This window comes from Nonomuraea sp. NPDC049400 (assembly GCF_044466425.1).
Classification (GTDB): domain Bacteria; phylum Actinomycetota; class Actinomycetes; order Streptosporangiales; family Streptosporangiaceae; genus Nonomuraea.
Window position 1 is genome coordinate 57,341 of the sequence record NZ_JBITMP010000012.1, and the last position, 111,342, is coordinate 168,682.

General features: G+C 70.2%; 113 protein-coding genes, 1 tRNA gene and 1 pseudogene (2 of these 115 only partly in view). 55 read left to right on the forward strand and 60 right to left on the reverse strand.

Annotated features, from left to right (window positions below):
- Positions 1-404: the start of a redox-regulated ATPase YchF gene (ychF, locus tag ACIBVN_RS20405; RefSeq protein WP_397138503.1), read on the reverse strand. Its footprint begins 673 nt before the window's first position; 404 of the gene's 1,077 nt are visible here — the first part of the coding sequence; its start codon is at positions 402-404; its stop codon lies off the left edge, out of view.
- Positions 405-483: 79 nt separating this feature from the next.
- On the opposite strand from ychF, the gene rmuC reads away from it, so the two are divergent.
- Positions 484-1,740 carry a DNA recombination protein RmuC gene (gene rmuC / locus ACIBVN_RS20410; protein WP_397138505.1) on the forward strand — a complete coding sequence of 419 codons (1,257 nt, stop codon included), beginning with the start codon at positions 484-486 and terminating at the stop codon, positions 1,738-1,740.
- 14 nt (positions 1,741-1,754) lie between these two features.
- A complete protein-coding gene (locus ACIBVN_RS20415; RefSeq protein WP_397138507.1) occupies positions 1,755-2,261 on the forward strand; it encodes a DUF6542 domain-containing protein in 507 nt (168 codons plus the stop codon).
- On the opposite strand, the gene ACIBVN_RS20420 is transcribed toward ACIBVN_RS20415, so the two are convergent.
- On the reverse strand, positions 2,258-3,223 hold the full coding sequence (locus ACIBVN_RS20420; RefSeq protein ID WP_397138509.1) for a 4-hydroxy-3-methylbut-2-enyl diphosphate reductase: 966 nt from the start codon (positions 3,221-3,223) through the stop codon (positions 2,258-2,260). The genes ACIBVN_RS20415 and ACIBVN_RS20420 overlap by 4 nt on opposite strands.
- 100 nt (positions 3,224-3,323) lie before the next feature.
- On the opposite strand from ACIBVN_RS20420, the gene ACIBVN_RS20425 reads away from it, so the two are divergent.
- Together ACIBVN_RS20425 and xseA are read left to right on the forward strand one after the other, a co-directional pair.
- Positions 3,324-4,358: a hypothetical protein gene (locus ACIBVN_RS20425; protein WP_397138511.1), complete on the forward strand. Its 1,035-nt coding sequence runs from the start codon at positions 3,324-3,326 to the stop codon at positions 4,356-4,358.
- A gap of 26 nt (positions 4,359-4,384) precedes the next feature.
- Positions 4,385-5,599 (forward strand): exodeoxyribonuclease VII large subunit, encoded by a 1,215-nt coding sequence (xseA, locus tag ACIBVN_RS20430; RefSeq protein WP_397138513.1) that lies wholly within the window; start codon positions 4,385-4,387, stop codon positions 5,597-5,599.
- A gap of 207 nt (positions 5,600-5,806) precedes the next feature.
- On the opposite strand, the gene ACIBVN_RS20435 is transcribed toward xseA, so the two are convergent.
- Positions 5,807-6,424 carry a TetR/AcrR family transcriptional regulator gene (locus tag ACIBVN_RS20435; RefSeq protein ID WP_397138515.1) on the reverse strand — a complete coding sequence of 206 codons (618 nt, stop codon included), beginning with the start codon at positions 6,422-6,424 and terminating at the stop codon, positions 5,807-5,809.
- Between the two features lie 79 nt (positions 6,425-6,503).
- On the opposite strand from ACIBVN_RS20435, the gene ACIBVN_RS20440 reads away from it, so the two are divergent.
- On the forward strand, positions 6,504-6,920 hold the full coding sequence (locus ACIBVN_RS20440) for a nitroreductase family deazaflavin-dependent oxidoreductase (RefSeq protein WP_397138517.1): 417 nt from the start codon (positions 6,504-6,506) through the stop codon (positions 6,918-6,920).
- Between the two features lie 146 nt (positions 6,921-7,066).
- Here ACIBVN_RS20440 and ACIBVN_RS20445 read toward each other — a convergent pair whose 3' ends face one another.
- Genes ACIBVN_RS20445 through ACIBVN_RS20455 form a run of 3 tightly spaced genes read right to left on the reverse strand, consistent with a single transcriptional unit; the run spans position 7,067 to position 8,520 of the window.
- A complete protein-coding gene (locus ACIBVN_RS20445; RefSeq protein WP_397138519.1) occupies positions 7,067-7,336 on the reverse strand; it encodes an exodeoxyribonuclease VII small subunit in 270 nt (89 codons plus the stop codon).
- Between the two features lie 33 nt (positions 7,337-7,369).
- Complete coding sequence (locus ACIBVN_RS20450; RefSeq protein WP_397138521.1) at positions 7,370-7,900, reverse strand: DUF4245 domain-containing protein; 531 nt, start codon at positions 7,898-7,900, stop codon at positions 7,370-7,372.
- A gap of 11 nt (positions 7,901-7,911) precedes the next feature.
- A complete protein-coding gene (locus ACIBVN_RS20455; RefSeq protein ID WP_349448458.1) occupies positions 7,912-8,520 on the reverse strand; it encodes a TetR/AcrR family transcriptional regulator in 609 nt (202 codons plus the stop codon).
- Positions 8,521-8,753: 233 nt separating this feature from the next.
- On the opposite strand from ACIBVN_RS20455, the gene glpX reads away from it, so the two are divergent.
- Entirely contained in the window at positions 8,754-9,788 is a 1,035-nt protein-coding gene (gene glpX / locus ACIBVN_RS20460) for a class II fructose-bisphosphatase (protein WP_349448457.1), read from the forward strand.
- A gap of 280 nt (positions 9,789-10,068) precedes the next feature.
- Here the strand turns inward: glpX and ACIBVN_RS20465 are convergent, their stop codons facing one another.
- A complete protein-coding gene (locus ACIBVN_RS20465) occupies positions 10,069-10,719 on the reverse strand; it encodes a DUF1707 domain-containing protein (RefSeq protein ID WP_397138524.1) in 651 nt (216 codons plus the stop codon).
- A 54-nt stretch (positions 10,720-10,773) separates the two neighbouring features.
- A complete protein-coding gene (locus tag ACIBVN_RS20470) occupies positions 10,774-11,325 on the reverse strand; it encodes a TetR/AcrR family transcriptional regulator (RefSeq protein ID WP_397138526.1) in 552 nt (183 codons plus the stop codon).
- Positions 11,326-11,399: 74 nt separating this feature from the next.
- Here ACIBVN_RS20470 and ACIBVN_RS20475 point away from each other — a divergent pair, with 74 nt between their 5' ends.
- From ACIBVN_RS20475 to ACIBVN_RS20485, 3 genes are all read left to right on the forward strand, one after another.
- Complete coding sequence (locus ACIBVN_RS20475) at positions 11,400-12,131, forward strand: SDR family oxidoreductase (RefSeq protein WP_397138528.1); 732 nt, start codon at positions 11,400-11,402, stop codon at positions 12,129-12,131.
- Between the two features lie 70 nt (positions 12,132-12,201).
- Complete coding sequence (locus ACIBVN_RS20480; RefSeq protein ID WP_397138530.1) at positions 12,202-12,909, forward strand: DUF998 domain-containing protein; 708 nt, start codon at positions 12,202-12,204, stop codon at positions 12,907-12,909.
- A 186-nt stretch (positions 12,910-13,095) separates the two neighbouring features.
- Positions 13,096-14,268 carry an MFS transporter gene (locus ACIBVN_RS20485; protein ID WP_397138532.1) on the forward strand — a complete coding sequence of 391 codons (1,173 nt, stop codon included), beginning with the start codon at positions 13,096-13,098 and terminating at the stop codon, positions 14,266-14,268.
- Between the two features lie 165 nt (positions 14,269-14,433).
- Here the strand turns inward: ACIBVN_RS20485 and ACIBVN_RS20490 are convergent, their stop codons facing one another.
- Both ACIBVN_RS20490 and ACIBVN_RS20495 read right to left on the reverse strand, forming a co-directional pair.
- Positions 14,434-15,372: a Gfo/Idh/MocA family oxidoreductase gene (locus ACIBVN_RS20490; RefSeq protein WP_397138534.1), complete on the reverse strand. Its 939-nt coding sequence runs from the start codon at positions 15,370-15,372 to the stop codon at positions 14,434-14,436.
- A 50-nt stretch (positions 15,373-15,422) separates the two neighbouring features.
- Positions 15,423-16,817 (reverse strand): PLP-dependent aminotransferase family protein, encoded by a 1,395-nt coding sequence (locus tag ACIBVN_RS20495; protein ID WP_397138536.1) that lies wholly within the window; start codon positions 16,815-16,817, stop codon positions 15,423-15,425.
- 68 nt (positions 16,818-16,885) lie between these two features.
- On the opposite strand from ACIBVN_RS20495, the gene ACIBVN_RS20500 reads away from it, so the two are divergent.
- Both ACIBVN_RS20500 and ACIBVN_RS20505 read left to right on the forward strand, forming a co-directional pair.
- Positions 16,886-17,767 (forward strand): DMT family transporter, encoded by an 882-nt coding sequence (locus tag ACIBVN_RS20500; protein ID WP_397138538.1) that lies wholly within the window; start codon positions 16,886-16,888, stop codon positions 17,765-17,767.
- A gap of 26 nt (positions 17,768-17,793) precedes the next feature.
- The gene (locus ACIBVN_RS20505; RefSeq protein ID WP_397138540.1) at positions 17,794-19,446 is read left to right on the forward strand and encodes a fumarate hydratase; all 1,653 of its coding nucleotides are present in this window, start codon (positions 17,794-17,796) and stop codon (positions 19,444-19,446) included.
- A 216-nt stretch (positions 19,447-19,662) separates the two neighbouring features.
- Here ACIBVN_RS20505 and ACIBVN_RS20510 read toward each other — a convergent pair whose 3' ends face one another.
- Complete coding sequence (locus ACIBVN_RS20510) at positions 19,663-19,851, reverse strand: DUF5999 family protein (protein ID WP_349448448.1); 189 nt, start codon at positions 19,849-19,851, stop codon at positions 19,663-19,665.
- 397 nt (positions 19,852-20,248) lie between these two features.
- On the opposite strand from ACIBVN_RS20510, the gene ACIBVN_RS20515 reads away from it, so the two are divergent.
- The 4 genes from ACIBVN_RS20515 to ACIBVN_RS20530 all read left to right on the forward strand — a co-directional run bounded on the left by ACIBVN_RS20515 (position 20,249) and on the right by ACIBVN_RS20530 (position 25,077).
- Positions 20,249-20,632, forward strand: a complete 384-nt coding sequence (locus ACIBVN_RS20515; RefSeq protein ID WP_397138542.1) for a superoxide dismutase — start codon at positions 20,249-20,251, stop codon at positions 20,630-20,632.
- A gap of 70 nt (positions 20,633-20,702) precedes the next feature.
- Positions 20,703-21,815, forward strand: coding sequence for a serine/threonine-protein kinase (locus tag ACIBVN_RS20520; RefSeq protein WP_397138544.1), 1,113 nt, complete (start codon positions 20,703-20,705; stop codon positions 21,813-21,815).
- Between the two features lie 35 nt (positions 21,816-21,850).
- The gene (locus ACIBVN_RS20525) at positions 21,851-23,644 is read left to right on the forward strand and encodes a protein kinase (RefSeq protein ID WP_397138546.1); all 1,794 of its coding nucleotides are present in this window, start codon (positions 21,851-21,853) and stop codon (positions 23,642-23,644) included.
- A gap of 47 nt (positions 23,645-23,691) precedes the next feature.
- Positions 23,692-25,077, forward strand: coding sequence for a class II fumarate hydratase (locus ACIBVN_RS20530; protein WP_397138548.1), 1,386 nt, complete (start codon positions 23,692-23,694; stop codon positions 25,075-25,077).
- Here ACIBVN_RS20530 and trpD read toward each other — a convergent pair.
- Entirely contained in the window at positions 25,074-26,126 is a 1,053-nt protein-coding gene (gene trpD / locus ACIBVN_RS20535) for an anthranilate phosphoribosyltransferase (RefSeq protein WP_397138550.1), read from the reverse strand. The genes ACIBVN_RS20530 and trpD overlap by 4 nt on opposite strands.
- Before the next feature lie 240 nt (positions 26,127-26,366).
- Between trpD and ACIBVN_RS20540 the strand changes: the two genes are divergently transcribed.
- From ACIBVN_RS20540 to ACIBVN_RS20560, 5 genes are read left to right on the forward strand one after another with little or no spacing between them, the layout of a single operon-like run.
- On the forward strand, positions 26,367-27,119 hold the full coding sequence (locus tag ACIBVN_RS20540; RefSeq protein ID WP_397138552.1) for a 3-hydroxybutyrate dehydrogenase: 753 nt from the start codon (positions 26,367-26,369) through the stop codon (positions 27,117-27,119).
- Positions 27,104-28,963: a helix-turn-helix domain-containing protein gene (locus ACIBVN_RS20545; RefSeq protein WP_397138554.1), complete on the forward strand. Its 1,860-nt coding sequence runs from the start codon at positions 27,104-27,106 to the stop codon at positions 28,961-28,963. Before ACIBVN_RS20540 ends, ACIBVN_RS20545 begins: the two co-directional genes overlap by 16 nt.
- Before the next feature lie 55 nt (positions 28,964-29,018).
- Positions 29,019-30,293, forward strand: coding sequence for an MFS transporter (locus tag ACIBVN_RS20550; RefSeq protein ID WP_397138556.1), 1,275 nt, complete (start codon positions 29,019-29,021; stop codon positions 30,291-30,293).
- Positions 30,294-30,325: 32 nt separating this feature from the next.
- A complete protein-coding gene (locus tag ACIBVN_RS20555) occupies positions 30,326-31,405 on the forward strand; it encodes an alpha/beta fold hydrolase (RefSeq protein ID WP_397138558.1) in 1,080 nt (359 codons plus the stop codon).
- Entirely contained in the window at positions 31,405-32,550 is a 1,146-nt protein-coding gene (locus ACIBVN_RS20560; RefSeq protein ID WP_397138560.1) for an alpha/beta hydrolase family protein, read from the forward strand. Before ACIBVN_RS20555 ends, ACIBVN_RS20560 begins: the two co-directional genes overlap by 1 nt.
- On the opposite strand, the gene ACIBVN_RS20565 is transcribed toward ACIBVN_RS20560, so the two are convergent.
- Both ACIBVN_RS20565 and ACIBVN_RS20570 read right to left on the reverse strand, forming a co-directional pair.
- Complete coding sequence (locus tag ACIBVN_RS20565; RefSeq protein WP_397138562.1) at positions 32,540-34,537, reverse strand: glycosyltransferase family 2 protein; 1,998 nt, start codon at positions 34,535-34,537, stop codon at positions 32,540-32,542. The genes ACIBVN_RS20560 and ACIBVN_RS20565 overlap by 11 nt on opposite strands.
- Positions 34,538-34,607: 70 nt before the next feature.
- Positions 34,608-35,324 carry a lytic transglycosylase domain-containing protein gene (locus tag ACIBVN_RS20570; RefSeq protein ID WP_397138564.1) on the reverse strand — a complete coding sequence of 239 codons (717 nt, stop codon included), beginning with the start codon at positions 35,322-35,324 and terminating at the stop codon, positions 34,608-34,610.
- Between the two features lie 266 nt (positions 35,325-35,590).
- Between ACIBVN_RS20570 and ACIBVN_RS20575 the strand changes: the two genes are divergently transcribed.
- The 3 genes from ACIBVN_RS20575 to ACIBVN_RS20585 are packed head-to-tail and all read left to right on the forward strand — an operon-like array spanning position 35,591 to position 38,174.
- Positions 35,591-36,265 (forward strand): response regulator, encoded by a 675-nt coding sequence (locus ACIBVN_RS20575; protein ID WP_397138566.1) that lies wholly within the window; start codon positions 35,591-35,593, stop codon positions 36,263-36,265.
- Positions 36,262-37,671, forward strand: coding sequence for an ATP-binding protein (locus ACIBVN_RS20580; protein ID WP_397138568.1), 1,410 nt, complete (start codon positions 36,262-36,264; stop codon positions 37,669-37,671). Before ACIBVN_RS20575 ends, ACIBVN_RS20580 begins: the two co-directional genes overlap by 4 nt.
- On the forward strand, positions 37,671-38,174 hold the full coding sequence (locus tag ACIBVN_RS20585) for a hypothetical protein (protein WP_397138570.1): 504 nt from the start codon (positions 37,671-37,673) through the stop codon (positions 38,172-38,174). The genes ACIBVN_RS20580 and ACIBVN_RS20585 overlap by 1 nt, the downstream gene beginning before the upstream one ends.
- Positions 38,175-38,178: 4 nt before the next feature.
- Here the strand turns inward: ACIBVN_RS20585 and ACIBVN_RS20590 are convergent, their stop codons facing one another.
- The 11 genes from ACIBVN_RS20590 to ACIBVN_RS20640 all read right to left on the reverse strand — a co-directional run bounded on the left by ACIBVN_RS20590 (position 38,179) and on the right by ACIBVN_RS20640 (position 48,435).
- A complete protein-coding gene (locus ACIBVN_RS20590; RefSeq protein WP_397138914.1) occupies positions 38,179-39,447 on the reverse strand; it encodes a PhoH family protein in 1,269 nt (422 codons plus the stop codon).
- Between the two features lie 257 nt (positions 39,448-39,704).
- On the reverse strand, positions 39,705-40,466 hold the full coding sequence (locus ACIBVN_RS20595; protein WP_349448432.1) for an isoprenyl transferase: 762 nt from the start codon (positions 40,464-40,466) through the stop codon (positions 39,705-39,707).
- A 51-nt stretch (positions 40,467-40,517) separates the two neighbouring features.
- The gene (locus ACIBVN_RS20600) at positions 40,518-41,018 is read right to left on the reverse strand and encodes a hypothetical protein (RefSeq protein ID WP_397138572.1); all 501 of its coding nucleotides are present in this window, start codon (positions 41,016-41,018) and stop codon (positions 40,518-40,520) included.
- 110 nt (positions 41,019-41,128) lie between these two features.
- On the reverse strand, positions 41,129-41,491 hold the full coding sequence (locus ACIBVN_RS20605; RefSeq protein ID WP_397138574.1) for a hypothetical protein: 363 nt from the start codon (positions 41,489-41,491) through the stop codon (positions 41,129-41,131).
- Positions 41,488-42,351, reverse strand: coding sequence for a DUF692 domain-containing protein (locus ACIBVN_RS20610; RefSeq protein WP_397138576.1), 864 nt, complete (start codon positions 42,349-42,351; stop codon positions 41,488-41,490). The genes ACIBVN_RS20605 and ACIBVN_RS20610 overlap by 4 nt, the downstream gene beginning before the upstream one ends.
- A gap of 1 nt (position 42,352) precedes the next feature.
- Complete coding sequence (locus ACIBVN_RS20615) at positions 42,353-43,279, reverse strand: TIGR04222 domain-containing membrane protein (protein WP_397138578.1); 927 nt, start codon at positions 43,277-43,279, stop codon at positions 42,353-42,355.
- Positions 43,280-43,446: 167 nt separating this feature from the next.
- On the reverse strand, positions 43,447-45,240 hold the full coding sequence (locus ACIBVN_RS20620; RefSeq protein ID WP_397138580.1) for a phosphoenolpyruvate carboxykinase (GTP): 1,794 nt from the start codon (positions 45,238-45,240) through the stop codon (positions 43,447-43,449).
- A gap of 248 nt (positions 45,241-45,488) precedes the next feature.
- Positions 45,489-46,010 carry a hypothetical protein gene (locus tag ACIBVN_RS20625; RefSeq protein WP_397138582.1) on the reverse strand — a complete coding sequence of 174 codons (522 nt, stop codon included), beginning with the start codon at positions 46,008-46,010 and terminating at the stop codon, positions 45,489-45,491.
- Between the two features lie 98 nt (positions 46,011-46,108).
- Positions 46,109-47,284 carry a C40 family peptidase gene (locus ACIBVN_RS20630; RefSeq protein WP_397138584.1) on the reverse strand — a complete coding sequence of 392 codons (1,176 nt, stop codon included), beginning with the start codon at positions 47,282-47,284 and terminating at the stop codon, positions 46,109-46,111.
- Positions 47,285-47,406: 122 nt separating this feature from the next.
- Positions 47,407-47,907 (reverse strand): transcription elongation factor GreA, encoded by a 501-nt coding sequence (greA, locus tag ACIBVN_RS20635; RefSeq protein ID WP_148437100.1) that lies wholly within the window; start codon positions 47,905-47,907, stop codon positions 47,407-47,409.
- A 108-nt stretch (positions 47,908-48,015) separates the two neighbouring features.
- Positions 48,016-48,435, reverse strand: a complete 420-nt coding sequence (locus ACIBVN_RS20640; protein WP_397138586.1) for a DUF4307 domain-containing protein — start codon at positions 48,433-48,435, stop codon at positions 48,016-48,018.
- A gap of 135 nt (positions 48,436-48,570) precedes the next feature.
- On the opposite strand from ACIBVN_RS20640, the gene mca reads away from it, so the two are divergent.
- The 3 genes from mca to ACIBVN_RS20655 are packed head-to-tail and all read left to right on the forward strand — an operon-like array spanning position 48,571 to position 49,951.
- The gene (gene mca, locus ACIBVN_RS20645) at positions 48,571-49,455 is read left to right on the forward strand and encodes a mycothiol conjugate amidase Mca (RefSeq protein ID WP_349448423.1); all 885 of its coding nucleotides are present in this window, start codon (positions 48,571-48,573) and stop codon (positions 49,453-49,455) included.
- Positions 49,456-49,489: 34 nt separating this feature from the next.
- Entirely contained in the window at positions 49,490-49,654 is a 165-nt protein-coding gene (locus ACIBVN_RS20650) for a hypothetical protein (protein ID WP_397138588.1), read from the forward strand.
- Positions 49,655-49,951 (forward strand): GNAT family N-acetyltransferase, encoded by a 297-nt coding sequence (locus ACIBVN_RS20655; protein ID WP_397138590.1) that lies wholly within the window; start codon positions 49,655-49,657, stop codon positions 49,949-49,951.
- Here ACIBVN_RS20655 and ACIBVN_RS20660 read toward each other — a convergent pair.
- On the reverse strand, positions 49,934-51,082 hold the full coding sequence (locus ACIBVN_RS20660; RefSeq protein ID WP_397138916.1) for a hypothetical protein: 1,149 nt from the start codon (positions 51,080-51,082) through the stop codon (positions 49,934-49,936). The two genes, ACIBVN_RS20655 and ACIBVN_RS20660, sit on opposite strands and share 18 nt — an antisense overlap.
- 90 nt (positions 51,083-51,172) lie before the next feature.
- On the opposite strand from ACIBVN_RS20660, the gene ACIBVN_RS20665 reads away from it, so the two are divergent.
- The gene (locus tag ACIBVN_RS20665; RefSeq protein WP_397138592.1) at positions 51,173-53,125 is read left to right on the forward strand and encodes a thioredoxin domain-containing protein; all 1,953 of its coding nucleotides are present in this window, start codon (positions 51,173-51,175) and stop codon (positions 53,123-53,125) included.
- Positions 53,126-53,131: 6 nt separating this feature from the next.
- Here ACIBVN_RS20665 and ACIBVN_RS20670 read toward each other — a convergent pair whose 3' ends face one another.
- On the reverse strand, positions 53,132-55,222 hold the full coding sequence (locus ACIBVN_RS20670) for a transglycosylase domain-containing protein (RefSeq protein ID WP_397138594.1): 2,091 nt from the start codon (positions 55,220-55,222) through the stop codon (positions 53,132-53,134).
- A 169-nt stretch (positions 55,223-55,391) separates the two neighbouring features.
- Positions 55,392-55,865: an Lrp/AsnC family transcriptional regulator gene (locus tag ACIBVN_RS20675; protein WP_397138596.1), complete on the reverse strand. Its 474-nt coding sequence runs from the start codon at positions 55,863-55,865 to the stop codon at positions 55,392-55,394.
- 103 nt (positions 55,866-55,968) lie between these two features.
- Between ACIBVN_RS20675 and hppD the strand changes: the two genes are divergently transcribed.
- The 5 genes from hppD to ACIBVN_RS20700 all read left to right on the forward strand — a co-directional run bounded on the left by hppD (position 55,969) and on the right by ACIBVN_RS20700 (position 60,308).
- Complete coding sequence (hppD, locus tag ACIBVN_RS20680) at positions 55,969-57,078, forward strand: 4-hydroxyphenylpyruvate dioxygenase (RefSeq protein WP_397138598.1); 1,110 nt, start codon at positions 55,969-55,971, stop codon at positions 57,076-57,078.
- Between the two features lie 34 nt (positions 57,079-57,112).
- Complete coding sequence (locus ACIBVN_RS20685) at positions 57,113-57,553, forward strand: RDD family protein (protein ID WP_397138600.1); 441 nt, start codon at positions 57,113-57,115, stop codon at positions 57,551-57,553.
- A 46-nt stretch (positions 57,554-57,599) separates the two neighbouring features.
- The gene (locus ACIBVN_RS20690) at positions 57,600-59,027 is read left to right on the forward strand and encodes a M1 family metallopeptidase (RefSeq protein ID WP_397138602.1); all 1,428 of its coding nucleotides are present in this window, start codon (positions 57,600-57,602) and stop codon (positions 59,025-59,027) included.
- An 85-nt stretch (positions 59,028-59,112) separates the two neighbouring features.
- Entirely contained in the window at positions 59,113-59,658 is a 546-nt protein-coding gene (locus ACIBVN_RS20695) for an RNA polymerase sigma factor (RefSeq protein WP_397138604.1), read from the forward strand.
- Entirely contained in the window at positions 59,655-60,308 is a 654-nt protein-coding gene (locus ACIBVN_RS20700; protein ID WP_397138606.1) for a hypothetical protein, read from the forward strand. The genes ACIBVN_RS20695 and ACIBVN_RS20700 overlap by 4 nt, the downstream gene beginning before the upstream one ends.
- A gap of 66 nt (positions 60,309-60,374) precedes the next feature.
- Here ACIBVN_RS20700 and ACIBVN_RS20705 read toward each other — a convergent pair whose 3' ends face one another.
- Positions 60,375-61,574 (reverse strand): ROK family protein, encoded by a 1,200-nt coding sequence (locus ACIBVN_RS20705; protein ID WP_397138608.1) that lies wholly within the window; start codon positions 61,572-61,574, stop codon positions 60,375-60,377.
- Positions 61,575-61,599: 25 nt separating this feature from the next.
- Positions 61,600-62,769, reverse strand: a complete 1,170-nt coding sequence (locus ACIBVN_RS20710) for an FIST N-terminal domain-containing protein (RefSeq protein WP_397138918.1) — start codon at positions 62,767-62,769, stop codon at positions 61,600-61,602.
- Between the two features lie 171 nt (positions 62,770-62,940).
- On the opposite strand from ACIBVN_RS20710, the gene ACIBVN_RS20715 reads away from it, so the two are divergent.
- From ACIBVN_RS20715 to ACIBVN_RS20730, 4 genes are all read left to right on the forward strand, one after another.
- Complete coding sequence (locus tag ACIBVN_RS20715; protein ID WP_397138610.1) at positions 62,941-64,332, forward strand: sigma 54-interacting transcriptional regulator; 1,392 nt, start codon at positions 62,941-62,943, stop codon at positions 64,330-64,332.
- Between the two features lie 61 nt (positions 64,333-64,393).
- The gene (locus ACIBVN_RS20720) at positions 64,394-65,134 is read left to right on the forward strand and encodes a hypothetical protein (RefSeq protein ID WP_397138612.1); all 741 of its coding nucleotides are present in this window, start codon (positions 64,394-64,396) and stop codon (positions 65,132-65,134) included.
- A gap of 66 nt (positions 65,135-65,200) precedes the next feature.
- Positions 65,201-67,165 (forward strand): VWA domain-containing protein, encoded by a 1,965-nt coding sequence (locus tag ACIBVN_RS20725; RefSeq protein ID WP_397138614.1) that lies wholly within the window; start codon positions 65,201-65,203, stop codon positions 67,163-67,165.
- A 32-nt stretch (positions 67,166-67,197) separates the two neighbouring features.
- A complete protein-coding gene (locus ACIBVN_RS20730) occupies positions 67,198-67,662 on the forward strand; it encodes a GNAT family N-acetyltransferase (protein ID WP_397138616.1) in 465 nt (154 codons plus the stop codon).
- Between the two features lie 38 nt (positions 67,663-67,700).
- Here ACIBVN_RS20730 and ACIBVN_RS20735 read toward each other — a convergent pair.
- A pseudogene (locus tag ACIBVN_RS20735) lies at positions 67,701-67,872 on the reverse strand (VOC family protein); the annotation flags it as partial.
- A gap of 79 nt (positions 67,873-67,951) precedes the next feature.
- Between ACIBVN_RS20735 and ACIBVN_RS20740 the strand changes: the two are divergent.
- From ACIBVN_RS20740 to ACIBVN_RS20755, 4 genes are all read left to right on the forward strand, one after another.
- Positions 67,952-68,086 carry a hypothetical protein gene (locus tag ACIBVN_RS20740; RefSeq protein WP_397138618.1) on the forward strand — a complete coding sequence of 45 codons (135 nt, stop codon included), beginning with the start codon at positions 67,952-67,954 and terminating at the stop codon, positions 68,084-68,086.
- Positions 68,083-68,493 carry a YkvA family protein gene (locus ACIBVN_RS20745; protein ID WP_397138620.1) on the forward strand — a complete coding sequence of 137 codons (411 nt, stop codon included), beginning with the start codon at positions 68,083-68,085 and terminating at the stop codon, positions 68,491-68,493. Before ACIBVN_RS20740 ends, ACIBVN_RS20745 begins: the two co-directional genes overlap by 4 nt.
- A 67-nt stretch (positions 68,494-68,560) precedes the next feature.
- A complete protein-coding gene (locus tag ACIBVN_RS20750) occupies positions 68,561-69,115 on the forward strand; it encodes a hypothetical protein (RefSeq protein ID WP_397138622.1) in 555 nt (184 codons plus the stop codon).
- A 57-nt stretch (positions 69,116-69,172) separates the two neighbouring features.
- Positions 69,173-69,487: a hypothetical protein gene (locus ACIBVN_RS20755; protein WP_397138624.1), complete on the forward strand. Its 315-nt coding sequence runs from the start codon at positions 69,173-69,175 to the stop codon at positions 69,485-69,487.
- Positions 69,488-69,536: 49 nt separating this feature from the next.
- Here the strand turns inward: ACIBVN_RS20755 and ACIBVN_RS20760 are convergent, their stop codons facing one another.
- Entirely contained in the window at positions 69,537-69,959 is a 423-nt protein-coding gene (locus tag ACIBVN_RS20760; protein ID WP_397138626.1) for a DUF6292 family protein, read from the reverse strand.
- A 140-nt stretch (positions 69,960-70,099) separates the two neighbouring features.
- Here ACIBVN_RS20760 and ACIBVN_RS20765 point away from each other — a divergent pair, with 140 nt between their 5' ends.
- On the forward strand, positions 70,100-70,225 hold the full coding sequence (locus ACIBVN_RS20765) for a hypothetical protein (RefSeq protein WP_397138628.1): 126 nt from the start codon (positions 70,100-70,102) through the stop codon (positions 70,223-70,225).
- Between the two features lie 10 nt (positions 70,226-70,235).
- The gene (locus ACIBVN_RS20770; RefSeq protein ID WP_397138630.1) at positions 70,236-70,670 is read left to right on the forward strand and encodes a hypothetical protein; all 435 of its coding nucleotides are present in this window, start codon (positions 70,236-70,238) and stop codon (positions 70,668-70,670) included.
- A 14-nt stretch (positions 70,671-70,684) separates the two neighbouring features.
- Here the strand turns inward: ACIBVN_RS20770 and ACIBVN_RS20775 are convergent, their stop codons facing one another.
- Together ACIBVN_RS20775 and ACIBVN_RS20780 are read right to left on the reverse strand one after the other, a co-directional pair.
- Positions 70,685-71,824, reverse strand: coding sequence for a cystathionine gamma-synthase (locus tag ACIBVN_RS20775; RefSeq protein WP_397138632.1), 1,140 nt, complete (start codon positions 71,822-71,824; stop codon positions 70,685-70,687).
- 123 nt (positions 71,825-71,947) lie between these two features.
- Entirely contained in the window at positions 71,948-72,136 is a 189-nt protein-coding gene (locus ACIBVN_RS20780) for a hypothetical protein (protein ID WP_397138633.1), read from the reverse strand.
- A gap of 138 nt (positions 72,137-72,274) precedes the next feature.
- On the opposite strand from ACIBVN_RS20780, the gene ACIBVN_RS20785 reads away from it, so the two are divergent.
- On the forward strand, positions 72,275-73,417 hold the full coding sequence (locus ACIBVN_RS20785; RefSeq protein WP_397138635.1) for a sensor histidine kinase: 1,143 nt from the start codon (positions 72,275-72,277) through the stop codon (positions 73,415-73,417).
- A gap of 154 nt (positions 73,418-73,571) precedes the next feature.
- Here the strand turns inward: ACIBVN_RS20785 and ACIBVN_RS20790 are convergent, their stop codons facing one another.
- A complete protein-coding gene (locus ACIBVN_RS20790; RefSeq protein WP_397138637.1) occupies positions 73,572-74,942 on the reverse strand; it encodes a cystathionine beta-synthase in 1,371 nt (456 codons plus the stop codon).
- A 146-nt stretch (positions 74,943-75,088) separates the two neighbouring features.
- Here ACIBVN_RS20790 and ACIBVN_RS20795 point away from each other — a divergent pair, with 146 nt between their 5' ends.
- The 3 genes from ACIBVN_RS20795 (at position 75,089) to ACIBVN_RS20805 (ending at position 78,809) form a co-directional block, all read left to right on the forward strand.
- Entirely contained in the window at positions 75,089-76,096 is a 1,008-nt protein-coding gene (locus tag ACIBVN_RS20795) for an SGNH/GDSL hydrolase family protein (protein WP_397138639.1), read from the forward strand.
- A 93-nt stretch (positions 76,097-76,189) separates the two neighbouring features.
- Positions 76,190-77,548 (forward strand): PQQ-binding-like beta-propeller repeat protein, encoded by a 1,359-nt coding sequence (locus ACIBVN_RS20800; protein WP_397138641.1) that lies wholly within the window; start codon positions 76,190-76,192, stop codon positions 77,546-77,548.
- Positions 77,549-77,591: 43 nt separating this feature from the next.
- Positions 77,592-78,809: an acetyl-CoA C-acetyltransferase gene (locus ACIBVN_RS20805; RefSeq protein WP_397138642.1), complete on the forward strand. Its 1,218-nt coding sequence runs from the start codon at positions 77,592-77,594 to the stop codon at positions 78,807-78,809.
- Positions 78,810-78,882: 73 nt separating this feature from the next.
- On the opposite strand, the gene ACIBVN_RS20810 is transcribed toward ACIBVN_RS20805, so the two are convergent.
- The 19 genes from ACIBVN_RS20810 to ACIBVN_RS20900 form a co-directional block, all read right to left on the reverse strand.
- On the reverse strand, positions 78,883-79,290 hold the full coding sequence (locus ACIBVN_RS20810; RefSeq protein WP_397138644.1) for a PPOX class F420-dependent oxidoreductase: 408 nt from the start codon (positions 79,288-79,290) through the stop codon (positions 78,883-78,885).
- 53 nt (positions 79,291-79,343) lie between these two features.
- Positions 79,344-79,577 (reverse strand): DUF4287 domain-containing protein, encoded by a 234-nt coding sequence (locus ACIBVN_RS20815; protein ID WP_393209868.1) that lies wholly within the window; start codon positions 79,575-79,577, stop codon positions 79,344-79,346.
- Between the two features lie 168 nt (positions 79,578-79,745).
- On the reverse strand, positions 79,746-80,537 hold the full coding sequence (locus tag ACIBVN_RS20820) for a Bax inhibitor-1/YccA family protein (protein ID WP_397138646.1): 792 nt from the start codon (positions 80,535-80,537) through the stop codon (positions 79,746-79,748).
- Between the two features lie 533 nt (positions 80,538-81,070).
- A tRNA-Leu gene (locus tag ACIBVN_RS20825) sits at positions 81,071-81,143 on the reverse strand.
- A 49-nt stretch (positions 81,144-81,192) separates the two neighbouring features.
- Positions 81,193-81,750 carry a peptide deformylase gene (locus ACIBVN_RS20830; protein WP_397138648.1) on the reverse strand — a complete coding sequence of 186 codons (558 nt, stop codon included), beginning with the start codon at positions 81,748-81,750 and terminating at the stop codon, positions 81,193-81,195.
- A complete protein-coding gene (locus tag ACIBVN_RS20835; RefSeq protein WP_349448391.1) occupies positions 81,747-82,259 on the reverse strand; it encodes an ACT domain-containing protein in 513 nt (170 codons plus the stop codon). Before ACIBVN_RS20835 ends, ACIBVN_RS20830 begins: the two co-directional genes overlap by 4 nt.
- 78 nt (positions 82,260-82,337) lie before the next feature.
- Entirely contained in the window at positions 82,338-83,654 is a 1,317-nt protein-coding gene (locus ACIBVN_RS20840) for an NAD(P)/FAD-dependent oxidoreductase (protein WP_349448390.1), read from the reverse strand.
- Positions 83,655-83,749: 95 nt separating this feature from the next.
- The gene (locus ACIBVN_RS20845) at positions 83,750-84,544 is read right to left on the reverse strand and encodes a uracil-DNA glycosylase (RefSeq protein ID WP_397138650.1); all 795 of its coding nucleotides are present in this window, start codon (positions 84,542-84,544) and stop codon (positions 83,750-83,752) included.
- Between the two features lie 18 nt (positions 84,545-84,562).
- Positions 84,563-85,441, reverse strand: coding sequence for a hypothetical protein (locus ACIBVN_RS20850; RefSeq protein WP_397138652.1), 879 nt, complete (start codon positions 85,439-85,441; stop codon positions 84,563-84,565).
- A complete protein-coding gene (locus ACIBVN_RS20855; RefSeq protein WP_397138653.1) occupies positions 85,438-85,764 on the reverse strand; it encodes a PadR family transcriptional regulator in 327 nt (108 codons plus the stop codon). Before ACIBVN_RS20855 ends, ACIBVN_RS20850 begins: the two co-directional genes overlap by 4 nt.
- 97 nt (positions 85,765-85,861) lie before the next feature.
- Complete coding sequence (locus tag ACIBVN_RS20860) at positions 85,862-86,956, reverse strand: hypothetical protein (protein ID WP_397138655.1); 1,095 nt, start codon at positions 86,954-86,956, stop codon at positions 85,862-85,864.
- A 172-nt stretch (positions 86,957-87,128) separates the two neighbouring features.
- Positions 87,129-88,076, reverse strand: a complete 948-nt coding sequence (locus ACIBVN_RS20865) for an exopolyphosphatase (RefSeq protein WP_397138657.1) — start codon at positions 88,074-88,076, stop codon at positions 87,129-87,131.
- Positions 88,067-88,531 carry a DUF501 domain-containing protein gene (locus tag ACIBVN_RS20870; RefSeq protein WP_349448621.1) on the reverse strand — a complete coding sequence of 155 codons (465 nt, stop codon included), beginning with the start codon at positions 88,529-88,531 and terminating at the stop codon, positions 88,067-88,069. Before ACIBVN_RS20870 ends, ACIBVN_RS20865 begins: the two co-directional genes overlap by 10 nt.
- Positions 88,532-88,613: 82 nt before the next feature.
- Entirely contained in the window at positions 88,614-89,033 is a 420-nt protein-coding gene (locus ACIBVN_RS20875) for a septum formation initiator family protein (protein WP_397138658.1), read from the reverse strand.
- A gap of 133 nt (positions 89,034-89,166) precedes the next feature.
- On the reverse strand, positions 89,167-90,444 hold the full coding sequence (gene eno, locus ACIBVN_RS20880) for a phosphopyruvate hydratase (RefSeq protein WP_397138660.1): 1,278 nt from the start codon (positions 90,442-90,444) through the stop codon (positions 89,167-89,169).
- A 106-nt stretch (positions 90,445-90,550) separates the two neighbouring features.
- On the reverse strand, positions 90,551-91,489 hold the full coding sequence (locus tag ACIBVN_RS20885) for a MazG family protein (RefSeq protein WP_397138661.1): 939 nt from the start codon (positions 91,487-91,489) through the stop codon (positions 90,551-90,553).
- Between the two features lie 3 nt (positions 91,490-91,492).
- On the reverse strand, positions 91,493-92,092 hold the full coding sequence (locus ACIBVN_RS20890; RefSeq protein ID WP_397138663.1) for a hypothetical protein: 600 nt from the start codon (positions 92,090-92,092) through the stop codon (positions 91,493-91,495).
- Between the two features lie 29 nt (positions 92,093-92,121).
- Positions 92,122-95,610, reverse strand: coding sequence for a transcription-repair coupling factor (gene mfd, locus ACIBVN_RS20895; RefSeq protein ID WP_397138665.1), 3,489 nt, complete (start codon positions 95,608-95,610; stop codon positions 92,122-92,124).
- A gap of 92 nt (positions 95,611-95,702) precedes the next feature.
- A complete protein-coding gene (locus tag ACIBVN_RS20900) occupies positions 95,703-96,065 on the reverse strand; it encodes a signal peptidase I (RefSeq protein ID WP_397138667.1) in 363 nt (120 codons plus the stop codon).
- A 62-nt stretch (positions 96,066-96,127) separates the two neighbouring features.
- Here ACIBVN_RS20900 and ACIBVN_RS20905 point away from each other — a divergent pair, with 62 nt between their 5' ends.
- The 3 genes from ACIBVN_RS20905 to ACIBVN_RS20915 all read left to right on the forward strand — a co-directional run bounded on the left by ACIBVN_RS20905 (position 96,128) and on the right by ACIBVN_RS20915 (position 99,064).
- A complete protein-coding gene (locus ACIBVN_RS20905; protein ID WP_397138669.1) occupies positions 96,128-96,847 on the forward strand; it encodes a class I SAM-dependent methyltransferase in 720 nt (239 codons plus the stop codon).
- 70 nt (positions 96,848-96,917) lie between these two features.
- Positions 96,918-98,132, forward strand: coding sequence for an adenylyl-sulfate kinase (cysC, locus tag ACIBVN_RS20910; protein ID WP_397138671.1), 1,215 nt, complete (start codon positions 96,918-96,920; stop codon positions 98,130-98,132).
- Positions 98,129-99,064: a sulfite exporter TauE/SafE family protein gene (locus ACIBVN_RS20915; protein ID WP_397138673.1), complete on the forward strand. Its 936-nt coding sequence runs from the start codon at positions 98,129-98,131 to the stop codon at positions 99,062-99,064. The genes cysC and ACIBVN_RS20915 overlap by 4 nt, the downstream gene beginning before the upstream one ends.
- Here ACIBVN_RS20915 and ACIBVN_RS20920 read toward each other — a convergent pair whose 3' ends face one another.
- Complete coding sequence (locus ACIBVN_RS20920; protein WP_397138675.1) at positions 99,065-100,138, reverse strand: glycoside hydrolase family 26 protein; 1,074 nt, start codon at positions 100,136-100,138, stop codon at positions 99,065-99,067.
- A 259-nt stretch (positions 100,139-100,397) separates the two neighbouring features.
- Between ACIBVN_RS20920 and ACIBVN_RS20925 the strand changes: the two genes are divergently transcribed.
- Genes ACIBVN_RS20925 through ACIBVN_RS20950 form a run of 6 tightly spaced genes read left to right on the forward strand, consistent with a single transcriptional unit; the run spans position 100,398 to position 106,943 of the window.
- Complete coding sequence (locus ACIBVN_RS20925) at positions 100,398-101,678, forward strand: Wzz/FepE/Etk N-terminal domain-containing protein (protein ID WP_397138677.1); 1,281 nt, start codon at positions 100,398-100,400, stop codon at positions 101,676-101,678.
- Between the two features lie 8 nt (positions 101,679-101,686).
- Positions 101,687-102,955, forward strand: coding sequence for a hypothetical protein (locus ACIBVN_RS20930; protein ID WP_397138679.1), 1,269 nt, complete (start codon positions 101,687-101,689; stop codon positions 102,953-102,955).
- Positions 102,952-103,848 (forward strand): hypothetical protein, encoded by an 897-nt coding sequence (locus ACIBVN_RS20935; RefSeq protein WP_397138681.1) that lies wholly within the window; start codon positions 102,952-102,954, stop codon positions 103,846-103,848. Before ACIBVN_RS20930 ends, ACIBVN_RS20935 begins: the two co-directional genes overlap by 4 nt.
- Entirely contained in the window at positions 103,845-104,699 is an 855-nt protein-coding gene (locus ACIBVN_RS20940; protein WP_397138683.1) for a sulfotransferase family protein, read from the forward strand. The genes ACIBVN_RS20935 and ACIBVN_RS20940 overlap by 4 nt, the downstream gene beginning before the upstream one ends.
- Positions 104,696-106,033 (forward strand): lipopolysaccharide biosynthesis protein, encoded by a 1,338-nt coding sequence (locus tag ACIBVN_RS20945; protein ID WP_397138685.1) that lies wholly within the window; start codon positions 104,696-104,698, stop codon positions 106,031-106,033. Before ACIBVN_RS20940 ends, ACIBVN_RS20945 begins: the two co-directional genes overlap by 4 nt.
- Positions 106,034-106,049: 16 nt before the next feature.
- Entirely contained in the window at positions 106,050-106,943 is an 894-nt protein-coding gene (locus ACIBVN_RS20950; protein ID WP_397138687.1) for a sulfotransferase, read from the forward strand.
- On the opposite strand, the gene ACIBVN_RS20955 is transcribed toward ACIBVN_RS20950, so the two are convergent.
- From ACIBVN_RS20955 to cysD, 5 genes are all read right to left on the reverse strand, one after another.
- Positions 106,933-107,853 (reverse strand): WecB/TagA/CpsF family glycosyltransferase, encoded by a 921-nt coding sequence (locus tag ACIBVN_RS20955; protein ID WP_397138689.1) that lies wholly within the window; start codon positions 107,851-107,853, stop codon positions 106,933-106,935. The two genes, ACIBVN_RS20950 and ACIBVN_RS20955, sit on opposite strands and share 11 nt — an antisense overlap.
- A 272-nt stretch (positions 107,854-108,125) precedes the next feature.
- Positions 108,126-109,013 (reverse strand): glycosyltransferase family 2 protein, encoded by an 888-nt coding sequence (locus ACIBVN_RS20960; RefSeq protein ID WP_397138691.1) that lies wholly within the window; start codon positions 109,011-109,013, stop codon positions 108,126-108,128.
- Positions 109,010-109,906: a sulfotransferase gene (locus ACIBVN_RS20965; RefSeq protein ID WP_397138693.1), complete on the reverse strand. Its 897-nt coding sequence runs from the start codon at positions 109,904-109,906 to the stop codon at positions 109,010-109,012. The genes ACIBVN_RS20960 and ACIBVN_RS20965 overlap by 4 nt, the downstream gene beginning before the upstream one ends.
- An 89-nt stretch (positions 109,907-109,995) precedes the next feature.
- A complete protein-coding gene (gene cysN, locus ACIBVN_RS20970; RefSeq protein WP_397138695.1) occupies positions 109,996-111,258 on the reverse strand; it encodes a sulfate adenylyltransferase subunit CysN in 1,263 nt (420 codons plus the stop codon).
- Positions 111,258-111,342 carry the 3' portion of a sulfate adenylyltransferase subunit CysD gene (gene cysD, locus ACIBVN_RS20975; RefSeq protein ID WP_397138697.1) on the reverse strand. It continues 830 nt past the right edge of the window, so only the last 85 of its 915 coding nucleotides appear in the window; the start codon falls outside the window, past its right edge; the stop codon is at positions 111,258-111,260. The genes cysN and cysD overlap by 1 nt, the downstream gene beginning before the upstream one ends.

Consider the following 111,342-nt stretch of genomic DNA (forward strand, 5'->3'; position numbering starts at 1 on the left):
ATGATCAACTCGGTGTTGATGGTCTCGATGTCGCGCTTGGGGGAGATCTCGCCGTCCACGTGCGTGACGTCCGGGTCGCTGAAGACGCGTACGACCTGGCAGACCGCGTCGGTGTCGCGGATGTTGGCGAGGAACTGGTTGCCCCTGCCCTGCCCCTCCGACGCCCCCTTGACCAGGCCCGCGACGTCGACGAACTCGACCTTGGCGGGCAGGATCCGGGCCGAGTCGAAGATCTCGGCCAGCTTGGGCAGGCGGTCGTCGGGCACGCCCACGATGCCCACGTTTGGCTCGATGGTGGCGAACGGGTAGTTCGCGGCGAGCGCGTTGCCGGACTTAGTCAGCGCGTTGAAGAGCGTGGACTTGCCGACGTTGGGCAGACCGACGATACCGATGGAGAGACTCACGGGTGTCAAGTTTACGTGCTCAGCGTAACGGGCGTGTCGGGCGGGAACGGTGCGCCGGAGTCCTGCAATCATCGATCGAGTGGACATCGTCTCGCTTATCGTCGGTCTGGCCGCCGGTCTCGTCATCGGGTTCCTGGTGGCGAGGACGCGGGCGGCGGTGCGGGTGGCCGAGGCCGACGCGCGGGCCAAGTCGGCCGCCGACAAGCTGGTCTATGTCGAGGAGCAGCTCGCCGAGCGCTTCCAGGCCCTGTCCACGCGCGCACTCGACGTCAACAACGTGCGGTTCCTGGAGCTGGCCGAGACCAGGCTGGCGGCCACCCGCGCGGAGGCCGCGGGAGACCTGGAGCAGCGAAGGCAGGCCGTCGAGCACCTGGTGGAGCCGCTGAAGGACGCGCTGGCGCGGGTCGAGTCGCAGCTGCGCGACACCGAGTCGGGCCAGCGCGCGGCGCGTGCCGAGCTGGCCAAGCAGATGGAGTTCGTACAACAGAGCAACGAGCAGCTGCGTTCCCAGACCACCGCCCTCGTCAGGGCCCTGCAACGGCCGGAGGCGCGCGGCAGGTGGGGCGAGCTCCAGTTGCGCAGGGTCGCCGAGATCGCGGGCATGCAGCGCCACTGCGACTTCGACGAGCAGGTCACAGAGGGCTCCATGCGCCCCGACATGGTCGTCAGGCTCGCCGGGGGCAAGAACATCGTGGTCGACTCCAAAGTCTCGCTGGCGGCCTATCTGGAGGCCGCGGAGGCCGCCGACGAGTCCCTCGCCTCGGTCCGGCTCGACGCCCACGCCAGGCACGTGCGCGAGCACATCGACCGGCTGGCGGCCAAGTCCTACTGGCAGGGGTTCAACCCGTCGCCGGAGTTCGTGGTGCTGTTCATCCCCGGCGAGGCGTTCCTGGCCCCGGCGCTCGAGCGCGATCCCGGGCTGCTGGAGTACGCCATGACGCGGCGGGTCCACATCGCCACGCCGACGACGCTGATCACGATGCTGCGCACCGCGCACTACGCCTGGCAGCAGGCCGCGCTGAGCGACAATGCGCGCGCGGTGTTCGAGCTGGGCAAGGAGCTGTACGAGCGGCTGTCCTCCCTGGGCAGGAACGTCGACTCGCTCGGGAGGGCGCTGACGCGGGCCGTGGAGGCATACAACAAATCGGTCGGGTCACTCGAAAGCCGCGTCCTGGTCACCGCACGCAAGTTGCACGATCTGGGCGTCGTGGACCGCGATCTCGACTCGCCCGACATGCTCGAAGACCTGCCCAGACCCCTGGCATCCCCGGAACTGCTGGAAACCTCGCCTCTGCTTTCCCACTCGAACGGTAAGTTGGCCAACGGGTCGCAATAAATGGGGGTGGGGCATTGGGTGAGAAGAGGCGTTCCGCGGTCAGGCTGACCGCTCGCGGCGCCGTCGCGCTCGCCCTGGTCTCCACCTTGGCGGGCTACGTGCTGGCGGCGCTGCTCGGCATCCAGTACATCGTGGGCGCTGCCTTCGTGCTGTCGAGCCTGCTGGGCGTGCTCATGGTCAACCGGCGCGAGCTGCTGTCGCTGGTGGTGACGCCGCCGCTGGTGTTCTTCTGCGCCACGCTCTTCGTCGAGCTCGGGCGGGCGTTCGGCTCGGTGTCGATCGTGCAGTCGCTGGCGCTGGGCCTCTACACGTCGCTGACCAGCGGCGCGCCCTGGCTGTTCGCGGGCTCGGCGGTCGTGCTGGGCGTCGCCTGGCGGCGCGGGCTGCGCGACAACGTACGCGACCTACGCGAAGAGCTGAAGGCGGGCGCGGAGGCACCGCGCCCGCGACAGACGTTCGTGCCCGAGCCGGAGGGCTACTTCGAGCCCAAGGTGTACGGGACGCCGCGCGGGGACGACTAGGACGCCCGCAGGTCCTTGCGCAGCTCGTGGGGCAGGGCGAAGCGCATGCTCTCCTGCACCGACTCGACCTCGGTCACGTCGCCGAACCCGTGCTGGGCCAGCCGCGCCAGCACCTCCTCGACCAGCTCCTCAGGGACGGAGGCGCCGCTGGTGACGCCGACCGTGGTGACGCCTTCGAGCCACTCGTCGCGGATGAAGCCGGCGTTGTCGACCAGGTATGACGCCTGCGCGCCGTAGTCCTTGGCCACCTCGACCAGGCGCTTGGAGTTTGACGAGTTTTCCGAGCCGACCACGATGACGAGCTGCGCCTCGGCGGCGATCTCCTTGACCGCCACCTGCCGGTTCTGCGTGGCGTAGCAGATGTCGTCGCTCGGCGGGTCGATCAGCGTGGGGAAGCGCTCCTTGAGCCGGGACACCGTCTCGGTGGTCTCGTCGACCGACAGCGTGGTCTGCGACAGCCACACCAGCTTGCTCGGGTCCTTCACCTGAACCTTGTCGACCGCGTCGAGCCCGTCGACGAGCTGGATGTGGTCAGGGGCCTCACCGGAGGTGCCCTCGACCTCCTCGTGGCCCTCGTGCCCGATCAGGAGGATGTCGTAGTCCTGGCTCGCGAACCGTCTCGCCTCGTTGTGCACCTTGGTGACCAGCGGGCAGGTCGCGTCGATGGTGCGCAGCCCGCGCTGTCTGGCCTCCTCGTGCACGGCAGGGGACACGCCATGGGCGGAGAACACCACGATCTCGCCCTCGGGGACCTCTTCGGTCTCGTCCACGAAGATGGCACCCCTGGCCTCGAGCGTCTTGACGACGTGGGTGTTGTGGACGATCTGCTTGCGTACGTAGATCGGCGCACCATACTGCTCCAAAGCCTTCTCGACCGCTACCACGGCTCGATCGACTCCGGCACAGTAGCCGCGGGGCTTGGCTACGAGTACTCGGCGGGAAGTAGGGGTCTGGGGCTCCATACTTTCTATGCTACGTGGAGCGGCCATCAGGCCCGCGCGTGCGTGGTTGCCCGCGGTTTGCCAGACTAGCCGTCCCATACTGACCTCCCAGGGAGACGTCATGTCCCTCAGCGACGTGATACGCAACATCGCTAAGACCGTCACCAACAAGGACGAGTTGAAGGAGAAGGCCAAGGACCTTCCGCTCCTCGTCATCCAGACCACGCTCAGCGCGGCCGGCCAGGCGCTGCTGGTCGTCGACCGGGTGAAGAACTCCATCAAGAACCTCGGCAACAAGGAGGAGCGCGAGGAGGAGTCGTACGACTCGCGTCCCTCCGCCGCCGACCAGGTGGCCGCGGCTCCGGCCGCGGAGGAGGACAAGCCCGCCCGCAAGGAGCCGGTGATCTTCGCGCCGCGCCCCGGCGCGGCCGAGCCCAACGGCGCCGCCAAGACCAAGCCCGACCCGGTCATCTTCACCCCGGCCGGCAAGTCCGAGTCCGTGGCCACCGCCGACACCGAGACCCCTGTCGCGTCCAAGCCCGCGGTCACGGAGGAGCCCGCGGCCGAGCCCAAGGCCGCCGCCGAGCCCACGGCCACCGTCGTCGAGGAGCCCGCCGAGGCGAAGGCCACCGTCGTGGAGGAGCCCGCCACCGAGCCCGAGGCCGCTCCCGCCCCCACGGCCGCCGCCGAGCCTGCCGTCGCGGAGAAGCCTGCCGCGGCCGAGAAGCCCACCGTCGCCGAGAAGCCCGCCGTCACGGAGAAGCCCGCCGTCGCGGAGAAGCCCGCCGTCGCGGAGAAGCCTGCTGAGGCCGAGGCGAAGGCCGCCGTCGTGGAGGAGGCACCCGAGGTCAAGCCGAAGGCCACCCGCAAGACCACCAGGAAGCCCGCCGCGGCCAAGAAGCCGGCCGAGAAGCCCGCCGCCGTGCCCGAGCCCACGGCCGCCGCCGAGCCGACCGCCGCAAGCGCCCCCGCGGACCTGGCCGAGCCGCTGCCCGGCTACTCCGAGATGACCGTCGCGTCCCTGCGCGCCAGGATGCGTGGCAAGACCGCCGAGCAGATCGGCGACTTCCTCGCCTTCGAGAAGGCCACGAAGGCCCGCCCCGAGGTGATCAAGATGTTCGAGAACCGCCTGGCGAAGCTTCAGGCCGGAGAATAGTCACTCCGACCCCGTAGCCTTTCGCCATGACCGAGAAGACCTCACCCGAGTCTCCCCTGCCGATCCGCACGGTCCTTCAGATGGTGGGCGGATGGATCGGCAGACTCGGCACGGTCTGGGTCGAGGGCCAGATCACCGACCTCAGCGCGCGCGGCGGCACGGTGTTCATGACGCTGCGCGACCCGGTCGCCAACGTGTCGGCCAAGGTCACCACCCCGCGCGGCGTCTACGAAGCCGCCACACCGCGGCCGGCCGACGGCGCCAGGGTCGTGATGCAGGTCAAGCCCGACTTCTGGGTCAACAGAGGCTCGTTCGCCTTCACCGCGCTGGAGATCCGCCCCGTCGGCGTGGGCGAGCTGCTGGCCAGGCTGGAGCGGCTCAGGCAGCTGCTGGCCACCGAGGGGCTGTTCAACGCCGACAGGAAGCGGCGGCTGCCGTTCCTGCCCAGCACGATCGGGCTCATCTGCGGCCGTGACTCCGCGGCCGAGCGCGACGTGCTGGAAAACTCCCGCAGGCGCTGGCCCGCCGTGCGGTTCAAGGTCGAGGAGGTGGCCGTCCAGGGCCCCTACGCGGTGGGGGAGGTGACCGAGGCGCTGCGCAAGCTCGACGCCGACTCCTCGGTCGACGTGATCGTCATCGCCCGCGGCGGCGGCTCGCTTGAGGACCTCCTGCCGTTCTCCGACGAGACGCTCGTACGCTCGGTGGCCGCCTGCCGCACCCCCGTGGTGAGCGCCATCGGCCACGAGCAGGACAGCCCGCTGCTCGACCTGGTGGCCGACGTTCGCGCCTCCACCCCCACAGACGCGGCCAAGAAGGTCGTGCCCGACGTCGGCGAGCAGCTCACGCTGGTGCGCCAGCTCCGCGACCGGGGCCGCAGGGTGATGAGCGGCTGGCTCGACCGGGAGATGTCCTGGCTCACGTCGGTGCGCTCGCGGCCCTCGCTGGCCGACCCGGTCCGCGAGCTGGAGCGCCGGGCCGAGCAGGTCGACTCGCTGCGCGAGCGGGCCAGGCGCTCGCTGTCGGGCTCGCTCGACCGGGCCGGCGACGACCTCACCCACCTGCGTGCCCGTCTGATCGCGCTGTCCCCCGCGGCCACGCTGGAGCGCGGTTACGCCATCGTCCAGCACCCGTCGGGCGAGGTGGTACGCCTGGCCAAGGACGTCTCCCCCGGCTCCCTGCTGACGATCCGCCTGACCGACGACCGGCTGACCGTACGCACGGAAGAACCCGGCGACACGTGAGCGGTCCGGGATCCGCGACCGGCAGATGAGAGTGCCCACGCAGGGCGCACCCTCCCCTGGCAGCCCTGCTCCCGGCCGCGCCCTCCCCGGCGGCCCTGCTCCCGGCCGCGCCCTCCCCGGCGGCCCTGCTCCCGGCCGCGCCCTCCCCGGCGGCCCTGCTCCTGGCCGCGCCCTCCCCGGCGGCCCTGCTCCTGGCCGCGCCTTTCCCTAGCGGCCCTGCTCCTGGCCGCGCATGACGGTCTCGGCCAGCCATGCCAGCCTGACCTTGATCTGCTCGTGAGTCATGCCGCGCTGCTCCTGCTGGAAGGCGATCAGGCAGGCGTTGGCCTGCGCGAGGAGGGCGTCGGCCAGGTAGGTGGCGTCGGCTCGCGGGCAGGCCTGGGCGATCAGACCGGCCAGGTGGACGTGGTGGACCTGGTACGGCCCCCCGAACCTCTGCGCCTTGTCCCCCTTGTCCAGCAGCAGGAAGAGCCCCTGTTGCGACACGATGCGGTCGACCAGCGCGTACAGGAACGCCGTGATCCGCTCGGCGGCGGGGGCGCCGGGGCCGAGCGGCGGCGGCCCGGAGAAGAAGGCGGTCTGGAAGCGCCTCTCCTGCTCGTCGATCAGGGCGTAGACGAGCCCACCCCGGTCGCCGAAGCGGCGGTAGACGGTGCCGATCCCGACGCCGGCGACCCGGGCCACCTCGTCCAGGGAGAGGTCGTCGGCGCCGCGCTCGGCGATCATCCGGGCGGCCACCTCAATGATCTTCTGCCGGTTTCGCGCGGCGTCGGCCCGCTCCGGCTGGGGTTGCCCGACGACGGGCAGCAATCGACGTCCGCACACAGCTGAAGCATACCGATGACAACCGGAGCGATCTCCGGTTAAGCTCCGAACCGGAGAGTCCTCCGATTCACGGGAGTAAATGATGCCCAGCGAGTTCAACCAGCAGATCATTGACGAGTTCCGCGCCAACGAGGGGCGGGTCGGCGGCATGTTCGAGGGCAGTCCCCTGGTGCTGCTCACGACCACAGGAGCCAAGAGCGGCAAGCCGTCGACCACGCCGATGTTGTATCTGGCCGACGGCGACCGCTACGTCGTCATCGCCTCGAACGCCGGCTCGGACCGTCACCCTGCCTGGTACCACAACCTGCGCGCCACGCCTGAGGCGACGGCGGAGGTAGGGGCGGAGACGTTCGAGGTCAAGGCCGTGGTCGTGGAGGGCGCCGAGCGCGACCAGCTCTATGAGCGGATGGCGGGGAAGTGGTCGGGGTTCCGCGACTACGAGGCCAAGACGAGCCGCCGCATCCCCGTGGTGGCGCTCTACCGGACCGCTGCCTGACCTCCGCCACCGGTGCCGCCAGCACGCCGTCGGTGCCGTCGTGACGGCACGCCGTCGGGAAGGCGGCTGGCCGCGACAGAGACGCCGCCAGTGGGGCGAGCCGTCAGCGGGACGGGAGGGCGAGGCTCATGGAGGGGGCGGGACCGTCAGAACGGCGCGTCGTCGGAGTTGCCCGCCGTGGGCTCGGAGCGGCGCGCCATGGCGGCGGCGAGCTTGACCCTGGCTCCCTGGAGCCACTCCTCGCAGACCGCCGCCAACTTCTCGCCGCGCTCCCACAGCTCGATGGACTGCTCCAGGGTGAGCCCGCCGGTCTCCAGCCGGCGCACCACCTCGGTCAGCTCCTCGCGCGCCTGCTCGTATGAGGGTGCCTTCTCGTCTGCTGCCACGAGCACCACCCTAGACGCGCCGGCCGACATCCGCAGAGCAGGCGTACGTGAAGCGCGGCGCGGTCAGCCCTTGGGGCGCTGCTGCAGGACGGAGGCCAGCTCGGCCAGCTCCGGCCAGTCGGCTGTGCCGGTGATGACGAGGGTCACCTCGGGCAGGACACGGATCAGCGAGCGCTGGTTCTTGTCCTCGCGGAAGCGCTGCTCCCACGGCACGCCGCCGACCTGCTGCGTGCCGACGGCCTTGTCGGAGTTGGCCATGCGGCTGGCGAACCCGGCCGCAGGCTGCTCGTTGCTCTGCGCGAACATCGCGTGCTGGCGCTTGGCCGTGGCGTAGCCGAGGTAGAGGACCTGCGCGCCGTTCTCCCCCTTGGCGATCTTGTTGCTGTTGGGGATCCAGCCCGCCGGGTCCTTCTGCGGGGCCCACACGCCGTACGGCACCGAGTGGCCGAAGTTGGCGACGGTGATCGAGTAGTCGAGCCGCGGAATGTGCTCCTCCCGGCTCTGCGGGGTGATCAGCAGGAACAGCCCGGCCGCCGCGAGGCAGACGAACAGCGCTACCGCGTAGCCGTAGAAACCTTGAGTGAACCGTCGCACAGTTGGCGAGGTTACCCGCTGGTGGGGGCGGTCGCCGAAGTGGCCGGACGGATCTGGCCGATGATGGCGAGCACCTCCTCGGCCAGGCCGCGGTCGCCCGTACGCACCACCTCGGACACGGCCGCGGCCAGCGCGCCCGTGACCACCACGACCAGCGCGCTCTCGTCCTCGAACAGCGCCGCGTTGAGCTGCGCCCACTTGCGCAGCCTGTCGCGCATGACCACGTCGAAGCCGGGCGGCCCGTCGCCGCGCAGGAACAGGTCGGCCAGCTCGCGCTCCTCCAGGCACCCTTCGAGATAGGCGTGGGCGGCACTGATGAACACGCGCATCGGGTCGGTCTCGCCGGCGGCGCGAGCCGCGCGGGCTGCCTGCTTGGTCCGCTGTGTCTGCCTGGCCTGGAACTCCTCGAACAGCGTGAGGTAGAGATCGGCCTTGCCGGAGAAGTGGTGATACAGGCTACCCACACTGGCGTCGGCCCTGGCCACCACGTCGGTCACGCCCGCCTCGGCGAACCCCTTGGAGACGAAGACCTCCCTGGCGGCGCCCAGGAGCGAGCTCCGGGTGGCCGCGCCGCGCTCGGACGTGCGCGGCTGGACCGCCATGTTCTCCACATCGCTCATTCAGATCTCCTCCATGGCGGGGCGCCATGCTCCATCGTGGAGGCAAGATCCTTCACGTGCACACGGTATGGCGCAAAATCCGTCCCCCGTTATCACAGGGCAACCCAGTCGAAGCTTACCCAGGTCGCCCTCCATGGAGAATCCGTCGGAGTCTGAGCAGATTATCCCCCTCTGGGCGGGAATAGAGGGGCAACTACGATCGACGTAGATTTCCCACAAGGAGGCTGCTCATCATGTCCGATCAGACATCCGTACCGCCCGCGCTCGCCACGGGTGAGCACGCCCCTGACCGGAACCTGGCGCTGGAACTGGTCCGCGTGACGGAGGCGGCCGCGATGGCGGCGGCCAGGTGGGTCGGCCGGGGCGACAAGAACGGCGCCGACGGCGCGGCGGTGAACGCCATGCGCCAGCTGATCAACACGGTCTCCATGAACGGCGTGGTGGTCATCGGCGAGGGCGAGAAGGACCACGCCCCGATGCTGTTCAACGGCGAGCAGGTGGGCGACGGCAGCGGCCCCGACTGCGACGTGGCCGTGGACCCCATCGACGGCACCCGGCTGACCGCGCTGGGCATGCCCGACGCGGTGTCGGTGATCGCGGTGAGCGAGCGCGGCTCGATGTACGACCCGTCGGCCGTGTTCTACATGGAGAAGCTGGTCACCGGCCCCGAGGCGGCCGACGTGGTCGACATCGAGGCGCCCGTCTCCGCGAACATCAACGCGGTCGCCAGGGCCAAGCACTGCTCGCCGTCCGACGTGACCGTGGTCGTGCTCGACCGGCCCAGGCACGAGCGGCTGGTCAAGGAGATCAGGGAGACGGGCGCGCGGATCAAGTTCATCACCGACGGCGACGTGGCCGGCGCGATCATGGCGGCCCGTACGGGCACCGGCATCGACCTGATGCTGGGCATCGGCGGCACGCCGGAGGGCATCGTGGCCGCGTGCGCGCTCAAGTGCCTGGGCGGCGTGATCCAGGGCAAGCTCTGGCCGCGCGACGACGCCGAACGCCGCAAGGCCCTGGACGCCGGGCACGACCTCAACCAGGTGCTCACCACGAACGACCTGGTCAGGTCCGACGACGTGTTCTTCGCGGCGACCGGCATCACGCACGGCGAGCTCATGCAGGGCGTACGGTTCCGCGCGGGCTCGGCGGTGACCGAGTCGCTGGTGATGCGCGGCCGGTCGGGAACCATCCGCAAGATCGAGAGCGAGCACCAGCTCTGGAAGCTGCGGGCGTACAGCGCGATCAACTTCGACACCGCGGGCTGAGCGCACCGCCGGCGACCGGGCGCGCCGACGCACGGCTCGGCGCAGTCGCGACCGCGCCGCCCCGAGCCGCCGCGCCCCCGGGCAGTCGCGGCCATGGCACCGTGACTCGGGAGCGCCCCGGGCAGCCGCGGCCACGGCACCGTGGCTCGGGAGCGCTCGCCCAGCGGCGGCCATGGCGCCCCTGAGCGGCGGCCCCTCGCGCAGGCGCGGCCCGAGGGCGCCGTTGGAGGCGGGTAGCGGCGCGGGCGGAGCAGCGGCGCTGGCGGCGGCGGGGCGGTGGTCAGCGGCGGCGTTTGCGGCGAGGGGGCTCCTTGACCTTGATCTCGCCCACGAAGTTCGTGGTCCGCACCTCGACGACGGGCGCGCCGGGGTCGGTCGGCTGCTTGGTCAGGCGGACCGACTTGCCCTTGGCGACCCTGATCACCTCGAGCCCCTCGGGCACGTGGATCTCCAGCCCGCCGAAGACCAGGGTGGCGTTGATGATGACCTGCCGGTTCTGCAGGATCGCGTCGCGGAAGTCCAGCTTGGTGGTGCCGAACATGGCCGTCACGTCCAGCTCGGCCGGCACGACCCAGCGCCCGCCGCGCTGCTCCTGCTTGAAGATGGCCGACACGGGGCGGCCGTCCAGGTTGAGCGGCTGCTGGTCGGCGGGCAGCAGGTCGGCGGTGAGCTCGGCCAGCTGGCCGAGCGTGCGCGCGGAGTAGAGGACGCCCAGCCGCTCCTCCAGCTCGTCGAGGGTGAGCCGGCCGTCGGCGTGCGCGTCCTGGAGCACCTGGGCGATGCGCTCACGGTCGGCGTCGGACGCGCGGAGCTCGTGGGGTGGCGGCACGTCGTTCGCCGCCTGCGGTCGCCGGGCCGACACAAACTCCTCGGCCAGCCGCTCTCCGACTTCCTGCAGCTTCGGCAGCCACGATCCCGCGCGTTCGTTCACACATCCGACGATAACCGGCGCCCGCGAGAATCGCTCGCGCCAAACGGACCCGCATCAGCGGATTCGCGCCAGAAGTCCGGCAATCTCCTCCGCCAGGTCCACGTTCACCTCGGCGTGGCGGTTGAGCAGCCGGTACCACATCGCACCGAACACGAGATCGACGGCCAGGTCCAGATCCACGTCATCCGGTACGGCGCCGCGTGCCAGCACTGAGCGGAGGGCCGCGCGGCGCGGCTCGATGAGCTTGGCCCGCAGCTCGGCGGCCAGCCCGGGGTCGGACTGGGCGTCGGCCATCAGCCCCACGACCACCTGGCCCGCGACCCCCTGCGCCAGCACGAACGTCTGCTCCAGGAACGTCACGAGATCGGCCCGCGCGTCCCCGGTGTCCGGCACCTCCGGGAGGTCCTCGGCCAGGACGTCGGTCAGGCTCTCGAGCAGCACCTGCGCCTTGGTCTGCCACCACCGGTAGACGGTCTGCCTGCCGCTTCCGGCCGCCTGAGCGATGCCCTTCATGGTGACGTTCTGGTATCCGTCCCGGGCGCACAAATCGAGCGCCGCCCGGAGGATCGCCTTCCTGGCCACTTCGCTGCGCGGTCTGCCAACCATGGCGCCCACTTTACAAGACACTGTGCCTCGTTTATATTCGAGGCATGATGTCTCGTATTGAAGGGGATTCAGAGATGCGAGTAGTGATCGTCGGCGGCACGACCGGCATCGGCCTGGCTACGGCGGCCCGGCTGGCCGCGGGCGGCGCGGAGGTGTTCGTCACGGGCCGCTCGGAGGAGCGCCTGCAGGCGGCGTTGAAGCAGCTCGGCGACCAGGCGAGCGGCCCAGTGAGCGGCCCAGTGAGCGGAGAAGTCGTCGACGCCCGTGACACCGGCGCGACGCGGGCGTTGTTCGAGCGGCTCGGCAGCGTCGATCATCTGATCATCACCGTGACGGGCCGGGGCGGCGCGGGGCCGCTGAGCTCGCTGACCAGCGAGACGCTGACCGGCGCGGTGCAGAACAAGCTGGTCCCGCACCTGCTGACCGCACAGGCCGCGCTCGGCGCGCTGAGCCCCGGGGGCTCGATCACCTTCGTGACGGCCGCGTCGGCGGGCGCGGCCCTTCCCGGCATCGCCGTGCTGGCGGCGGTGAACGGGGCCCTCGAGGCCGTGGTTCCCGGCCTGGCGGTCGAGCTGGCGCCCATCAGGGTGAACGCGGTCTCCCCCGGCGTGATCGACACCGACTGGTGGTCAGAGCTGGGCGACGAGGCCCGGGCCACGTTCCTGGAGGGCGCCGCCGCCAGCCTGCCGGTCGGGCGCGTCGGCAGGCCCGAGGACGTGGCCGCCACGATCGAGTACGTCGTGCGCAACTCGTTCGTGACCGGGACCGTGGTGACCGTGGACGGAGGGGGAAGGCTGAAGGCATGAGGTCAGTCCTGACCTGAGAGGAATCTCCGCGCGCTCCTCTCCGTTGATCTCGGAAAAGGGAGGTTTGCGCGTGCATCAACCGGCGCGATGGGGTCTCGGCGCGGCAGGCGCGGGCATAGCGGTGATCGTGGTCCTGGAGCTGACCAGCTTCGACGAGATGAACCCGCTCAGGCGGACCATCAGCGAGCACGGCCTCGGCCCTGACGGATGGATCTTCGGGTTGGCAGTGGGGCTGCTCGCGGCCGGGTCGGCGGCCATCGGGGTGTCGCTGGCACGCAAGAGGCTGGCCGGGATCTTCGGCACCATCGCGCTCATGGGGTGGAGCATGGGGCTGTTCCTGACGGCGTGGTTCGAGAAGAACGACTGGTCGGTGGGGCCGAGCCTGCACGGGAGCATCCACCGGGTGGGCAGCTTCATCGCCTTCCTCAGCCTGCCGCTGGCCGCCGTGATCATCGCCAGGCCCTGGCGGCACCGGGAGCGGTCGCGGGCCACGCTGGTGGCGTTCGGGCTCGGGGTCTGCTCGGTGCTGTGGGTCGTGGGCATCGCCACGCTCATGCTGATCGGGGCGATAGACGGGCTGCCGTGGTGGCGCGCCATGCCGCTCGGGCTCGTGGAGCGCGGCCTGGCCGTGACGGAAGTGGCCGCTCTCCTCGCGCTCGGCGTTTGGGCCGCGGCCAGGCAGCTGAGCACGACAGGGCAGGCCGATCAGCTCGGTGAGGCCTCGAGCGGCGAGGGAGCAAGGCCGGGGCCGGCGGGCGAGTTGGACGGGGTGCGGTGACGGGCTGGGCCCGGTGCCGTGGCGGGCTGACGCCGGTGCCGTGACGGGCTGGGCCCGATGCCGTGGCGGGCTGGCGCCGGTGCGGTGACGGGCTGGACGGGGTGCGGTGGCGGGCTGGCGGAACGGAGTGGCGGGCCGCTAACCTGACCCCGCCTCACGTTTGATTCCCCCCATCAGGAGGCCGTCGTGCCGTCCTCGCGTGATCGTCAGGCCCGCATCGCCACGTACGTCGTCTATGCCGTACAGGGCCTGTCCTTCGCCTCGCTGCTCATCCAGGTCGCGAACCTGCAGGCCAAGCACGGCCTCAGCGAGGGCGCGCTGACGCTCCTGCTGCTGATCGTGCCCGTGTTCGCGGGGGTCGGCAGCGTGGCGGCGGGCACGTTCGCCGCCCGGTTCGGCAGCAAGCTGCTCCTGCGCGTCGCCCAGCCGGTGGTCGCGGTCGCCGTGGTGCTCGCCGGGCTCGCGCCCAGCGTGCCGCTGCTGGTGCCGGTGCTGCTGCTGTTCGGCGTGGCGGTGGGCGCGGTGGACGCGGGCATGAACATGCAGGGCGTGGCGGTCGAGCGCAGGTACGGCGTGCAGGTGCTGAACGGGTTCCACTGCGTGTGGAGCGCGCTCAGCGTGCTAGGGGCGGCATGGGCGTCGGTGGCCGCCGATCTCCCGCTCCCGTTGATCATGTCGATCCCGATGGTGCTCGCGGTGGCGGGCTCGCTCGTTTCCGGGCGTGACCTGTACACGCCGGAGGAGGAGAAGGTCGAGGACGCTCCCGCCGGCGCGGCCACCGGCAGGTTCCCGTGGCGGCCGATCATCCCGCTCTGCCTGGCCATGGGGTTCCTGTACGTCGGCGACGCCGCGGTGTCGAACTTCAACACGTTGTTCATGAAGAACGTGCTCCAAGCGAGTGCGCAGGTGATCCCGCTGGCGTACGCCGCCTACCAGGCGACCACGCTGGCCGTCCGGCTCGGCGGCGATTTCGCGGTCCGGCGGTACGGGCCCGCCGCCATCGTCAGGATCGGCGGCGTGATCGCCACCCTGGGTTTCCTCGGCGTCGTACTCGCCCCGAACCAGCCGCTGGCCATCGTCGCCTTCGGGCTGACCGGAGTGGGACTGTCGGTGGTGGCGCCGCAGTCGTTCTCGGCGGCGGGCAAGCTCGACCCGGCCGGGACCGGAGTGGCCATCGCCCGGGTGAACCTCTTCAACTACATCGGCTTCATCGTGGGCGCGGCCCTGGTGGGCGGCATAGCGGACGCGGCGGACATGCGATGGGCGTTCGCCGCGCCTCTGGTGCTGGCCGGCGTCATCATCGTCCTCGCCCCGGGCTTCGAGCCCAGGCGCCGAGCCGCCAACCCCTCCGCCGCCTGACCCCAGCCGGAGGCCCCCTGCCGCACGCCCCATCGCTCGCCGAGACGCAAAACCGGCACAGGGGGGTCATGGGGCAATGCCGAGAGCGCGGCGAGCGACGCGCGCCGCCGTGCGCTGAGTCGCCTTACCGGCCATCGGACCGGGCGCCGCAGCGGGGCGACGGTCTCAGCCGCGCACCTCGGCGACCTCGACGGTACGGCGTTCGCGCAGCGACAGGTCGGCGGCCTCGGCCACGTAGAGGGCCTCGAGTGCGTCCTCGATCGTGCAGAGGCTCTTGTCGCTGGTCAGGAAGCCGTCGATCTCGCTGCGGTAGGCGGCCTCGAACCGGGTGACGAAGTCCGGCCAGGGCTCATCGAGGCCGGGCAGGCCCTCGGTCGAGTGCAACGGGGCGCGCGGGCCGAGGCCGACGGCCTGGGTGCGCTTGGCGCCGGCCAGTTCCATGCGGACGTCGTACCCGGCGCCGTTGTAGCGCGAGCCCTGCAGGGTGGCCAGCGTGCCGTCGTCCAGGGTGAGCAGCGCGGCGCTGTTGTCGACGTCGCCCGCCTCCGCGAAGAACGACGCCCCGCGGTTCGCCCCCGTCGCGTGCACCGAGACCACCTCGCGGCCCGTCACCCAGCGCAGGATGTCGAAGTCGTGGATGTGGCAATCGCGGAAGATGCCGCCCGAGGTCGCGATGTACTCGGCGGGCGGCGGCGCGGGGTCGGCGGTGATCAGGTGAACGCGGTGCAGCTCCCCCAGCTCCCCGGCGCGCAGCGCGCGCGCCGCCGCCACGTAGCCGGGGTCGAACCTGCGCTGGAACCCGATCTGCACCCGGTTGCCGGCGCTCGTCTCCAGCACCTTGACGGTCTCGGCCACCGTGCTCGCGACCGGCTTCTCACAGAAGACCGGTATGCCCAGCTCGCAGGCCTTCATGATGAGCTCGGCGTGGGTGCCGGTCGGGGTGGCGATGACTACAGCGTCCGAATCGAAGGGGTCCCCGGGCCTGCCGTACGGCGACATACGCACGGGATCGGCCACGATCAGCTCGTCCACCAGCGGATGCGCGGCCAGGGTCGCGGCGTGAAAGGCTCCGATCCTGCCCAGACCCAGCAGTCCGACACGCATGACGCCTCCAATCGGAAATCCGGCTTTCTTTCTAAGCGAGGTCTTATCCCTCAGTCAACCTTTTGTCCTGACATTCTGACCTTCAAGCCTCGTACGGCCTCAAATGCCTTGTGCGCCGGCAGCCGGGCGAAGCCCACCACCACGGCCGCGGGCCCCGGCGAGTCGCGCATCGGCCCCACCGGCTCGGTGGACAGGCCGAGCTCCTGCGCGGCGCGCGTGGTTTTGAGCTCGTCCCAGCCGTCCGGCAGCTCCAGGTAGACGTGCAGGCCCGCCTCGATGCCCTTGACCCGGATCTCGGGCAGCTCCTCGGCCAGCGCCCTGACCAGGGCGTCCCTGCGGCGGCGGTACTCCCGGCGCATCCTGCGCAGGTGCTTGTCGTAGCCGCCGGTACGCAGGAAGTGCGCCAGCGCGTACTGCTCGATGACCGGCGAGCCCAGGTCCAGCTCTCCTCGTGCCCGGCGCACCGCCTCGGCCAGGTCGGGCGGCGCCGCCAGCCAGCCCAGGCGCAGGCCCGGCGCCATGGCCTTGCTCACGCTGCCCGAGAGGATCACCCGGTCGGGGGCCAGGCCCTGGAGGCAGCCGACCGGGTCGCGGTCGAAGCGGAACTCGGCGTCGTAGTCGTCCTCCAGGATCGTCCGGTCACCCGCGTACGCCCACTCCATCAGGGCGGCACGGCGCGGCGGCGAGAGGACCACGCCCGTCGGGTACTGGTGCGCCGGCGTGACCAGGACGGCGTCGCCGCTCAGCCGCCGCACGTCCAGGCCCTCCTCGTCCACGGGGACCGGCACGAGGTGCGCGCCCGCCCGCCTGAGCAGCGGCGCCTGGCGATGGCTCGTCGGGTCCTCGACGGCCAGCTGGAGCGGGCCCTTCCGGCTCAGCACGTGCAGGACCAGGCTGAGGCCCTGGGCCACGCCGCCCACGATGACGAGGTTCTCCGGCCGCACGTCCGCCGCCCTGACCCGCCTGAGGTAGCCGGCCAGCTCTTCGCGCAGCTCGGGCACCCCGCCGGGGTCGCCGTAGTCGAGGGCTTCCGACGGGACGGTGGTCAGGACATGTCTGACGGCGGCGAGCCAGCGCTCTCGGGGGAAGTGGCTGAGGTCGGGCGAGGTGGGGCGGTGCCCGTAGTACGGCGCGCACACGGGGGCGCCCGGGCGCGCCGGCTCGGGGCGGGGCGAGGCCCGGGTGACAGGCCTGGCGGCGGCCTTGGGGGTGACCTGGGTGCCGACGCCCACCCTGGACACCAGGAAACCCTCGGCGACGAGCTGCTCGTACGCCTCCACCACCACGCCCCTGGAGACCTGAAGGTCGGTGGCCAGGTCGCGGGTGGCGGGAAGGCGGGTGCCGGGGGTCAGCCGGCCGCCTCTGATGGATTCGCGCAGCTCAGCGGCGATCTGCCCGGCGATCCCTCCCCCATCACGATTTATCCGGATATGGAGGTCAGCCATATTGGTCCTGTCTTTTGGCGGGACATTGGACTGTTTGTGCGAACCATTGTCTCCCTAGCATCCTTCGCATGAGAAGCGGCATCGTCGGGGCTGCCTCGGCCATGTTCCTCGTCGGGACGCTGGCCGGGGTGTCGGGACTCGTGGACGGCTATCCCATATACGGCGGACAGGCGGTCCGGTATCTCGCGGCCTCGGTCGTTCTGCTCCTCGTGACGCGAGCGCTCGGCCTGCGGTTCGTCCGGCTCACCCTGCGCGAGGCCCTCTGCCTGGGCGGGCTCACCATGCTCGGCCTGGTGATCTTCAACGTATGCGTGGTCGAGTCGACCCGCGCCGCCGGGCCCGCTCTGGTCGGGACCGTGCTCGGCACCGTGCCGCTGGCCCTCGCGCTGGCCGGTGGCCGCCCGGCGCCCCGCCTGCTGGCCGGGGCCTGCGTGGTGGTGGCCGGGGCGACGCTGGCCACCGGGCTCGGCAGCGGCAACCTGCCCGGACTGATGTGGGCCCTGGGCGCGCTCGTGGGCGAGGTGAGCTTCTCCATGCTGGCCATCCCGCTGCTGCCGAAGCTGGGGGCGATCAGGGTGTCGGCCTACTCGACGGCGCTGGCCGTGCCCCTGCTGGCCGTGGCCGGGCTGGCGGATGACGGGATGGCTGGGATGTTCAGGCCGCCGACCTGGGCGGAGGTGCTCGGGTTCGCGTACCTGGCGGTCGTGGTGACGGTGGTGGCGTTCTTCCTCTGGTACAGCTCGCTGCCCAGGCTGGGCCCCGGCCGGGCCGGGCTGTTCGCGGGGCTCATCCCGGTGGGCGCCATCGTGACGGGGGTGGTGCTCGGGGTCGCGACGCCGTCCGCGTACGACCTGCTGGGCGCGGGGCTCGTGATCGCGGGCATCCTCGTGGGCCTGACCGCGGAACGGTCACGGGCGGTCTCTGAAGTGCCCGCACCGGGAGGCGCGTAATCTCTTGGGGGATCGAAAGGATGGACATGGGCGACTTCGACTACACCGACCTGCTGCCGCTGGGAGCCGATGAGACCGAGTATCGGCTGATCACATCGGAGGGGGTGCGGAAAGTCGAGGCGGCCGGGCGTACGTTCCTCGAGGTCCAGCCGGAGGCGCTGCGGCTGCTGACCGAGACGGCCATCCATGACATCTCCCACTTCCTGCGGGCCTCGCACCTCGCCCAGCTCAGGAAGATCGTCGATGACCCCGAGTCCAGCGGCAACGACCGGTTCGTGGCGCTCGACCTGCTCAAGAACGCCTCCATCTCCGCCGGCGGCGTCCTCCCCATGTGCCAGGACACCGGCACCGCGATCGTCATGGGCAAGCGCGGGCGCCACGTGCTGACCGACGGGCTCGACGCCGAGCACATCTCGCGGGGCGTGTACGACGCGTACACCAAGCTCAACCTGCGTTACTCGCAGATGGCCCCGCTGACCATGTGGGACGAGAAGAACACCGGCGACAACCTGCCCGCCCAGATCGAGCTCTACGCCGAGGACCCGCACGGCCATCCGGACGAGTACAAACTGCTGTTCATGGCCAAGGGCGGCGGCTCGGCCAACAAGTCGTTCCTGTACCAGGAGACCAAGGCCGTGCTCAACGAGAAGCGCATGATGGCCTTCCTGGAGGAGAAGATCCGCTCGCTGGGCACCGCTGCCTGCCCGCCGTACCACCTGGCCGTCGTCGTGGGCGGCACCTCCGCCGAGTTCGCGCTGAAGACCGCCAAGTACGCCAGCGCCCGCTACCTCGACTCGATCCCCACGGAGGGCTCGGCCTCGGGGCACGGGTTCCGCGACCTGGAGATGGAGGCCAAGGTCTTCGAGCTGACGCAGAAGCTGGGGATCGGCGCGCAGTTCGGGGGCAAGTACTTCTGCCACGACGTACGCGTAATCCGCCTGCCCAGGCACGGGGCGTCCTGCCCGGTGGCCATCGCGGTCTCCTGCTCGGCCGACCGCCAGGCGCTGGCCAAGATCACGCCTGAGGGCGTCTTCCTGGAGAAGCTGGAAACCGACCCGGCACGCTTCCTCCCGGAGACCACCGACGAACACCTCTCGGACGACGTCGTGCAGATCGACCTCAACCGGCCCATGCCCGAGATCCTCGCCGAGCTGACGAGATATCCGGTCAAGACCCGCCTCTCCCTCACCGGCCCTCTCGTGGTCGCCCGCGACATCGCCCACGCCAAGATCGCCGAGCTCCTGGACAACGGCGGCGAGATGCCGCAATACATGAAGGACCACGCCGTCTACTACGCCGGACCGGCCAAGACCCCCGAGGGGTACGCCTCCGGCTCGTTCGGGCCGACGACCGCCGGGCGGATGGACTCGTACGTGGAGCGCTTCCAGGCGGCGGGCGGATCGATGGTCATGCTGGCCAAGGGCAACCGGTCCAAGCAGGTCACCGAGGCCTGCCAGGAGCACGGCGGCTTCTACCTGGGGTCCATCGGCGGGCCCGCGGCGCGGCTGGCGCAGGACTGCATCAAGAAGGTCGAGGTGCTGGAATATCCGGAGCTGGGGATGGAGGCGGTCTGGAAGATCGAGGTGGTGGATTTCCCGGCGTTCATCGTGGTGGACGACAAGGGTGATGACTTCTTCACCGACCGCACCGGCCCGGTCCTGACCATCGGCCGCCGCTGAACCGACGCGATGCCGGGCCGCCGTCGCCCTCGAGGGCCGGCGTCCCGGAGAACCGAACGACCACCGCGGGCGACGCGCCTCCCGAGCCCCGTCCCCGCGGCCGGCTGTGGGCGCGAGCCGCGGTGGTGGCGATGCGGCAGAACCCTCAGCCGTAGAAGGTGAGTCGCGGGGGGTGCGCCGGGAGGACGGCGCGGGGGGCGGGAAGCGAGTAGACGTTCACGCGGCCACCGGGGACCGGTGCGGTGCCACGACGGTGCCGTCGGGCAGCAGCAGACCGGTGTCCTCGAACAGCACGACGCCGTTGCAGAGCAGGCTCCAGCCCTGGTCAGGGTGGGCCGCGATGACGTGCGACGCCTCACGATCGGGCGAGTCGGCGCTGGGGCAAACGGGGTAGTGACTGCACATCGCGCACCTCTCAGATTGCGCTCCTGATTCCTGGCATTCAAAAGGGCAGCGGGCGCCCCGATGGCGTGCGAAGGTCCAGCGTGGTGGCTCTGGTCGACCTCTTGGGCCGGCGGCGAACCTGGGTCTGGCGCATCTTCATCACGTCCCTCAATAGCCTGTCGTTAGTGGTGGAACCTGGCGTACACCCTCAGTCTGACCGTCTGGACCGACAGTTTGCGGGCCTTTGGGAGAACGCCTTCTCTCTTGGCTGTACCATGCTCCGCCCCCCTTACGGCACCCTTACAAGCTGCTGACAGCATCCCTGAAGTTCCTGACAGTCAGCCTGCCGTACGCCTGAAAGCCCCCTACCAGGCATCATGCACATTTATCTGCGACACAGGTGTGCCGGACGACACACATGCCCGGCGAGCTGCGCAAACGCGCTCGAGAAAGTTGGGCGGGGAAGCTGGCCGAGGCCCGCGACAAGGCCGAGTTCTCGAACCTGGTGGGCCTGGAGAAGACGTTCGCCTTCAACCTGTCCGGGCACGTACTGCACTCGATCTTCTGGGAGAACCTGTCACCGGACGAGCCGCTCAGGGACGCCATCGACGAGCAGGTCTATGACCACCATGGCAACGTCGGCATGAACACCACTCCGCTGCTGGTGTTCGACGCCTGGGAGCACGCGTACTACCTTCAGTATCGCAACGTCCGCCCGGACTACGTCGAGAAACTGTGGGACCTCGTGAACTGGGCCGATGCGGCCAGGAGGTTTGCTGACGTGACGAGTCAGGCAGGTTGACTTAAGTTCGCAACAATTTATCGGCCGCGCCTCTACTGGTCGGTTTACACAAATAGGTAAGCTGCCAGGCATGCGTGCGCCCTCTGGTTACCTACTCGCCGCGCGCTACCGGCTTGTGGAGCCGGTTGGCCGCGGTGGCATGGGCACCGTTTGGCGAGCGCATGACGAGCTGCTCGACCGCGAAGTGGCGGTCAAGGAGGTGCGCCTGCCGTCCGTGCTCGACGAGGAGCTGCGTGCCGAGCTGTGCGCGCGGACCGAGCGCGAGGGCAGGGCGACCGCGATGGTCGCGCACCCGTCGGTCATCACCGTCTTCGACGTGGTCACCGAGGACGACCGGCCGTGGATCGTGATGGAGCTGCTCCGGGCCAAGTCCCTGGAGCAGCTCATCCAGGAGGAAGGACCGCTCCACCCGCGCAGGGCCGCCGAGATCGGCCGGCAGATCCTCGGGGCGCTGCGCGCCGTCCACGCCAAGGGCATCCTGCACCGCGACGTCAAGCCGAGCAACGTGCTGGTGACCGAGGACCGCGCGGTGCTCACCGACTTCGGTCTGGCCGCACTCGAAGGTGACGTTTCCATCACCCAGGTGGGCATCGTTCTCGGTTCCGCGGGCTACATCGCTCCAGAGCGGTTGCTTGGTTCGAAGGCCAGCCCCGCGGGGGATCTGTGGTCGCTCGGCGCGACCCTCTACACCGCCGTCGAGGGCAGGGGTCTGCACGGTCGCCGTACGGCCGCCGCCGCGCTCGCGGCGCTCACCAGTGGCGAGCCGATCCCGATGACCAAGGCGGGGCCGCTGGCCCCCGTGCTTGACGCGCTGCTCAGGATCGATCCGCAGACCAGGCTCGACTCCGTACGGGCCTCGCTCATGCTGGCCAGGGTGGCCGCGGGAGGCTCGGCCGAGGAGCCCCTGCCTCCGCGCAAGTCCATCCGGATGGGCACGTCGACCATCACGCCGCCGTCTTTCACACGCAGGCCCGCGCATCGCGGGCTGCACAGGGCGGACGTCACCACGACAGCGCTGTCGGTCCCTGCGCCGCGGCTGGAACGCAAGCCCGGTGAGGGCGTGCACAGGAGACGTGTCGAAGCGCGGCCGACGCCGTCCGCTTATGCCCGTTTCAAAGCGGCGGTGATAAAGTTGTGCCTTCCTCGACGGTTCTGGCCAAGAGAACTTCGCAAGCGAGGTTAAAGCACTTCCCAAGCGAGAATCGATATCTTCTTCTCATGCCGGAACAGCAGACCCGCCTGCTCGCGGAGCGCTACGAGCTCATAGCCCCGCTCGGCCGGGGGACCATGGGCACCGTGTGGCGCGCCCGCGACCGCGCGCTCGGGCGCGAGGTGGCGGTCAAGGAAATCCGCCAGGACCCCGGTCTCACCGAGGAACAGCGGACCGAGCTGCGCGAACGCATGGTCCGTGAGGGGCGCATCGCCTCACGCATCAACCACCCCTCCGTCGCCGCCATCCACGACGTGCTGATCCAGCACGACAGCCCGTGGATCATCATGGAGCTCATCGAGGCCCGCTCGCTGGAGCAGGTGGTCGAGGAGGAGGGGCCGCTGCCGCCCCGGCTGGTGGCCGAGATCGGCGTGGATCTGCTCGGGGCGCTGCGCGCCGCGCACGCCCAGGGCATCACCCACCGCGACGTCAAGCCGGGCAACGTGCTCATCACCGAGAGCGGGCGCGTGGTGCTGACCGACTTCGGCATCGCCAAGGCCGAGGGCGACTCGCGGCTGACGAAGACGGGCATGGTGATCGGCTCGCCCGGCTACACGGCTCCGGAACGTGCCAGGGGTGAGTACACCGGCCCCGAGTCCGACATCTGGTCGCTCGGGGCGACTCTGTACTTCGCCGTCGAGGGTCGGCCCGCGTACGAGCGGGCCACGATCGCGGAGACGCTGGCGGCGCTGCTCACCGAGAGCGCCGACCCGCCCACGCAGGCGGGGCAGCTGCGCCCCGTGCTGAACGGGCTGCTGAGCAAGGACTACCGGCAGCGGCTCGGCGCTGCCAAGGCGGAGACCCTGCTGCGCATGGTCGCCGACACCCCCACGAGCGAGATGCCGGTGCTCACGGCGGAGGCTCTGATGGCGCAGGAGGCTGCCGTGCCCGATCCGTTCGCCGCCCCCAAGAACCCCGCCCCTCCCCAGCCTCCCGCTCCCGCGGGTCAAGGCCGTCCCGGTGCCCCAGGACCTTGGGGTCCGGCCGCCGCTCCGGGGATGCAGCGGCCTGCCGGGCCGGGCGGCCCGATGCCCGCAGGACCCGGTGGACGACCGGTGGGTGCTCCCGCCCGTCCCGCGCCTGGAGGGCCTGGCGGCCCAGTGCCCACAGTCCCCGGTGGAGCCGTACCTGCCGGGCCGGGCGCGCAAAGGCCCACCCGACAGGGACCCGGCGGTCAGGGACCCGGTGGACAGACGCCCGCTGGACAGGCGCCCGGTGGACAGGCGCGTGGACGACAGGGGCCGGGGCAGCGACCGGTTCCGGGGCCCGCCTCGGGGGCGCAGGGGCCGAGCGGCCCCAACGCGCCCACCGTGCCGCGGGTCACCCCGCCGGTTTATCCCCCGCCTGGCGGCGTGCCGCAGACCGGCGCCTTCGCCACCCCGGGCGCCTCGTCCCCTGAGGCGGCCTACGACCCCGAGCGGACGGTCAGCATCGCGCGGCCCAAAGGACCGCTCCCCCCGGCCACCGAGCGGGCACAGCCCCCGCGGCAGCCGACCGACGAGGGCGCCGTCGCCACCCAGCGCATCCAGCTCCCGAAGTCGCCGGGCCAGCAGGTCTATCCGCTGCCCGGGTCGGCGACGGGCCGGCCCCAGCCCGCCTCCCAGCCGCAGCAACCGCCGGTCACGCCGCAGCCGCAGGTCCCGCATCAGGGGAAGGGCCTCGGCACCGACCTGTTCGCCATCGCGGGGAACCCGGAGCAGAAGCCCGCCGGCCGCCGCAACGGCATGCTGGTGCTCATGACCGTGGCCGCCGTCGCGGCCGTGGTGATCGCCGTGCTCATCGTGGCCCTGTTCTCCGCCTGACCACCCGCGCCGCGGCGAGCGCGCGGCCGTGGGTCAGACTGGAAGTCATGAGCGAGTTCAGAATCGAGCATGACTCGATGGGCGAGGTACGCGTGCCGTCCGGCGCCAAGTGGCGCGCGCAGACCCAGCGGGCAGTGGAGAACTTCCCGGTCTCGGGACGCCCTCTTGAGCCGTCCCACATTGCCGCGCTCGGCCTGATCAAAGCGGTGGCCGCCGAGGTGAACGGCGAGCTGGGCGTGATCGACAAGGACATGGCCGAGGCCATCGCCCAGGCAGCGGCCGACGTCGCCGAGAACGAGCACGACGCGCACTTCCCGATCGACGTCTTCCAGACCGGCTCGGGCACCTCGTCCAACATGAACGCCAACGAGGTGATCGCGACGCTGGCGGAAGAGCGCCTCGGCCGTCCCGTGCACCCCAACGACCACGTGAACGCCTCCCAGTCGTCCAACGACGTCTTCCCGACCTCGATCCACGTGGCGGCGGCGACCGAGGTGACGTTCCACCTGCTGCCCTCGCTCCAGCACCTGGCGGCGGCGCTGCGGGAGAAGGCGATCGAGTTCGACGGGGTGGTGAAGTCGGGGCGCACCCACCTGATGGACGCGACCCCGGTGACGCTCGGCCAGGAGTTCGGCGGGTACGCCGCCCAGATCGAGCACGGGGTCGTACGTGTCTCCGCGGCCCTCGAGCACGTGCTCGAGCTGCCCCTGGGCGGCACCGCCGTCGGCACCGGCATCAACACCCCGCCCGGCTTCGCCCAGGAGGCCATCGCCAAGCTCCGCGAGGCGACCGGCATCCCGTTCGTCGAGGCCGGTGACCACTTCGAGGCCCAGGGGGCACAGGACTCGATCGTCGAGCTGTCGGGACAGCTCAAGGTGGTGGCCGTCTCGCTCACCAAGATCGCCAACGACCTCCGCTGGATGGGCTCGGGCCCGCGCGCGGGGCTCGGCGAGATCAACCTGCCCGACCTGCAGCCCGGCTCGTCGATCATGCCCGGCAAGGTCAACCCGGTGATCCCCGAGGCCACGACCATGGTCGCGGCCCAGGTCATCGGGAACGACGCGGCGATCACGTTCGCCGGCGCGTCCGGCAACTTCGAGCTGAACGTGCAGCTCCCGGTCATCGCGCGCAACATCCTGGAGTCGATCAGGCTGCTGGCGAACGTGTCGCGGCTGCTCGCCGACCGCTGCGTCGCCGGCATCACGGCCAACGTCGAGCGCCTGCGCGAGTACGCCGAGTCGTCCCCGTCGATCGTCACCCCGCTGAACAGGTACGTCGGCTACGAGGAGGCCGCGAAGATCGCCAAGCAGGCCCTGGCCGAGCGCAAGACCATCCGCGAGGTCGTCATCGAGCGCGGCCACGTGGCCGGCGGCACCCTGACCGAGGAGCAGCTCGACGCCGCGCTCGACGTGCTGTCGATGACCAGGCCCTAACGATCGGGCGCTGATGCCAGTGCCTGGGTGGCTTCGGCCCAGCGGGTGAGCAGGGACAGCGCGGCGCCGGAGTCGACCGCGTCCGCGGCGTGCTTGTAGGCGGCGCCCAGGGCTGCCGTGAGGTCGGGCGCGGGCGGCGTGCCGTCCGCGGCCACCACGGCGGCGGCCGCGTTGAGCAGCACGACGTCGCGCACCGGCCCCTGCTCCCCGGCGAGCACCGCCCGTGCCACGGCCGCGTTGTGCCGGACGTCGCCGCCGCGCAGGTCGTCTGGGCGGGCCCGCGGGATCGACAGGTCGGCCGGGTCGAAGGCGGTACGCGTCACGGCGCCGCGGCGTACCACCCACACCGTGGAAGGGCCCGAGGTGGTGAGCTCGTCGAGCCCGTCGTCGCCTCTGAAGACGAGCGACGAGCCGCCGCGCTCGGCCAGCACGCCCGCGATGACCGGCGCCGTCCCGGGATGGAAGACGCCGACCGCCTGGGCGGGCGGCAGCGCGGGGTTGGTGAGCGGGCCGAGGAAGTTGAAGACCGTGGGGACACCCAGCTCGCGGCGCGGCCCGGAGGTGCGCCTCAGCCCGGGGTTGAACGCGGGCGCGAAGCAGAACGTGATGCCGACCTCGTCCGCCACCCTGACCACGGCCGCCGGCGGCAGGTCGATGACCACGCCGAGCTCTTCGAGCACGTCCGCCGCGCCCGCCATGGAGGAGGCGGCCCTGCCGCCGTGCTTGACCACCTTGACGCCCGCGGCGGCGGCGACGATGGCGGCCATCGTGGAGATGTTCACCGTGTTGGCGCGGTCGCCACCGGTGCCGACGAGGTCGACGGGATCGCCGGAGACCCTGATGGCGGCCGACCTGGACAGCATGCCGTCGGCCAGCCCGGACACCTCCGCCACGCTCTCGCCCTTGGCGCGCAGCGCGACCGCGAACGCGGCGATCTGGGCGTCCGTCGCCGCCCCCGTGATGATCTGCTCCATGGCCCATCTGGCCTGGCGGGTGGTGAGCGACCTGCCCTCGAGCAGCGTGGTGAGCAGTGCAGGCCAGGTGGTCATGGTGTGCGCCCCTTTCGTCAGTGCTCGACGGGCGCGCCTGTGACATGCCGACGGCCGCCTCGTCGAGGCGGCCGTAGTGCGTATACGCCGGGAGGTCCGCCTAGGAGGCGGGCCACCACTGGGACGAATACGCGATCATGCGCTCAACATAGCAGACTCCGGTGATCCACATAGAACGGCGCTCATCTATGTCGCCCGCACCCATGCGTCGAAGCGCGGTCACCGCCTAGGGTTCGGGGTATGGCGAAGGAGCTGACGGGGCGGACCGCGCTTGTGACGGGGGCGGGCGGCGGGATCGGGGCGGCCTGCGCCCGGCGCCTGGCCGCCGAGGGGGCCAGGGTGCTGGTCGTCGACATGCGGGCCGAGCCCGCCGAGAAGGTGGCCGCCGAGATCGGCGGACAGGCCGTGGTCGCGGATCTGAGCGATCCCGGCTTCGTGGGGGCGCTGCCCGACGAACCGGTGGACATCGTGGTGAACAACGCCGGGTTCCAGCACGTCTCGCCGATCGAGGAGTTCCCGCCCGAGGTCTTCTCGGCGATGCTCAAGGTGATGGTCGAGGCGCCGTTCCTGATCGCGCGCAAGGTGCTGCCCGGCATGTACGCCAAGGGCTGGGGCCGGTTCGTGCACCTCTCGTCCGTGCACGGGCTGCGTGCCTCGCCGTACAAGTCGGCCTACACGGCGGCCAAGCACGCGCTGGAGGGCTTCTCCAAGGTCGTGGCGCTCGAAGGGGCGCCGCACGGGGTGACCTCGACCTGCGTCTGCCCCGCGTACGTGCGGACCGGGCTGGTCGAGGCGCAGATCGCCGACCAGGCTAAAGTGCACGGCATCGAGCCGGACGAGGTCGTGGAGAACATCATGCTGCAGCCCGCCGCGATCAAGCGGCTGATCGAGCCGGAGGAGGTGGCGGAGCTGGTCAACTACCTGTGTGGCCCCGCCGGGTCGTTCATCACCGGTGTGTCGCTGCCTGTGGACGGCGGTTGGACGGCGCGCTAGTGGCCAGACGATTCCTCGAACTGCTGGCCAGGGAGGCCTCCGCGGTCGAGTTCGAGGGGCCGATCATCGAGGCCAGGGCAGCCGGCGCGGATCCGGCCACGATCGAGGAGCTGGAGCAGGCCAAGGTCGAGGCGCTCAGGGTGCGCGAGCTGCTCAAAAGGCGTGCCAGGCGCGAGGCCGAGCTGTCGGCGCTGTACGACACGGCCGGCGACCTTGCGGCGCTGCGCGACCTCGACGCCGTGCTCGAGGCCATCGTGCACCGGGCCAGGCAGCTCCTGGCCACCGACGTCGCCTACATGACGCTGCACGACCCCGAGCAGGGCGACACGTACATGCGGGTCACCGACGGCTCGATCTCGGCCAAGTTCCGGGCGTTGCGGCTGGCCATGGGGGCGGGGCTGGGCGGGCTGGTGGCGCAGACGGCCGTGCCGTACTCGACCGCCGACTACTTCGCCGACGCCAGGTTCCGGCACAAGAACGACATCGACGAGGCCGTCAAGGAGGAGGGCCTGGTCGCGATCCTGGGCGTGCCGCTGCGGCTGGGCCAGCGGGTGATCGGCGTGCTGATGGCGGCCAACCGCAGCGCGCGGCCGTTCCACCAGGAGGAGGTGTCGCTGCTGGCCAGCCTGGCGGCGCACGCCGCCGTCGCGATCGACAACGCCAGGCTGCTGCAGGAGACCAGGAACGCGCTGGAGGAGCTCTCCCAGGCCCACAGGATCGCCAGGGAGCACGGCGACGCCGTGGAGCGGGGCGCGCTGGCCCACGACAGGATGACCTCGCTGGTGCTGCGCGGCGGCGGGATCGAGGACGTGGCGGCCGTGGTGACCGACGTGCTCGGCGGGTCGCTGGCCGTGCTCGACGACCTGGGGCGGCCGCTCACGGGCGACGTGGGCGAGCTCGATTCAGGCGTGTTCGAGGCGGCGCAGGCGTCCAGGGCGCTGGGGCGCACCGTGCGGCGGGGCGACCTGCTGATCGCGTCCGTGGACGTCGGCGGCGAGCCGCTGTGCACGCTGATCCTGCGCAGCGACGACGCCGACGAGCGCATCCTGGAGCGGGCGGCGCTGGTGTGCGCGCTGCTCCTGCTGTTCCGCAGGAGCGTGGCGGAGGCCGAGGGCCGGGTCAGGGGCGAGCTGCTCGACGACCTGATCTCCCGGCCCGACTCCCCCGGGCTGACCGACCGGGCACGAAGGCTGGGCGTGGACCTCCACGCGCCGCATGTCGTGGTGGTGGCCAAGCACGGCGGGCAACGGGAGCGGGCCGCGTTCTGGGCCTCCTCGCAGGCCGCGCTGCGGCACGGGCTGGCGGCGGGGCGGGGTGACGAGGTCGTGCTGCTGTTGCCCGGCGAGAACGCGGGCCGCATCGCGCAGAACGTGGCCGCGGAGCTGAGCGCGTCGCTGCACAGCACGGCCACGGCGGGCGCGGCAGGAACCGCCGTCGAAGGGAACGTGGCCGGCGCCTACCAGGAGGCCCGCAGGTGCGCGGAGGCGCTGATCGCACTGGGCCGGGCCGGTGACGGCGCGAGCGCGGCCGAGCTGGGGTTCGTGGGGCTGCTCGTCGGCGACGGCCGTGACGTGCGCGGCTTCGTCAGCAGGGTGCTGGGCGCCGTGACCGACTACGACGCCCGCAGGGGCACCGCGCTCGCCGACACGATGGCCGCCTACTTCGGCTCGGGCGGCTCACCCTCCCGTACGGCCGAGGCCATGCACATCCACGTCAACACCGTCACACAACGGCTCGACCGGATCGGCAAGCTCCTCGGCGACGGCTGGCTGGAGCCGGAGCGCGCGCTCGAGATTCAGCTCGCGCTCCGCCTGCACCGGCTCGGCCACACATCCACCCCATAGACTGTGGGCTCCGGCCCCATATGAGTGATGCCGGTCACTCCCTACCGTGACCGGCATGGCCACTTCCATCAAGAAGATCGTCGCCGCGAGCCTGATCGGCACCACCATCGAGTGGTACGACTTCTTCCTGTACGGCTCGGCAGCCGCCCTCGTCTTCAACAAGCTCTTCTTCCCCGAGTCCGACCCGCTCACCGGCACGCTGCTGGCGTTCCTCACCTACGCCGTCGGATTCATCGCACGCCCGCTCGGCGGCCTGATCTTCGGCCACTTCGGCGACCGGCTCGGCCGCAAGACGCTGCTGGTCGTCAGCCTGCTGACGATGGGCGCCGCGACGTTCCTGATCGGCTGCCTGCCGACGTACGAGACCCTGGGCCCGGCCGCGGCGCTGTTGCTGACCGCGCTCAGGCTCGTGCAGGGCTTCGCGCTCGGCGGCGAGTGGGGCGGCGCAGTGCTGATCGTCTCCGAGCACGGCGACACGGCCCGCCGCGGCTTCTGGGCCTCCTGGCCGCAGGCCGGCGCCCCCGGCGGCAACCTGCTGGCCACCGGCGTGCTGGCGGCCCTGGCCGCCTGGCAGTCGGACGAGGCGTTCCTGGCGTGGGGCTGGCGGGTGCCGTTCCTGCTGTCGGGCGTGCTCGTGCTGATCGGGCTCTGGATCCGGCTGACGATCAGCGAGTCGCCGGTGTTCCAGCAGGCCCCGCCGGAGAAGGCGCCGCCCATCAAGGGAGTGTGGCGCTACCACCGCAAGGACGTGCTCACCGCGATCGGCGCGCGCCTCGCGGAGAACATCTCCTTCTACCTCCTCACCGTCTTCGTCATCACGTACGCCAAGTCAGTCAAGATCGAGAACTCCACCGTGCTGAACGCGGTGCTGATCGCCTCGGCCATCCACTTCATCACGATCCCGATGTGGGGCGCGTTGTCCGACCGGATCGGCCGCCGCCCGATCTACCTGGCGGGCGCCGCCGGGATCGGGGTGTGGATCTTCGCGTTCTTCCCGCTCGTGGACACGGGCAACTTTTTGGTGATCACTCTCGCCGTCACCGTCGGCCTGCTCTTCCACGGCATGATGTACGGCCCGCAGGCGGCCTTCTTCTCCGAGCTCTTCGGCACGAGGATGCGCTACACCGGCGTCTCCATCGGCGCGCAGCTCTCGGCGATCGTGGCCGGCGCGCTCGCCCCGATCATCGCGGTCGCGCTGCTGAAGAGCTACGGGAGCAGCGTGCCCATCTCGGCCTACCTCGGTGTGGCCGCGCTGCTCACCCTGGTCGCGGTCTACGCCGCGCGCGAGACCCAGGGCCGCGACCTGGCCGAGAGGATCCACGCGAAATGAAGGTCCGCACGCTGCGCTCATGGCCTCACTCCGTGAGGCGGGCTCAGTCGCCCTCGATGCCGCCGCCTTCCCCCGCTCTGGTCGCTTCGCTCCCGCCGCTCCTCCAGGCGACGGCGCTCCCTACGCCCAGGCTCACCCAGAACGTCCTGACCGTCGAGGGCAGGTACACCGGCGAGCCCGTGCTGTTCGTGCACGGCAACGTCTCATCGTCCGCCTTCTGGCGCGACAGCATGGCGGCGCTGCCCGGCGGCTACCGGCCGCTGGCGGTGGACCTGCGCGGGTTCGGGGAGAGCGATCCCGCACCCGTGGACGCCACGAGGGGCCTGCGTGACTACTCCGACGACGTGATCGAGCTGGTCGAGGCGCTCGACCTGGACGGGGTGCACCTGGTCGGCTGGAGCCTGGGCGGCGGCATCGTCCTGCAGGTCCTGCGCGAACGGCCGGCCGCGGTCAGGAGCGTCACCCTGGTCAACCCGATCTCCCCGTACGGCTTCGGCGGCACGGAGGGACCGGACGGCCGCCTCACGCACCCCGACGGCACGGGGGCGGGGGCCGGGGCCGCCAACCCAGACTTCGTGGCCCGGCTCAAGGCGGGCGACATGTCGGACGAATCTCCTACATCGCCCCGTAACGTCTTCCGCTCCGCGTACGTCAAACACCCCGAGGTCCCCGACGAGGACTTCTACGTACGCTCGATGCTCACCACCCACGTGGGCGAGGCCAACTACCCCGGCGACCCCGTCACCTCCGCCGAATGGCCCGGCGTGGCCCCCGGCAAGACCGGCCTGCTCAACGCCATCGCTCCCACCCACTTCCGCCTGGACGACCTCCACGAGGTCGACCCCAAGCCGCCCATCCTGTGGATCAGGGGCGCCGACGACGTGATCGTCTCGGACACGTCGCTGTTCGACCTGGCCCACCTGGGCGCGCTCGGCGTGGTGCCCGGCTCCCCCGGCACGCCGGCCCAGCCCATGGTGACCCAGACCAGGGCCGTGCTGGAGCGCTACGGGCCGTACCGCGAGGTCGTGCTCGACGACTGCGGCCACAGCCCGCACCTCGAACACCCTGAAGAGTTCCAGCGCCTGCTGGCCGCCCACCTCGAGGAGTCGTGATGTTCGTCGCGCTGAGCTTAGTGGCGAGCCTGCTCACGCCGACCCCGCAGCTCACGGTGCCGGGCGCGGAGCAGGCCGTGGTCGCCACGCTTGACGACCTGACCACGGCGGGCACGGTGCAGACCGGCCACACCGACCCGGCTGACTGGGCGGGCCTGCACTCGGCCGCCACGGTGAACCCGACGGGCGTGCCCGGCACCCAGATCGACGGCTACTTCCCCGACACCTCCACCACCAACGCCACGCACGGCTGGAACCACGACTCCCAGTTCGTGATCAGGCTTCCCGACGACTGGAACGGCGGCCTCGTCGTCAGCGGCACCCCGGGCAACAGGGAGCAGTACGCCAACGACTACACGATCTCCGACTGGGTCCTGGCCAAGGGGTACGCGTTCGCCGCCACCGACAAGGGCAACGTCGGCGTGAACTTCCACGAGGACGGCCGCCGCCCGGGCGACGCCATCGCCGAGTGGAACGACCGCGTCACCCAGCTCGCGGTGGCCGCCAAGGCCGTCGTCAGGCAGCGGTACGGCAAGCGGCCGGAGCGCACGTTCGTGGCGGGCATCTCCAACGGCGGCTACCTGGTCAGATGGCAGCTGGAGAACCGCGGCTGGCTCTACGACGGCGGCGTGGACTGGGAGGGCACGCTCTGGCGGGTCAAGGGCGACAACCTGCTGAGCTTCCTGCCGCCCGCGCTGAAGGCGTACCCGGACGAGGCCGGGGTGCGGGCGGCCGGGTTCGCGGCCGGCTCGGAGTTCCTGTGGCCGTTCCACCGGCAGTACTACTGGGAGCTCACCCAGCAGCTCTACCAGAAGGAGCTGGACCCGTCCTACCAGGGCGCGGCGGCCGATTACGACTACGACGAGCGCCGGCCGTACGCGGCGGTGTCGAAGATCGCGCTGACCGGCAGGATCACCAAGCCGCTGATCACGATCCACGGGACGCTCGACACGCTGCTGCCGATCTCCCGCGACTCCGACGTGTACGCGAAGATGGTCGGGCCGAACCGGCCGTTCCGCTACTACCGCGTCGAGGGCGGCAACCACCTCGACAGCCTGGTCGACGCCTATCCCGAGCGGCTCAAGCCCATGCTGCCGGTCTTCAGGAACGCCTTCGAGGAGCTGGAGGGCTGGGTCAGTCCTTGAGGTAGCGGTGCTTGCCCGCGCGCGCCAGGCGCACCAGGTGACGCGCGCCGGGCAGCCGCCTGCCGATCCTGTGCAGCATGGTGTCCCTGCCCATGGGCGAGCGCCGTCGCGGATCGACGGCGGCGGCGGGCCGTACCTGGATCCTCCCCCTGCGAAGCTCCAGCGCGAACCTCAGCCCGGTCTCCTCCTCCGAGGAGCGCAGCGACGACACCCACCTGCCGGGGCCGAGCTGGTCGGGCGTCGGCATCAGCCACTTGACCGGCACCTTGGCGACGAGCTGCCCGGCGAGCTTGCCCGGCACCCCCGCCTCGACCAGCGCCGGGGCGCACACCTCGCGCCCGCGCCGCCCGGTGCCGCGCAGCACCAGCTCCAGCGGCGGGCCTCCGCTCGGCGGCACGTACGGGACCGGCAGCACGACGTACACGTGCCCGTCGAGCTGCTTGATCTCCACCCCCGGCGACACCAGCGCGATCGACTCGGGGAACGAGCGCGGCTCGACGGCCAGCCCCAGCTCGCCGTGGTCGCTCCAGCACGGCACCACCAGCCGCACCCTGGGGCGCTGGGCCAGCACGCCCAGGCAGTTGAGCGGGCCGTCGGAGCGCCCGACCCGGCTCCTGGCCTGGTTCGCGCCCCCGAACATGCGGACGTGCACCTCCCACTGGCCGGGTTTGAGCGGCTCGCCGTGCGCGGCTTTCGTCACGTCGAGCCGGCCCTCGCCCCTGATCTGCACCCTGATCTTGTTGCGGCCGTCGGGTACGCGCTCCACGCGCTGCGTCATCGGCAGGAAGTGGATCGCGCCGGTCTCGGAGTGGCGCACGTAGAGCTCGACACGGGCCCGCTCGACCGCGTCGGTGATGTCGGTGACGCTCTCGTCGAGCGCGCCGGTCTCCAGCGCGCGCGGCGGTATCCAGTGCACGCGCTCGCCCTGCGTGCGGTACCTGTCGAGCGTGCCGTCGCCCGCCAGGACCTCCACGGTCAGCCCGAGCACCAGCACGTGGGCGTCCCAGCGCACCTCGGTCAGGTCGGCGCGGAGCCCGGCGCGCTTGGAGGAGTTCGACAGGAGCACGATCTGGTCCAGGCGTCCCATGCGGACGTACGCGGCCAGCACGCGGAGCTGGACCGGCAGGTAGCGGTCGAGCCGCGCGGGGAACCGCTCCGTGACGAGCTCCTGCACCACCCGGAAGTGCAGGCCACGATCGACGGAGGAGTTGGCGAACCTGGCCGTCAGCAGCGGGCGCAGGACGGCGTACCGGAACCAGTGGGCGTACATGCGATCGCGCTGGCGGCCCTCGCCGACGTAGGTGTCGATGTCGTCGAGGAGCCCGATCAGCTCCTTGACCATCGCCCGCGGCTCCTCCTCGTCCCCGCGCGGCTCGCCGAGGTGGCAGCAGATGTGCTCGGACAGCACGGCGATGACCTTGGCCCGCAGGTAGGCCCGCATCACGAACGCCTGCTCGGCCATCCGCCCGCCGGGCACGGCGAAGCCCAGCTCGTGCTCCTCCAGGAAGGCGCGGCGGTAGAGCTGCTGCGGCGCGAGCAGGCTGAGCAGCCGGTCGCGCAGGATGTCTGCGCGGGCCGTGCCGCGCTCGAAGGCGGTCATCGGCGGCCCGAAGTCCCGGATCAGGCGGCCGACCAGGATGTCGGCGTCGGTCTCCACCGCACGCTCGTACATGCGGGCGATCGCGTCCTTCTCCAGCCGGTCACCCTGGTCCAGGAAGTACACGTACTCGCCGGTCGCCGCCGCGAGGCCCACGTTGCGTCCGCGCATGGCGGAGCCGGTGTGCGGCAGGTGCAGCACGCGGACGTTCCTGCGAGCCGCGGCGATGGTGTCGAGCCGCTCCCCGATCCCGTCCGTGGAGCCGTCGTCCACGAAGATCACTTGATATTCGTCCGTGGGCATGGTCTGCTCCACGGCCGAACGGATGCACGCGTTGGCGGTGCCACCCGGATTGTGGACATTGACGATCACACTGACCTTCACACCCATGCGGCCAGCGTGCGCGGACCTACCCCGTCCGGCGCGGCGGCTTGCCGATTAGAGAAGGAAAGTTGACCCTCTAATACCAACCCACCGACTGTGAATGGCCCCAGGCAGCGCACGGCGTGCCGTAACGGCCCTTGATATAGCCGAGGCCCCACTTGATCTGGGTCTCGGCATTGGTCTGCCAGTCGGCGCCCGCGCTGGCCATCTTGGTGCCGGGCAAGGACTGCGGGATGCCGTACGCGCCGGAGTAGCGGTTCATCGCCCGCTCGTTCCAGCCGCTCTCCTTGTGCCAGAGCCGCTCCAGGCAGCCCCACTGGTCGTCGCCCCAGCCGTAGGACGCGAGCATGGCCTTGGCGGTGGCCTTGTTGCTGCCCGGCGAGGGATTGCTGCCTGGCGGGAAGTTCATGGCTGGGAACCCGTCGCCGCCCGGCGCTCTCTTGGGCACGACCCAGTCGAGGTCGTCCTTCTTGCTCGCGCCGGAGCGGCCCTTCTTCAGCTGGTCCGCCTTGTATGCCTGCTGGGCCGCGTTCTTGAGCGCGTCGCTCTTGGGGTCGGGCACGTAGGGGTCGCCGTTGAGGATCGAGCCGAGCTGCTCCGCCGTGAAGGTGTCGCCGACCGGCCTGTTGGCGTTCTGGATCGCGCGGTAGGCGACGAAGCCGCCTCCTCCGACGACGACCACCAGCGAGGCGGCGATGACGACGATGCGCTTCGGGGTGAAACGCGCAGGCCGACGCGCCGAAGGCAGATCTTCCTTCGGCGGGCGCTCACTCAACTGCGGACCGGGGCTCACGAACCATGAGCTTGCCCTGTCCTGGGGGGTGGTTGGCAACCGAAACGCGGTAATCGCTTGGCTCTACATTGATTAACCGGCAGGTAAGCATGACGTTTCGAAACGGTGTGATATTCGTCACACAGGCCCCAGGCTCCCCTTCGGGCACCCGTAACCGAAGGGAAGCCGTTTCCAGGGTGCCGCGCCTAGTTCGGGATCCCGTCCATGACATGTCACAGTTTGGTGACTTAGTTCGGGCATTCGGGACATGGAATAATAATGTGCGCGTGGCCGGCATCCTCCTTGTTGAAGACGACCCCTCCGTCCGTACCGCTCTCGAGCTGGCACTGACCCGGCAGGGGCACTCCGTCACGTCCTATGCGACGGGCGAAGAGGCGCTCGATCACATCAGGGCCCGCCGCCCGGAGATCGCGATCCTCGACGTGATGCTGCCGGGCATCGACGGGATCGAGGTGTGCCGCCGCGTACGCAAGCTCGACCAGCTGCCCGTCATCCTGCTCACGGCCCGCGGCGACGACCTGGACGTGGTGGTCGGGCTGGAGGCCGGCGCCGACGACTACGTGGTCAAGCCGGTCGAGCCCAGGGTCCTGGACGCGCGCATCCGCGCCATCCTGCGCAGGGCCGAGTCCGCCGCCTCCGATCGCATCACCTTCGGCGACCTCGTGATCGACCGGGGCGCGCTCAAGGTCACGCTGGCCAACAAGGAGATCCACCTGACGCCGACCGAGCTGCGGCTGCTGCTGGAGCTCGTACGGCACCCAGGCCAGGTGCTCAACCGCCGCTACCTGCTGCGCGCGGTGTGGGACCACACGCACATCGCCGACTCGCGGCTGGTGGACGCCTGCGTGCAGCGGATCCGCGCGAAGATCGAGCCGAAGCCGGCCGAGCCCGTGTTCATCCACACGGTGCGCGGGTTCGGCTACCGATTCAGCCCTCCGTGATCCCGCTGCCCACCGGGCTGCGCGCCCGCCTCGTCATCACGTTCACGCTCGTCGCCGTGACCGCGTCGACGCTGGTCGCCACCATCGGCTTCGAGCTCGCCAAGACCGCGCTCGTGACCCGGGCCGAGAACACCTCGCTCGACCTGGTCACCAGGGAGCTGAGCGGCATCGCCTTCCCCGTCGGCAAGCTCCAGCCGGGCGAGGCCGCGCCGACGACCAAGGATCTGGACCGCGTGACCGCCGCGCTGAGCGGACCGGGCAGAAGCGTGCTGGTCGAGTACGGCAACATGGTCTCCGCCGAGGGCGCCTTGAGCATGAACGACGTGCCGAACGAGCTCTACGGCCGGGCCAAGCAGAGCGTCGTCACCCAGCGCAAGATCATCCATGACCAGCTCTGGCTCATCGTCGGCGCCGAGGTCTACCGCGACAACGCCGGCGTGCCGGAGGCCACGGGGCTGCGCGCGTTCGTCTTCTTCCCGATGCACGACGACGAGAGCCAGCTCGACACGCTCAGGACCACGCTCGTTCAGGGCGGCGCGGCCATCGTGCTGATCGCCCTGGTCGTGGCGCTGCTGTCGGCCAGGCAGGTGCTGCTGCCGGTCCGGCGGCTCAGCGCGGCCGCGCAGGCGCTCGGCCAGGGCAGGCTCGACACCCGCCTGCCCGTCCACGGGCAGGACGAGCTGGCCGAGCTGACCGCCAGGTTCAACGACGCGGCCGCGGCGCTGGAGCTGAGCGTGTCGGAGCTGCGCGCCCTGGAGGCGATGTCACGCCGGTTCGTGGCGGACGTCTCGCACGAGCTCCGTACGCCCCTGACCGCGATGACGGCCGTGGCCGACATGCTGTCCGAGGAGGCCAACCGGCTGCCCGAGGCGCCGGCGGAGGCCGTGCGGCTGGTGCTCAGGGAGATCGAGCGCCTGCGCGAGCTGGTCGAGCACCTCATCGAGATCAGCCGCTTCGACGCGGGCACGGCCACGCTCAACCTCGAGCCGGTGAACGTGGCCGACGCCGTCATGGACTGCCTCGAGGTACGCGGCTGGAGCGACCGGGTGGAGGTGAAGGCCTCCCAGGGCTTGACCGTGAACCTCGATCCGAGGAGGTTCGATGTCATCGTGGCCAACCTGGTCGGCAACGCGCTCAAGCACGGCAGGCCCCCGGTCGTGGTCAGCGCCAGGGCCACGGAGAACGGCCTGGAGGTGAAGGTGCGCGACCACGGCAAGGGCATCCCGCCCGAGGCCCTGCCGCACGTCTTCGACCGCTTCTTCAAGGCGGGCGCGGGCCGGGCCCGCAGCCAGGGCAGCGGCCTCGGCCTCGCGATCGCCAGGGCGAACGTCCACCTCCACGGCGGCACGATCTCCGTACGCCCCCAGAGCCCCGGCACCCTGTTCACGGTCTGGCTCCCGCACTGATGACGGCCATCCGCGCTCTCATGCTCATCTGCCTGCTGGCCCTGGCAGCCTGCGGCATCTCGCCCACGGACGTCCAGGACCGCGGCAACGTGCCCACCATCAAGGTCCCGCCGCCGTCCAAGACGATCTACCTGATCAAGGACGGCAAGCTCGCCCTGGAGCCTGCCGACGTCGAGAACGACACCGTGGGCAGCCTGCTCGGCGCGCTGTTCGAGGCCTCCACGCAGCCGCTCGGCGACCGGGACACCGCGCTGCGCGGCTTCACGTACCTGGGGATCAAGGACTCGCTGAACCCCGTGCAGCGGGACGAGGTCCAGCTGCCGCGCACCTCGACGCTGACCGTCTACATCAGGGGCGACGGCACGCTGACCAGGCTCGGCAAGGCGCAGATCGTCTGCACGGCCCAGCAGGACGCGGCGTTCGAGCTGGTCAAGATCGTCCGCGAGAACGAGAACCGCCCCTCCAGGTCGGAGGGGCGGTACACCTGTCCCGAACTCAAGTGAGCTGTCAGAGGCTCAGGTCCTCCAGCATCTCCGTCACCAGCGCGGCGATCGGAGAGCGCTCGGAGCGGGTCAGCGTGACGTGTGCGAAGAGCGGGTGGCCCTTGAGCTTCTCCACGACCGCCACCACGCCGTCGTGCCGGCCGACCCGGAGGTTGTCGCGCTGGGCGATGTCGTGGGTGAGCACGACCCGCGAGTTGGCGCCGATCCTGCTCAGCACGGTCAGCAGCACCCCGCGCTCCAGCGACTGGGCCTCGTCCACGATCACGAACGCGTCGTGCAGCGACCGGCCGCGAATGTGCGTCAGCGGGAGCACCTCCAGCATGCCCCTGTCGAGCACCTCCTCGATGACCTCGGGTGAGGTGATCGCGCCGAGCGTGTCGTAGACCGCCTGCGCCCACGGGCCCATCTTCTCGCCCTCGGTGCCCGGCAGGTAGCCGAGCTCCTGGCCGCCCACGGCGTAGAGCGGGCGGAAGACGACCACCTTGCGGTGCTGGCGGCGCTCCAGGACCGCCTCAAGGCCCGCGCAGAGCGCCAGCGCCGACTTGCCGGTGCCGGCCCGGCCGCCCAGCGAGACGATGCCGATCTCCGGGTCCATCAGCAGGTCGAGCGCGATGCGCTGCTCGGCGGAGCGGCCGTGCAGGCCGAACACCTCGCGGTCGCCGCGCACGAGCCGTACCGACTTGTCCGGCTGCACCCGGCCGAGCGCCGAGCCCTTGGCCGACAGCAGCCGCAGGCCGGTGTGCGTCGGCAGGTCCCTGGCCTCCTCGACGTCGGCGGTGCCCTGGTCGAAGAGCGAGTCGACGTCCTCGGCGGTCACCTGGACCTCGGCCATCCCGGTCCAGCCGGACTCGTGAACGAGCTCGGCGCGGTATTCCTCGGCCGCCAGGCCGATCGAGCCCGCCTTGACCCGCAGCGGCAGGTCTTTGGACACCAGCACGACGTCGCAGCCCTCGGCGGCCAGCGAGCGGGCCACGGTCAGGATGCGGGTGTCGTTGTCGCCCAGGCGGAACCCCACGGGCAGGATGGAGGGATCGCTGTGATTGAGCTCAACCCTGATCGTGCCGTCCCCCGTAGGCATCTGCTCGTCGAGCCTGCCGTACTGGATCCGCAGGTCGTCGAGGTAGCGCAGGGCCTTCCGCGCGAAGTAGCCGAGCTCGGGATGGTGCCGCTTTCCCTCCAGCTCGGTGATGACCACGATGGGAAGGACCACGTCGTGCTCGGCGAAGCGGGTCATTGCCGCCGGGTCGGCCAGCAGGACCGAGGTGTCCAGCACGTACGTCCGCTTGGCCGACTGGTGAGTAGGGTTGCTCGAGGACACTGCCACACGTTCTCCCCCGGGCGCCCATTGGGGCGGGCACCCTGCAGACGAGGCGGGAATCGGACCGGACCCGCTTCCCCGACCGCGAGCCGCCGTCGGCGCCGGGTTCCGGCCCCCTCGGCAGGTCATGGTGCAAAGGCGGGCCCTCTCCGAAATATCCGACCTTCGGCCGGATATTTACTACGTTAGGTTCTGAATGCCCGTTTGTCGCCTCATGAACCGTAACGTCGGTGTCTCGCAGCGTAGTCGCGCAGCGCCCGCAGGAAGTCGACCCTGCGGAAGTCAGGCCAGTAGGCCTCGTGGAAGTAGAACTCAGAGTGAGCGCTCTGCCAGAGCATGAAGCCGGACAGGCGCTGCTCGCCCGAGGTCCGGATGAGGAGGTCCGGGTCGGGTTGGCCGCGAGTGTAAAGATGCTCCGCGATGTGCTCCACATCGAGCACCTCGACGAGGTCCTCGATGCTCGCTCCTCTGCTCGCGTGCTCCTGGAGCAGTGAGCGCACCGCATCGGCAATCTCACGTCTTCCTCCATACCCAACTGCAACGTTCACAATCAGGCCCGGACGGTGTGATGACGCTTCCTTTGCATTTTTTAGGACATTCGCCGTTCGGTCGGGCAGGAGGTCGAGCGCGCCGACCGGGCTGATCCGCCAGCCCTCCTCCACCAGCTCCTGCGTCACGTCCTCGATGATGCGCAGCAGCGGCTCCAGCTCCTCCTTCGGCCTGTTGAGGTTGTCGTTGGACAACATCCACACCGTGACGACCTCGACGCCGGTCTCGCGGCACCAGCCGAGCAGCTCGGAGATCTTGTCGGCGCCCTTGCGATGGCCGCTGGCGACGTCCCGCATGCCCATCGCGCGCGCCCAGCGGCGGTTGCCGTCGATGATGACCCCGACATGCCGGGGGATGCTGTCCTTCGACAGCTTGGACTCCAGCCGGTGCTCATACAGCCGGTAGACCAGATCGCGCAGGCCCACGGAGTTCCTCCCCAGCGGTCGCCTTTGGTCGCTTGACCCAACAGGCAATTATCACCGCGATTCGCCTGTGCCTGCTCCTTCTATCGGATTCCTCGCCAGATCTCTACCTTCTAGACATCCCTCCGCCTCGTTCACGAGACCTCGTACGAACCTCGCCAACTCGGCCGACGTCAGGACCGCACGCATGCCCACGCCCGTCGAGCCCCACGCCTCCACGTACGCCCTCCTGGTCAGCCGCCACTGGCCCTTGGCCGCCTGCCACACGGGGATGGTCCTGAGCTGGCAGCGCAGCTCGCCGCCGCCCACCAGGCCCGCTCTGGTGCGGTAGCGGAAGGAGAACAGCTCGCTGTCCGGCTCCTCGTCGGGGAACCTGTCGTCCGGGTCGGTCCACCGCCTGGCCGCTCCCCGGCCCGCGCGGGCCTCGTCCACGCCGCGCGCGAGGCGCGCGAGCAGCCAGCCGCACCGCTCTCCGACGCTCCCGTACGGCGTGCCGTCCCTATGGAGCTCGAGGGTGACCTCGTACGGCGTGCCGACGCTGTCCTTGCATGCCACCGGCGTGACGGTCAGAAAAGATCCGTCGACGCAACGCAGTCCCCCCATTCCCTCACGGTTTCCGGCCCAATGTCGGCTAAACCGCCTTTGCCGGATCCGCGCCTGCCCAGCTAGGGGAGTAAGCGGGACCACCATCGGGGCTTGCGGGGCGGGTCGGGCATGCGGCCGCGTTCGCGCAGCCAGGCGGCGAAATCGTCGGCGTCGGCGCGGTAGCCCGGCGGCGGCGCGCTGCGGGAGCGGGCGTAGGCGGCGAACTCCGCGGCCAGGTCGGCGCCCGCCGCGGCGGCGGCGTCGGGCCGGAGCCTGGCCACGATGCCGCGCCGCTTGGCGATGAGGCTCGACGCCTGCACGCGCATCCGCTCGGGATCGAATCCCGCCGGCACGGCGGCCCCCGCGACGAGGGCCGCCACCACCCGCCCCTGCGCCTCCGCCAGCCGCCGCCGATCCTCCGCGAGGTCGGGTTCGCCGGTCATCCGGCCTCCCGGTCCGGGGACATCGCGGCCCTGATCCTGGACAGCTCGCTCACCAGGGTCTCGTCGCTCGGATACTCGTCGTCCCACTCCAGCAGCACGCCCGGCGGGGTGGCGCGGGCGCACAGCTCGGTGAGGACGTCGAGCACGGCCTGTGGCGCGGCGGCGGTGTGCGTGTCGTGCCAGATCCCGTGATGCTCCTCCCCTCCGGCCACATGGACGTACGCGAGGTGCTCGAGCGGGAGCGCGTCGAGCGCGTCCACGGCCGACAGGCCCAGGTTGACCTGGTTGGTGTAGAGGTTGGCCACGTCGATCAGCAGCCCGACCCCGGTGCGCTCGACCAGTTCGGCGAGGAACTGGGCCTCGGTCAGCTCGTCGTCGGGCCAGCCGAAGATCGCGGCCACGTTCTCCAGGGCCAGCGGCACCGGCAGCGCATCCTGCGCCCGGCGCACGTTCTCGGTGATGACCCGCAGCGACTCTCGGGTGCGGGACACGGGCAGCAGGTGCCCGGCCTCCAGCCCGCCGCCCCGTACGAACGCCAGGTGCTCGCTGACCAGCGGCGAGTCCAGCGCCTGCGCGCAGGCGGCCAGGTGAGCCAGCCGGGCCGGCGAGGGCGGTTCGGCGTTGCCTACCCCCAGCGACACCCCATGCGGGATCACCGGCAGGCCCCTGGCGCGCAGCAGGCGTAACGACTCGGGCAGGTGAGCGGGATCGATGTTCTCGGCGACCACTTCGAGGAAGTCGACGCCGGGCATCCGCTCGATCGACAGATCCAGCTCGGCCCGCCAGCCGATGCCCACCCCGAGCTCGGTCCTCAGCTCGCTTTCTTGGACGGCCCGCCGTCCCGCCTCCGGCTGGGACATGTCAGCTCCCTCCGCCCCCGCAACCACCGCCGCCGCAGCCGCTCCCGCCGCCGCAGCCCGAGGAGCCGCTGCCGCAGCCAGACCCGCTGTGGGCCGATCCGCCGCAACCGGAGTAGGAGCCGCCGCCACCGCTGCTGCTGCTGGACGTCGACCGCCGCGCGCGACGAGGCGTGGTCGGCGGGACGTAGTCGTCCAGCGCCCTGCTCAGGTCCGAGTCGCGTAGCGCCCAATGACCGTGCAACGCGATGTACACCGGCCCGTTCCCCGAGCCCGCCGGATGCGCCTTCCTGGCCCGGTCCAGCTCCTCCGCCCCGTCGGCGGTGCGCGCGGCCCGCCTGAACCTCCTGTCGCCGGCGAGCGCGACCACCGCGCCGATCCCGGCCGCCACCAGGACGAGCAGGGCGAGCATCGGGAGCAGTGCCGAACCTCCGGCGAGTACGACCGCGATCCCGGCGACCACCAGGACCGCCACCGCCCTCAGCCCGGCGGCCAGCCACTTGAGCCGCGCGAGACGGGCGCCGGACACGATCAGGCCCAGCTCGGCGAGACGGCGCTCGAGCTCTCCCATGGCCGGGCCACGGCTCACCGCCTGGTTCACCAGGAACCTCGACGGGCCGCCGTTCGCCACGACCGCGGTGATCGTCTCCCGCTCGATGGGGTTGTCCGTGGCGGATCTCTTGGAGAGCGGGTGGAAGCGCGGCCCCCGTGACACGCGCAGGGCTCCGCTCTCGGCCAGGAGCGTGAGGGCCGTGTCGGCCACCCGCCCAGGCCCGCCCGCCAGATAGGCGAGCTCGTAGTGATCGAGGTTGCGAGCGCGGGCTCCGGCCGCGGCCGCCCGGGTGGCGGCATGCTCGCGTTTGATCGCGGAGGCGATGGTGACGGCGATCGCCGCCAGGGCCACCGAGAGAATCAGCAGGACAAGGTCCATTACGGCCTCCCTCCGTGCAGCCGATCAGGCTGGTTACCGGAGAGACGCGTAAAGGAAGGGTAAAGGTTTCGTTCTGCTCATTTAGATTACCGGCACTTTTTCAAACCGCCGGGACAGCACGGCGGCGCCGTCAAGCCAGACGGCGCCGCCGTACCGCACACGAGGGATCAGCCGAGCCGGTCGAGCAGGGCGTTGTACTCGTCCCACAGCTCCTTGGGCAGATGCGAGCCGAACTTGTCGAAGTGGGCCGGGATCAGCGACGCCTCCTCGCGCCACACGTCCTTGTCGACCGACAGCAGCGCGTGCAGGTCCTCCTCGGACAGGTCCAGGCCCTCGACGTCGAGGTCGGCAGGCAGCAGGCCGATCGCCGTCGGCACGGCCTTGGCCTCGCCGTTGAGCCGGTCGACGATCCACTTCAGCACGCGGCTGTTCTCGCCGAAGCCCGGCCAGATGAACTTGCCCTCGGCGTCCTTGCGGAACCAGTTGACGTAGTAGATCCGGGGCAGCTTGGCGCCCTTGCGGCGGCCGATGTCGAGCCAGTGGTCGAAGTAGTCGCCCATGTTGTAGCCGCAGAACGGCAACATGGCGAACGGGTCGTAGCGCAGCTCGCCGACCTTGCCCTCGGCCGCGGCGGTCTTCTCGGAGGCGACGTTGGCTCCGAGGAAGACGCCGTGCTCCCAGCTCAGCGACTCCGTCACCAGAGGTACGGCGGTGGCGCGGCGACCGCCGAACAAGATCGCCGAGATGGGCACGCCCTTGGGGTCCTGCCATTCGGGTGCGATGGTCGGGCACTGGGAGGCCGGGGTGGTGAAGCGGGCGTTCGGGTGGGCGGCCGGCTCGCCGCTCTCGGGCGTCCAGGAACGGCCCTTCCAGTCGGTCAGGTGTGCCGGCGGCTCCTCGGTCAGCCCCTCCCACCACACGTCGCCGTCGTCGGTGAGCGCGACGTTGGTGAAGATGCTGTTGCCCCAGAGCGTCTTGATCGCGTTGGCGTTGGTCACCTGGCCGGTGCCGGGCGCGACGCCGAAGAAGCCGGCCTCCGGGTTGATCGCGTAGAGGCGGCCGTCGTCGCCGAAGCGCATCCACGCGATGTCGTCACCGATCGTCTCGACCTTCCAGCCCGGGATCGTGGGCTGGAGCATGGCGAGGTTGGTCTTGCCGCAGGCGCTCGGGAAGGCCGCGGCGATGTAGCGGGTCTCGCCGGAGGGCGGGGTGAGCTTGAGAATCAGCATGTGCTCGGCCATCCAGCCCTCGTCGCGGGCCATGGCGCTGGCGATGCGCAGGGCGTAGCACTTCTTGCCGAGCAGGGCGTTGCCGCCGTAGCCGGAGCCGTACGACCAGATCTCGCGGCTCTCGGGGAAGTGGCTGATGTACTTGGTCGAGCTGCACGGCCAGGGCACGTCCTCCTGGTGCGGCTCCAGCGGCGCGCCCACGGAGTGCACGCACCTGACGAACTCGCCCCTCTCCTCGATGAGCTGGAGCGCCCTGTCACCCATCCTCGTCATGATCCGCATGGAGACGGCGACGTACGGCGAGTCGGTGATCTCGACGCCGAGCTGCGAGATCTCGCCGCCGAGCGGGCCCATGCAGAACGGGACGACGTACATCGTGCGGCCGCGCATGCAGCCCTTGAACAGCTTCCCGAACGTCCGGCGCATCTCGTCCGGAGCGATCCAGTTGTTGGTGGGCCCCGCGTCCTCCTCGCGCTCGGAGCAGATGAAGGTACGGTCCTCGACCCTGGCCACGTCGCTGGGATCGGACTTGGCGTAGAAGCTGTTGGGCCGGGCGGCCAGCCGCGTGAACGTGCCCTGCTCCACGAGGAGGTTGGTCAGGCGCGTCCACTCCTCCTCAGACCCGTCGCACCACTCGATCCGGTCTGGCTGGGTCAGGGCGGCGATCTCCTTCACCCACGCGGCCAATTCGCTATTGCTGGTCGGTGCGGGCACTTCCACGGAAACGGACACGACGGCGACTCCTCCACTCTCTCAGGGCCCAGTCATCATTAACGACGGAGCGGCAAAAGGCCAATTGGCGTAGACCTGTTGGCTTTGGCCGTCGTCGCAGGCAGCGGCCCTGACGATTGGGGGAGCCTACCCACGCGGAGCGGATTTAAAAGAGAATTAACACGCAGTGGTCCAGTCCAATTGCGCTGGTCTAAACCAATTTCCCAAGTGGTTTAGTCCATTTCCGCGGCCGTTTCCGCTGGACCGTCTCAGGAATTGATGTCCGGCCCCGCCGAGCGAACCCGGTCGACATGCTGGAGAGCGTCCCGCAGATCCGCCAGCCACGTGTCGGTGTGCTTTCCGACCAATCGGACACACCAGGCAAGCGCGTCACTGCGGCTCCGGGCCACTCCTGCCGCCACCAGCGTGTCGAGGACCTGCCGCTCGGTCTGGCGCAACCTGGTCATCACGGGCACGGAGAGCGTGGTGAACATCACAGTCTCACCGCCGCAGACCACCCCCCAGGACACCTTCTGCCGGAACTTGCGCTCCGCCTCCCTGGCGATCTCGATCCGCCGCTCCCGCGTCTCTTCCCTGAACCTTCTGGCCAGCCCTTCGATCAGCGCGGCACGCTCTGTCTCGGACACGTCGCCGGGGGGATCGGGCAGCGTGCCGAGCACCGCGATCTCCTCGCGGTCCCTGACGATCTCCGGCGCACCGGTGAACCACCCTTCGGGCAACCGCCCGGTGAACCAGCCGTGAATCTGCGCCGTCTCGTTGTCTGTTGCCATGTAATCACCATTACACAGTTGCAGGCGAAATGCACGCACCGAGCACGCCTGGCTCACGGGACTGACTGGCGGGAGCGATCGTTCGTGGGGTGGCCGGGTTAGCGGACCTTGACCGCCATGGTGGGGCTGACGCGGACGACGCCCGCCAGGTTGCGGGTGTGCACCGGGGAGATCTTGACCACGTCGCCGGTACGCGGCGCCTGGATCATTTTCCCGTTACCCCAATAAATCGCCACGTGGGAGATGTAGCCGGGATTGGTCGGATCGGAGCGCCAGAAGATCAGATCACCCGGCTGGGCCTGCGACAACGGAACCTGGGGACCGGTCACCCACTGCTGGTGCGTCACCCGGGGCATCCGCACCCCTGCCCGGGCGAAGGCCCACTGGACCAGACCGGAGCAGTCGAACGTGTCGGGCCCCTCGGCGCCCCACACGTACGGCCTGCCCAGCTTGGAGGCGGCGGCCTGCAGCGCCACGGTGATCTGCTCGCCGGTCATGAACGACCCCGCGGGCCAGCTCCGCGCCTTGGTCTGCGGCTGGGGCAGCACAGGGTTGACCATGGCCACCTGCGTGCCCTTGGGCAGCGCCTTGAGTATGGCCTTGCGCAGCGTGTCGGAGTTGGCGTCCGGGGCGCTCACGATGAGCGCGTTGTCGCGGGGCAGCCCCAGCGTGCGGCCCACGTCCTTGGACACGACGGCGTCCACCGCGCCGAGTCCGGTGGTGGCGTACGCGCCGATCCGCAGCGTCCCCACCGGGCCCGCCACCCGCCTGTGCAGCGCGAGCCCGCCGTCGTTGCCAAGCACGAACGACACGGCCACGTCACCAGCCGCGACGTTCTGCCAGAGCGCGTCGGATGAAGCGGTCACCTTGGGCGTGTACGAGCGAAACGTGGACGGGTTGACCGCCAGTGTCTGCACCCGCTTGCCGTCGAGCGTGATCGACGCCGCGTCGGCCAGCTCAAGTGCGCGCACCCCGCGCAGCTTGGCGACCTTCCGTAACAGCTCGTTGGTGAACGGCTTGCGGGTGAGCACGAACAAGTTGGGCTTGTGCAGCTTCTTCAGCGGCGTCACGGGCTGGATCGTGCTGGCGGGCTGCTGCTGCGCCGGCTGTTGCTGTTGCTGCTTTTGCTGTTGCCGGCGCTGCTGCTGCGCCATGAGCGTCGACTTGGGCGTGGCCTGGGCGCGTACGGGCTGCTTGGTCTCCTGGCCGGATGTCGTGAGCAGCAGCACGTCGGCGGTCAGCACCGCGACCAGCGCCACCACGATGAACGGCACCAGCTTGTACGTGTCGCGCCGCTTACGAGACTTGACCAGAAAGCTGAGATCCTGGCGGATCCCCGAGGCATGCGAAAAATCCGCCGGGCCGACGTGGGCCCGGCGGTCGTCCTGCGGGGGAGTCAGTTGCCGATGTACGGCACTGCCTCGAGGATCTCGACGGTGTTCTGCCGTCCGTTGGGCATGGAGTAGGTCGCCTTCTCCCCGATCTTCTTCCCGTTGATCGCCGCACCCAGCGGGGACTTCGGCGAGTAGACGTCGATTGGCGCTCCGCTCTCCTCGCGGGAGGCGAGCAGGAAGGTGACCTCGTCGTCGTCGCCGACGAACCGGATGGTCACGGTCATGCCGGGGCCGACGACACCCTCAGCCTTGGGGGCCTCTCCCACCTGGGCGTTGTCGAGAATCTGCCGGAGATGGAAGATGCGGGCCTCCATCTTGCCCTGCTCGTCCTTGGCGGCGTGGTAGCCACCGTTCTCACGCAGGTCGCCCTCTTCACGGGCGGCTTCGATCTTCTTGGCGATGTCGACGCGCCCGGGGCCAGAGAGATATTCGTACTCCGCCTTCAGGCGGTCGTACGCCTCCTGCGTCAGCCATGTGACGTTCTCATCGCGAGAGTCGGCCACGGGTTCTCCTTGCTTGCCTAGGGGGCCCTGAGGTCACTTGAGGTTACGTGTGGTTGAATTGCGAAAGGCTAACAAGTCAACCGCTCCAACGCTTCCCCAAATGTCTCACTATACGAGATTGCAGTACTGGATGTGGACGGAAGTGGCCTCACCGCTCGTGTCGAGGCTTTCCTTGATCTGCTTACTACCCCCACCAGCCGGGATTCTTACTTCCTTGCTGCCCACTTCCGAGTGATAGACGTCCAGCGCCCTGATCCGGCAGACCGCCACCCTATCGTCTGGCTTGTACACCTCAAAGGTGATCTCCGCGCGATTCGCGCTTTCCACCTTGAACGTCACCACCTGCGCAGGCGCCTCAGAGCCGCCCGCCGTCATCGACCACATGACGTATCCCCAGCCACCGGCGATGATGGCCACCAGCACGCCGATCACGACGTGGACGACGAGCCGGCCGCCGCGCTTGGGACGGTCCTGGAACTCGTCGGGTGTGCCGAGAACTGGCCCGTTCTCGACATCTCTGGTCGCCATGGCGGAATCTCCCTGCACTCCCTGAGCGTTATCCGAGACAATTGTCGCCCGCGGGGGGTGTGCCCTCGCGACCGCCCAGCAGAAACTAGCCTCTCTGGGCGAGTGACCGGTCCCTACTGAGGAGACATCGAGCCCGTGAGTGCACCGCTGAGGCTGATGGCCGTCCACGCCCACCCCGATGACGAGTCGAGCAAGGGCGCCGCCACAATGGCGCGTTACGTGCGCGAAGGCGTGGAAGTGCTGGTCTGTACCCTCACGGGCGGTGAGCGCGGCTCCGTGCTCAACCCGAAGATGGACCGGCCCGAGATCGTGGCCAACATCGCCGCCGTACGCAAGGCCGAGATGGACCGGGCCCGCGAGATCCTCGGCGTGCAGCAGCGTTTCCTGGGCTTCGTCGACTCCGGCCTGCCGGAGAACGAGGACGAGGCGCTGCCTGAGGGCTGCTTCGCCGTGCAGAAGCTGGAGGACGCCGCGGCGCCGCTGGTGGCGGCCGTACGCGAGTTCAGGCCGCATGTGATCATCACGTACGACGACGACGGCGGCTACCCGCACCCCGACCACATCATGACCAACAAGGTCTCCGTGGAGGCCTTCGAGGCGGCCGGCGACCCCGACCGCTACCCGGGCACGGGCGACCCCTGGCAGCCGCTGAAGCTCTACTACCAGATGGGCTTCACCAAGGAGCGTTTCGAGGCGCTGCACGAGGCGATGACCTCGCGTGGCCTCGGCTCCCCTTACGCCGACTGGATCGCCCGCTGGGAGGACCGCCCGGCCAAGTGGCCGGTGACCACGCGGGTGCCGTGCGGCGACTACTTCGAGATCCGCGACCAGGCCCTGCTGGCCCACGCCACCCAGATCGACCCCGACAGCTGGTGGTTCGTCTGCCCGCGCGAGCTGCAGCAGGAGATCTGGCCGACCGAGGACTACCACCTCGCGCGCTCGCTGGTGGACACCGAGCTGCCCGAGGACGACCTGTTCGCCGGCATCCACGCCGAGGACGTCTCCCCCGCCTGCCACTGACGGGACCACCCGCCCCCAGTGGCAGACTGGAACTGTGAACGTTCTAGCAGCAGGTGAAGTGAGTCCGGGCCTGCTCGGCTTCGTCGTGGTCGCCTTTCTCGGGTTCGCCCTCTACTTCCTGATCAAGTCGATGAACAAGCAGATGTCGAAGATCAAGGTGCCGCACGAGGGCGACACGGACGACAAGAAGGCCGAGTAGATGTCGCTCGAAGTGGTCGACAACTCGACGGAGAGCCGGTTCGAGATTCTGGTGGACGGCAAGGTCGCCGGGTTCGCCGACTACCGTCTGCTGCCCACCAAGATCGTGTTCACGCACACCGAGGTGCTGCCCGCGTACGAGGGGCAGGGGCTGGCGAGCAAGCTGGTCGGGTACGCGCTCCAGGCGAGCGCCGACACCGGCCTGCGCGTCGTGCCCCTGTGCCCTTACGTCGCCAAATACATCGAGCGCCACCCCGAGTTCCAGGAGCTGGTCGACACCTCATTCGGCAGCAGGTGACCAGGCGCGTTCCAGGGCTTTGGGCAGCCCCCACCAGCCCAGCGGGGTGAGCACCTCGGTCTCGTCGACGATGCCGAGATAGCCCCACAGGCTCACCACCGACAGGAAGAGCGCCTCGATCGCGTCGAGGTCGTCGACGTCCTGGTCGTCGACGTCGATGTCCTCCGACTCGGAGATGAGCCGCGCGATCCGCTCGGGCGAGGCGAGCACGCCGGGGCCGAGCCTGGTCAGCGCCGCCACCCCGGCCAGCCAGTCGGCGTGCTGGACCGCGCAGAGGTTTGCCAGCGTGGCGTCCTCCAGGCTGAGCTCCCTGTCGAGATCGGCGAACTCCTCCAGCACGTCCGCGTTCTCCGACAGGTCCGAGACGGGCCCCACGATGCCCGCTGCCACCGCCAGCCACAGCTCCCGGTCGTCGTCCGGCATCGGGGCGTCGTCGTACCCCGCGCAGGCCCGCAGCACGTTGGCGGGATAGCCGGGCTGGGCGAGCAGCTCGCGCAGCCGCGCGGCGGCCCGCTCCAGCTCGCCGACCGGCAGCTCGGGCTGCTCTGGCAGGTCCGCGACGATGCGCCGCAGCTCCTCCAGCGCGAACGCCTCCTCCTCGTCCCAGGCCGCGAACAGCTCCTCGTCCTGCTCGTCGTTGACCGCGAACCCGGGCACCCTGCCGTCCGGCAGCGGCGTGCTGAGCCAGCGCTCCTGCAGCTCCTCGTACGCCCTGCGGGCCTCCTGGTCGCCCGCGGCCAGCGCGTCGGGGTCGATCTCGCCGGCCGCCACCCGCTTCTCCAGGTGGGCGACCAGCCGGTCGAACATCTCCTCCGCCACGGGGCCGCGCTCGTCCTCCTCCGGCCAGACGAAGTAGCTGGGCGTCATGAGTATCGGCTCGGTGCCGGTGGACTCGACCCAGCGCTGCACATCCCCGACCGTGGCGACGCCGGACTCGATGGAGCCGAGCGTGGCCTTGGCGGACTCCCAGAACGGGAGCGACAGCGGGTTGCCCGCCGACATCATCGCCCGTCGCAGGTCGGGCAGCGCCACGAGCGCCACCCCTGACGGCACGGCGAGCAGCGCGCGTGCCACGTCCCGGCGCGTGATGGCACTGGCGGGGCGTCCTGCGTGGGCGCAGACGAAGTCCATATCCACGTCCCGTAACCTACGCCGTCCGGCCCTCCTGGGTCAGCCGCCCGCCGGTTCGGGGGCGGACTAGGCTGATCAGGGGAGGTCCTGATGAACCGCTTGAAAGACGCCACAAGCCCTTATCTGCTCCAGCACGCGGACAACCCCGTGGACTGGCACCCCTGGGGCGAGGAGGCGTTCGCGGAGGCCAGGCGGCGGGATGTGCCGCTGCTCATCAGCGTCGGCTACTCGGCGTGTCACTGGTGTCACGTGATGGCGCATGAGAGCTTCGAGGACGCCGAGACCGCGCGCCTCATGAACGCGCACTTCGTCAACATCAAGGTCGACCGCGAGGAGCGCCCGGACGTGGACGCCGTCTACATGGGCGCCACCCAGGCCATGACCCGCCAGGGCGGCTGGCCGATGACGGTGTTCGCGACGCCCGAGGGCCACCCGTTCTACTGCGGCACCTATTTTCCGCGGCCCCACTTCCAGCGCCTGCTCACCGAGGTGCACAACGTGTGGGTGGGTGACAGGGAGACGGTGCTGGAGCAGGGCGCCAAGGTGGTGGAGGCGCTCAACGCGGGCACGACGCTGCCCGGCGGAGCCGTGCCCAACGAGGAGACGCTGGCGCGGGCCATGCGGAGTCTGCGTGAGGAGTTCGATCCGGCGCACGGCGGGTTCGGCAGGGCGCCGAAGTTCCCGCCGTCCATGGCGCTGGAGTTCCTGCTGCGCTCCGGTGAGCGCGAGATGAGCGGCAAGACGCTCGAGGCGATGGCCCGCGGCGGCATGTACGACCAGCTCGGCGGCGGGTTCGCGCGCTACAGCGTGGACGCGGAGTGGGTCGTGCCGCACTTCGAGAAGATGCTCTACGACAACGCGCTCCTGCTGCGCGTCTACACGCACTGGTGGAAGGCGGGCGGCGGCGAGCTGGCGCGGCGCGTGGCGCTTGAGACTGCCGACTGGATGCTGCGCGAGATACGCACGAAGGAGGGCGGGTTCGCCTCGGCGCTCGACGCCGACAGCGAGGGCGTGGAGGGCAAGTTCTACGTCTGGACCCCCGAGGAGCTCCGCGACGTGCTCGGCGAGGACGACCGCCGCTGGGCGCAGGAGCTCTTCGAGGTGACGGTGACCGGCACGTTCGAGCACGGCGCGTCCGTGCTGCAGCTCCCGCGCGACCCCGACGACACGGTGCGCTACGCGGGCGTCCGCGGGCGGCTGCTCGCCGCCAGGGACCAGCGGGTACGTCCCGGGCGCGACGACAAGGTCGTGGCCTCGTGGAACGGCCTGGCCATCGCGGCGCTGGCGGAGACCGGCGTGGCGTTCGAGCGGCCCGACCTCGTGGCTGCGGCCACGGCCGCGGCCGAGCTGCTCGCGAGCACGCACGTGGTGGACGGCAGGCTGCTGCGCACCTCCAAGGACGGCAGGGCCGGGACGAACGCCGGGGTGCTCGACGACTACGCCAACCTGGCCGAGGGCCTGATCTCCCTGTACGGCGTGACCGGCGAGGTCAGGTGGCTGCGGCTGGCGGGATCCCTGCTGGACACCGTGCTCGACAGGTTCGCCGACGGCGCGGGCGGCTTCTACGACACGGCGGACGACGCCGAGCGGCTCTTCCAGCGGCCGCAGGACCCCACGGACAACGCCACCCCGTCCGGCCAGTACGCGGCCGCGGGCGCGCTGCTGTCCTACGGCGCGCTGACCGGCTCCACCCGGCACAGGGAGGCCGCCAACGCCGCGCTCGGCACCGTGTCCGTGCTCGCCACGGGTCATGCCAGGTTCGCGGGCTGGGGGCTGGCCGTGGCGCGGGCGGCGCTGGACGGACCCGTGGAGGTGGCCGTGGTCGGCCCGGCCGACGACCCGCGTACGGCGGCGCTGCACAGGCAGGCGCTGCTGGCCGACGTGCCGGGGCTCGTGGTCGCCCTCGGCCCCGGCGACTTCCCCGAGCTGCTGGAGGGGCGCGGGCTCGTCGGCGGGGCCCCCGCCGCGTACGTGTGCAGGGGGTTCACCTGCCGCCTGCCCGTGACCACGGTCGAGGAGCTCCGCGCCGAGCTGGCCGGGTAAGCCGCGCTAGCCGGTTTGCGGGCGGCCCGTGCCGGGGTCAGTCCCCGTGTCGTCCCCCGTCGTGGGGACGGGGGCCTGTGTGGCCGGGGGCTCCGTCTGCTCGGGCTGCTGGTCCTGCTGCCCGTCCTGCCCGTCGTTGTCGCTCGGCGCATCGGTCGACGGCGGGTCCGTGATCGTGGGATCGCTGGTCTCAGGATCAGGCGTGCTGTTCCAGCCGTTGGGGTTCGTCGGAGACGTGTAGTCCTGCTGGGGTACGTCCTGGTTGTCGTCGGGCGCCGAGTAGTCGGGTCCCCAGCCGTAGTCCGACGGCTCGGGGAACTCCTCCACCGGCTTGCCCGCCATGGCCTCGGTCATGAACGCCCGCCAGATCTGCGCCGGCAGCTGGCCGCCGAACTGCGTGCCGTACCCGGGGATCGTGACGGTGGCGTTGTCCTCCCTGAACATGTCGACCGCGACCGCGAGCTGCGGCGTGAACCCGTTGAACCAGACGGACTTCGACTTGTCCGTGGTGCCCGTCTTGCCGGCAACCGGGCGGTCGTAGAGCCGGGCGGCGGTGCCGGTGCCGTACTTGACGACCTGCTGCATCGCGTACGTGGTGTCCGCGGCTGCCTGCTCGCTGACCACCCGCGTCGCGACCGGCTCGATGACCTTCTTCTGGTTCTTCGCGTCGGTGACCGACATCACCACGTGGGCCTCCATGTGCACGCCCTTGTTGGCGAACGTGGAGAAGCCCGAGGCGTTCTGGACGGCGCTGACCGAGGAGACGCCGAGCGGGAAGGACGCGTAGCTCTGCTGCGGCTCGATCTGCGACTTGGGGATGCCCGCCTTCTCGGCCACGGAAGCGACCTTGTCCAGGCCGACCTTCTGGCCGAGGTCGACGAACGCGGTGTTGACGGAGTTCTGGGTGGCCCGCACCAGGTTGATCTCGCCGTACGACCGGTCGCTGTCGTTGGGGATCGGCTTCGGGTCCGACGCCACGCGCATCGGCGAGTTGCCGTTGACCCTGGTGGACAGGTCGAAGCCGTTGTCGAGCGCCGCCGCCAGCGTGTACGGCTTGAAGGTCGACCCGGCCTGGACCTTGGCCGAGAACGCGCTGTCGTACTGTGACCGGGCGGGACTTCCCCCGTAGAACGCGACGATCTCGCCGGTGGCGGGATCGACGGCCGCGAGCCCCGTGTGGACCTTCTTGGGCGTGGCGTCGGGCAGCACGTCCTTGACGGCCCGCTGCGCCGCCTGCATGAGCTTCTTGTCGAACGTGGTGACGACCTTCAGGCCGCCGCCGTTGATGTCCTCGTCGGTGTAGCCGCGCCGGTTGAGCTCGGCCGTCACCTGCTCCAGCATGTACTGGGCCTGGCCCTTGAGCTCGAACGGCTTCTTCGGCGCCGCGAGCTCGGGGAAGCGCTGGGCGGCGACCTGCTCGGGCGTCAGCGTGCCGGTCTGGCCCATCGCGTTGATCACCGACTGCCAGCGCTCCTTGGCCGCCGCGAGGTCGGGGCCCTTGGGATCGGCGAACCTGCTGGGCTGCTGGATCACCGCGGCGAGGTAGGCGCCCTCGGCGATGCTGAGCTGGTCGACGTGCTTGCCGAAGTAGGCGCGGGCGGCCGACTCGACGCCGTTGGCGCCGCGGCCGAAGTAGATCGTGTTGAGGTACTGCTCCAGCACCCAGTCCTTCGACTTGGACTGGTCGACCTTCATCGCGATGAGGATCTCTTTGAACTTCCGGGTGACGGAGCGCTCCTGGCTGAGGCCGCTGTAGTAGTTGCGCACGAGCTGCTGGGTGATCGTCGAGCCGCCCTGGAGCTGCTGCCCGCTGACGGTGGACCAGACGGCCCTGGCGGTGCCCTTGACCGAGACTCCGCCGTCCTCGTAGAAGGAGCGATTCTCGGCCGCGATGACCGCGTCGCGCACGTGCTTGGGCACCCTGGCCAGCTCGACGTTCTTGCGGTCGATGCCCTGCCGGGCGAGCACGCTCTTGCCGTCGCGGTAATAGATCACCGAACCCTGCGCGGTGGCCTGCTTCTGCGTGGAGTCGGGAATGGGCGTCATCGCCCACGCGATCGCGAAAAGCCCGACCAGTACGAGGATTCCCGCACCCAATGAAATCAGTAGAAGTCGGAGAACTCGCCGCTTTCGCATCCCGCTACCACCACCACTCCGCACCTCGACCCCCCTCGTCGACCCTCGGCCAACCCCCGCTAGCTGGGCGAATGCCAAGGGTAAACGATCGATATCGGTGCCCCGTCCCTAAGCGATAGTACGGCCGGAACTAGCCCCTGCGCGGGACATCGGCGACCAACGGCAGCACTCGGTATGGAACCGGTGTGTCCAGGGCGATGATCGAATTAGTCCTGAGCACCCCCTGAACGTCCACAATCCGGTCGATAACCCGCTGCAAATCGGCATTCGTCCGCGCGACCACGCGGCAGAGCAGGTCGCTGTCGCCGGTGATCGTGTGCACCTCCAGCACCTCGGGGATCGCCGCCAGCCGGTCGGCCACCGGGTCGTGCCCGGCGACCTGCCTGATCTCCATGGTGACGAACGCGGTGACGCCGTAGCCGAGGGCCTCGGGCGACACGTCGGGACCGAACCCCGTGATCACGCCTTTGGCGATCAGCCGGTCGAGCCGGGCTTGCACGGTGCCGCGGGCCACGCCGAGCCGGCGCGAGCATTCGAGCACGCCCAGGCGCGGCTCCTCCGCCAGGAGGGCGATCAGGCGGGCGTCCAGCTCATCGATCAGCATACTGTACAGATTTATCCGACATTTCGCGGAGAAGCTAGGCAGGTTGTCCACTGGTTCAGGTAACTCTTGCGCAGCTCGTCCAGGAAAATCGACAGTTGGACTTATGAATGACGCTTTTCCGGTCAACGGGATGGACGCCGTCGTGTTCGCCGTGGGCAACGCCAAGCAGGCGGCCCACTACTACTCGACCGCGTTCGGCATGAGGTTGGTGGCCTACCGCGGGCCCGAGAACGGCAGCCGGGACGAGGTCGCGTATGTGCTGGTCTCTGGCGGCGCCACGTTCGAGTTCCGCGCCTCGCTCCGGCCGGGCACGGACCTGTCCAGGCATGTCGCCGAGCACGGTGACGGGGTGATCGACCTGGCCATCGCGGTGCCCGACGTCGAGGCGGGGTACGCGTACGCGGTCGCCCATGGGGCCAAGGGGCTGGTGGAGCCGTACACGATGGAGGACGAGCACGGCAAGGTGCAGCTCGCGGCCATCGCCACCTACGGCGAGACCCGGCACACGCTGGTCGACAGGTCCAACTACGGCGGTCGCCACCTGCCCGGGTACGTGGCCGCGGAGCCGCTGGTCGCGCCCCCCGAGACGAAGAACGGGCGGCTTTTCCAGGCGATCGACCACTGCGTGGGCAACGTCGAGCTCGGCAAGATGGACGAGTGGGTGGAGTTCTACCGGAAGGTGATGGGCTTCACGAACATGGCGGAGTTCGTCGGCGACGACATCGCCACCGAGTACTCGGCGCTCATGTCCAAGGTCGTGGCGGACGGCTCGCGCAAGGTCAAGTTCCCGCTGAACGAGCCGGCGGTCAGCCGCAAGAAGTCGCAGATCGACGAGTTCCTGGAGTTCTACGGCGGGCCGGGGGTCCAGCACATCGCGCTGGCCACCAACGACATCCTGACCACGGTCGACCACATGCGGGCGGCCGGCGTCCAGTTCCTGGACACGCCTGACTCGTACTACGACGACCCCGAGCTGCGGGCGCGCATCGGGAAGGTGCGGGCGCCGATCGAGGAGCTGAAGAAGCGGAAGATCCTCGTGGACCGGGACGAGGACGGCTACCTGCTGCAGATCTTCACCAAGCCGGTGGAGGACCGGCCCACCCTGTTCTTCGAGCTGATCGAGCGGCACGGGTCGCTCGGGTTCGGCAAGGGCAACTTCAAGGCCCTGTTCGAGGCGATCGAGCGCGAGCAGGAACGGAGGGGCAACCTTTAGTTTGCCCCGACTTAGTGGTGGTCATCAGGACATCATGGGATCACCACCGGGGCTGGCGGGACGCTGGCGACGCCTGTTCGCCGGCGTCCTCGACTGGCTCATCGTCAACGTCGTCTCCGTCCCCTTCAACTTCTCGAGCTGGGAGTACGTCTGGGACCGGGGCCGAGGCGCGTGGGACCGTTATCCGGTGGAGCACACCTTCCTGGCCGGGCTCGTGGCCTTCCTGTACTTCTGGCTGCTGCACGCCTTCTGGAACGGTCAGACCCTGGGCAAGAGACTTTTCGGCATACGAGTCGTTCAGGAGCACGGCGGCAGGATCACCGTGACGCAGGCCGCGGTGCGGCAGGCCGTGGCGGCCGCGTTCGCCTGGCTCTGCTGCGTCGGCCTGCTGGTGGACCTCGCCTGGATCCTCTTCGACCCCCGCAAACAAGCCCTGCATGACAAGGCGGCCAGGACTGTCGTCGTCAGCGCGTAACGCAGCGTAAGCTTCTGGTCACGATTTGAAGGGGGATCGTTAGCCGATGCGTTCCAACAAGCGCTGGGTGGCAATGCTGGCGGCGCTGATCAGCGTGCTGGGCTGCTCGCCCGCGGACAAGCCACCGTCGCTCGCCGACCACCGGCTCGACGACCCGCCGCCGCTCACCGGCCACCGGCCGGGCGCGGCCGGCATCGGCGACACCGACTTCCCCACCGACGGCAACGGCGGCTACGACGTCTCCCACTACGACCTGGCCGTCGACTACACGCCGATGACCAAGCAGCTCCAGGGGGTGGCCACCATCCAGGCCGCCGCCACCCAGGACCTGTCGAGCTTCAACCTCGACCTCTCCGGGCTGACCGTGAGCAAGGTCTCCGTCAACAACTCCACCGCGACGTTCCGGCGCCAGGGCGAGGAGCTGACCGTCACGCCTGCCAAGCCGATCGACGTCAAGTCCCGCTTCTCCGTCAAGGTCGTCTACTCGGGGCAGCCCAAGCCGATCCAGGACAGCGCCAACCTGGGCACGTTCGGATTCGTCGCGACCCCTGACGGCGCGTTCGTGGCCTCCGAGCCCGACGGTTCCAAGACCTGGTTCCCCAACAACGACCACCCGGCCGACAAGGCCACGTACGACATCACGATCACCGTCCCCGCCGGGGTGACCGCCCTGGCCAACGGCGAGCTCGTCGGGCGGCCCACGACCGCCCAGGGCAAGACCACCTTCCGGTGGCGCGAGCGGCATCCGATGGCGAGCTATCTGGCGACGGCCACGATGGGCAAGTTCGCCCAGCGCGAGGGCCGCACGCCCGCCGGCATCCCGGAGATCGCCGCCGTCGATCCCAAGTTCAAGACCTCGCTCGACAAGCTGTTCACGCTCACGGGCGAGATCACCGACTACTGGTCCACGGTCTTCGGCCCCTACCCGTTCTCCTCGACCGGAGGCATCGTCGACGACTTCGCCGCCGGCTACGCGCTGGAAAACCAGACCAAGCCGCTTTACGGGGGCTTCGCGCCCGACCAGAGCATCATCGCCCACGAGCTGGCCCACCAGTGGTTCGGCAACAGCCTGTCGATCAAGCGCTGGAAGGAGCTCTGGCTCAACGAGGGCTTCGCCACGTACGCGGAGTGGCTCTGGTCGGAGCACAAGGGCGGGAAGAGCGCAGAGGCCATCTTCAACGAGTTCCACGCCCGCCCCGCCGACGACCCGATGTGGGCCTACCCGCCGGGCCGGGCCAGGCCCGACGACCTGTTCAACTTGTCGGTCTACAATCGCGGCGCCATGACGCTGCACGCCCTGCGCAAGGCCGTCGGCGACGCCACGTTCTTCAAGCTGCTCAAGACGTGGACCGCCGATCACCGCCACGGTCACGTCACGACGGACGAGTTCATCCACCTCGCCGAGCAACTGTCCGGCCAGAACCTCCGGCCACTGTTCGACGCCTGGCTCTTCCAGCCGCGCCGCCCTGCCTGATTCTTGGGCCTGATCCTTTCGGAAACGCTTCTCGTCGCTCGGTCCAAGTACGGGTGTAAGGCGAACGACGAAGGGAGCGAGGCCAGTGCGCCTCAACGAGGACCCTGCGGCCTTTGAGGCCTTCTATCGCCGCCACGTCGATGCCGTCATGCGGTTCGTGGTCCGGCGGGTGAGCGACCCTCACCTCGCCGCCGACCTGACGGCGGACATCTTCCTGGCGGTCCTGGACTCGGCGCACACCTACGTGCCCGGCCGGGGCAGCGAGATCGCCTGGCTGTACGGCGTCGCGCGCAACGTCGTGTCCGCCCAGCATCGCAAGGCGGCCAGGGAGGCGCGGGCGACCGGCCGCGTCGCCGGCCGCCGGCTGATGGACGACGACGATCTCGTCAGGATGGAGGAGCGGGTCGACGCCGAGCGCCAGATGCGCAACGCCCTGGAGGCCATGCGCGGCCTGCCCGAGGGCGAGCGCGCGGTGCTCGAACTCGTGGCGATCGACCAGCTCACCGTCACCGAAGCCGCCGCGGCCCTGGACATCAGGCAGGTGACCGCACGAGTCAGATTGCACCGGGCGAGACGGGCCCTTGAACGTGTCGCTTCACCGTCACCTGCGTACGTGGAAGGACAGGCATGAGCAACTTCGAAGAGCGACTTCTCAGTGCACTCAAGGAAGAGATCACCACGCGGAAGGCGGAGGACGGGATGACCACGACCGTGACACCGGTCGAGCGCGGCTCTCGGCGGCGCTTCGTGGGGCTGTCGGCCGCGGTGGCGGGGGTCGCCGCCGCCGCGACCGCCGTGGTGACGCTGACCGGGCTCACCGGCAGCCCGGCGTACGCGGTCACCAAGGGCGCCGACGGGGCGGTCAACGTGCAGATCAGCGAGTTCAGCGACCCCGAGGGGCTGGCCTCGGAGCTGGCCGGGGCCGGGGTCAGGGCGGTCGTGGACTACCTGCCCGAGGGGCAGACCTGCAAGGAGCCACGCGGCGAGCGCGGGTCCGCCACGGGGAGGTTCGCGGCGAGCGTCGGCAGGTCGGGCAACGGGATCTCCTTCAAGATCGAGGAGGGGCAGGTGCCAGCGGGCGAGACGCTGGTCCTGGCCGTCTCGAAGAGCAAGGAGGGTGACGACAAGCCGCCGTTCGCGATGTCGCTCAGCATCGTGAAGGGTCCGGTCGCGCCCTGCGAGGCCACCTCGATGCCCGCTCCCGGCTCCGGCGACGGCGGTGCCCGGGTGGACACCAGGACCGCGGGCCCGGACCAGGGGACCAGCCTCAACACCGAGTAACCCACTCTCCCGGGTCGGCCCATCCAGGCCCGGCGACCTTCCCGAGCAGACGGGGTCGCCGGGCCTTCAGCTCCAGTAGTGCTCCCCCGCCAAGATCAGGGCGGCGGCGCCGACCAGCCCGGCCTCCTGTCCAAGGGCGGCGGGCACGACCTCCACCCGGCGGGCGAAGCGCATCCTGGCGTGTTCCCGCAGCGCCTCCTCCAGCGGGCCGAACAGCGGCTCGCCTGCCTGCGACAGCCCGCCGCCGATGGTGACCAGGTCGAGGTCGCACAGGTGGGTGGCCGAGGCGATGGCGATGCCGAGCGCGCGCCCGGCCCGGCCCATCGCCAGCAGCGCCACCGGATCGCCGGCCAGCGCGTCCGCCGCCAGCACCCGCGCGGTGACCACCCGATCCTCCCGGTATGCGCTGGGCTCACCAGGCACGGCGCCGGACTCACCAGACGCGGTGCCAGGCCGACCAGGCACGGCGCCGGGCTCACCAGACACGGTCCCGGGACCACGAGACACGGCGCCGCGCCTGCCAGGCGCAATGCCAGGCCCCCCAGACACAGCGCCGCGCCCACCAGAGCCAGTGCCAGGGGTGCCGGTCCGCACGAGCCGCGCCCCGCCGTCCACAGCCCGTACGGCGTTCGCCGCCTCCGCTGCGACGGTCACGGACTGGGCGGCACCGGGGATCCAGCCCTGCTCCGAAGCCCAGGCGGACAGGGCGGGGCCGCGAGCGACGGACTCCAGGCAGCCGTGACCGCCACAGCCGCACCGGGGACCGCCGACGGGCTCGACGATCACGTGGCCGATGTGCCCGGCGTTGCCTGTTCTGCCGTTGACCAGCCGCCCGTTCAGGATCAGGCCGCCGCCCACGCCCGTGGACACCACCATGCCCAGCATGTCCGCCGTGCCCCGCCCAGCGCCCTTCCAGTGCTCGGCCACGGCCAGGCAGACGGCGTCGTTGTGGAGCCGTACCGGAACGCCGGGGAAACGGGCGGCCAGCCGGGCGCGCAGCGGGAAGCCGCGCCAGCCGGGGATGTTCAGCGGCGAGACCTCCCCGTCAGGCCAGGTCATGGGCCCCCCGCAGCCCACCCCGACGCCCTCGACGCCCCCGTCGACGACCTCCGAGAGCGGCTCCACGAGGTCCACGAGCGTCTTCCACAGGGTCGCGGCGTCCGCGCCCTGGGGCGTGGCGGCCCGGACGGACCGGGTCACCGTGCCGTCGCGGGCGACCAGACCGGCGGCCATCTTGGTGCCGCCGACGTCGATCGCGAGGATCACGGACGGCTCGCCGTACCGGGCCGGCTCATGGACCGGCGCTGGAGAACACCAGGACGGACGCCGTGAACCCGTGCACATGGTTGTGCCCGGCGACCGGGCCGACCTCGCCGGCGGCGAAGAAGCCGGCCATGCCGATGGGCCCCAGCGTGTCGCGCAGGGCGACCGGGTCGTGGTCCGCCGTGCCGAACATGGCCGACCCCCGGCCGTTGCAGGAGAACAGCAGCGCCCCGTCCACCCTGCCGAGTTGCTCCCGATGGGCGTCGAGCAGGTCGTACAGGTCCTCGTCGGCGGTGGCCGCGTCGCGCACCTGGAAGCGCACGGTCCTGCCGATCTCCACGATGTCGCCGATGGCCACGGCCTCGCGTTCGGGGTCGATGCCGATGACCCCCCTGATGAGGAAGTCGCCGCGCTCGTGGCGCTCGGCGTACTCGTTCATGGCCACGCCGATCTGCAGGCCGGAGGCGACCAGCTCGCGGTCGTCCTCGTCCAGCTCGCTGACGATGTCCTCCAGCCGGGCCAATGCCGGCTGACCGGCCAGCTCGAGCAGCAGGTTGTCCTCCGACGCGGTGACGACCATGCTGGGACCGATCGGGCGGCAGCCCTGGCTCACCACGGTGCTGATCCTGACCGGGCCGCTGATCAGCACGCCGATCGCGCCCTCGGTGTAGACCTCGCCGTCGGCGAACAGCCGTACGGAGCCCCGGCCCTGCAGCCCGTTGGCCAGCCCGCCGATCAGCGGCAGCTCGCCGAGCACATCGACCGAGCGCTCCACGAAGGCGTCGGTCGGGAAGGTGTACGGGTCGGCCAGCAGGATCGCCACATGGTCGTCCCCACCCCGCTCGGGCAGCCCGACCACCACGAACCTGTCCTCGGCGGCCAGCGTCTCCAGCGCGAAGGTCGTCAGCCTCGCGCCGTCCAAGGTCGCCGCCCACGCGCTCACGGCAGGCGTCAGCTCGACTCCTTGCCCGTCGCCGATCACCCCCGTGGCGCTGCAGCCGATCACGTGCGCGTCGGGTGCGAGCTTCATCGCTGCCTCACCGGCTCGCGCGACGGTATCCGGGTCGTCGCCGCAGATGAAGAAGCAGACCAAGTCAGCTCGTCCGCTGAGCCTCGACAGTGCCCGGCCGACGGCGGTCTCCGCGGCCTCCACCAGGTCGGAACCCACGGCGAGGCCGTCGGCGAAGCGGCTTGTCATCAGTGCCACGGGTCTCGCCTCCCTCGACATGTCAAAGTTCCCTAGGCCGCATTCTCCCCACTAAAAGGACAAGCACGCACACGAACCATCACTCAGTGGTTGATCTCCGAAATCTCCGCCAGATGCGAAAGTCTCTGCCGCATTGCTCGCGGGGGACGTAGTCTCGATCCCGTGCATCAGCCACGTATTCTCCGCGAGTTGCGAGAGAGCGGCCACGTTCATCGCACCGTCAAAGCCGAAGTCCGGGAAAACCTGCTGGCCAAGCTGCGGGCGGGTGAGCCCCGTTTCCCCGGCATCGTGGGCTTCGACGACTCCGTCCTGCCGCATCTGGAGCGGGCGCTGCTCGCCGGGCACGACCTGGTGCTCCTCGGCGAGCGCGGCCAGGGCAAGACCCGGCTCATCCGCACCATCACGGGCCTGCTGGACGAATGGACCCCGGTCGTCGAGGGTTGCGAGATCAACGACCATCCGTACGCGCCGGCCTGCACGCGCTGCCAGGCGCTCGCGCGGGAGCTGGGTGACGACCTGCCGGTCGCGTGGAAGCACCGCGACGATCGCTACGGCGAGAAGCTCGCCACGCCCGACACCTCCGTGGGCGACCTGATCGGCGACGTCGACCCGATCAAGATCGCGGAAGGGCGCACGCTAGGCGATCCCGAGACCGTCCACTACGGCCTGGTGCCCCGCACCAACCGCGGCGTCTTCTCGGTCAACGAGCTGCCCGACCTGGCCGAGCGGATCCAGGTGTCGCTGCTCAACGTGCTGGAGGAGCGCGACATCCAGGTACGCGGCTACAACCTGCGGCTGCCGCTGGACATCCTGCTCATCGCCAGCGCCAACCCCGAGGACTACACCAACAGGGGCCGGATCATCACCCCGCTGAAGGACCGCTTCGGCGCGGAGATCCGCACCCACTACCCCCTGACGGTGGAGGACGAGCTCACGCTCATCCGCCAGGAGTCCATGCCGGACATCGGCGCCGACGTGCCCGAGCACCTGGTCGAGGTCATCGCCAGGTTCACCCGGCTCGTCCGCGAGTCCACGGCCGTGGACGCCCGCTCCGGCGTGTCGGCGCGCTTCTCGATCGCCGCCGCCGAGACCGCCGCGGCCTCGGCCGTGCGCAGGGCCGCGATCGCGGGCGAGGAGCAGGCCGTCACGCGCGTGGTCGACCTGGCCTCCGTGGTCCACAGCCTGCGGGGCAAGGTGGAGTTCGAGGTCAGCGAGGAGGGCAGGGAGACCGAGATCCTCGCTCACCTGCTGCGCAGGGCCACGGCGGAGACGTTCAGGACCCGGCTGGGCGGCATGGACCTGTCCGCGATCATCGACAAGTTCTCCGAGGGCACCCAGGTGGAGTCTGGCGAGCTGGTCCCCGCGGGCGAGCTCCTGCACCGGATGGGTCCCGTCCCCGGGCTGGCGAAGGTCATGTCCCGGCTCGGCATGGGAGCGGGCGAGGAGTCGCCCGGGCACGCGGCGGCGGCCCTGGAGTTCGCGCTGGAGGGGCTTTACCTCATGCGGCGCCTGTCCAAGGAGGACATGGACGGAGTCTCCGTCTACCGCACGTGAACAACCCGGCGGTCTCCGGCGTCAAATGGGTAGCTGATCCACCCTGACGAGGAGACCGCCCATGCGTTTGCTTGCCTGTGCCGCCGCTCTCGCCATGAGCTTCTCCGCCGCGCCCGCTTCCGCGCAGGCCACCGAGGTCGTGTACGGGTACGCCTGGGCCGACGGCAAGGGGCACCTGCGAATCGTGCCCAAGTCGGCCACTTTCGTGCGGAAAGACGGCTTCCTGGGCTACCGGCTCAAGACGGTGGCCAAGGCCAAGGAAGTGCGGCTCGGCTACACCCGCGCGTCCTACCGCCGCGTCACGGTGACCTGCGACCTGAAGGAGACCGAGGGCCGGGTGGCCCTCGACGCCAAGGGGCTGGGCAGGACGGCCTGCAAGCCCGGCGATCTCGACGACGCGATGGGCCGCGGCCCCGTTCCGCTGCGCGTCGAGTACCGCGGCTCCAATGCCGTCAAGGTCAACGAGTTCCTGGTCACGGAGTGGCCCGGCTCGCGTACCGCACGCGGCACTCTCAAGCGCGTCAACGACACCACCGTGCTGTTCGCGACCGGCGGAAAGCAGGTCAAGCTCGGGTACACGTACGCCACGTCCTTCCACCGGACCACGGCGCGGTGCCGGGACGGATGGCTGGCGGGCGAGCCGGTCAACGCCGACAAGAACGGGCTCGGCAAGAAGTCGTGCACCTCGGCCGACCTGACCAGAGCACTCAAGACGGTCAAGCACCCCGTACTCGTGAAGATCAACTACACGCCCGGGGTCGACGGCGTGAACGAGGTGTGGGAGGTCTTCGGGGACGCCTAGCCGGCCCCGCCGAGAAGGCCGACAGGGGACGCATAACCGGGCGGATCGGGTTAGCGTGGGTGCGTGATGGCCTTTCGCTATGGCGAGTACCACGACGGCCCCGACCCCCTCGCCCCGCCCTATGACGTGCGGGCGGCCCTCGACGAGATGGGCGACGCGATCCTCTCCGGCTCGACGCCGGTCCACGCCCTGCGCGACCTGCTCAAGCGCGGGCTCCCCGGCACGCAGGACCGCCGCGGGCTCGACGACATGCTCAGGGAGGTACGCAGGCGCCGGCGCGACCTGCGCGAGCGCGGGCGGCTCGACGGCACCCTCGAAAAGGCGCGGGCGCTGCTCGACAAGGCCATCGGGCAGGAGCGGGCCGAGTTGTTCCCCGACCCGTCCGACGACGCGCGGCTGCGGGAGGCAGGGCTCGACGCGCTGCCCGATGACACGGCGAGCGCGATCCAGGAGCTGAGCACGTACGACTGGCGCTCGTCGGCGGCGCGCCAGACGTTCGAGGAGTTGCGGGACCTGCTGCGGCGGGAGGTCCTGGACAGCCAGTTCAGGGGCCTGCGGGACGCCCTCGCCAACCCGGACCCCGAGGCGATGGAACGCGTCCGGCAGATGATGTCGGACTTGAACGACATGCTGGACAAAGACGCCCGCGGCCAGCACACGCAGGCGGATTTTGACGCCTTCATGGGGAAATACGGCGACTTGTTCCCCGAGAAGCCGCGCAACCTGGAGGAGCTCGTCGACATCCTGGCCCGCCGCGCCGCCGCCACGCAGCGCATGCTTGCCTCGATGACCCCACGCCAGCGGGAGGAGCTCGCCAACCTGATCAACCAGACCCTCGACCAGGCCGGGCTCTCCGACGAGATGCGCCGGCTCGGCGAGGCCCTCTACGCCCGCCGCCCCGACCTCGCCTGGAACGCCCCCGAGCGCCTCACCGGCGAAGAGCCCCTGGCCATGGGCGACGCCGTCACGGCCCTTGAGGAGCTGGCCGACCTCACCCAGCTGGAGACCGCTCTGCGCCAGGACTACCCGGGCGCGCGGCTGGACGACATCGACGAGGCCGCCGTACGCCGCGCGCTCGGCCGCTCGGCCGTGGACGACCTGGAGGCGCTCAAGCGCATCGAACGCGAGCTGGAGCAGCAGGGCTACCTCCTGCGCCGCCGCGGCAAGCTCGAGCTCACCCCCAAGGCGGTCCGGCGGCTGGGCGAGACGGCGCTGCGCCGCGTGTTCGCCTCCCTCGACGCGGGCCGCCGCGGCGACCACGACCAGCACGACGCGGGCTCGGCCGGAGAGCTCACAGGCTCGTCCCGGCCGTGGCGCTTCGGCGACGAGCAGCCCATCGACGTGGTCCGCACGCTGGTGAACGGCGTACGCAGCGGCGGCGTCACCCCCAAGGGCAGCGGGGGTACGGCCCTGCGGTTGTCGGTGGACGACTTCGAGGTCGCCGAGACCGAGCGCCGCTCCGCCGCCGCCGTCTGCCTCCTGGTGGACCTGTCGTACTCGATGGCCCTGCGCGGCACCTGGGCCGCCGCCAAGCAGACGGCCCTGGCGCTCCAGGCCCTGGTGGCGTCCAAGTTCCCGCAGGACGCCGTCCAGATCATCGGCTTCTCCAACTACGCCAGGGTCCTGCAGCCGGACGAGCTGGCGGGCCTCGACTGGGACATGGTCCAGGGCACCAACCTGCACCACGCCCTCCTGATCGCCGGCCGCCACCTCGACCGCCACCCCGACTTCGAGCCGGTGGTGCTGGTGGTCACGGACGGCGAGCCCACGGCCCACCTCATGCGCAACGGCAGGTCGGCGTTCGAGTGGCCGCCCTCGCACGAGACCCTCGAGCTCACGCTGGCCGAGGTCGACAAGATGACCCGCCGCCGGGCCACGCTCAACGTCTTCATGCTGGCGGCGGACGACCGGCTGAAGGAGTTCGTGGACGAGGTGGCCCGCAGGAACGGGGGCCGCGTCTTCTCGCCGAGCGCCGAGCGTCTGGGCGAGTACGTGGTCAGCGACTTCCTCCGTCTCCGCCGCGCCCGCTGAATTGTCGGCGGCCTTTGGCAGTCTTGCTCGGCATGAGCGATGACGTGCTGATCCGAGACGTGGTGGAGGCCGACCTGGAGGTGTTCCTGGAGCTGGAGCACGATCCGGAGGCGGTCCGGAGATCGAAGTTCCGTCCCCGGCCCCGGGAGGCGTTCCTCCGCCACTGGACCACCCAGATCCTCGGCGACCTCACCGTGTTCGTGCAGGCCGTCACGGTGGACGGCGATCTGGCCGGAAACATCATGGCCTGGTGGGAAGGAGACAGACGCTTCATCGGCTACTGGTTCGGCCGCCGGTTCTGGGGCCGCGGCATCGGCACCCGCGCCCTGGAGCTCTTCCTGCGGCAGGAGAAGGCCCGCCCCCTCTACGCCGACCCCTTCGAGGGAAACACCGCGTCCGTCCGGCTCCTGGAGAAGCACGGTTTCCAGCGGTCGGGGACGGTGCGCCACGGCGAGGACGAGCACATCATGCTGGTGCTCCACGCCCCGGCGCCCTAGCTCCTGCCGCCGGCCCACTGAAACAGGGCCGTCGCCGGTCAGCCGTGCAATCGCAGGTGCAGGTTGCCCTCTGGATCGGTCAGCATGTGCCACGACTCCTGCCCGGTCTGCCCCATCTCGGCGGGCCTGGCACCGATGCCCGGCCTCCTGATCGCGATCGGCCGGATGGACGTCGATGTGCAGTGGCAGTTTGCCCGGCTTCGGGCTGTCGCTGACACGGCATGCCAAGCGGTCGTCCGTACCCGACCCACGAGGTCAGAGCCCGATGTCACGGCTATAACATGACGGCGTGACGGACCCCGCCGCGGACCTGACCGCGTTCGAGCAGGCAGCCCTCGCAGCGGAGGCCCCCGACACGCTGTCCGCCGACGGACGGTTGCTCCTGACCCCAGTCACGGGAGCACGTGAGAGCGGGCGGGCATGACCGGCTGGTGGGGATGGGACCTGCTGATCGGGCTGGCGGTCGCGCTCCTCGCCGTCTGGGCTGCGCTGATCGCGGCGCTGGTGGTCGTACGGCCGCGCGGCGGCATGCTGCGTGAAGCGCTCCGGCTGCTCCCCGACGTGCTGCGCCTGGTCCGCCGCCTGGCCGCCGACCCCGCCCTGCCCCGTGGTGTCCGCGTACGGCTCGGTCTGCTGCTGGCCTACCTGGCCATCCCCATCGACCTGGTGCCCGACTTCATCCCGCTCCTCGGTTACGCCGACGACGCCATCATCGTCACCGCGGTGCTGCGCTCGGTCGTACGACGTGCCGGGATCGACCCGGTACGCCGCCACTGGCCCGGCACCGACGACGGCTTCGCCGCACTGTGCCGCCTGACCGGCCTGAAATGACCCCTCGGAGGAGCCGTCTCAGCGCCGTGTGACTGCCGTATCAGCGGGGGGCGCGATCGTCTGCCACATGGAGAACACCAAGTCCCAGACCCGTCCCCGCACCGTCACCGTCGCCGCCGTCCTGCAGCTGCTGTTCGCGCTGGCCTTCCTGATCGCCCCCGTGGCGGGCCTCGTCTACGGCGCCGAAGTCAAGGCCGCGATCGAGGCCGAACTCGTCCGGCAAGGCCTGTCCCCCTCCATCCTGGCCGAGAACGGCATCCAGCTCGACGAGGGCGGCTATGCGCTGGTGCTGCCCTTGGCCACCACGGCGATCGCCGCGATCCTGGCGTGGCTGAACCTCGCGGGGAAGCGCATCGGCCGGATCCTGACCCTGATCGTTCAACCGATCTTCCTCGCCCTGGACGTCTTCATCCTCGCCACCCAAGTGTCGCGGGTGCGGGATTTCCAGGCGATCCTCGGTGAGACCGCGGACGTGCAGGCGATCTTCGATGCCGGCGGGCGCGTCTACCCGGCGTGGCTGCTCGCCGTGTCCAACGGCCGCCTCGCCTTCACCATGCTGGCCTCGCTGGCCGTCATCGTCCTGCTCCTGCTCCCGACGGCTCGCGCCTACTTCCGGAAGTGACGCGGCGCCGAGAAACCACTTGTCAAGATCGGCCCTGACACGCGATCATGAACGTCCGTGACGAAAAAGATCCTTTCCAGCGTTGCCGGCATCGCTCTCGGGGCCGCCGCCCTCATCGGCGGCACCGCCTCCCCCGCCGCCGCGATCAGCGGCTGCTCCAAGACCGGGAGCACCGACCACTCCGTGAGCGTCAAGTGCACCAGCGGGCTGGAGACCTACTTCCGGGTCTACGGCTACTTCTGTTCCACCTCGTCCTGCTCGTACGTGCCGGGCAGCCTGGTCTACAAGGGCAGCACGAGCAAGGCCACGAGCGGCGCCTACTACAGCGGCAAGTGGTACGTGAAGGGCTGCTACGTGACCGACGGCTGCTGAGTCGCCAGGGCCTGGGCCTCTCCCGGAGGTCCAGGCTCGCGAGGTGGCGCTAGGCGTCGATGAGGCGGGTGTAGAAGGCGAGGGCCACGTCGAAGCCGTCGCGGCAGTTGCGGTGGGAGCGGTAGCAGGGCCGCCAGGCGGAGCTGGCGCCGACTCCGGCCCTCGCGTCGCTGAGGGCCGTCGGTACGCGTTCCGGCTTGGGCAGGAGACCGTGGCCCAGGTAACGGATGCCGTTCAGCTCGGTGTGGGCGCCGCGGCCGCCCGAGACGAACGTGCCCAGGCGCCAGCCGCTCTCCTCGTCCCACACCAGCGCGGTGCCGTCGGCGAGCCGGAGAGTGGCGTCGCGCGGATCGCAGGGCCCCTCCCACCAGTCCGCCACCTCAGGTCCGAGAACGTCGATGACCTGCCGCACATAGCTGGTCGGCTGCTGCAGCCACTCGTCGGTGTACGGCTCGACGTGCCTGATGGCCACGGACGGCACCCCCTTGTGCCCTAACGGTAAGAAGAAAAAGACAGGTAGCAACCATACCCGGGGCGAACTTATTCCGTTGCACGGACGTCTAGTCATTACGGACGATATTTAAGTCCGACACGGGTAAGGAGGGGTGCCTCATGATAGCCACGGTTCTCCTCATCGTCCTGATGGTCGTCGCCGTCGCGACCACAGAGCTGATCATGCGGTGCTCCGAGAAGAGCAAAGAGGGTGTCGAGTCCCCCAGCGAGATCACCGGCGACTAGTCTCTGCGGCATGTCGTCCCTGCTTCTCTGGCTGCACATCGGATTCGCGATCTTCACCATCGGCCCGGTCACCGCCGCGACGATGGCCGCGCCGCGCGTCATCCGCAACAAGAACGTGTCCGCGCTGCAGTTCATCCAGCGCCTGACGAGGATCTACAGTCTCGGCACCCTGGGCGTGTTCGTGTTCGGGCTGGCGCTCGGCGCGGTCATGGGCCAAGGGCTGCTCGGCAAGTGGTACATGACAGCCTCGATGACGCTGTTCATCGTGGCCGCGGTGCTGCTCGTCATCATCGACCGCGACCTGCGTACCGCCGTCCGGGCGCTCTCGAGCGAGAGCGCCGAGGACGACGCGAAGGTGCAGAACGGGCGGATCGCCGCGATCAGCGGGCTCCTGTCCGTGATCTGGCTGGTGATCCTCTTCCTGATGGTGGTCCCGACCGGCTGAGGGCCTTCAGACGCTTACCCGAGCGCCTGCGTGAGGTCCGCGAGCAGGTCGTCGATGGTCTCGATGCCGACGGACAGCCGCACCAGGTCGCTGGGCACCTCCAGCGGCGACCCGGCCGCCGAGGCGTGCGTCATCCTGCCCGGATGCTCGATCAGCGACTCCACTCCGCCCAGCGACTCGCCCAGCGTGAAGATCTTCGCCCGGTTGCACACCTCCACGGCCTCCGCCTCGCCACCGGCGACGCGGAACGACACCATGCCCCCGAACCGCCTCATCTGCTTGGCCGCCACCTCGTGCCCCGCGTGCTCGGCCAGCCCCGGGTAGAGCACCTGGGTCACCCGGGGGTGGGCCAGCAGCAGGTCGACGACGCGCTCGGCGTTGTCGCAGTGGCGATCCATGCGTACGCCGAGCGTCTTGAGCCCGCGCAGCGTCAGCCACGCGTCGAAGGGCCCGGCCACCGCGCCCATCGCGTTCTGGTGGTAGGCCAGCTCCTCCCCCAGCCCGCGATCGACGGTGATCAGCGCGCCGCCGACCACGTCGGAGTGCCCGCCCACGTATTTGGTGGTCGAGTGGACGACGACATCCGCCCCCAGCAGCAGTGGCTGCTGGAGGTACGGCGACGCGAAGGTGTTGTCGACCACCAGCAGCGAGCCGTTGTCGTGGGCCAGCTGCGCCAGCGCGGCGATGTCGGCGATGCCGAGCAGCGGGTTGGTGGGGGTCTCGACCCAGACGACCTTCGTCTTCTGGGTCATCGCCGCCGCCACGGCGTCGAGGTCGTGCAGCGGGACCGGGTCGTAGTGCAGGTCCCAGCGCTGGTGGACCTTGGCGAACAGCCGGTACGTCCCGCCGTACGCGTCGTTGGGGATGATGACGTGGTCCTGCGGCTTGCACACCGTGCGCAGCAGGGTGTCCTCGGCGGCCAGCCCCGAGGCGAACGCCAGCCCGCGCACGCCGCCCTCCACCGCCGCCAGCGCCTCTTCCAGCGCCGTCCTGGTGGGGTTGGCCGAGCGGCTGTACTCATATCCGGAACGCAGGCCCCCCACACCGTCCTGCTTGTAGGTGGACGTCGCGTAGATAGGCGGAACGACCGCACCCGTCACCGGGTCGGGCTCTTGACCTGCGTGGATGGCCAGCGTCTCAAAACCGTTGCTCATAGAGGCCACGTTAATGGAAGTCGGCCCGCGATCCGTCCCCTCCGGATCGCGGGCCGCTCGCGGGACGCCGTCCCCCAACGGCCCCGCGATGGCTCGCGCACCATGCCCGCGCGAGCCAGGTCCTCAGGCCGCCTGCGGCTCGTTGCGGTCCTGGCGGCGCTCGAGCCGTACGATGTCCGCCTCGACGAACCGGCCGCTGCCGCCCTCCGCGGCCTCCCCGTTGATGCGGGAGAGCAGAACTGGGTCGGCCAGCGCGAGCAGCACCCCGACCAGCAGCCCGACGCCCAGCAACACGAACCCGATAGCCACCATTTCCTGTCCCCTTCCGACATATCCCAGCATCGGGTACGTCCCCCGGCTTCCGCCTCCGCTGAAGGATTGGTCTCTGGCGGCCCGGCTCGGCCGAACGGTTGATACGACATGTACGACTTCCGGCCTAGGCTCGGGGCCGTGGGGGAGACCAAGCGCATCGTGTACTGGATCCGGCGGCTCAGCGAGATCGCGATGATCGGCTGGCTGGGCATGATGCTGCTGATCGACCTCGTACTGGCCGTCGGCATCGGGAGCTTCCAGTGGCTCGTGCCCTTCTGCGGCGCGTGCGGCATCGCGGCCGTGGCGCTGCGGCGCAAGCGCCGGGTCGAAGGGTTCAGCGCCCTGCTGGCCCTGTCTCTCTGCACGTCGGTCGTGCTCGGGAGCAGCGGGCTCGTGGCCGCGCCCGGCATGGCGGAGACCGGGTCTCTGCTCATCCTGATCATCGGCGTGCTGCGGCACGTGGAGCCGGTCCGGCGGGCGGCGCTGCTCGCGTGCGTGGGGCTGATCGTGCTGATGGCCGAGGCCGTCGGGCGCCAGTACCACAACGCGGGGTTGGTGTTCTCGTTCCTGCTGTTCGCAGGGTGGTCGACGGCGACGGGCGTCGGCGGCTACCTCCGCTTCCAGCAGGAGCGCCGCGTGGAGGCCGTCCACTCGGTACGGCGGGCGGAACGGCTCGAGCTGGCCAGGGAACTGCACGACCTGGTCGCCCACTACATCACGGGCATCGTGGTCCAGGCCCAGGCCGCGCGAACGGTCGCCGAGACGAGCCCGGAGGCGGTCACGCCCGCGCTCGACGCCATCGCCGCGGCCGGTTCGGAGGCGCTGACCTCGATGCGGCGCATGGTCACGGTGCTGCGTACCGAGGACGACGCGGCCCGCAAGCCCGGCGTCACGCTGGCCGACCTGCGGATGCTGACCGACCGGTTCTCCGCTGACGGGCCGCAGGTGGCGTTCGAGATCGGGCAGGGGCTGGACGATCGCACGCTGCCGCCGGAGGTCATGACCACCCTGCACCGGGTGCTCCAGGAGGCGCTCACGAACGTGCGCAAGCACGCCTCCCGCGCCGCCTGGGTCGAAGCGGATCTGCGGCGCCACGAGAAGGCGGTGGTGCTGCGGGTGCGGAACTTCGGGGCCGCGTCAGATCCGCGGGTCTCCCGCCTCGGCGGCGGGTTCGGGCTGGTGGGGATGGCCGAACGGGTCGAGGCGCTGGGCGGCCGGCTCCACGCGGGCCCCTCCCCGCAGGGCGCCTGGGAGGTGGTCGCCGAGTTCCCCCTCCCCTAGCTCGCAGGCAGCGGCCCTGGCGGCACGAGGCGCTGGCTGAGGCCGGGCTGGAGACCACGGTGCCGGGCGCGCTCAAAGCGCTGTTCGAGCGCGCCGACGCCGAGGGGCACGGCCACGAGGGCCTCGGCACCGTGATCGAGTCGAGCAGAAAGCCCTAGTGGTTGGCCAGGAAGGCGAGCAGGTCCTGCCTGGTGATCAGGCCCGACGGCTTGCCGTCCTCAAGCACGACCGCCGCATCGGCCTTCTCCAGCGCTTCAACCGCACGGGACACAGGTTCACCACTGCCGATCATGGGTAGCGGCGCTGACATGTGATCGGCGATCGGGTCGTCGGAGGAGAGCCTGCCGTGATAGAGGGCTTCGAGGAGGTCGCGCTCGACGATGGAGCCGACCACCTCGGCCGCCATGACCGGCGGCTCCTCCTTCATCACCGGGAGCTGGGAGACCGAGTATTCGCGCATGATCGAGATGGCGGTCTTGACGGACTCGTGCGGATGCGCGTGCACGAACTCCGGCAGCCCCGGCCCCTTCCTGGACAGCACGTCGCCGACCAGCCCCTCTTCGGAGGACGTGGTCAGGAAGCCGTAGTCGGCCATCCAGTCGTCGTTGAAGATCTTCGACAGGTAGCCGCGGCCGCCGTCCGGCAGCAGCACGACGATCACGTCGTCGGGCGCCGCCGTGGCCGCCACGCGCAGCGCCGCCACGACCGCCATCCCGCACGAGCCGCCGACCAGGAGCCCCTCCTCGCGGGCCAGCCGGCGGGTCATGTTGAACGACTCCTTGTCGGACACCGCGATGATCTCGTCGCAGATCTTGGTGTCGTACGTGGCCGGCCAGATGTCCTCGCCGACCCCTTCCACGAGGTACGGCCGGCCGGTGCCGCCCGAGTAGACCGAGCCCTCGGGGTCGGCCCCGATGATCTTCACCCGCCCGCCGGAGATCTCCTTGAGGTAGCGGCCGGTGCCGCTGATCGTGCCGCCGGTGCCGATGCCCGCGACGAAGTGGGTGATCCGGCCCTCGGTCTGCTCCCAGATCTCCGGACCCGTCGAGTGGTAGTGGGAGTCGGGGTTGTTGACGTTGGAGTACTGGTCGGGCTTCCAGGCGTTCGGCACCTCGCGGGCCAGCCGGTCGGACACCGAGTAGTACGAGTCAGGGTGATCGGGCGAGACCGCGGTCGGGCAGACCACGACCTCCGCCCCGTACGCCCGCAGCACCGAGATCTTGTCCTGGGCCACCTTGTCCGGCACCACGAACAGGCACCGGTACCCCTTCTGCTGAGCCACGATCGCCAGCCCCACGCCGGTGTTGCCGGAAGTCGGCTCGACGATCACGCCGCCGGGACGCAGCGCGCCCGACGCCTCCGCGGCCTCGATCATCCGTACCGCGATGCGGTCCTTGACCGAGCCTCCCGGATTGAGATACTCGACCTTGGCCAGCACCTGGGCGGGCAACCCCGCATTGACTTTGTGCAGCCGGACGAGCGGAGTGTTCCCGATCAGATCGACCAGGGAATCGTAAACGCGCACCGAGGTGTTCACCTTCTTTGCCGAAGCTTGGTCAGCTTGTCTGTGGCCGAGATCCATTGGGGGTGGCAGGCCCTCGACTAGTTTTCAAGCAAACGCTACCGCCGAGTCCGACTAGGAGGACACGTACCGTGGTCTGGCCAGCTGGTATGGCGCGTGCGGCACGCAAGATCGCCGCCGCGGCGGCGCTCGGTGGTGGCGGGCTGACCGCTCTCGGCGCCACGGCATACGGTCTGCTGATCGCCGAAGGGCTGCTCGCGCGCAAGGCCATCGGGCGCCCGCACGGGCTCGACGGGCCGCCGTCCGACGGGACGTACGGCGACTTCCCCGGCGAACCACTCAAGATGGCCATGCTCGGCGATTCCACCTCCGTCGGGCTCGGCATGACGGAACACAGCGACACCCCGGGTGTGCTGCTCGCCAACGGCCTGGCCTCGGTGGCGGAGCGTCCGGTGCACCTGCTCGTCGCCGGCAAGTCGGGCGCGCCGTCGTCCGAGCTGGGCGAGCAGGTGGACAAGGCCCTGGCCATGGAGCCCGACGTGGCGGTGATCTTCGTGGGGGCCAACGACATCATCACGCAGACGCCGCCGGCGATCGCCGTACGCCATCTGACCAAGGCGGTGCGGCGGCTGCGTGACGCGGGGGTCGAGGTGGTCGTGGGCACCTGTCCCGATCTCGGCACGGTGCGGCCGATCGCGCAGCCGCTGCGCTGGGTGACGCGGCGCTGGAGCCGCCAGCTCGCGGCGGCGCAGACGGTGGCGGTGGTCGACGCGGGCGGCCGTACGGTGGCGTTCGCGGACGTCCTGGGGCCAGAGTTCGCTACAAATCCGACAGAAATGTTCGGACCGGATCGTTTCCATCCATCTGCCCGAGGTTACGCGCAGGCCGCTAACGCAGTGCTACCGTCGGTGTGCGCTGCGTTGGGGCTGTGGCCTGAGCCGCGGCCCGCACGTGGCGAAGCACTGCAACCGATCTACCTCGCGGCGGCTACGGCCGCGGAGGAGCCCGGCACCGAGGTCACCGCGACCCGGGTCGACGGGCGGGCGACGGGCCTGCACGGGAAGTGGGCGACGTTGCTCCGCCGGCGGCTCGGCGTGACGTTCAACGACGCCCGGCGTCTGACGTCCAGGCTCGACGAGACGCTCGACGACGCCTGACGTCCGACGCTCAGGCCAGGCGGGACACGCCCGGTGCCGGTTACTCTGCGCGCCGGAGTCGCCACTCCTCGTCCTCTTTGGAGTGGATTGCCCGTGCAGCGGCCCCCCTGGAAACCGTCCATCGCCCTCGCAGGAGCCCTCGTAGGAACCCTCGCCGCGGCCGCCTGCTCCGGCAGCGACGCGGCCACCACCACGAACTTCCCGACCTGGCAGAACACCCAGGTCAACGTCGTCAGCCGGATGGCGGTGGCGGGCGGGGTGGTCGCCACCACCTCCATGAAGTCCGACGGCACACTCGAGACCGTCGCCGTCGGCCTCCGCGACGGCAAGCGGCTGTGGGCGCACCCGGCCACGATGGCGGGCCGCCTGCCCGGCATGGGCGTCTCGACCCCCGCGATCGTGGAGACGGCCCAGGGGCAAGGAGTGGTCGTCGCGCTCGACCCGGCCAAGAGCGGCCGCTGGAACGCCACGCTCGTCGCCCGTGACGCCCGTTCCGGGGCGCAGAAGTGGACCAGGCCGATGCACTCGACGTTCGGACCGCAGCGCTGCGGTCCGTACGTCTGCGTGTCCGAGCACACCGCTCTGGCCAAGGCCCGCACGGTGGTGCTCGACCCGGCCACGGGCAAGCTCCTGTGGAAGCTGCCGGGGATCTCAGAGGTGGAGTGGTCGGACCCGGCGCGGGTCCTGCTGCTCAGGCTGGCCGCCAACCCCATGATCGAGTCGTACGAGCTCAAGACCGGCAAGCTCCAGTGGCAGCAGCCGATCGAGCAGGCGCTCGGCCCGGGCATCGACATGTCGGGCGGATGGGCGTTCGGCGCGACGGGTGACAACCTGGTCGGCTACGTCGCCCCCTACACCAACCCGCAGACCAAGAAGGTCTCCACCTTCGGCCTCTTCTCCGTCAAGATCGGTGACGGGACGATCAGCTGGATGCGCCCCTCCGTCGTGCGCGTCTACCCCAGCGGCAACCCCGGCTACGCGCCCGTCGTGCGCCCCGTCGACCGCCAGGGGGCCTACGGCGGCTTCGCCCGGCTGGAATCGGAGAGTGGCCGGGTGCTCGGGCAGATCACCGCGACCGACGTCCCCGGCTCCGGCTGGTGGCTGGCCTTCCCCGACCGGATGGACAAGCTGGGCTTCCTCAAGCACAACGCCAAGGGCTCGGCGTTCGACCTGGCCTCGGGCAAGCCCGTGCCGGTCGAGGAGCAGCGCGGCTGGTCCTTCTGCGTCACCGATCCCAAGCCGCTGCCGCTGCGGGGGCAGGCGCCGGGCTTCTACTCGACGGCCGCCCTCTGCGAGTACGACCTCGCCACCGGCAAGCGGGTCCAGGGCGACGTCGTGCCGCCCCCGTGGTTCACGGGCAGCCAGGACGGGTGGCGGCTGTGGCGCGACGAGAAGGGGGCGATCCACGCCGTCAACGACCAAACCGCGACCGCTCCGGGTATGTACGGATAGGACCGAATATAGTTCTATCTGTAGCACCGACAAAGGAGGGGCCATGCCCGAGGCAGTCATCGTCGCTACCGCGCGTTCCCCGATCGGCCGGGCCTTCAAGGGCTCGCTCAAGGAGATCCGCCCCGACGACCTGACCGTGCAGATGATCCAGGCGGCGCTGGCCAAGGTGCCCCAGCTCGATCCCTCGTCCATCGACGACATCATGCTGGGGTGCGGGCTGCCCGGGGGCGAGCAGGGGTTCAACATGGCCCGGGTCGTGTCGGTGATGCTCGGGCTGGACAACGTGCCCGGCACGACCGTGACGCGGTACTGCTCCTCGTCGCTGCAGACCACGCGGATGGCCTTCCACGCGATCAAGGCGGGCGAGGGCGACGTGTTCGTGTCGGCGGGGGTGGAGATGGTGTCCCGGTTCACCAAGGGGAACTCCGACTCGCTGCCCGACACACAGAACCCGATCTTCACGGAGGCCGTGGCGCGCACCAAGGCCTTCGGCGAGGGCGGGAGGGTGTGGCACGACCCGCGCGAGGACGGCGATGTGCCCGACATCTACATCGCGATGGGGCAGACCGCCGAGAACCTCGCCCAGCTCAAGGGGGTCACGCGGCGGGACCAGGACGAGTTCGGGGTGCGCTCCCAAAACCTGGCGGAGAAGGCGCTGGCCGACGGGTTCTGGGCGAAGGACATCACGCCGGTGACGCTGCCCGACGGAACGGTGGTGGAGAAGGACGACGGGCCGCGGGCGGGGACGACGTACGAGAAGGTCGCCGACCTCCAGCCGGTCTTCCGGCCCGACGGGACCGTGACCGCCGGCAACTGCTGCCCGCTGAACGACGGGGCGGCGGCTGTCGTCGTGATGAGCGACGTGAAGGCCGCCGAGCTGGGGATCACGCCGCTGGCCCGGATCGTCTCGACCGGCGTCACGGGGCTGTCCCCGGAGATCATGGGGCTGGGGCCGGTGGAGGCCTCCAAGCAGGCGCTCTCGCGGGCGGGGATGGCGATCGAGGACATCGACCTCGTGGAGATCAACGAGGCCTTCGCGGCACAGGTGATCCCGTCTTATCGGGATCTGGGGATCCCGCTGGAGCGGCTCAACGTGAACGGCGGGGCCATCGCCGTGGGGCACCCGTTCGGGATGACGGGGGCGCGCATCACCTCCACGCTGATCAACAGCCTGCAGCACCATGACAAGTCCATCGGGCTCGAGACGATGTGCGTCGGCGGCGGCCAGGGCATGGCGATGATCCTTGAGCGGCTGAGCTGAGTTTCGACCCTCCGTCCGTCACGGCGCAGGCGCTGTACGTCTCGCGCCGGCGCCGTGCGGGCTCCGGGTGGAGTCAGCCGCGGAAGTCCGGACCGGCGTGGGCCGGGGTGATGCGGAGCAGGACGCGACGTTCGCGGATCATGGCGGCGCGGTAGTCGTCCCAGTCCGGGTGCTCGCCTGAGATGTCGCGATAGTACGACACCAGGCCCTCCATGGCGTCCGGCAGCGAGAGGAGGTCGGCCGTGCCGTCCACCTGGATCCAGTCGCCGTAGAAGGCGTTGGTGAAGACGCAGAGCGAGACGTTCGGGTCGCGGCGGACGTTGCGCACCTTGACGGCCGTCTCCCGGGTGCTGATGACGATCTGGTCACCCGCCACCCCGGCGGTCACCGGAGACATCTGCGGGCGCCCGTCGCGATGCCTGGTGAGAAGGATGGCCTGGTGGTTGGCGCGGAGGAAGGCGAGTGCCTTGTCGAGATCCATCCAGCCATGATGACGCGCCCGCGCTTCGGGCACGGGCGCGGGGTTGGATGGGCTTAGATGAAGCCCATGCGGTTACGGCGGTGCCGCTCGTGCTCGTGCACGATCGCGGCGGCATAGCCGTGGGACAGCCCGTGCTCGTCGGCGAGCCAATTGGCCCGTTCGTCGCACCTCAGGAAGGCTGGGCCGTTGTCGATGGCTTGGAACCACTCTGGGAGTTCGCGTCCCGTTATGGCCGGGACTCTGGCGATGAGCTTGGTCTGCGTCTCCGGTGAGTGGTTCAAGGACATGGGCACCTCCGCGGATAACGGTCCTTGGCTCGACACTGCAACACCAACGTCCGAATGGCAACCCCCCAACCAGGCATCATTTTGTGACGGCAAGTAGATTTTCGGTCGCATACGGCGAGGGCCCCGCCGAAACGGCGAGGCCCTCGATGGTGAAGCAGAGGTTAACGATCAGTCGCTACTGGTGAAATAGCTGACGAAACGGAGCACCTCGAGGTAGATCCAGACCAGGCTCAGCGTCAGGCCGAACGCGCACTGCCAGGCGAACTTGTCCGGCGCGCCCTGCTTGACGCCCTGCTCGATCGAGTCGAAGTCGAGCAGCAGGAAGAAGCAGCCGATCAGGATCATGACGATGCTGAACGCCCAGCCGATCGGGCTGTCGGTGCGCAGGCCGAGGCCGCCCTCGGCGAACAGGCCGACGAGCATGTTGACCAGCAGCAGCCCGAGCGCCGCGATGCCGGCGGCGAGGCCGAACTTCACGAGCTTGGGCGTGACGCGGATGATCCGCAACGAGTAGACCGTCAGCACCGCGCCGAACGCGAACGCCGTGCCGAGCACGGCCTGCAGCACGATGCCGCTGACGAGGCCCTCGAAGACGGAGCTGATCTTGCCGAGGAACACGCCCTCGAAGGCGGCGTACGCCAGGATGAGCGCCGGGTTGGTGCTCTGCGTGAACGAGGCGATCAGCCCCAGGATCATCGCGACCACGGCGGCGCCGATGGCGACCATGGGCGGGACGTTGAGGACCCACGCCGCGGCCGCTGCCACGACGAGCGTCCCCAGGGTGAGGAATCCGCGCACGACGACGTCGTCGAGCGTCATGGTGCGGTATGCGGGCCGGGTGGGCTGAGCGTACGACGGAGCGTCGTACATGTTCTGCAACTGGCTGGGTGACGGTGTCGGCCCAGCCCAGCCCGCGGCCTGCTGCCGCGACCGGCTGAAAACGGGGTTCTTGCTCTCCATCGCTGCCTCCTGTGACGCCGAGCCTACGGGGCGCAGCGGCACCTTGGTCAACTGGCGTATCAGATCGATGTTCATTCGGGACTTCGGCAGCGATCTCAACGAACGGGCCCGCCGCCGAGTTCCCAAGGTCATCGGGGCTATTTCAAGATCATCCAGCCTCCGCCGGCGGGCACCGGGCGGGCGAGGCCGCCGCAAGCGCCTTTTACTGTCCGTCCGCGCGAAAAGACCGGCAGTAAGGTTGTAGCCGAGCATTCACAGAAAGAAACGTCCCAGAGAAGCCGGAAGATGCAGAAAAACCGCGCCTTGTCAATATGGTCAGAGGTGAAAAGCAAACGACGCCCAGCTAGCTTACTCGCCCCCTCCAGGAGCGGCTCGACCGGCACCTCGCCAAGACCGGCATCCCCTGCCACTAGGGGCGTTGCGGCCGCTGAGCGCCCGGCTGCGTAACAACTCGATATCGGCCGCAGCAAAGGCCGTCCGACGATCGCGGTAAACCTCCAGGTCAGAGACCCAAAGGCGAAGAAGACGGCAAGTGCCCCCGGCGGGATTCGAACCCGCACGTCAACCCTTTTAAGGGGTTTGCCTCTGCCATTGGGCTACGGGGGCGCCGCAATCATACGAAACAGACCATACTTCCGAGGAGCACAACTTCGCATCAAGAGTCACAACTGTGAAGTCTGCGGTGAAGGGATAGCGCTCCAGGCACTCTGTCCAAGAAGAGTAGGCCGTCCAGATGGTCCAGTTGGTGCTGAATGCAGCGGGCTTCGAGGGCGTCCGCTTCGATGGTGACGGGCTCGCCCGTGCCTGGCAAATGCCCATGCACGGTGATACGGCTGGCGCGGAGGACATCTGCGGTGAGCCCTGGGATGGACGCGCACCCCTCCCGCCCGGGGTCCCAGTGTGAGGCGCTGGCGAGCCGTGGATTGGCCAGGACGAGCTCTCCGGCCCACGAACGGCTTCTGGGGTGGAGCCGGGTGTCAAAGGCGATCAGGCGCCAGCTCAGGCCGATCTGAGGGGCCGCCAGGCCGGTCGTGGAGGTCTCCTGGCGCAGAGTGGCGAGAAGGTCGGCGGCGGCGGCCACGATCTCGGGGTCGGTCGGATCGACCGGCTCCGCCGTGGCGGACAGGAGGGGGTGGGGGGCGCCGAGCACCTCGCGCGGGGTCCCCGCGCGAGCTCCGGCCACCGCCCAGCGCGAGCCGACCCACCCGTTCACAGCAGATCCGGTTCGACCGGGCGGAAGGTGATCTCTGAGTCCAGACTGGTGCCGACGGCCGCCAGCCTGCGCATGAGCGCCGCCACGTCCACCTCCTTCGGCAGCTCGACGTCGGCGATCAGCACGTACAGGCGGCCGGTGAGCCTGGTGCTCATCCCGGTGATGTTGCCCCCGTCCGCGGCCAGCACCGCGCTGATGGCCGAGATGATCCCCGGCCGGTCGGGCCCGTGCACGGTCAGCACATAACCGAGGCCGCCTCCCTCCTCGCAGAAGTGGCGCTGGGCCTCGATGGCGGAGGCGGTCACCACGAGGTCGGGTGCGCACAGGCGTTTGAGGAGCTCGGCGGAGTCCAGATCGCCCGACACCAGCAGCATCATCGCCACATGGCCGCCGAGCAACGTCATCGTCGAGTCCTGGATGTTCGCTCCGCAGTCGGCGAGCGAACCGGTGACTGCGGCGATCACGCCGGGCCGGTCGACGCCGAGCACGGTCACCGCTGAGAGCCCCACCCGTGGTACCCCTTCCGCTTGCGACCAGGGGTGCCGAAACGCCCCGGCGAGGCTCGCCGGGGCGCTGCCTTGCCTGGGCTAGCGGCGGGTCGTCGCGACCGCGGCCTTGAAGTCCTCACGCGGGTGCTCCATCTCACCCAGCGAGATCGTCTCCCGCTTGAAGAACAGGGCCAGGGTCCAGTCGACGACGACGCGGACCTTGCGGTTCAGCGTCGGCACCCGCGACAGATGGTAGGTGCGGTGCATGAACCACGCAGGGAATCCGCGAAGCTTGACGCCGTAGACATTGGCGACGCCTTGGTGAAGGCCCAAACCGGCGACCGATCCGACATACTTGTGGCGGTATTCGACCAGTTGCTGTCCGCGCAGGTGACGGACGATGTTGTCGGCCAGCACCTTGGCCTGCCGGACGGCGTGCTGCGCGTTCGGGGCGCAGAACTGGCCGGGGTTCGTCACGTCGGGCACCCCTGCGGCGTCGCCGGCCGCGAAGGCGCCGGAGACGCCGGCGACCGTGAGCATGGCGGTGGCCTTGATCCGGCCACGCTCGTCGAGCGGCAGGTCGCTGTCGTTCACGACGGGGCTGGGCTTGACGCCCGCGGTCCACACGAGCGTCTCCGCCTCGAACTCCGAGCCGTCCGAGAGGATCACGTGGCCGCCGACGCAGGACTCCAGCCGGGTCTCGAGCTTGACCTCGATGCCGCGCTCGCGCAGCTGCTCCAGCGTCCACTTGCCCATCTCGGGGCCGACCTCGGGCAGCACCCGCTTGGTTGCCTCCACGAGCACCCAGCGGATGTCCGACGGCCTGATGTTGCGGTAGTAGCGCGTCGAGTGCTTGGCCATGTCCTCCAGCTCGGCGAGCGCCTCGACGCCGGCGAACCCTGCCCCGACCACGACGAACGTGAGCGCCCTGCGCCGCACCTCTGGGTCGTCGGTCGACTCCGCCAAGTCGAGCAGGTACAGCACGCGGTTGCGCAGCGCGATGGCCTCGCCCACGGTCTTGAAGCCGATGCCGATGTCCGTGAGGCCGGGGATGGGCAGCGTGCGCGAGATCGATCCGGCCGCCATCACGATCACGTCGTAGGACACCTGCCGCGAGGCGCCCTCGGCCGGTTGGAACGTGACAGTGCGCTCAGAGTGGTTGATCTTGGTGACCGTGCCGTTGAGTATCTGCACCTTGGGCAGGATCCGCCGCAGCGGCGCCACCATGTGCCTGGGTGAGAGGTTACCCGCAGCCGCCTCAGGCAAGAAGGGCTGGTAGGTCATGTAGGACTGGGGGTCGATGATCGTGATGCGTGCCTCGCCGCCGCGCAGCTCCCGATGGAGTTTGCGCTGCAGCCGGAGCGCTGTGTACAGGCCGACGTATCCACCGCCGACGATCAAGATGTGCTTGTTCATCCTGAGGCCCCATCCCTCGTGGAGTGCTTGTGAAAGCATTCACAAGCTTACGTCAAGCGCACTTGATGAATCCAATCCGGGGGTGGTGCAACGCGTCACACAGCCAGTGACCTGGCCCTGGTGAAGATGTCGTCCAGCATCTGGGCGGTGACGCGGCCGGTGAACGTGTTCTGCTGGCTGGGGTGGTAGCAGCCGATCAGCGTGACGGGCGCGCCGGCGTACCGGACCTCGACCTCGACGCCGTGCCCGAACGGCGGCCTGCTGCGCGGCAGCTCGTAACCGGCGTCCTTGAGCGCGGGCCACACGGCCTGCCAGGCGTAGCCGCCGAGCGCCACCACCACCCGCACGTACGGCGCGACGAGCTGCACCTCGCGCGCCATCCATGGGAAGCACGCGGCCTTCTCCTCGGGCGTGGGCTTGTTCGCGGGCGGGGCGCAACGCACCGACGCCAGCACCCGCGCGCCGATGAGCCGCTGCCCGTCGCCCGCGTGCGTGCTGGTCTCCTGCGCGGCCAGGCCGCTGCGGTGCAGCGAGGCGAACAACCAGTCGCCGCTGCGGTCACCGGTGAAGATCCGTCCGGTCCTGTTGCCGCCGTGCGCGGCCGGCGCGAGCCCGACGATCAGGATCCGCGGCCGCTCGTCACCCCAGCCGGGGACCGGACGGCCCCAGTACGTCTGGTCCGCGAACGCGCGCCGCCTCACGTCGGCGACCTGCTCGCGCCATTCCACCAGGCGGGGACAGGTACGGCAGACGGACTGCCGGGCCGTGAGCTCCGCGAGGGTGTCACTGGTGGCGGCGAGGCGGCGCACGTCCGCGGGGTCGAGCGCGACCGGGGTGTCGGCGGTCGCCGGGTCGTCAGGCCAGCCGGTGCCAGGAGGTACGAAGCTCATGACACCGATGGTGCCCGATCACTTGCCCCGCGTCGGACTGGGTGTCGGGCTGGGCGTGGGAGTCGGGCACGAAGCCGCCTTGGCGGCGCCCTCCGTGTCCTCCACGGTCTGCTCGATCAGCGGCAGCGGGTAGCGGTTGAGTATGGGCTCGCCGCACGACCGGTCGACCGTGTAGCCGTAGTCCTCGGGGTTGGTGGTCAGCGGCTTGCCGTCCTGGTCGTAGAGGTAGACGTCGGCCAGCGGGGTGCCGTCCTTGGCGTAGGGCTTGATGTTGTAGACGCCCTCGTTGGACGACGCCGGATCCACCCACACCTGCTGGGGCGCCACCATGGCGACGGTCGCCGGGTCCGGGCCGTGCTCACTGGCCGAGATCATCCCGGCGAACAACGTCAGCGCCGCGACCAGGTTGAGCGCCGCCATGAGCCCCGTGGACAGCCGCCCCCTGCGCCGCCTGCCGAGCCAGACCGAGGCGCACACGCCCGCCGCGACCAGGGCCCAGCCCGCGACGTTCCCGGGGACGAGCCCGCCCTCGCCGGTGACCGCCAGCAGCAGCATGGCCAGCAGGTAGCCGCGCAGCACCCACCATCCGGGCCGCAGCTCCGGCAGGAAGCCCACGAAGCTCCGGTACGGGCCCTGGTGCATCAGCCTGGTGTGCGCGCCCAGCACCCACGCCCGAGGGCTGCGACGGCGCTTCCTGCGGCTCTCAGGCCGGTCTCCGTAGGCCGCCGCCAGCTCCTCCGCGTAGACCTCCGGCCGTCCGAGCCGGTCCTCCAGCGGCAGATCCGACTCCGCCGCGATCTCGGCCAGGTGGTCGTCGAGGTCTTCGAGCAGCTCCTCGCGGTCGGGGTGGCCGGCGAGGGCATCCCGTACGGCCTGCGCGTACTGGTCGGGGGTCATGCTTGTCCCTCCTTGAGCAGGGAGGCCATGGTGGCCGAGAAAGAGGCCCACGTCTTGGCCGAGGCGGCGTACATGTCCCTGCCGACCTCGTTGAGCCCGTAGTACTTGCGGTGCGGCCCCTCGTCGGAGGCCACCACGTATGACGTCAGCGCCCCGGCCTTGAACAGGCGCCGCAGTGTGCCGTAGACCGAGGCGTCGCCCACCTCTTCCAGGCCCGCCTCCCTGAGCCGGCGCACCACGTCGTATCCGTAGCCGTCGCGCTCGTTGAGCACGGCGAGCACGGCGAGGTCGAGCACGCCTTTGAGAAGCTGGCTGTGATCCACGGAAAGAACACTACTGTGCAAAGCGAAGTAGTGGCAACAAGAAACCGGGCGGCGCCCGAGGGTGCCGCCCGGTTCTCAGTCAGTCACGCGACCTCGGTCACCCCGCGGAGGGGGTGGGAGTCGGGGTCGGCGTCGCGCAGGGCGCGTAGGACTTGGTGATCGTGGCGCTGTTGTTCGGACCCGTGATCGACAGCGTCACGGAGCCGCCCTTGGCGTCATCGCCGGTCAGTGCCTTGGAGAACGACTCGACGCTCTCCGTGCCGCCGTTCCAGCCGAAGTACTCCGTGCCGCTGGAGACCGTCTTGCCGTTCAGCGACCAGGTGTAGGAGACCCGGGCGCGACCGGTCGAGGTGATGGTGCCCATGGCGTTGAGCGTGCAGGCCGAGGTGGTCGACACCGAGGCGGAGGCGGAGACCCTGGCGTCCGGAGCCTCGTCCTTGCACCAGACCCGGTAGTAGGCCCGGTTGGAGGAGGTGCCGTCGGGGCTCAGGATCTGCAGCTGCGCCCAGCCGCGCTGGCTGTGACGCGGCGAGATGCCGAGGTAGACCTTGCGCGAGTCGTAGACCTTGACCTTGCCGTAGTCGACCACGTCACCGTTGAGAACCCAGCGGTAACGGACCCAGCTCGGGGTGTTGGCCTGGATCAGCCCGACGAAGTCGATCTTGTCGCCGGGGGTGCAGGGGCCGACGTACGAGTCGGGGCTGGCCCACGCGCGGGCCGACACCCGCGGGTCGAGGTGCGAGCGCACCTCCTTCGGCTCCTGGCAGGTGACGGAGAAGTAGGTCTTCTTGGAGGTGACCTTCCGCGGACCGAGGACCTGGACGGCCTCCCAGCCCTCGACGTCCTCGTTGAAGGTGATGGACTGCTTGACCGTCACCCACTTGGTGCCCTTGCCCGTGAGCGTGAACGACTTGATCCTGCCCTTGGACCCGTCGCCGTGGAGCCAGCGGTAGACCACCTTCGTCTTGCTCTTGACCGCGGTGACCTTGACCTTGGCCGCGAAGTTGACCGTGACCGGGCAGGATCCTTCGTAGTCCCGGTCCGACGCGTAAGGCGTCGCCACCGAGACCTTGGGCTTGGCCTTCGTCGCCGCCTGGGCGGGGCTGGCGACCAGGCCCGCTGCCATGGCGGCCAGCACCGCGGCGGACGCGCCGAACGCCGCCACCCTGCGTGCTAACCCAACAGACTTCATGTGAGAGTGCTCCATTCCGTGAGGGAAGGTACGCGCTCGGGAACGGTTGCCACGCCAGCACCTTTCGTGCACAGCGATATGACAAAGCCCCCGTAATGCCTCTTTACCTAATCACAATACTGATTGCACACTCAACTCATGACATGTACCGGAAATGTCCGGATTTCTTCAGTTATCGGGCGATTGTCCATGCAATGCCGTCAAGGATGTCGTGCTCGCTGACCACGACCTGGGAAAACGCGAAACGTCGTACGATCCGGTCAAGTATTAGCGCCCCCGCGCCAATCACATCGACCCTTCCCGGATGCATGACCGGCACCTCGGCACGCTCACCATGGGTCATCGCGAGCAATCGCCGCGTCACTTCGTGAACCTGCCCGGCGGAAATCCGGGAGTGGTGAATCCTGGACGAATCGTAGGCAGGCAGGTCGAGCGCCATGCCCGCGACCGTCGTCACCGAGCCCGCCAGGCCCACGAGCGTGCGAGCCCGCCGGACGGGCACCTCCGCCTCGACCCGGTCGAGCGCCGCCTCGATGTCGGCCACCACGGCCTCCAGCGCCGGCGCGGAAGCCGGGTCTCCGGCGTCCTTCAGGTGCCGCTCGGTCAGGCGTACGCAGCCGATGTCCACCGACAGCGCGGCCTCGGCGTGCTCGGCGCCGACCACGAACTCGGTGGACCCGCCCCCGATGTCCACCACCAGGTAAGGGGGCAGCGGCCCCTGCGGCATCTCGGTCTCGGGCGACAGTCGCACCAGGCCCTTGGTCGCGCCGACGAACGAGAGCTCGGCCTCCTCGGCCCCCGGCACGACCTCCGGCTCGACCCCGAAGATCTCGCGGACCCCGTCCACGAACTCCTGCCGGTTGGTCGCGTCCCTGGTCGCGCTCGTGGCCACCACGCGGGTCCTGGTGGCGCCGTGCCGGTCGATCAGCTCACGGTAGGCGCGCATGGCCTTGAACGTGCGCTCCAAGGCGTCGGGGGCAAGCCTGCCGGTCCTGTCGACGTCCTGGCCGAGGCGTACGATCTCCATGCGCCGTTCGACGTCGTCGATGAGATCGTCGCCCACGTCGGCGACGAGCAGTCGCACGGAGTTGGTGCCGCAGTCCACGGCGGCTACACGCATGGTCCGTCACTCCACCACTCGGGGAGCGCGTCGAGCGCCTCCCTGCCGAACGGGTTGACTCCGGGCGCCGCCAGCTCGTGCGCGACGAGCGCGTGCAGGCACTTGACCCGCAGCGGCATGCCGCCGGTGCTCTGCATGTCGCGCGGCAGCGGCTCGAGGCCCTCCTCCTGCGCGGCCTTGTCGCGTCTGGCGACGTAGTCCTCGTGCGCCGCCCGGTAGGCGGCGGCCAGCTCGGGGTCGGTGGCCAGCCTGGCCTGCATCTCCCGCATCAGCCCCGAGCCTTCCAGCGTGCCGATGGCCGAGGCCGCCTTGGGACAGGTCAGGTAGTAGAGAGTCGGGAAGGGCGAGCCGTCGGGCAGCCGCGGCGCGGTCTCCACCACGTCGGGGTTGCCGCACGGGCAGCGGTGCGCCACCGCGCGCAGCCCCCTGGGCGGCCGCCCGAGCTGCCGTCGCACGGCCTCGACGTCGCGCTCATGGTCGCGCCCGCTTCGGCCCTCGTTGGCTCGTCCCTCGCTCTCTCGGGCCGAGCTCCTGCGCTCAGGACTGTCCAACGCTTTCCTTCCCCGTCACGGCCCGGCGCCCCGTGCCCTTGTCGACGGCCTCCACCGACTCCCAGAGCGTCTGGTACCACGGCGGCACCGCCGGCTGCTGCTGCACGGCCGCCTGCTCCTTGGTCGGCTGCCGCTCCATCACCACGTAGCACTTCTCGCCCGGCCCGCAGTAGAACAGCCGCTCCTTGGCCGTCTTCTTGATCCAGTTGGGATCGTAGGTCTGCCGGTCGCGCTCCAGCAGCGACTGCTTCTCCGCCTCGACCCTGGCCTTCTCCGCCCGCAGCTCGGCGATGCTGCGGCGCAGGCTGATGTACTCGCGCACGGGGTAGGCCAGGCTCATCGCGATCGCGCACACCACGATGGCCAGGATGGCGGCCCGCCCGGTCAACTGCGGTCTCTTCGCCAACTACTCCACACCCCTGCTTATGGCCTCCGCTCCGCGGAGGCGGCTCGGTCGCTGGGGAGCCGTCGCTTTCCTCACCATTCCGGTCGCTACGCTCCCTCCATGGCGAGGAAAGCGACGGCGCTCCCTCGCGAAACTAGCGCCGAAAACGCGGGAACGCGCCGCGACCCGCGTAGCGGGCGGCGTCGTCGAGGAGCTCCTCGATGCGCAGCAGCTGGTTGTACTTCGCCACGCGGTCGGAGCGGGCCGGGGCCCCGGTCTTGATCTGGCCGCAGTTGACCGCGACGGCCAGGTCGGCGATCGTCGTGTCCTCGGTCTCGCCGGAACGGTGGCTCATCATGCACCGGTAGCCGCTGCGGTGGGCCAGGTCCACGGCGTCGAGCGTCTCCGACAACGTGCCGATCTGGTTGACCTTGACCAGCAGGGCGTTGGCCGTGCCCTCCTTGATGCCGCGCTCGAGCCGCTCCGGGTTGGTGACGAACAGGTCGTCGCCGACGAGCTGCACCTTGTCGCCGAGCGCCTCGGTGATGGCCTTCCAGCCGGCCCAGTCCTCCTCGTCGAGCGGGTCCTCGATGGAGACCAGCGGGTAGTTGGCGACCAGGTCCTCGTAGAACGCGATCAGCTCCTGCGCCGACAGGCCCTTGCCGTCGATCGTGTAGACGCCGTCCTTGTGGAACTCGGAGGCGGCCACGTCGAGCGCGAGAGCGATGTCGTCACCCGGCACGTAGCCGGCCCGCTCGATGGCGACCAGGATGAGGTCGAGCGCGTCGCGGTTGGACGGCAGGTTGGGCGCGAAGCCGCCCTCGTCGCCCAGGCCCGTGGCGTAGCCCTTCTCCTTGAGCACGCTCTTGAGCGCGTGGTAGACCTCCGTGCCCATGCGCACGGCCTCACGGAACGTCTCCGCCCCGATCGGCGCGATCATGAACTCCTGGATGTCGACGTTGGTGTCGGCGTGGGCGCCGCCGTTGAGGATGTTCATCATCGGCACGGGCAGCACGTGGGCGTTGGGCCCGCCGACGTAGCGGAAGAGCGGCAGGTCGGCGCTGTCGGCGGCGGCCTTCGCGACGGCCAGCGACACGCCCAGGATGGCGTTGGCGCCGAGCTTGGCCTTGTTGGGCGTGCGGTCCAGGTCGATCATGATCTGGTCAATGATGCGCTGGTCCTCGGCCTCGATGCCGTTGATCTCCTCGAAGATCTCGTCGGTCACGGCGAGAACGGCCTTCTCCACGCCCTTGCCGCCATAGCGCTTGCCGCCGTCACGCAGCTCGACCGCCTCGAACTGGCCGGTGGACGCCCCGCTCGGCACGGCCGCGCGGCCGGTGCTGCCGTCGTCGAGCACCACCTCGACCTCGACCGTGGGGTTGCCTCGGGAGTCAAGGATCTCGCGGGCGTATACGACCTCGATGGTTGCCACGGGATGCGCTCCTAAATCGGAAAGGCAATATGCCATCAGAGCCTATCGGTACGTCCGCACGCCAACACCGCACGGTCATGCCCGTGCCCTGGTGAAGCCCGACGTGTCAGGCGGATTCCCAGGCGTGGACGCGGTCTCGGTACGTGCGCGCCGCGGCGCGGAGCTCGGCCTCGGCGTCGAGTCCGCCTTCGGCGGCGCGGCGGACCAGGTCGAAGAGCTCGCGAGCCACCCCCTGCCCCACGGCGGACGCCAGCGAGTCGGGCGCGCCGGCGCGGGAGGCGCGGCGCAGGAGCTGGGCGACCAGCGACAGCGCGGGCTGCCCCATGGGCACGCCGTCGAGCACCGACTCGCGCCCCTTGGCCGCCCGCTCGGCCGCCTTGATCGCTTCCCAGTTGTCGTTGACCTCGTCGGCGCTCTCCGCGCGTACGGAGCCGAAGACGTGCGGATGGCGGCGGACGAGCTTTTCCACGATCCCGGCGGCCACGTCGTCCATGTCGAAATCGTCGGCCACCCGCGCGTGGAAGACCACCTGCAGCAGCAGATCGCCCAGCTCCTCCCGAAGCGCCGGGTAGTCGCCCTGCTCGATGGTCTCCAGCACCTCGTACGCCTCTTCGAGCAGGTAGGGCACCAGCGACTCGTGCGTCTGCTTGCGGTCCCACGGACACTCGGTGCGCAGCCGGTCCATGACCGCCACCAGGTCGAGCACCCGGCCCCCTGGCAGGTCGTACGAGCCCGGCACCACCTCGATCAGCGGCGGCTCATCGAGCGCGATCGCGGCGTGCCCCACCGCGCGCATGAAGTCCTCGGACTCCTTCTCGGACGTCGAGGCGAGCCACACGACGGTCTCGCCGACCGCCCGCACCGCCAGCCCTCGCGGATCGGGCTCCGCGACCTCGACCGTGACGCCGGCCTCCGTCAGGTACGGGAGCTGCGGATGCGCGGCTGAGCCGGTCAGCACCGGCCCGGAGCGCAGCGCCTGCCAGGCCTGGTGGCTCAGCAGGCCCGGCGCGACCCTGGGCGAGGTGGTGACGACGATCAGCGGCACGACTCAGCCCTGCTGCTGTTGCTGCGCCTGCTTGGAAGCGGCCTTGCCGAACCTGCCCGTGTCGATGAACAGTGCCGGGTTCTCCTGCGACGGCGCCGGGTTCACCACGCCGAAGCGGGGGTTGAAGGTCGTCTTGATCTCGGTGAACTCCTTGCGCAGCTGGTCAGTCCCGCCCTGTCCGGCCGCCTGCTGCAGCTTGGTCATCCCGACGGTCGTGCGCGCGTACTCGCGGGCATAGGTCGGCGCGACGCCCATGGCCAGCAGGTTGATCTCGGGGTTCTGGTACTGGCCGGGATCCTGGAGCTTGGCGTCGATCTCCTTCTCGGTCACCTGCACGTTGCGGCGGGCCATGAACTGCCTGGCCGCGCTGATGTCGGCCAGCCGCTGCAGCACGTACTGGGTGACCGGCACGCCGAGTGCCGTCTCGTCCAGGTTGTTCTTCTTCAACGCGGCCTTGTACGCCTCCGCGTCCGCGGTGAGCTGGCTCGTCGAGATGCGCTCGCTCCCCACCACGGCCGCGGCACCGGCGTGCATGGGGGAGGAGCAGGCGGTCAGGGCGATGCCCACCGCCGCGGCGGCCACAGCCACTCGTATCGACTTCACGTGCGTCCCTTTCCGACCGAAAACCGCCGCTAGCTTACCCGCGCTGGCTCGAGGAACAGCGCCTCGACCAGGTCACCGCACCATTTGAGCAGGTCAAGATCGCGTAGTGGCTGCCCCCCGAGCGGCTTGGTCTTGGGGACCGGCACCAGCAGCGTCTCGGCCGCCTGCTTGTATATCGCCTTCTTGTAGAGCCGGTCGAGCCGGACCTGCTGCGACTCCCTCAGCCTGGCAGGACCGAACTTGATGTTCTGGGCCTGCAGCGTGACGTCCGTGAGCCCGGCCTTGCGCGCCTTGATCCGGAACCTGGCCACCTCCAGGAGGTTCTCCACCTCCGCGGGCGGCTTGCCGTAGCGGTCGGTCAGCTCCTCGCGCACCTCGTCGATGTCGGCGGGGGTGGCGATGGCCGCGATCCGCTTGTACGCCTCCAGCCGCAGCCGCTCGGACGTGACGTAGTCGTGCGGGATGTGGGCGTTGATCGGCAGCTCGACCTTGACGTCCTGCTGCTCCTCCTGCACCTCGGCGCCGTTGAGCTTGGCCTTCTGCTCCTGCACGGCCTCGGCCATCAGCCGCACGTACAGGTCGAAACCGACGCCCGCGATGAACCCGGACTGCTCGGCGCCCAGCACGTTGCCCGCGCCGCGGATCTCCAGGTCCTTCATCGCGACGTACATGCCCGCGCCCATCTCGGTGTGCTGCGAGATCGTGGCCAGCCGCTCGTGGGCGGTCTCGGTCAGCGGCTTCTCCGGCGGGTAGAGGAAGTACGCGTAACCGCGCTCCCTGCCTCGCCCGACGCGCCCGCGCAGCTGGTGGAGCTGGGACAGGCCGTAGTTGTCCGCCCGGTCCACGATCAGCGTGTTGGCGTTGGGCACGTCGAGCCCGGACTCGACGATCGTGGTGGAGACCAGCAGGTCGTACTCACGTTCCCAGAAGCCCACCATGATCTTCTCGAGCTGGTGCTCGTTCATCTGCCCGTGCGCCACCGCGATGCGCGCCTCTGGCACCAGCTCGCGCAGCCGCGCGGCCACCCGGTTGATCGAGGCCACCCGGTTGTGCACGAAGAAGATCTGCCCGTCACGCATCAGCTCGCGCCTGATCGCGGCCCCGATCTGCTTCTCCTCGTACGGCCCCACGAACGTGAGGATCGGGTGCCGCTCCTCCGGCGGCGTGAGGATCGTGGACATCTCGCGGATGCCGGTCAGGCCCATCTCCAGCGTGCGCGGGATCGGCGTGGCCGACATGGCCAGCACGTCGACCTGCGTACGCAGGTGCTTCATCGCCTCTTTGTGCTCGACGCCGAACCGCTGCTCCTCGTCGATGATGATCAGCCCGAGGTCCTTGAACCTGACCTCGGGGCTGAGCAGCCGGTGCGTGCCGATCACCACGTCGACCGCGCCCGACCTGAGCCCTTCGAGCGTGCCCTTGACCTCGCCGTCGGTCTGGAAGCGGGAGACCGGCTTGAGCGTGACCGGGAAGCTGGAGAAGCGCTCGGTGAACGTCGACATGTGCTGCTGCACCAGCAGCGTCGTCGGCACCAGCACGGCCACCTGCTTGCCGTCCTGCACCGCCTTGAACGCCGCCCGCACCGCGATCTCGGTCTTGCCGTAGCCGACGTCGCCGCAGATCAGCCGGTCCATCGGGACGCCGCGCTCCATGTCGCGCTTGACCTCGTCGATGGCCTCGAGCTGGTCGCCCGTCTCCGCGTACGGGAAGGCGTCCTCCATCTCCCGCTGCCACGGCGTGTCGGCCCCGAACGGGTGCCCCGGCGAGGCCATGCGGGCCGAGTAGAGCCTGATCAGCTCCCCGGCGATCTCCTTGACCGCCTTCTTCGCGCGGGACTTGGCCTTGGCCCAGTCGGCGCCGCCCATGCGGTTGAGCGTGGGCGCCTCGCCGCCGACGTATCGGGTGACCTCGTCGAGCTGGTCGGTCGGCACGTAGAGGCGGTCGCCCTTGGCGTATTCGATGACCAGGTATTCGCGGGTGGCGCCCTGGACCGTGCGCTGGACCATCTCGATGTAGCGGCCCACGCCGTGCTGCTCGTGCACCACGTGGTCGCCGACCTTGAGCTGGAGCGGGTCGACCATGTTGCGGCGGCGCGACGGCAGCCGCCGCATGTCCTTGGTGGACGCCTTCTGCCCGACCAGGTCGAGATGGGTGAGCACGGCCAGGGTGGGGGTGATGAAGCCGTGCTCGATGAGCCCCGTCGTGACGTGGACGACCTTGGGCTCGGGCGCCTTGTCCAGGAACTGCTGGAGCCTCGCGGGCACGTCGACGCCCTTGAGCAGCTCCACCATGCGCTCGGCGGGCCCGTGGCCCTCGCTGAGCAGCACGACGGCCTTGTCGTCGGCCAGCCAGCCCTTGATGTCGGCCAGCGCCTTGGCGGTGTCACCCCGGTAGGCCTCGGAGTCCTGGGCGTCCAGCTCGACCCCGCCGCCGAACGGCGCCATCGTCCACCACGGCTGTCCCAGCACGTCGGCGTGGTCGCGGATCTCCTCCAGCGTGCGGAACGCCGCCGCGCCCAGATCGATGGGCGCCTCGCCGCCGGCCGCCGCGTTGATCCAGGAGGCCTCCAGGAACTCCTGCGAGGTGCGTACGAGCTCCTCCGCCCGCCCCCTGATCCGCTCGGGGTCGCACACGAACACCGCGGAGCGCACCGGCAGGTGGTCGAGCAGCAGGTCCATCTCCCCGGCCAGCACGGGCGCGAACGCCTCCATGCCCTCGACCGGCGTGCCCTCGGCGAGCTGGTCGAGCACCTCGGCCAGCGGCGGATACTGCTCGGCCAGCTCCCGCGCCTTGGCCCTGACCTCGTCGGTCAGCAGCAGCTCCCGGCACGGCGGCGCGAACAGCCCGCCTTCCGCGGCCTCGAGCGAGCGCTGGTCGGCCACCTTGAACCAGCGGATCTCCTCGACCGTGTCGCCCCAGAACTCCAGCCGCAGCGGGTGCTCCTCGGTCGGCGGGAACACGTCGAGCAGCCCGCCGCGCACGGCCACCTCGCCGCGCTTCTCCACCATGTCGACCCGGTGGTAACCGTTGGTCACGAGCCGGTCGACGACGTCCTCGAGGTCGGCGTCGTCGCCCGCGCGCAGCCTGATCGGCTCGAGATCGCCGAGGCCCTTCACGATCGGCTGCAGCAGCGCCCGCACCGGCGCCACGATCACGCTGAGCGGCCCTGCCGCGGCGTCGCCCTTGATGGGGTGGGCCAGCCGCCTCAGGACCGCCAGCCGCTGTCCCACCGTGTCGCTGCGCGGCGAGAGCCGCTCGTGCGGCAACGTCTCCCACGCCGGGAACACCGCCACAGAGCTGGGCTCGATGAGGCTGGTCAGGGCCGCGGCGAGGTCTTCGGCCTCACGCCCCGTGGCGGTGACCGCGAGCACGGTCCGCTGGTCGTGCGTGGCCAGCGCGGCCACGCCGAACGGCCGCAGCGCGGAAGGCGCGATCAGCGCGACGTCGCCGCCCTCTTCGAGAGCGGCGGTCAACTTCGGGTCGGCGCGAACAAGGTCAAGTAGCCCGGAAAGACTCATCAGATACGCCCACAGCCCCACGACGGCAACACGACTACCCCCGGCCGAGTCAGGTCGCGGGGGTCCTCTCCAAGGGTACTCGCCGGCGCCCCTTAACCGATCCGATAACCAGGCACGGAGGGCCAGCGCACGGTGAGCACGGTCGAGGCCTCCTCCGCGCGCCACGAATGGTCGACGCCCTTCCCCCAGACCACGTAGTCACCGGGCTCGGACAGAAGCACGCTGCGGCCCGGCAGCTCCACCCGGAACCTGCCGCTGATCAGCACCAGCAGGGCGGTGCGCGCCTCGCCCCTGACCCACTCCGCCCGCTCGTCGCCCGGCGGGTGCACGCCCCACTTGATCTCCACCTCTTCGCTGTGTCTTGGATCTCCGAGGGGTTTGAAATGGCCCAGGAGCCAGCCCCGGTCCGCGGCCGCGTCGACACCGGCGTTCCCCACATAGACCTCATCGCTCACGTGCCAGGACGCTAGCAGGGAAATGCCTTACTGATTCGGATCGATTGATTACTGTAGGTGACATGTCTGAGGTGCGATCGATCGCCCAAAGAGGCGATCTCTTCGGTCAGCGGGTCCGCGAGCACTGGGCCGGCCTGCTCGGCAGGCGGCTCGACGTGCTCGTCGCCGGTTGCGCGCACGACGAGCCGCTCGTCCTGGAGCGGATCGAGACGAGGGTCACCGGGGTCGACGAGGACCACCCCTCGATCAGGGCCGTGCTGGGCGAGCGTGCCGACCTGGTGTCGTGGTCGCTGGGCGACCTGCGCTCCGTGCCGCTGCCGCCCAGGTCGTACGACGTGATCCAGGTGTCGTTCCTGCTGGAGCGCGTCAGGCACGCGGAGCTCGTGTTCGACCGGCTGCTGCAGTCGCTGCGCCCAGGCGGCCTGGTGCTGCTGCGCATGCGCGACCGCAGGTCCGCCTACGGCCTGCTAGACCGGATCACGCCGTCGTGGCTGCGCCGCCCGCTGTGGCGCCTGTGCGTCGCACCCGGCACGCCGGGCCCGTTCCCGGCCGTGTACGAGCCGCTGGCCTCGAGCGACGGCATGCACGCGTTCTGCCTCAGCCGCGGCCTCATGATCACCGAGGACCAGCGGAACACCAGCGGTCCCGCACGCAGGCGCAAGATCGCCGGCGCCGCGGCCGCCGCGGTCGCCAAGCTGACCAACGGCCGCTACCCGGCCACCCACGACGAGATCACCATGGTGATCAGGAAGCCTCAGCATCACTTCGCCCGGCTCCTCTAGCGACACACTTGCATCAATCGGTAGACTCCTTCCCTACCAATTCAATCGGAATAGTTGGGATGTTGGAGACGTGGAGTGGACCCCCGACACGCGTGAGCTGGCCGATCTCGAGCTGCTGCTGTCCGGCGCGTTCGAGCCGCTGACCGGGTTCCTCGGCCACGACGACCTCCACGCGGTGCACGAGCAGGGCACGCTCGCCGACGGCACCCCGTGGCCCGCGCCCGTCACGCTCCACCTGCCCGCCGACGTCTCGCCCGGCGACGAGGTCACGCTGCTCGACCCGGAGGGCCTGCCGCTGGCCGCGCTCACGGTGAGCGCCCGCGAGCCCGACGGGCTGACCTCCGGCCCCGTCAAGGGCCTCGGCGCGCCCGAGCACGGCCCGTTCGCGCGCCTGCGGCGCACTCCGGCCGAGGTCAAGGCCGAGCTCGGCGACCGTCCCGCGCTCGCCGTCACCATGCGGGGCCCTCTCGACGACCTCTCCGAGATCGTCGCCACCGCGAAGGAGCTCGACGCGGTGATCATGCTGCTCCCGCTCTCGTACGGCGAGCCTGGCCCCGCGGTCGTACGCGCCGCGCTCCGCGCCAAGGAGAAGCTGCCCGAGGACACGATCGTCGTCTCCGTGCCCCTGGCGCCCCGCGACGAGCCCGAGATCGACCTGGAGCTGCGCGAGCACGTCGCCACCGCCTACGGCGCCACCGAGCACCTGGCGGGGCCCGACCCCGTGCACATCCCCGGTCCCCCGCACCGCCGGGGCCTCGTGGTCTTCTTCACCGGCCTGTCCGGCTCCGGCAAGTCCACGATCGCCCGCGGCCTGCGTGACGCGCTGCTGGAGCTCGGCACCCGCACGGTGACCTACCTCGACGGCGACGTCGTACGCCACCTGTTGTCCAAGGGCCTGACGTTCTCCAAGGCCGACCGCGACCTGAACATCCGCCGCATCGGCTTCGTCGCCGCCGAGGCCGCCCGCCACGGCGGCCTGGCCATCTGCGCGCCCATCGCCCCCTACGCGGCCACCCGCGAGGAGGTGCGCGAGATGGTCGAGTCGGTCGGGGCGGACTTCCTGCTCGTGCACGTCGCGACGCCGCTGGAGGAGTGCGAGCGGCGCGACCGCAAGGGCCTGTACGCCAAGGCCCGCGCCGGGCTCATCCCCGAGTTCACCGGCATCTCCGATCCCTACGAGGAGCCGGACGACGCCGACCTGGTGATCGACACCACGCACATCTCGATCGACACGGCCGTCTCCCAAGTGCTGGGGGCCCTGAAGTCCGGAGGATGGGTTCGTTGATCGATTTTGCCTTGATCGGCGGGTCCTTCCTCGTCGCGATCGTGGTCGGGCTGACCGGGATGGGCGGCGGGGCGCTCATGACGCCGATGATGATGCTGTTCTTCAACGTCCCGCCGCTGGCCGCGGTCTCCAGCGACCTGGTCGCCTCGGCCGTGATGAAGCCGGTCGGCAGCTTCGTGCACCTGCGCCGGGGCACGGTCAACCTGCGCCTGGTCGGCTGGTTGTGCGCGGGCTCGGTGCCGGCTGCCTTCTGCGGGGTGTTCCTGGCCCGCGCGTTCGCGGTCACCGACGCGGTCAAGTACGCGCTCGGCGTGGCGCTCCTGCTGGCCGTGGCGGGCATGGCGCTCAAGAGCTGGCTGGGCGGACGGGGCGGCACGTCGAGCGCGCACGAGATCGTCGTGCGCCCAATTCCGACCCTACTGGTCGGTACGGTAGGCGGATTGGTCGTCGGCGTCTCGTCCGTCGGATCCGGATCGCTGATCATCGTGGCCCTGCTCGCCCTCTACCCGGCGCTCGAGGCCAACCAGCTCGTCGGCACCGACCTCGTACAGGCCGTGCCGCTGGTCGCCTCCGCCGCGCTCGGGCACGTGCTGTTCGGCGACTTCCAGCTGGACCTCACGTTGTCGCTGCTCATCGGCTCGATCCCGGGCGTCTACCTCGGCGCCAGGATCTCCTCGCGCGCCCCCGGCGGCCTGATCAGGGCGCTGCTGGCCATCGTCCTGCTGGCCTCCGCACTCAAGCTCCTCGACGTGAGCAACACGCTCACCGTCTGGGCTCTCGTGGCTGCCGGCGTGATCACGGTCGTGGGGCGGCGGGTGCGAGGGAGCGCCGTTGCCTGGACTGAGGAGCGGCGGGAGCGTAGCGACCAGAGCGACGAGGGAAGGCAACGGCTCCCCAGCGACCGAGCCGCCTCCACGGAGTGGAGGCCATAGTCACGGCCTCGGCACGGGCGTCGAGCGGAAGTAAGGATCTCGAGCCAGTTCGCTGAACGCCCGGCTCGCTCCCGTACCGGTGTCGAAGCTGGTGTTGCCACGCGGCGCGTGCGGCGAGTCGAAGTACAGCAGCGCCTTGATCTGCGGATATCGCTTGATCTGCCGCCGCACCGACTCGAAGAACGCCCGCTTGAACGCCGGGTCCTCCGCCCGCTCGAACACCCCCCACTCGGCCACCATGACCGGCTTGCCGGGGAAGCGCGCCTGCATCCACCGGTAGAACCCCGGCCAGTCCGGATATTCCTTGCGGGTCTTGTTCACCAGGCCCTCGAAGTCCTCCACCCGCCCGTCGGCGTACGGGTCCATGGCCACCCAGTCGACCACGTCGTCACCCGGGTAGAGGTCCTCGAACCACGGCTCCGCCGCCCAGTTGGGCGCCCCCATGTAGGTCATGACCATGACCGCGTTCTTCACGCCCTCGGCCCGGAGCCTGAGCACGACGTGCCGGAACATGGCCGCGTAGTCGGTGGCCTGCATGCCCGAGCCCGACGCGGCGTCCACGTCGTTCTCCGGCTCGTGGTGGAGGGTGAGGAAGAACCGCTCGGGAAAGGTGCGCCTGAGGTATCCGGCCAGCCGGTCGATCCTGGCGTCGAGCGCCCCGTCGGCGATGTCGGCCCAGGTGCGGTCGAGCGACGGCTTCCAGTTGATCATGAGCAGCCGGGGCCTGGCGGGGTCGCGGGCCATCCTGATCTCCGCGTCGGTGGGGAACAGCTCGCTGCCCCGGTGGTAGACGTGCACCACGTCGGCGGAGGTCCCCATGCGCGCCTCCGCGCCGCGGAGGGCGTGTTCCACCTGGGCGCCGGTGAAGACCTCCGGCGCGATGCCCCACCAGGCGCCGCAGGACGGGATGAGCCTGGAGGTCGCCGTACATGACGGCGAGCCCGAGGCGTCCTTGACCGCTACGGGCGCCCGCGTGTTGGAGCCCTCGGCCGTGGAGCAGGCGGCCAGCACCGCGACAACGACCAGAATGACCGCGGCGTTCGTGGTGGTATGAGAAATTCCCCGTAGCTGCAAAGCCTTTCAACCCCCTCGTCGAATGACCCCCGCCTATCAAACCTGAACCTTGCCATGTCATTCCTGGAACTTCAGCCAGTGTGCCGAGTCTCTCCAGCTCACAGCGAACAAGACCGCGCAGAATTTCCGGACATTTCAATTCATAGACGGCTTTACCTTGTGCCCGTACTGGAGAAAATCTTGGGTATTCGGCTTGGCTGATAATCGTCCGCCATATAGTGGGCGCACATCTCGACGCATTTCCAGGAGACCCTCCCCCATGAGCTCCGGCACGGACCTGGACGAGCACCTTTCGCTGCTGCGCAGGCGATGGCTGCTCCTGCTGGGCTGCCTCGTGTTCGGCGGCACGGCCGGCCTCGCGCTCATGCGGCTCACGCCGCCCTCCTACACCGCGACCACGCAGGTGCTGGTCATGCCGGTCGGCGCGCAGGAGCCGGCCAACCAGGTGACCAGCCGCCAGCGCGAGCCGCTCAACCTCGACACCGAGGCCCAGATCGCACAGTCCGCCGTGGTCGCGACGCGGGCGGCCAAGACGCTGGGTGTCGACAGCCCCGAGGCCGCCGAGGTCTCGGTGCCGCCCAACTCGGCGGTGCTGTGGATCTCGGTGACCGCCTCCGACGCCGAGGTCGCGGCAGCCCAGTCCCGCGCGTACGCAGAGGCATACCTCGCCAACCGCCGCGAGAGCACGCTGGCCGCCCTGGGCGAGCAGCAGCGGGCCGTGCTGGCCAAGCTCAAGCAGGTCAACGCGGCCATCGACACGGTGATCAAGCAGCTCGGCGGACTGGCCAAGGGCAGTGCCGAGCACGCGATCGCCGCCCAGCGGCAGAGCGTGCTCAACCGGCAGGCCGCCGGGCTCGCGCTGAAGTACGACGCGCTCAGGACGGTCGCGGTGACCCCCGGCACGGTCATCAGCCAGGCCACGCCGCCCTCCGCGCCCGCCTCCCCCAGCCTGCCGCTCTACCTCGGCACCGGGCTCATGGCCGGGCTGCTGGCCGGCTCGGCCGCCGCCTACGTCCGCGACCGGCTCGACAGGCGGCTGCGCACGGCCGCCGACGTCGGGCGGCTGACCGGCCTGCCCGTGCTGGGCGACCTGTCGAGCCCGCGCGAGCCGGGCGTGGCCCATGAGCTGGCCTGCGCCCTGGTCGCCGCGTGCCCAGGCAAGCGGCTGCTGGTCAAGGCGCTGCCCGCCGGCCTGCGCGACTCGACGCGGGCCGACCCGGTGGCCGTCAGCGTGCCGCTGACGGTGCTCGACGGCTCCGACGTACGCGATCTGGCCAGGGCGGACGCGGCCCTGCTGCTGGTCGGTCTCGGCCGGGCCACCTCCGACCAGGTCACGGCCGCCGTACGCCAGCTGGGCAGGCATGACGTGCCGATCATCGGCGTGGTGACGGCGACCGACGCGCTGCCGTTGTTCGTGCCCCTGCTCGAGCCGCGCACGCACACCCCGCTCGGCAAGCTGGTCGCGACCGGTGAGCTGGAGGTGGCCGAGACCACGCCCATGCAGGCGATGCACCCGCGGCGCCCCGGCCAGCCGACGTGAGGGGGGCCGTGTGGCCGATCACGGCGCTGCTCGTCGGCTATCCGGTGTGGTGGGCGCTGGGGTTCGGCGGGCTGTCGGTGATCGTGCTGGCGGTGCCGATGGCGATGGTGCTGTGGCGGCGCCGGCCGATCAGGGTGCCGCGCGGGTTCGGGCTGTGGCTGCTGCTGCTCGCCGGCTACCTGGTGAGCGGCCTGATGCTGACGGAGATGCCGCCGGACACGTACGGCGACTTCGGTCCTGGCCGGCTGATCGGCTACGTCATGCGGCTGGCGCTCTACGTGGCCATCCTGATCACGGTGCTCTACCTGGGCAACCTGACCGAGCGCGAGCTGCCGCAGCTGCGCCTGGTGCGGATGCTCGGCGTGCTGTTCGTCACGACGGTCGCGGGCGGGCTGCTCGGCGTGTTCCTTCCCTCGTTCGCGTTCACCTCGCCGATGGAGCTGCTGCTGCCCGACTGGGTGGCCGGCAACTCGTTCGTCCAGAACCTCATCCACCCCACCGCCGCCCAGACGCAGAAGGTGCTGGGTTTCGCCTCGCCGCGGCCGGAGGCCCCCTACGAGTGGGCCAACGCGTGGGGCAGCAACGCGTCGGTGCTGCTGGTGTGGTTCGTGGTCGGCTGGTGGGTGTACGGCGGGCCGCGGCAGAAGGCCTTCGTGGCGGCCGTGCTCGCCCTGGCCGCGGTCCCCATCGTCTACTCACTCAACCGGGGCCTCTGGATCGGCCTGGGCCTGGCCCTGGTCTACCTGATCGTCCGGGTCGGAGGCCGCACCAGGATGGCGCTCTGCGGGGCGGCGGCGGTGGCGGCGACGGTGTTCGCGCTGAGCCCGCTCGCGTCGCTGTTCGCGCAGCGGCTGGACAAGCCGCACTCGAACGACATCAGGGCCTTCACCGTGTCGGCCACCGTCGCGGCCGCCGCGCACTCGCCGATCATCGGCTACGGCAACACGCGCAACGCCATGGGCAACCATCGCACGATCACCACGGGCAGGACCCAGTGGTGCGAGGGCTGCGGCCACCCGCCGCTGGGCAGCGACGGACAGCTCTGGCTGCTGATGATCACGCAAGGGTTCACCGGGGCGGCGCTCTACGTGGCGTTCTTCGTGGGCGCGATCCGGCGCCACTGGGGTGACCGCAGTCCCATCGGGCTGGCCGGGGTGCTGGTGATGGGGCTGGTGCTGCTCTACATGTTCATCTACGACGGGCTGGTGACGCCGCTCAGCCTGTATCTCATCTCGTTCGCCCTGCTGTGGCGCAACCATCTGGGAGACCTCTCGTGAACGACGCCGCCATCCGGCTCGGCTATCTCGCGGAGACCGTGCGGCTGCTGTATCCGGGGCCGGGATCGCCCCGGCCGTACACCGTGCTGCCGCACGCCGCCGTGCCCCGGCGGCTGGTGCCGCGCCGCTGGTGGCATCCGTGGTCCTCGGTCATGGTGCCGGGTGAGGGGTCCATCGCCGCCTACCTGAGCGAGGTCTTCGGGCGGCCCGTCGAGACCGTCCTGCACGTGCGCCCGGCGCTGCGGGCCAACCGCAAGCCCATCCTGGAGGCCCGTTCGGGCGGGCGGCGCCTGGCGTTCGTGAAGGTCGGCGACAGCGCGCGGGCGCGCTCGCTGATCACCGCGGAGGCGGCGGCACTGCACCGGCTGGCCGGGCTCTCGCCGGCCACGTTCGCCGCGCCGGAGGTGCTCCATCACGGCGTCTGGCGCGGGCTGGCGGTGCTGGCGCTCTCGCCGCTGCCGGTGCGGCGCGGCCGGGTGCCCCGTCCGCTGTTGATCGAGGCGGTCAAGGAGATCGCGGGCACCGGAGGCCCGTGCGCGGCCTGGCACGGGGACCTCTCGCCCTGGAACATGTGCCCGTCCCCAGACGGGCGGCTGCTGGTGTGGGACTGGGAGCGCTACGAGGTCGGCGTCCCCTACGGCTTCGACCTCGTGCACCACTTCTTCCAGCGGGCGCTGCGCTCGATGGCCCCGCCGGTCGCGGCGCGGGCGTGCGTGGCGCGGGCCGTACGCGAGCTCGCGCCCCTGGGGTTGTCGGCGGCGGTGGCCAGGCAGACCGCGGTGCGTTACCTCATCGCGCTGGCCGACAGGCACGCCGCCGACGGCCACGCGCCGCTCGGCCCGCCGGAGACCTGGCTCAATCCGGCCGTCGACCACGAGGAGCTGCTCACATGAGGGCGATGAAGCAGTCGGTGCTGTCGTTGTCACGCGCTACGGGACGGCTCACGTCGGGGGCGCGGGTGCTGCCGTCGTTCCTGATCGCGGGGGCGCAGCGATCCGGCACTACCTCTCTGTACCGGGCGCTGGCGCAACATCCGCTGCTGCTCAAGCCGGTGCTGCACAAGGGCGTGCACTATTTCGACGTCGGCTACTGGCGTGGACTGCCCTGGTATCAGGGGCACTTTCCGCTGCGGATGAGCGCGGGGCTGGTCGAGCACCGCTACGGCTCGCGGGCGCTGGCCTTCGAGTCGTCCCCCTACTACCTGTTCCATCCGCTGGCCGGCGAGCGGATCGCGGCCGACCTGCCCGGCGTGCGGCTGATCGTGCTGGTCCGGGATCCGGTGGAGCGGGCGTGCTCGGCCCACGCGCACGAGCTGGCCAGGGGGTTCGAGACGGAGTCGCACTTCGAGTCCGCGGTCGAGCTCGAGCCGGCGCGGCTGGCCGGGGCCGAGGAGCTGCTGCGCGGCTCGCCCTTCTCCCTGCACCACTCCCACCAGCACCACGCGTACCTGGCCCGCGGGCGCTACGCCGACCAGCTCGACCGGCTGGAGACGCTGGTCGGGCGCGAGCGGATCCTGGTGCTCGACAGCCACCGCTTCTTCGCCGAGCCGGAGACCGTGTACGACCAGGTGCTGGAGTTCCTCGGCGTGCCGCATCTCGGTTACCCGGTCTTCGAGCGGCACAACGGGCGTCCCTCGCCGCAGCCGGTGCCGCGCGAGCTGGGGCGGGCGCTGCGGGAGCACTTCGAGCCGTACGACGCGCGGCTGGTGCGGTGGCTGGGTGGTGAGCCGTCGTGGCGGCGATGACCGCGAGCCTTCGGCGGGGCGGGATCGCGGGGGTCTCCGGGGCGGCCTTCGGGGCTTTTGCGCAGTTCGTCCTCGTCATGGTCGTGACCAGGGCGTTCCCTCCCTCTGACGCCGGCGTCTTCTTCGCGGCGACCGCGCTGACGCTGATGGCGGCGGGGATCGCCAAGCTGGATGCGGGGAACGGGCTCGTGTACTTCATCGCGCGGGCGAAGACCTACGACTACCTCGGCATTTCCGGATATATCCGGGCGGCCCTGGTGCCCTGCGTGGTGGTCTCCTGCCTGGCGGGGGTGCTGCTGTACCCGCGCCTGGGTCCGGTGGCCGCGGTGCTGCCGGTCATGGTGGTGGGCGATGTGCTGCTGGCCGCCACCCGCGGGTTCGGGGCCATGCGGCCCACGGTGCTCGTGGACGGGGTGCTGGTGCCCTGCTCCCAGCTCGTGCTGGTGGCCGTGATCTGCGCGACGGACGCGGTCTCGTGGTTGCCGGTGGCCTGGGGGGCGCCGTACGTGCCGGCCATGGTGCTGGCCTGGGCCGCGCTGCGTGGACGGGCGCCGCGCACGCCGTACCTGCCTGGCACGGCGCGCGACCTGTGGCGGCACACGGCTCCCCGCTCAGTCGCGGGGGCCATCCAGGCCGTGTTCCAGCGGCTGGACATCGTGATCGTCGCGCTGCTCGCAGGTCCGGCGCAGGCCGCCGTCTACACGGCCGCCACCCGGTTCAAGGTGCTCGGGCAGCTGGCGAACCAGGGGCTGGCGCAGGCCGTACAGGCTCGGCTGGTCACGGCGCTCGCGAACGGGGAGCGCGCCAGGGCCGGGGAGCTGTACCAGGCCGCCACGCTCTGGCTGGTGCTGCTGACGTGGCCGGTGTGGCTGGCGTACGCGGCGCTGGCGCCGTGGCTGCTACGGCTGTTCGGGCCCTCGTACGGGTCCGCGGCGCCCGTGGCGCTGGTGCTGGCGGGCACGATGATGGTGGCCACGGCCTGCGGGATGGTGGACGTGGTGCTGACGGCCGCGGGACACACGGGCACGAGCCTGCTCAACCTGGTGGCGGCGATCATATGCACGGTGGCGCTGGACGTGGCCCTGATCCCCGTCCACGGGGCGTTCGGGGCGGTGCTCGGCTGGTCGGGCGGGATGCTGGTCAAAAACCTCCTCCCGCTGTGGCAGCTCCACCACCGCTACGGCCTCCACCCCTTCGGCCGCCACACCCTGACCGCTCTGCGAGGGAGCGCCGTCGCCTGGACTGAGGAACGCAGGGAGCGAAGCGACCGGAGTGACGGGGGAAGGCGACGGCTCCCCGGCGACCGAGCCGCCTCCACGGAGTGGAGGCCATGAACGCGAAGGCTGTCCTGTGACGGGAGCTCCTGTGCTGGTGACGGGCCTGCCGCGGAGCGGGACGAGCTGGGCGGGCAAGATGCTCGCCGCCGGAGGCGACCTGGTCTACGTCAACGAGCCGCTCAACCCGCAGCACCCGCCGGGCCGCTGCCCCGGGGTGCTCAGGGCCTCAGTGACCCACAGGTTCCAGTACATCTGCGACGACAACGCCGCCGACTGGCTGCCTGCCTTCCGCGACACCGTGGCCCTGCGCTACCGCTGGCTTTCCGAGCTGCGCGCGAACCGCTCCCCGTACGACCTGGCCCGGCTGCTCCGCTACGGCGCCGCCTTCTCCTTCGGCCGGCTGACGCGGCGGCGGGCGCTGCTGGACGACCCGTTCGCGGTGCTGAGCGCCGGCTGGTTCGCCGCTGCTCTCGGGTGCCGGGTGATCGCGCTGCTGCGGGATCCGGTGTCGTTCGTGGCGAGCTGGCAGCGGCTGGGGTGGACGGTCTACTTCCACGAGCTGCTCGAGCAGCCGCTGCTGGTGCGCGACCACCCCGAGCTGCTCGAGCTGCGTGCCCTCGTCGGCTCCCAGGACCGCGTCATGAAGGCGGCCCTGCTGTGGCGGGCGACCCGTACGGTCCTGACCCGCACTCCCGGCATCCTCCTCACCTCGTACGAGTCGCTGGCCGCCGACCCGCTGGGCGGTTTCCGGCGCCTGTACGACTACGCGGGCCTGGCCTGGACGCCTGCCGCGGAGCGCCGCATCGCGCGGGCCTGCACGGGGCCGTCCAGGGGTGGGACGGGGTTCGCCTGGTCGGGCCTGTCACGCACGGCCTTCCGGCCCATGGACTCCCGCCGGGCGCTGGACGACGCGGCCCGGGGGCTCAGCTCCTCGGATGTCGCCCGCGTACGCGACCTCACGGCCTGACCCGGCGGGCCAGGCAGGCGGCCAGCAGCCGTGCCGCGAACGGCAGGTCGTCCACCAGATAGCGGCGCGCCAGCCGCCCCGGCTCGCAGAGCAGCCGGAACGCCCATTCCAGCCCTGTCCTGCGCATCCATCCCGGCGCCCTGGAGACCGTCCCTGCGGCGAACGCGATCGCCGCCCCGCAGCCCAGGAACCACGCCTCCGGCAGTTCCTCCCTCAGGTCGGCGATGAGCCGGTCCTGCCGGGGGAAACCCAGCCCGACGAACACCAGCCGCGGCCGCGCGGCCACCACCTTCCGCCGGACCCTCGCGCTGCCCTCGGGGGTGGCGTCGAAGTGGCAGGGCGGCGCGTGTACCCCGCAGACCTTCAGGCGCGGGTGGCAACTCGTGAGCTCGTCCGCGGCCTTCCGCGCCACGCCCGGGGGGCCGCCGAGCAGGTAGACGGGCCAGCCGCGGCGGGCGGCGAGCTTGCTGAGCGACCAGATGAGGTCCGCGCCCGTGACCCGCTCGGGCACCGGGGTGCCGAGCAATCTGGCGGCCCACACCAGGGGCATCCCGTCGCTCACCACCAGCTCGGCGGTGCACACCAGCTCTTTGAGCGCGGGGTCCTTGGCGGCTGCCTGGCAGATGTCGACGTTCGGGGTGACGATCCGCCCGCCCCTCCCGGCCTCCAGCTCGGCCTCCACCCACCGGACCACCTCGTCCTCGGTGAGCGCGTCCACCCCGATCCCGCCCACCTGCACCCGCCGCTCACCCGGGACGGCTGCCCGCACGGGACCGGCGGCGGGCGTCTGAGGACTCGGGTGCTCGTCCGTGTCCGCCGCCTGAGCGCTCGGGCCGGGTCGACGGCCGGTGGCGGCGGCCGTGGGGCGCGCGTGCGGCGAGCGCATCCCGCCGCGCACGGGCAGCGGCACGACGGAGGAAGCCGCCCCTTCGTCGTAAGGCGGCGTATCCGTGAACGGCGCAGGCGATGCGTCCGGGAGCGCCGCGGGCGATGCTTCCCCATGCGCCGCGGACGATGCCTCCGTGAGCAGCGCGCGCGGTGCGCCCGTGAACGGCGCGGGCGGTGCGTCCGTGAGAGGCGTGAGCGATGCGTCCCCACGCGGCGCCTCACCATGCGACGTATCCCCGGGCGTCTCGGGGAGGCGTTGAGTTGGGACGGGTGGCGTGGTGGTTCTGGGCGGAGTCAAATGCCGTGCCCCCTACGGTGAAGGGCGGAAAGGATCGTTGGCGCGGAGACGAGGCCGGCCGCCACCGCCAGGGCGATCGAGGCACGTGGCTCCCCCGGACGGGTCGCCAGGGCGCGAAAAGCCCAGCGGGTGGCCTCGCGGCGGTGGCCGAGTGCCGCGTGGCCGAAGGCCAGCTGACCGTAGACCCGCGCCGCGCCGCGCGGATCCACGGCCAGTTCGGGGTGCCGGGCGAGCATCCAGTCGAGCCCGGCAATGCGGTCCGCCCAGCGGGCGACATAGTGGGACGCGCCCCAGCGAACCCGGACGAGCGGGCGGTCCACATAGGTGATCGGTTGCCGCTTGGCGGCGCGCAGGGCCAGATCCCAGTCCTCGTTCTGGCCGTTGGGCGCGCTCTCGTCGGCCCACAGGGCACCGCGCTCGAACAGGAACGTCGACGAGTGCACCATCACCATCCGCGAGCGGACCAGGTCGTCAGCGGTCACCGTGTCGCGACCGGCCAGGCGGGGCACGCGGCGGCGCTCCCGAACGTGCTCCACCTCGATGCCGCAGCTCGCGAACGCGCCGCCCCGATCACGCAGCGCCCGCACCTGGGCGGCGAGCTTGCCGGGCAGCCACAGGTCATCGTCGTCGCAGAAGGCGACGAGGTCGGCGTCGCAGGCCGCGATGCCGGTGTTCCTGGCGCCCGGGAGGCCGGGGGTGCGCGCGTTCGACACGACCCGGACGGAGGGCGGCACGTCGACGTCCACCGGGGCGACGCCGTCGGCGACCACCACGACAGACAGGCGCCCCGGGTAGTCCTGGGCCAGCGCCGACTCCACCGCCTCGCGCAGTAGCGCCGCCCGGTCGCCTCTGGTCGGGATCACCACACCCACCGAAGGGGTCACGGCGCCTCCCGGTAGCCGTACCGGGCCCTGAGCGGCCACGTGAGCGCGTCGACCACCCGCCGGTCGCCGTCGGGCAGCCCCCTCACCCACGAGTCGTCCCGGCGCAGCTCGACCCGCCCCACGAGGAAGCGCATCGGGTTGCCGGACGCGGTGTGGGAGGGGCCGAGCCAGGCCGTGCGGTCGTCGAGGAATGGCCGGTCCGGCTCCGTCAGGCCGAGGCTGAGCGCCAGCGCGGCGATCGTGGGTCCGGGGGCGGCGAGCAGGTCCTCGTAGCGGACCCTGGTGACGCGGGCCCCGCGCCCGGGCAGGAGCTCGAGAGCGGTGTTCTGGGCGGTCCAGTGGATCGCCGTGCGGGCGGGACCCCACCGGGTCATGGGCCGCCCGTCCTCAGGGCGCTGCACGGTCCTGGCCCAGGAGTGGGCGACGGCGCGCGGGTCCCTGACCACGTGGACGATCCGTACGTCCACCCCGCCGGCGACCAGGCAGCAGGCCAGCGACGCGTGCTTGCTGGAGTCGATCACGACCGGGGCGCCGGCGGCCTCGTACAGGAGCCGGTACGCCTGCACGTACTCGGCCAGCTCCGGGTGCGCGATGCGCGGGATCCTGCGGGTGCGGTCGACCCTGCGCCGCAGCGTCAGGACCCTCCTCACCAGCGCATGGGTCCATCCGCCGAACGCGCGCTCCCCCACCTGCCGCCAGAAGGGACAGGCCGGAAACGGTGTGCCGCACCCGCAGAGCTCCTCCGCGAGCACCCCCCTCTCCCACAGGTGCACTACCTCCCCAAGCGCGACCACGCCGGGCAGCTCGCCCAGGAGCCTCTCGAGCAGTGTTGTGCCACTGCGTCCGAGGCCGCCCAGATAGATGACCCGGGTGGTGGTCGCACGGTCGGTCACGGAGGAGGGCCTTCGCGTCGTGAACACGTAACGCGATGACCCTAGCGCGGAGAGTAATCAGGGGATCGGCGAACCCCGAAAAGATCTACCTACGTGGCGTCGATGACCATGCCGGCGCCGACGGTGCCGTTGGTGGCCTCGTCCACGAGGATGAAGCCGCCGGTGAGCCTGTTACGTGCGTAGTCGTCCACGAACAGCGGCTGCGTGACCCGCAGCGACACCCGCCCGATCTCGTTGAGGCCGAGCGACGTCGCCTCCTCGTCCCTGTGCAGGGTGTTGACGTCGAGCCGGTAGTGCAGGTCTCGCACCAGGGCGCGGGCCGTACGGGTGGTGTGCTTGATCGTCAGCTTGGAGCGCGGCGTCAGCTTGACCCCGTCGGCCATCCAGCAGACCATCGCCTCCAGCTCCTGCGCGGCGCGCGGCTGGTTGTTGGGCCGGGCGATCATGTCGCCGCGCGAGATGTCGAGGTCGTCCTCGAAGCGCAGCGTCACCGACATGGGCGAGAACGCCTCCTCGACCGGCCCGTCGAAGGTGTCGATCGAGGCGATGCGCGTCGTGAGACCCGACGGCAGGTGCACCACCTCGTCGCCGGGCTTCAGCACGCCACCCGCCACCTGGCCCGCGTAGCCGCGGTAGTCGTGGAAGGCGTGCTCGGTGGCCCGCTGCGGGCGGATCACGTACTGGACGGGGAAGCGCACGTCGACCAGGTTGCGGTCGGACGCGATGTGGACGTTCTCCAGGTGGTGCAGGAGCGACGTGCCGAGGTACCAGGGCATGTTCTCGGAGCGCGAGACCACGTTGTCGCCGTTGAGCGCGGAGATCGGGATGAAGGTGAGGTCGGAGACGTTCAGCTTGGACGCGAACGCCGTGAACTCCTCCCTGATCTCCTCGAACCGCTCCTGCGAGTAGTCCACCAAGTCCATCTTGTTGACGGCCAGCACCAGGTGCGGCACTCGCAGCAGCGTGGTCAGGAACGCGTGCCGCCGCGACTGCTCCAGCACGCCCTTGCGCGCGTCGATGAGGATGATGGCCAGGTCTGCCGTGGACGCGCCGGTGACCATGTTCCGGGTGTACTGGATGTGGCCGGGCGTGTCGGCGATGATGAACTTCCGCTTCGGCGTGGCGAAATAGCGGTACGCCACGTCGATCGTGATGCCCTGCTCCCGCTCGGCCCGCAGGCCGTCGGTGAGCAGCGACAGGTCGGTGTATTCGGTGCCCCGGTCACGCGAGGTCCGCTCGACCGCCTCGAGCTGGTCCTCGAAGATCGCCTTGGAGTCGAAGAGCAACCGTCCGATGAGGGTGGACTTGCCGTCATCGACACTTCCCGCTGTGGCAAAGCGAAGAATGTCCATTAGAAGTAGCCTTCCCTCTTCCGGTCCTCCATCGCGGCCTCGGATGAGCGGTCGTCGGCCCTGGTGGCCCCGCGCTCGGTGATC

Coding starts and splice junctions, on each gene's coding strand:
- ACIBVN_RS20845 (WP_397138650.1), bottom strand. CDS start 84,544: ATGAGCTTCGTACCTCCTGGCACCGGCTGGCCTGACGACCCGGCGACC.
- trpD (WP_397138550.1), bottom strand. CDS start 26,126: ATGACCACCTGGCCTGCACTGCTCACCACGCTGCTCGAGGGCAGGTCG.
- ACIBVN_RS20605 (WP_397138574.1), bottom strand. CDS start 41,491: ATGACCGGCGAACCCGACCTCGCGGAGGATCGGCGGCGGCTGGCGGAG.
- ACIBVN_RS20720 (WP_397138612.1), top strand. CDS start 64,394: ATGCGTTTGCTTGCCTGTGCCGCCGCTCTCGCCATGAGCTTCTCCGCC.
- ACIBVN_RS20510 (WP_349448448.1), bottom strand. CDS start 19,851: ATGTGCAGTCACTACCCCGTTTGCCCCAGCGCCGACTCGCCCGATCGT.
- ACIBVN_RS20640 (WP_397138586.1), bottom strand. CDS start 48,435: ATGGCGACCAGAGATGTCGAGAACGGGCCAGTTCTCGGCACACCCGAC.
- ACIBVN_RS20815 (WP_393209868.1), bottom strand. CDS start 79,577: ATGTCCTTGAACCACTCACCGGAGACGCAGACCAAGCTCATCGCCAGA.
- ACIBVN_RS20820 (WP_397138646.1), bottom strand. CDS start 80,537: ATGGAGAGCAAGAACCCCGTTTTCAGCCGGTCGCGGCAGCAGGCCGCG.
- ACIBVN_RS20745 (WP_397138620.1), top strand. CDS start 68,083: ATGACCGGCTGGTGGGGATGGGACCTGCTGATCGGGCTGGCGGTCGCG.
- ACIBVN_RS20515 (WP_397138542.1), top strand. CDS start 20,249: ATGCCCGGCGAGCTGCGCAAACGCGCTCGAGAAAGTTGGGCGGGGAAG.
- ACIBVN_RS20525 (WP_397138546.1), top strand. CDS start 21,851: ATGCCGGAACAGCAGACCCGCCTGCTCGCGGAGCGCTACGAGCTCATA.
- ACIBVN_RS20495 (WP_397138536.1), bottom strand. CDS start 16,817: ATGGCTGACCTCCATATCCGGATAAATCGTGATGGGGGAGGGATCGCC.
- ACIBVN_RS20810 (WP_397138644.1), bottom strand. CDS start 79,290: ATGGATCTCGACAAGGCACTCGCCTTCCTCCGCGCCAACCACCAGGCC.
- ACIBVN_RS20725 (WP_397138614.1), top strand. CDS start 65,201: ATGGCCTTTCGCTATGGCGAGTACCACGACGGCCCCGACCCCCTCGCC.
- ACIBVN_RS20530 (WP_397138548.1), top strand. CDS start 23,692: ATGAGCGAGTTCAGAATCGAGCATGACTCGATGGGCGAGGTACGCGTG.
- ACIBVN_RS20540 (WP_397138552.1), top strand. CDS start 26,367: ATGGCGAAGGAGCTGACGGGGCGGACCGCGCTTGTGACGGGGGCGGGC.
- mfd (WP_397138665.1), bottom strand. CDS start 95,610: ATGAGTCTTTCCGGGCTACTTGACCTTGTTCGCGCCGACCCGAAGTTG.
- ACIBVN_RS20565 (WP_397138562.1), bottom strand. CDS start 34,537: ATGGGTGTGAAGGTCAGTGTGATCGTCAATGTCCACAATCCGGGTGGC.
- ACIBVN_RS20615 (WP_397138578.1), bottom strand. CDS start 43,279: ATGGACCTTGTCCTGCTGATTCTCTCGGTGGCCCTGGCGGCGATCGCC.
- ACIBVN_RS20665 (WP_397138592.1), top strand. CDS start 51,173: ATGAACCGCTTGAAAGACGCCACAAGCCCTTATCTGCTCCAGCACGCG.
- ACIBVN_RS20490 (WP_397138534.1), bottom strand. CDS start 15,372: ATGCGTGTCGGACTGCTGGGTCTGGGCAGGATCGGAGCCTTTCACGCC.
- ACIBVN_RS20470 (WP_397138526.1), bottom strand. CDS start 11,325: ATGGTTGGCAGACCGCGCAGCGAAGTGGCCAGGAAGGCGATCCTCCGG.
- ACIBVN_RS20945 (WP_397138685.1), top strand. CDS start 104,696: ATGACCGCGAGCCTTCGGCGGGGCGGGATCGCGGGGGTCTCCGGGGCG.
- ACIBVN_RS20690 (WP_397138602.1), top strand. CDS start 57,600: ATGCGTTCCAACAAGCGCTGGGTGGCAATGCTGGCGGCGCTGATCAGC.
- ACIBVN_RS20840 (WP_349448390.1), bottom strand. CDS start 83,654: ATGAACAAGCACATCTTGATCGTCGGCGGTGGATACGTCGGCCTGTAC.
- ACIBVN_RS20940 (WP_397138683.1), top strand. CDS start 103,845: ATGAGGGCGATGAAGCAGTCGGTGCTGTCGTTGTCACGCGCTACGGGA.
- ACIBVN_RS20520 (WP_397138544.1), top strand. CDS start 20,703: ATGCGTGCGCCCTCTGGTTACCTACTCGCCGCGCGCTACCGGCTTGTG.
- ACIBVN_RS20905 (WP_397138669.1), top strand. CDS start 96,128: ATGTCTGAGGTGCGATCGATCGCCCAAAGAGGCGATCTCTTCGGTCAG.
- ACIBVN_RS20425 (WP_397138511.1), top strand. CDS start 3,324: ATGTCCCTCAGCGACGTGATACGCAACATCGCTAAGACCGTCACCAAC.
- ACIBVN_RS20505 (WP_397138540.1), top strand. CDS start 17,794: ATGGGCGACTTCGACTACACCGACCTGCTGCCGCTGGGAGCCGATGAG.
- hppD (WP_397138598.1), top strand. CDS start 55,969: ATGAATGACGCTTTTCCGGTCAACGGGATGGACGCCGTCGTGTTCGCC.
- ACIBVN_RS20805 (WP_397138642.1), top strand. CDS start 77,592: ATGCCCGAGGCAGTCATCGTCGCTACCGCGCGTTCCCCGATCGGCCGG.
- ACIBVN_RS20765 (WP_397138628.1), top strand. CDS start 70,100: ATGATAGCCACGGTTCTCCTCATCGTCCTGATGGTCGTCGCCGTCGCG.
- ACIBVN_RS20420 (WP_397138509.1), bottom strand. CDS start 3,223: ATGGAGCCCCAGACCCCTACTTCCCGCCGAGTACTCGTAGCCAAGCCC.
- ACIBVN_RS20445 (WP_397138519.1), bottom strand. CDS start 7,336: ATGTCGGCCGGCGCGTCTAGGGTGGTGCTCGTGGCAGCAGACGAGAAG.
- ACIBVN_RS20685 (WP_397138600.1), top strand. CDS start 57,113: ATGGGATCACCACCGGGGCTGGCGGGACGCTGGCGACGCCTGTTCGCC.
- ACIBVN_RS20850 (WP_397138652.1), bottom strand. CDS start 85,441: ATGACCCCCGACCAGTACGCGCAGGCCGTACGGGATGCCCTCGCCGGC.
- ACIBVN_RS20440 (WP_397138517.1), top strand. CDS start 6,504: ATGATGCCCAGCGAGTTCAACCAGCAGATCATTGACGAGTTCCGCGCC.
- ACIBVN_RS20550 (WP_397138556.1), top strand. CDS start 29,019: ATGGCCACTTCCATCAAGAAGATCGTCGCCGCGAGCCTGATCGGCACC.
- ACIBVN_RS20795 (WP_397138639.1), top strand. CDS start 75,089: ATGGCGCGTGCGGCACGCAAGATCGCCGCCGCGGCGGCGCTCGGTGGT.
- ACIBVN_RS20455 (WP_349448458.1), bottom strand. CDS start 8,520: ATGAGCGATGTGGAGAACATGGCGGTCCAGCCGCGCACGTCCGAGCGC.
- ACIBVN_RS20775 (WP_397138632.1), bottom strand. CDS start 71,824: ATGAGCAACGGTTTTGAGACGCTGGCCATCCACGCAGGTCAAGAGCCC.
- ACIBVN_RS20780 (WP_397138633.1), bottom strand. CDS start 72,136: ATGGTGGCTATCGGGTTCGTGTTGCTGGGCGTCGGGCTGCTGGTCGGG.
- ACIBVN_RS20585 (WP_397138570.1), top strand. CDS start 37,671: ATGACGGCCATCCGCGCTCTCATGCTCATCTGCCTGCTGGCCCTGGCA.
- ACIBVN_RS20860 (WP_397138655.1), bottom strand. CDS start 86,956: ATGAAGTCTGTTGGGTTAGCACGCAGGGTGGCGGCGTTCGGCGCGTCC.
- ACIBVN_RS20865 (WP_397138657.1), bottom strand. CDS start 88,076: ATGCGTGTAGCCGCCGTGGACTGCGGCACCAACTCCGTGCGACTGCTC.
- cysN (WP_397138695.1), bottom strand. CDS start 111,258: ATGGACATTCTTCGCTTTGCCACAGCGGGAAGTGTCGATGACGGCAAG.
- ACIBVN_RS20750 (WP_397138622.1), top strand. CDS start 68,561: ATGGAGAACACCAAGTCCCAGACCCGTCCCCGCACCGTCACCGTCGCC.
- ACIBVN_RS20730 (WP_397138616.1), top strand. CDS start 67,198: ATGAGCGATGACGTGCTGATCCGAGACGTGGTGGAGGCCGACCTGGAG.
- ACIBVN_RS20655 (WP_397138590.1), top strand. CDS start 49,655: ATGTCGCTCGAAGTGGTCGACAACTCGACGGAGAGCCGGTTCGAGATT.
- ACIBVN_RS20500 (WP_397138538.1), top strand. CDS start 16,886: ATGAGAAGCGGCATCGTCGGGGCTGCCTCGGCCATGTTCCTCGTCGGG.
- ACIBVN_RS20675 (WP_397138596.1), bottom strand. CDS start 55,865: ATGCTGATCGATGAGCTGGACGCCCGCCTGATCGCCCTCCTGGCGGAG.
- ACIBVN_RS20710 (WP_397138918.1), bottom strand. CDS start 62,769: ATGACAAGCCGCTTCGCCGACGGCCTCGCCGTGGGTTCCGACCTGGTG.
- ACIBVN_RS20560 (WP_397138560.1), top strand. CDS start 31,405: ATGTTCGTCGCGCTGAGCTTAGTGGCGAGCCTGCTCACGCCGACCCCG.
- ACIBVN_RS20770 (WP_397138630.1), top strand. CDS start 70,236: ATGTCGTCCCTGCTTCTCTGGCTGCACATCGGATTCGCGATCTTCACC.
- ACIBVN_RS20625 (WP_397138582.1), bottom strand. CDS start 46,010: ATGGCAACAGACAACGAGACGGCGCAGATTCACGGCTGGTTCACCGGG.
- ACIBVN_RS20475 (WP_397138528.1), top strand. CDS start 11,400: ATGCGAGTAGTGATCGTCGGCGGCACGACCGGCATCGGCCTGGCTACG.
- ACIBVN_RS20925 (WP_397138677.1), top strand. CDS start 100,398: ATGAGCTCCGGCACGGACCTGGACGAGCACCTTTCGCTGCTGCGCAGG.
- ACIBVN_RS20660 (WP_397138916.1), bottom strand. CDS start 51,082: ATGGACTTCGTCTGCGCCCACGCAGGACGCCCCGCCAGTGCCATCACG.
- ACIBVN_RS20610 (WP_397138576.1), bottom strand. CDS start 42,351: ATGTCCCAGCCGGAGGCGGGACGGCGGGCCGTCCAAGAAAGCGAGCTG.
- glpX (WP_349448457.1), top strand. CDS start 8,754: ATGTCCGATCAGACATCCGTACCGCCCGCGCTCGCCACGGGTGAGCAC.
- ACIBVN_RS20700 (WP_397138606.1), top strand. CDS start 59,655: ATGAGCAACTTCGAAGAGCGACTTCTCAGTGCACTCAAGGAAGAGATC.
- xseA (WP_397138513.1), top strand. CDS start 4,385: ATGACCGAGAAGACCTCACCCGAGTCTCCCCTGCCGATCCGCACGGTC.